This is a genomic window from Streptomyces sp. NPDC002088 (assembly GCF_040296605.1).
Classification (GTDB): Bacteria; Actinomycetota; Actinomycetes; order Streptomycetales; family Streptomycetaceae; genus Streptomyces.
Map to the genome: position 1 here is coordinate 1 of NZ_JBEOXO010000005.1, position 113,054 is coordinate 113,054.

Sequence of the window (113,054 nt, forward strand, 5' to 3'; positions counted from 1 at the left end):
ACCGTGCGGTCGCGGTACTCGAGGACCTCGGGGAAGTTGTGCCCGGTGTCGACGTGCAGCAGCGAGAAGGGCACGGTCGCCGGAGCGAACGCCTTCAGCGCCAGGTGCAGCATGACGATGGAGTCCTTGCCGCCGGAGAACAGGATCACCGGCCGCTCGAACTCGCCCGCCACCTCGCGGAAGATGTGCACCGCCTCGGACTCGAGCGCGTCCAGGTGGCTGAGGGTGTAGGGGCCGGCCGTACCTTCCTCGCCGCCCTTGACCTCGGCTGCGGTCGTCATGCCAGTCCCCTCTCGCTGAGCAGGGCGTACAGCGACGCCGCGGACTCCTGCACGCTCTGGTTGTGGGACTCGATCCGCAGATCGGGCGACTCAGGCGCCTCGTACGGGTCGTCGACCCCGGTGAGCCCCGAGAGCTCGCCCGCGGCCTGCTTGGCGTACAGGCCCTTCACATCGCGTACGGAGCACACCTCGACCGGGGTCGCGACATGCACCTCGAGGTACGCCGCCCCGCTCTCCTGGTGGCGCTTGCGCACCGCGTCCCGGCTGTCCGCGTACGGCGCGATCACCGGCACCAGGGCCTTGACGCCGTTACGGGCGAGCAGCTCGGCGAGGAAGCCGATGCGCTGCACGTTGGTGTGCCGGTCCTCGCGGCTGAAGCCGAGGCCCGCCGAGATGAACTCGCGGATCTCGTCGCCGTCGAGCACCTCGACGAGGTGGCCCTCCTCGCGCAGCCGCCCGGCCAGCTCGTACGCGATGGTGGTCTTGCCGGCGCTCGGCAGACCCGTGAGCCAGACGGTGGCTCCGGTCGTCACGTGTGTCTCCTGAATCTTTGTCATGGTCAGTCGTGCAGCCCGCACTCGGTCTTGGCGCGTCCCGCCCAGCGGCCGGCGCGCGCGTCCTCGCCCTCCAGGACGCGACGGGTGCAGGGAGCGCAGCCGACGGAGGCGTAGCCGTCCATCAGCAGCGGGTTGGTCAGTACGCCGTGTTCGGCGACGTACGAGTCGACGTCGTCCTCGGTCCAGCGGGCGATCGGGGAGATCTTGACCTTCTGCCGCTTCTCGTCCCAGCCGACGACCGGGGTGTTCGCCCGGGTCGGGGACTCGTCGCGGCGCAGTCCTGTCGCCCAGGCCTGGTAGCCCTTGAGGCCCTCTTCCAGGGGCTGGACCTTGCGGAGCTTGCAGCACAGGTCGGGGTCGCGGTCGTGCAGCTTGGGACCGTACTGCGCGTCCTGCTCGGCGACCGTCTGGCGCGGGGTGAGGGTGATGACGTTGACGTCCATCACGGCCTCGACCGCGTCACGGGTGCCGATGGTCTCCGGGAAGTGGTAGCCGGTGTCGAGGAACACGACGTCCACGCCCTTCATGGCACGGGACGCGAGGTGCGCGACCACCGCGTCCTCCATGGAGGAGGTCACGCAGAAGCGCCTGCCGAACGTGTCGACCGCCCACTGGAGGATCTCCAGCGCGGAGGCGTCCTCCAGGTCGCGCCCGGCCTGCTCGGCGAGCGCCTTCAACTCCTCGGTGGTGCGCTCTTCCTGAGTCGTCGTCATATCGGCTCGTCCCCTCCGGCGTTGGAGTTGTGAAGTCCATGGGCCAGCAGCCCCAGGAACTTCAGCTGGAATGCGCGGTTGCATGCCGCGCATTCCCAGGCGCCGTGACCCTGCTCGTTGGGACGCAGGTCCTCGTCGCCGCAGTAGGGGCAGTAGAAAGGGGCGGCCCGCTCGCTCATGAGAGGGCCTCCTCGCTGGCGCGGGCGGCCCACGTCGCGAACCGCTCGCCGTCCTCGCGCTCGGCCTGGAACCGCTTCAGGACGCGCTCGACGTAGTCCGGCAGCTCCTCCGAAGTGACCTTCAGGCCACGGACCTTGCGGCCGAAGCCGGCCTCCAGGCCGAGAGCGCCGCCCAGGTGTACCTGGAAGCCCTCGACCTGCTCGCCCTTGTCATCGAGGACAAGCTGGCCCTTGAGACCGATGTCCGCCACCTGGATACGGGCGCAGGCGTTCGGGCAGCCGTTGAGATTGATGGTGATCGGCTCGTCGAAGTCCGGGATGCGGCGCTCCAGTTCGTCGATCAGGGAGGCGCCGCGCGCCTTGGTCTCGACGATGGCGAGCTTGCAGTACTCGATGCCGGTGCAGGCCATGGTGCCGCGCCGGAACGGCGAGGGCTTGGCCGTCAGGTCCAGCGCCTCCAGGCCCTCGACGAGGGACTCGACCTGCGACTCCTCGACATCCAGCACGATCATCTTCTGCTCGACGGTCGTACGCAGGCGACCGGAGCCGTGCCCCTCGGCCAGCTCGGCGATCTTCGAGAGCGTCGTGCCGTCCACGCGGCCCACACGCGGCGCGAAACCGACGTAGAAACGGCCGTCCTTCTGCCGGTGCACGCCGATGTGGTCGCGCCAGCGCTCGACGGGCTGGGCGGGTGCCGGGCCGTCGACGAGCTTGCGCTGGAGGTACTCGTCCTCCAGGACCTGGCGGAACTTCTCGGGGCCCCAGTCGGCGACCAGGAACTTCAGGCGGGCGCGGGTACGCAGCCGCCGGTAGCCGTAGTCGCGGAAGATTCCGATCACGCCGGCCCAGACGTCCGGGACCTCGTCCAGCGGGACCCAGGCGCCGAGCCGGACGCCGATCTTGGGGTTGGTGGACAGGCCGCCGCCGACCCACAGGTCGAAGCCGGGGCCGTGCTCGGGGTGCTCGACGCCGACGAGCGCGATGTCGTTGATCTCGTGGGCGACGTCGAGCAGTGGCGAACCGGAGATCGCCGTCTTGAACTTGCGGGGCAGGTTGGAGAATTCCTTGCTGCCGATGAACCGGCTGTGGATCTCGTCGATGGCCGGCGTGCCGTCGATGATCTCGTCCTCGGCGATGCCGGCGACGGGCGAGCCGATGATCACTCGGGGGGTGTCACCGCAGGCCTCGGTGGTGGACAGGCCGACGGCCTCCAGGCGGTTCCAGATCTCGGGAACGTCCTCGATCCGGATCCAGTGCAGCTGGATGTTCTGCCGGTCGGTGATGTCCGCGCTGCCCCGCGCGAACTCCTGCGAGATCTCGCCGATGACGCGCAGCTGCTGGGTGGTGAGGCGTCCGCCGTCGATCCGCACCCGCAGCATGAAGTACTTGTCGTCCAGCTCCTCCGGCTCCAGGATCGCGGTCTTGCCGCCGTCGATCCCGGGCTTGCGCTGGGTGTACAGCCCCCACCAGCGCATACGTCCCCGAAGGTCGTTGGGGTCGATCGAGTCGAACCCGCGCTTGGAGTAGATCGTCTCAATGCGTGTCCGCACATTGAGACCGTCGTCGTCCTTCTTGAACTGCTCGTTGCCGTTGAGCGGGGTGAAGTGACCCGCGGCCCACTGACCCTCACCGCGGTGACGGCTCACCTTGCGGCGGGGCGCTGCGGCAGCAGGGTTCTGCGGGGTGGCGGCCATGGTTCTACGTCCTTCGGGACAGGCGGAATGCGGCTCTTACCTGTGCGGGCGCACGGAAAACGTACGTGCGCGGCTTTGCGCAGGGGGAAACCAAAAAGGGAAAGTCGGCGGTGCTGCGGCTCGTCAGCTCGCCGGACAGATGGCGCTGGACATGCGGCCGAGGTCGACGTGCCGCCGACTCACCAAGGCAATTCCAGTTCCAGACATGACGGAAGCGTGTCACGGCGATCTGGACACAGTCCAGCTTCGTCCGTCATGCGGACATCCTGGTCTCGGAATGTGAGACGAGGGTGTCTTCGGTCACATGGCTTGCGGGCTGCCTTGTCAATGCAGGTCAGGCGGGGTAGGCGCCCGGCCAGGGGCCCGGTGCCGACACTTCCGGCTCTTCCTCGACCTTGGTGTCGAACAGCTTGAACCCCCGGCGCAGGTAGTTGTCCATCGCGTGCTCGCCATCCAGGCTGCAGGTATGCAGCCACACCCGCTTGGTCCCCGGCAGTCCCGGCCAGCGATCCGTGAGGTCCCAGGCGCGGGCGGCGCCGTACGACAGCAGGTGCCCGCCGATCCGCCGCCCGCGGAAGGCCGGAATCAGCCCGAAGTAGACGATCTCCACGACCCCGTCGTCCTGCGGCTCCAGCTCCACGTAGCCCGCGGGCGTGCCCCGGTCGTAGGCGACCCACGTCTCCACACCCGGACGCTCCAGGTGCTCCTGCCACTGCGCGTACGTCCAGCCGAGCCGGTCGATCCAGCGGATGTCCCCGCCCACGGACGCGTACAGGAAGCGGCTGAACTCCGGCGAGGGCACTTCGGAGCGGACGATCCGTACGTCCCCCTCGGGCGCGGCGGCCGGGAGGGCGTCGGTCGGCGCGGTCTGCTCCAGGGACCAGGTGGTCACAGCGATGTTGCTCATGCCGGACAGGGAACCATCTAGTCCAGAGATCTGTCGATCGAGGCCAGCGGCAGTGCGAAGAGCATCCGCGCGGACTGGGACCAGACCTCTCCGGTCTCCTGCCAGTAGGAGAGGGACTCCGTCTGCGGGCTCCAGCAGCGGCGCGTCCCCTCGGATCCGCACTGCGTGGCCCGGGCGCCGTCGGTGTCCTGCCGCCACAGGCCGCCGGGCCCGCCCTGGGTGCCGGCCGCGCGGCTGACGTACCAGTGTGACCGGTACGACAGCACGCCCCGGACCTCGGAGGTCTTCGTCTCGTACGCCTCGTCCGCGTCCGCGTGACCCGCGGCGCCGGTGGCGAGGAGCCCGGAGCGGTCGGGGGCCGTGCTGAAGGAGTAGCGCCACAGGCGGGCGCGCCGGTCGCCGCCGGCGAGGGTCCACTCGCTCGCGACCAGGCTGTCCGGGGTCGTACTGCGGTCCAGGGAGATACCGCCGGGGTGCGGGGCGCCGTCGCCGCCGGTCAGCCGGTAGGAGCCGATGGCCGGCAGTACGTACCGGTAGCCGTGCGCCGACCAGCCGTCGGCCACCCGGCCGATCGCCTCGGCGTCCACCGTGGCGCGCTGGACGCGGTTCATGTCGTAGACGTACAGCGCGGCACGGTCGCCGTCGTCGGCGGTGACCAGCAGTTTGTCCTCGTACCAGACCATGCCGGACACATGGGAGGTGAGCCCCCGGTAGTCGCGGCCGCCGTCGACCGGGACGGCGAGGAGCGCCCAGGTGTAGCTGAGGTGGTCCAGGTCGCCCGCGTCCACGAAGGCGACCCGGGCGAGGCCCCGGTCGGCCGCCGCGCCGCCGCCTGCGGTCCAGCCGGAGAGGATCACGCGGTTCGCGCCCCAGCGGCCGTCGTCGTCCGCGTCCCCGGAGGTGGTGACCGCCCCGGGCTGCCAGCCGGCGGTGTCCGCGGCGTTCCAGCAGTACGCGCGCGTGGCAGCGGGTTCGACGGGCAGCGCCCGCTTCTCGGCGGACGTGCAGTCGGCCGCGGTACGCAGCGTGTGGTCGGCCCCGGCGAGGACGGCGGTGACCCCGACGGGCCGCCCCATCTCCCCTGCGAGCCGGTCGAGGTCGCCTTGCGGCAGCAGGTTCTCCGTCAGTCGCAGCCTGGCGGTCTCGGCGGACGAGGTGAGCGGCTTCAGCGCGCCCGGGTCGCCGGCGACCGTGGCCTGCGAGGCGCTGATCATGGTGGCGGCGGCGGTGAGCGCGAGGGCCGTCCCGGCCAGGAACGCGCGCAGCGCCTGGCCCCGTCTGCGCCGGCGGTGTCTGCCACGTTGCTTCATCCGACCTCCCGAGGCGGGCCAACTGCGCCTGGTGGTCGTCACGTTGACCGAGGAGCAGGTGGGGTGACCCGTACAGGGGATGCTACGGCAGGTGGGGACTGCCGGGGACGAAGACCTCGCAAATATGCCGAAGATGCCACCGGGTGAGTCATTTACGGTAGGAAGGCGGATGCCCGTCCCTCCGTCACCGCCGGTGCCGTCGAGTGCGGCAACAGGTCGCGTGGGTCGTCCGGCAGGAGGACCTCGACGTCCGCGTCTTCGCAGAAACGATAGGGTTGGTGTTCCAGGAATCCCCCGAGGTACTTCCGTACCCGCGACATCTCGGCCCGTACCGTCACCGTGCGGCCCGGATCGCCGAACACGTCGCCGGCCAGGCCCGCGGCACTGCGCCCGGAGCGGTGCACGGCCAACAGGTAGAGCAACTCGGCATGCCGGGGGCTCAGTTCGTGGGACCAGGAACCAGCGCTGCCCGACACCGTCACCGACCAGCTGCGCGGCCGGCCCAGGTCCAGCACGATCCGGGTGGCCGCCTGCGGCAGCGGCTCGGCAGCCTCGTCGGCGGCCCGTACCAGCCAGCCGTCCGCCAGCGGCTCCACCGAGCACAGCCCGAGCGACGGCAGCCACCGGCGGCCCGCCGAGAGCGACTTGGGCAGCGCGATCCGGTTCGTGTACGGCATCCCCGTCACGGCCGCGGTCCAGCCGTCCCGGTCCACCACCACCGCCCGGTCGCCGAGCCGCGCCAGCACCGGCGCCGCCACCGCGCGCAGCTGCTCCAGCGAGCTCTGGTGCAGCTCGCGCAGCCGGGCCTCGGCCAGCTTGGCCACCGAGTCGACCCAGGAGAGCGTGGCCGGATGCATCGTCTCCAGCGGGCCGCTGATGTCCACCACGCCCAGCAGCCGGCCGTCCCGGGGGTCGGTGATCGGCGCGCCCGTACAGGTCCAGGAGGTGTGACTGCGTACGAAGTGCTCGGCGGCGAACACCTGGACGGGCCGGCGCACCACCGCCGGAGTACCCACCCCGTTCGTGCCGACGACGTCCTCACGCCAGTCCGCGCCGAGTTCGAACCCGAGCCCGTCGGCCTTGCGCAGCACCGGCGAACAGCCCTCGCGCCACAGCACCCGGCCCTCCGCGTCGGCGATCACCATGATGTGGTGGGCGACGTCCGCGACCTGGAGCAGCCCCGCGCGCAGCACCGGCAGGACGTGCCGCAGCGGGGACTCCTCCCGGCGCCGCTGGACCTCGTCCTGGGCGAGCAGCCCCGATCTGAAGTCGTGCTCGGGGTCGACGCCGCTGCGCAGCATGCGCCCCCAGGACTGTTCGATCACGGGGCGGGGAGCGATGCGCGCGCGCTGTCCGGCGAGCGTGGCGTCGCGCACGTCGCTGAGCATCCGCGCCGCGCGCGCCGCGTCGACGGCGGCGAGTTGCGTCACGTTCTTCGGCGAGTTCGCCACTGGGTCCTCCCAGGAGGGGCCTGCGACAACCGGACGATGTCAAGCCCCTCGGCCGACGGTTTCCGGTCCTGTTCCGCTGGTTCAGATGGTGCGTCACATACTGCCGCTCGCCGATGACGGAGGGACACAGTCCGGACACAGAGACCAGCAAGTTGCAACCCCTTGCAACCCTGGTGAATATCCAAGGGGTGTTTGAAACTTGACCTACGCCGCTCCCGAGCGGCGTTTCTGGCCTCGCAGGGCCAACTTCGCGGGGGTGGTGCCGTGTCGGCGCAGCACCACCCCCGCGCAGTCATGTGGCGCATACCCGCAGGTCAGGACACCGGCTGAGCCCGTTCGACGATCGACGCCAGGTCCAGGGTGTGCGGCAGGGTCCCGAAGGCCGCGCCCCAGTCGCCGCCGAGCCGCGAGGCGCAGAACGCGTCCGCGACCTCGGGCGGCGCGTACTGGACGAGCAGCGCGCCCTGGAGCACCAGCGCCAGCCGCTCGGCGAGCCGCCGGGCCCGCCCCTCGATGCCCTCCAGGTCGGCGAGTTCGGTCAGCAGGCCCTTGATCGCCCCGTCCAGCCGGTGGTCGGCGCCGCGCGCCCGCCCCACCTCCTGGAGGTAGGCGTTCAGCGCCTGCGGCTCCCGTTGCAGCGCCCGCAGCACGTCCAGCGCCTGGACGTTGCCCGCGCCCTCCCAGACCGAGTTCAGCGGCGACTCGCGCACCAGCCGGGGCAGGCCCGACTCCTCGACGTAGCCGTTGCCGCCCAGGCACTCCGCGGCCTCCACCGTCACCGGCGTACACCGCTTGGTCACCCAGTACTTGGCCGCCGGCACCGCGATCCGCAGCAGTGCCCGCTCCTGCTCGCCCCCGTCGTCGTAGGCGGCCGCGAGGCGCAGCGCGAGGGTCGTCGCCGCCTCCGACTCGAGCGCGAGATCGGCCAGAACATTGCGCATCAGCGGCTTGTCGAGGAGCCGGCCGCCGAACGCCTCCCGGTACGTGCAGTGGTGCACCGCCTGCGCCACGGCCTGCCGCATCAGGCCCGCCGAGCCCAGCACGCAGTCCAGGCGGGTCGCCGCGACCATCTCGATGATGGTGCGCACCCCGCGCCCCTCCGCACCGACCCGGCGCGCCCACGTCCCGTCGAACTCGACCTCTGAGGAGGCGTTCGACCGGTTGCCCAGCTTGTCCTTGAGCCGCTGGATCAGGAACACGTTGCGCGAGCCGTCCTCCAGCACGCGCGGCACGAGGAAGCACGTCAGTCCCTCCGGGGCCTGCGCCAGCACCAGGAACCCGTCCGACATCGGCGCCGAGCAGAACCACTTGTGCCCGGTCAGCGCATACGTCCCGGCCTCCGCGAGCGGCACGGCCGCCGTGCTGTTCGCCCGCACATCGCTGCCGCCCTGCTTCTCGGTCATGCCCATCCCGAACAGCGCCCCCGCCTTGAGACGGGCGGGCCGCAGCTCACGGTCGTAGATCGTGGACGTCAGCCGCGGCTCCCACTCGGCGGCGAGCTCCGGGTCGTGGCGCAGGGCCGGTACGGCCGCGTGGGTCATCGACAGCGGGCAGCCGTTGCCGGCCTCGACCTGCGTCCACACCAGGAACCCGGCCGCCCGCCGCACATGCCCGCCCGGCCGGACCCAGGCCCCGGTCAGGCCCGCCGCGACGCCCTTGCCGAGCAGCCGGTGCCAGGCCGGGTGGAAGTCGACCTCGTCGATCCGGTTGCCGTAGCGGTCGTGCGTCCGCAGCCTCGGCGGGTTCTCGTTGGCCTGCACCCCCCACTCCTGCGACTGCGTCGACCCGGCGGCCCGACCCAGCGCCGCGAGCTCGCCGCGCGCCTCGTCCAGCACCGCCGGATCGACATGCCGTTCGACCGCCTCCGTCAGCGCCCGGTCGGCGGAGTAGACGTCGTATCCGGTCAGGGGCGGGGGCTGATTGGTCACGGTGTGCGTACTGCCTGCCATGCCCGGAACCTACCCGCCACCGGGGCGGTCATGACCGCCCTGACACGGCTTGCGGCGGCCCCGGGGCTGCCGAGCCGGGAGAGGGCCGGGGCGATGGCGACCGCGGTGAGGCCGGGGCGGCTGTGCGGGGACAGCCGCCGATCGGTGCCGATGACGACCGTGCCGGTGGGCGGCCGCGGTGGCTGCCCGGGTCAGCCCAGCCGGGACAGCGCCGTCGCCAGTGGGTCCTGCGCCAGTGCCTCCTCCGGCCAGCCCGGGCGGTAGACGGTGTCGAGATAGCGTTCGCCGAGGTCCGGGGCGATGGCGACCGCGGTGAGGCCGGGGCGGCCGTGGTGGGACAGCCACTGGGCGGCGCCGCTGACGACCGTGCCGGTGGAGCCGCCGAACAGGAAGCCCCGTCCGGCCAGCCGGCGGCAGGTGCGGACGGTGTCCGGCTCCTCGACGCGGACGACGTCGTCGACGTAGGACGGGTCGAGCAGCGGTGGCGGCACGCTGGTGCCCAGGCCCGGGATCATCCGGCGGGCCGGCGGGTCGCCGAAGGTCACCGAGCCGACGCTGTCGACGGCGACCACCCGCACCCGGCGCCGCCACTGCCAGAACCAGCGGGCGCAGCCCATCAGCGTGCCGGTGGTGCCGACCCCGCGCACCCGCCCCACCGGGAAACTCACCGAACGGGCAGTGCATCTGCTATTACCGGTTCCGCTTTTTTCCGACCATACAAATTCTGCCAACACGGGCATGACCGAAAAATGGTTCGATTTCACCTGTCGTTTCTGGTGGGTTGCTCATCGATTTCTGCCGCATTGCGCTGCGGGAGGGAAGGGAGCGGTGCCACAGGCGCGGCCGGACCGACCGTCACACCGGAGGTGAGCGCATGCACGTGCGACGGATACCTTTAGGGCGTGCAGCCAGCAAGTCAGTCTTCCGAGCAACCCGAGAGCCCCTCCGGGCGTCTCCACCGGGCGCGTGCCCTCTACCGGAACGTCTCCAAACGCAGGACCGCCTGGCTGCTCCTGAAGGACACCGTCAACTCGTGCATCGAGTACCGCATCCTGGGCCTCGCGGCCGAGGCGGCGTTCTTCTCGCTGCTGTCCGTGCCGCCGCTGCTGCTGAGCCTCATCGGACTGCTCGGCTACGTCGACGACTGGACCGGCACCGACAGCATCAGCAGCCTCGAGAGCAACATCTTGGAGGCCTCGCGCACCGTCCTGTCCGACAAGGGCGTCAGGGAGATCGCGCAGCCGATCCTGGACGACGTGATGAAGGGCGGCCGCCCCGACGTCATCTCCATAGGCTTCCTGTTCGCGCTCTGGTCCGGCTCCCGCGCGGTGAACGTCTTCATCGACACCATCACTGTCATGTACGGCCTCGACGGCGTCCGCGGGATCGTCAAGACCCGTCTGGTGGCCTTCCTGCTGTTCATCGGGGCGCTGCTGATCGGCTCGGTCGCGCTGCCGCTGATGGTCGCGGGCCCGGACGCGGTGGTGCGGATCCTGCCCTGGTCGACGACGGTGGTGCAGGTCCTGTACTGGCCCGTGGTGATCGTGCTGTCCATCGCCTTCCTGACGACGCTCTACCACGTGTCCGTGCCGGTGCGCTCCCCGTGGATCGAGGACGTGCCCGGCGCCCTCGTGGCGCTCGCCATGTGGGTGCTGGGCAGCTTCCTGCTCCGCATCTACCTCCAGAACACCATCGAGGGCGCGACGATCTACGGCTCCCTCGCCGCCGCCGTCGCCGTACTGCTGTGGATCGGTGTGTCCGCCTTCGCCGTGCTCGTCGGGGCCGCGGTCAACGCCGCGATCGACCGCGTCTGGCCGGCCGCCGCGACCGCCGCCGCCCGCGCGGCCAACGAACGGCTGCGGGAGGAGGTGGCCGCGGAGTACGTCGCCCGGGTGACGGCCGCACGTTCGTACCACGACGACGCCGACGATGATCCCGACGACCCCGACATGCCGTCCGAGTTCCCCGAGCGCTGGTCCCGGTTCCTGCCACCGGAGGACGTGACGGGACGGCTCCGGACGCATGCGAAGAGTTCCCCGAAGGGGAACGGGAACGCGGAGGAACCGCGCCCGGAGAAGTGACCGGCGGGGCCGGTGTCGCTCACGCCTCCCAGGCCCCGCAGCCGCAGCCTCCCGCGCGAAGTCCGTCGCGCACCCGGTGGCCCGGCGTCCCGGCCCGGAGCGTCCCCCCCTCGGCCGTGCCCGCTCCTCGCCCCGCGACGTCGGCACGACACCGGCACCAGTCGCCGTACGCCGAGCGAGACCGCCTCATGGGCGAGCAGCCACGACCGCTTCCGGCGCGTCCGGCGAACCCACGTCGGACGAGTACACCAAGCAGGACGAGTCCCGGGTCCAGTCTCGACGTCGCTCGAGCGGCGGTCAGGACGTGGTCCTGGCCCGCCTCCTCGGCCCGCTGGTCATCGCCGTGCTCCGGGCCTGGTTCCTCCTGCCCCGAGGCCGGGGCGTCGGGCTGGTTCGGGGCACCGGCCGCTCCGGGTCGGGCTACGGCCCGCGTCTCCTCCAGGACGGCCCGCTCGCCTCGCTCGCGGCCGAAGCGGGCGTCTTGGGGGCCCGCACCGGCCGGCCGCCCCACGGACCTCGTGGGCGCGCCCCCGATGTCGTTCCTCACCGGCCGGCGCCTCGCCCTCGCCACCGACGACACCCTCGAAGGCATCGCCGGCGGGGTCGGCCACGGCAGCGCGTCCGTCGCGTCCGACACCTGCAAGCGGGCGTACGTCCTCAACCCGCAGGAACACCGGACGCGCGCCGCGTAGCCTGGCCCACGTGTACGCGGAGCGGCCCTCCCGCCTGGCCGGTGCGGTGGTGTGGACGAACACCCCGTCGGCGCCCGGCGCGCGCCCCGTGCTGCCCGACGGCTGTATGGACCTGCTGTGGACCGAGGGCCGGCTGCTGGTCGCCGGTCCGGACACGCGGGCGCACGTCCCGGGCGGCCCGCCCGCGCACTGGGCGGGCGTCCGCTTCCACCCCGGCACCGCGCCCGCCCTCCTCGGCGTACCGGCGCACGAACTGCGCGACCGGCGCGTGGAGCTGGCCGACCTGTGGCCGGCCGCGGAAGTACGGCGCCTGTGCGGCCGCGTCGACGCGGCCGCCGACCCGGTGACCGCGCTGGAGGACATCGCGATGGACCTGGCGGCGGACACGGCCCCGCCCGACCCCCTCCTGACGCGGCTGGTCGCCGCCCTGGACGCGGGCCACCCGGTCGCCGCGACCGCAGACGAACTCGGCCTGGGCGCACGCCAGTTGCACCGCCGCTCACTCGCCGCCTTCGGCTACGGCCCCAAGACGCTGGCCCGCATCCTGCGCCTGCAACGGGCCCTCGCCCTGGCCCGCAACGGCGTCCCCCACGCCGAGACGGCGGCCCGGGCCGGATACGCCGACCAGGCCCATCTGGCCCGGAACGTGCGGGAGTTGACGGGAATGACGCTGGGAGAGCTACTCGACAGGTCCTAGCGGCGCGAACAGATCGACCCCGTTTCCGTCGGGGTCGAGTACGACGGCGTACCGCTGCCCCCAGAAGGCGTCCCACGGCTTCAGCTCGCCGCGACACCCGGCGCTCACCAGCTCCTCGAACACGGCGTCGACCTCCCCCGGCCCCTCGCAGCGCAGCGCGAGCGCAGCCCGGCCCCCACCGGACGGTGCCCGCCACTCCGGGCGGAAGGAGCGGACGGTGTCCTCCGTGTCCAGCAACAGGCGTAGCCCGCCCGGCAGTTCGGCCTCGGCGTGCGGCTCCTGCTCGGACCCTTCGGGGAACGCGAACCCGAGCCGGCGGTAGAAGGCGACGGAGGCGGCCATGTCGGAGACGACCAGCCCGATGGCATCGAATCGTGGACTCATACGGCCACCGTAGGCAGGGACCCGGCCGCCGGTCTTGAACGAATCGGACACGCCCGTCAGCCGAAGGTCACCGGCCCCCGGGGCGTCTCCACCATGAACGACAGCCCCACCGGCCCCTCCGTGAGCGCGAGATCCGTGCCCAGCGCGGTCAGCAAGGGCCGGATCTCGTCCGGGTCGGGAGCGGTCGCGGACAGGGCCAGCAGAGGAGTGACGGGCAGGCCGGATGCCGAGGGGTGGGCCGAGGCGCCCCAGTCGATGAGGAACGGCACCAGTCCGGAGGGATGCGCCGAGGCCCCGTCGGTCAGGCGCCACTCCAGCAGGGTGCCGTCGGGGCGGCGGCGGCTCATCGCCCGTACGTCGCCCGGGTCGTAGCCCCGGGCACGCGCGGCCGCGACCGTCGCGTCCAGGTCGGACGGGCTGATCGCCCAGGTGATCGTCCGCGGGGCGGCCAGGCCGTCGACACCGAAGGGGCGCGGGCCCGACGGCTCGGGCTGCTCCGGGTCCGGCCCGATGATCTCCAGATAGCTCGTGCCGCCCAGACCGACGAGGTGGTTGCGGGTGCCGAGCCCGACATGGACACCGCCGGGGGCGGGCGTCACACCGGTACGCCGGGCGAAGTCGGCGACGGTCGCCACCAGATCGGGGGTCGCCAGGACGAGGTGATCCAGCAACGGGACAGAGGCGTTGGCGTTCATCCCGCCAGAGACTACGCGCCCCACTCCTCCCGACAACCCCATCTGTGGAACACCTGTGCGGCAGGATGGGCCCGTGATCCGTACACCCGGAGCTGCCCGACGCAGCCCGTCCGAGACGCCACCGCCGACCGGACCAGCTGCACGCGCGACGGCGACGCCTGGTACCGCAGCGCCGGTGAGCAGAGCGAGTACGCCGTCCCGAAGAAGGGCTACGTCGTCCGGGTCGGCGGCGACGGCGTCCCGCGCGACGTCCTGCGCGCGGCGGCCCACAAGGTCCACCGCCCCTCCGCCGACGAACTCGACGCCCTCCTGCCGTCCGCCGCCCCCGCGGCGACCGAACCCGTCGAACGCGGCGACCTGCCCACCGTCGGCGACGGGGCACCGAACAACAACCCGGGGGCCGGCGGCTGACCACCGGTCCGCCGCAACCCCCTGCCCGGTCGGCCAAAAGGGTGTCGCCGCCCAGCCGCGCGAGTGTTTCACGCACCCGGCGTACTCGCCGGGCGGCCCGGCGGCTAGGCATCCCCAGTGACGACCGACGACGCGACACAGGGCAGAAGGGGGCGTGCCGTGGACCGCGAGCTGCCCGCAGGCCGGGCCCGCCACCGCGGCGAGCGCCTGGCCGACGCCGCCGACGCCCGGCTGCCGTTGTACGACGGCGGCGGCGCACTCCTGCGCAAGGCCTTCCCCCACCACTGGTCGTTCTTCCTCGGCGAGCTGGCGCTCTACAGCCTGATCGTCCTGCTGCTGACGGGCGTCTGGCTGACCTTCTTCTTCGAACCCGAGATGCGCGAGGTCGTCTACGACGGCTCGTACGTGCCCCTGCGCGGCATCCTCATGTCCGCGGCCTTCGACTCCACCCTGCACATCAGCTTCGACGTGCGCGGCGGACTGCTCATCCGGCAGCTGCACCACTGGGCGGCCCTCGTCTTCGTCGCCGCGATCGGCGTGCATCTGCTGCGGATCTTCTTCACCGGCGCCTTCCGCAGGCCCCGGGAGATGAACTGGGTCATCGGCGTCACCCTCCTGACGCTCGCCCTGGCCGAGGGGTTCGCGGGCTACTCGCTCCCCGACGACCTGCTCTCCGGCACGGGACTGCGCATCGCGCAGGGCATCATGCTGTCCCTCCCGGTGGTGGGCACCTACGTGAGCATGTTCGCGTTCGGGGCCGAGTTCCCGGGGCAGGACATCGTGACCCGGCTGTACAGCCTGCACATCCTGCTGCTGCCCGGCGTGTTGATCGCCCTGGTCACCGTCCACCTGATCCTGGTCTTCCACCTGAAGCACACCCAGTGGCGCGGCCCGGGCAAGACCGACACGAACGCCGTCGGCAAGCCGATGGTCCCTCAGTTCACGGCGTCCTCGGCCGGCCTGTCCCTCATGGCCTTCGGCGTGCTGACCCTGCTCGCCGGGCTCGCACAGATCAACCCGGTCTGGGTCTACGGCCCCTACCGCCCGGACGTCGTGTCGACCGGCTCCCAGCCCGACTTCTACGTCGGCTTCCTGGAGGGCGCGCTACGGCTCGTGCCGCCCTGGGAGACGAACCTCGCCGGCCACACCCTCATGTGGAACGTCCTGCTGCCTGCCGTCGTCCTTCCCGGTCTCTTCTTCCTCGTCCTGTACGTGTATCCCTTCGTCGAGCAGCGGCTCACGGGGGAGTGGGAGCGGGAACACCATCTGTGCGACCGCCCGCGCGAACGCCCCGTGCGCACCGGGCTCGGCGTCGCCGGCATCGTCTTCTACGGCGTTCTGCTGCTGGGCGGCGGCAACGACGTCATCGCCCTGGCGTTCCGCATCTCCGTGAACGTCATCACCTGGATCCTGCGCGTCGCCCTCGTCGTGGGCCCGGTCCTGGCCTTCATGGTCACCCGGCGTCTGTGCCACGCCCTGCTGGAGTCGGAGCACGAACGCCTGACCGAGGGCGAGGAGACCGGTGAGGTGCGTCAGTCCGTCGCCGGGGGCTACGAGAGCGACCAGGTGCCGGTGGAGCAGTTCCGGCCCGGTGCCCCCAGGACCCCGATCAGCCCTCCCGGCCGGCGTACTGGAACACCATTCCGTACACCCCGGCTCCCAGTACGCCGACGCCGATGAGGAACAGCCACAGCCCGTACACCACCCCCGTCGCGGCGACCGCGAACCCGGCGGCGGTGACGATCGGCCAGCGGCTCTCCGGCGGGAAGAACTCCAGCGGCCCGGCGCCGTCGGCCACCTCGGCGTCGGGGCGGTCCTGGGGGCGCCGTCCCCTGCGCCGGTAGTTCATCGCGCAGAAGAACGAGATCACCGCGGCCATGAGGAAGGCGACGATCAGCGCCGCCGTACCGGCCGGATCGGCGTGCGACCAGATGCCGTAGAGCACCGCGGTGCCCCCGAAGAAGGCGGCGACACCGCCGAACAGCCACGCCTCAGTCCGCATGGGGCAACTGCTCCCGTCTCCGCTGCGCGATGGTCGGATGGTGCAGATCGAAGGCCGGCGCCTCCGAGCGCACCCGGGGCAGCGCCACGAAGTTGTGCCGGGGCGGCGGACAGGACGTCGCCCACTCCAGTCCCCGCCCGTACCCCCAGGGGTCGTCCACCTGGACCCGCTGCCCGTGCCGGCTCGTGTGCCACACGTTGTAGAGGAACGGCAGGGTGGAGACACCGAGCAGGAACGCTCCCGCCGTCGAGAGCGTGTTGAGCAGCGTGAAACCGTCGCCGGGCAGATAGTCGGCGTACCGCCGCGGCATGCCCTGCTCGCCGAGCCAGTGCTGGACCAGAAACGTCAGCTGGAACCCCGGGAACAGCAGCCAGAAGTGCAGCTTGCCCAACCGCTCGTCCAGCATCTTCCCGGTGAACTTCGGCCACCAGAAGTAGAACCCGGCGAACATCGCGAAGACCACGGTGCCGAACAGCACGTAGTGCAGGTGCGCCACGATGAAGTACGAGTCGGTGAGGTGGAAGTCCAGCGGCGGCGACGCGATGAGCACCCCGCTCAGCCCGCCCAGCAGGAACGACATCAGGAACCCCATCGCCCACAGCATCGGTGTCTCGAAGGACAGGGACCCGTTGTGCATCGTGCCGATCCACGCGAAGAACTTGATGCCGGTGGGCACGGCGATCAGGAACGACATCAGCGAGAAGAACGGCAGCAGCACCGCGCCCGTCGCGAACATGTGGTGCGCCCACACCACCGCGGACAGCATGGTGATCGCGATCGTCGCACCGATCATCGGCAGATAGCCGAAGAGCGGCTTGCGCGAGAACACCGGGATGATCTCCGTGATGATCCCGAAGAACGGCAGCGCCACGATGTACACCTCGGGATGGCCGAAGAACCAGAACAGGTGCTGCCACAGGATGGCGCCGCCGTTCGTCGCGTCGAAGACGTGCGAGGCGAACTTCCGGTCCGACTCCAGCGCCAGCAGCGTCGCCGTCAGCACCGGGAACGCGGGCAGCACCAGGATCGACGTGAACAGCACGTTCCAGGTGAAGATCGGCATCCGGAACATCGTCAGTCCCGGGGCGCGCAGACACAGGATCGTGGTGATGAAGTTGACCGCGCCCAGCGTGGTGGACACGCCGGTGACCACGAGCCCCATCACCCACAGGTCACCGCCCGCGCCGGGCGAGTGGTAGGCGCTGTTCAGCGGCGCGTACGCGAACCAGCCGAACGCCGCCGCGCCGCCCGGCACCAGGAACCCCGAGACGACCATCAGGCCGCCGAAGAGGTACATCCAGTAGGACAACGCGTTGAGCCGGGGGAAGGCCACGTCCGGCGCGCCGATCTGGAGCGGCATCACGGCGTTCGCGAACCCGGCGAACATCGGGGTCGCGAACAGCAGCATCATGATCGTGCCGTGGATGGTGACGAACTGGTTGTAGCCGTGCTCGCTGAGGAACTGCAGCCCGGGACGCGCGAGTTCGGCCCGCATACCGAGCGCCAGCAGACCGGCGAAGAGGAAGAAACAGAACGCCGTGACCATGTACAGGCGTCCGATCTCCTTGTGGTCGGTCGTGGACGCCCAGCGCAGCAGCGTACGGCCCAAGGAGCTGCGGGACGCGGAGGGCCGCCGGAGTTCCTCGGTGCTCTCCGACAGTTCGGTCATCGTCCTCCTCCACGGCGGTACCCCGGCGGCACCGGCGCCACCAGGTGCGGACGGCTCTCCGTGCGACGCTACTGCCCGTGACCGGGGGAAGGCGCCCGCGCCACGCCTCCTGTCCGCCGACGGAGTATGCGCTTGTCGGCTCCGGGTGCCCGGCGCACATGACCGCTACGGAAAAGCGGGGCCCCGGCGGCACCTGACCCGCCCTGTGCCGCCTCGAAAGTTTTCGTCCATCGAGGTCCCTGGGCCCTGTGGGGCGAGGTGAAATAGGGTCCTGCGCCATGACCGCCCGCCTGCTCGTGTACACCCGCACCACCGCCTACCGCCACGACTCCATCCCCGACGCCGTCGCCGCCGTACGCACCCTCGGCGGATTCGAGGTCGACCACACCGAGGACCCCACCGCCCTCGAACGGCCCCTGGACGCGTACGCGGCCGTCGTCTTCCTCTCCACCAGCGGCGAGGTGCTGACCCCGGCCGGCCGGGAACGGCTCGCCGGGTACGTCGAGTCGGGCGGTGCCTTCGTGGGCGTACACGCGGCGGCCTGCACCGAGTACGACTGGCCCTACTACGGCGAACTGCTCGGCGCGCGCTTCGCCCGGCACCCCGAGTACCAGCCAGGCAAGGCCGTCGTCGAGGACCGCGGCCATCCCGCCACCCGGCAACTGCCCGCCGTCTGGGAGTTCACCGACGAGTGGTACGACTTCCACACCAACCCGCGCGGCGCGGTGCGCGTCCTGGCCCGCGCCGACGAGTCGTCGTACTCCGGCGGCGGCATGGGCGACGACCATCCGCTGGTCTGGTGCCGGGAGCAGGGCGCCGGCCGGGTCTTCTACACGGCCCTCGGCCATGCCTCCGCCGCCTACGTGGACCCGGACTTCCGCGCCCACCTGCGCGGCGGAATCGACTGGGCGGGCCGGCTGGCGGACGAGTGACGTTTCTCCGGTGAACCGCTTGCACCATTGGAGTGAGCAAAGCCCGTCCAAGGGAAGAGTTCTGACTCGCCATAGAGATCCTCTTGTCTTGGCAAAGGGCCGTCATGTCGCGACGGCCACACGGTGCAGCGTGTTCAATCCCATTGGAGGAGCCGGACCTTGACTTACGGAAAGAAGCTGCGGGAGCAGATCGCCGGGCCGGGGACCACTCCGCTGATCGGCGTGTACGACATGTACTCGGCGTCGATCGCGGCCGACCACTACGACGGGATGTTCGTCTCCGGCTTCGGCTTCGCGGCCTCGCACTACGGGCTGCCGGACATCGGTTTCATCGCCTGGCCGGACATGATGGCGTTCGTCCAGCGGCTGCGGGGCGCGTTCCCGCAGCACCACCTGCTGGTGGACATCGACGACGGGTACGTCGATCCCGAGGTCGCCTGCCATGTGGTGGAGGGCCTGGAGCGGATCGGGGCCTCCGGGGTGATCCTGGAGGACCAGAAGCGGCCGCGCCGGTGCGGGCACGCCGACGGCAAGCAGGTGCTGCCGCTGCACGAGTACCTCGCCAAGCTGGAGATGGTGCTGGCGACCCGCCGTGACCTGGTCGTGGTGGCCCGCACGGACGCCACCGACGAGGACGACATCCTGCACCGGGCCAAGACGCTGGCCGCGACGGACGCGGACGTGGTCCTCGTGGACGGGGTCCGCAGCGTGGAGTGGATCCGCCGGATCCGTGACGTGGTGGGGGACAAGCCGCTGCTGTTCAACCAGATCGCCGGCGGCAAGTCCCCCAGAATCTCGCTGACCGAGCTCGACGAACTCGGCGTCGACGTGGCGATCTACAGCACGCCGTGCCTGTTCGCGGCCCACGAGGCGATGCACTCCGCCCTCGCCGGTCTCAAGGAGGCGGACGGCCGGCTGCCCGAGGTGGACACCACGAGCGGCATCGGCGTCAAGGCCGCTACTCGCCTGCTGGAGCGCAACATCGCCCGCCTGCGGTCCGAAGCCCAGCGGGTGAGCGCGTGAGCCAGGCCGGACCCCGGCGACTGCGCAGGGCGGCGGTTCTGGCGGCGGCCCTCCTGGGTGCCGCGGCGCCCCCCGCGGCCGCCGGCGGCGGTTTCATCACAGTGATCGACAACTCCCAGGCCGACTCGATCCTCGAGGTCGACCGCGCCGCCAACGTCCAGCAGGGCAGCAGCGGCACCGCGGGCAGCGACCACGACGGGAGCGCCGTCGACATGATGGAGGCCCTCGTCGGGGCGAAGCAGCACGAGGGCGACGGCGACTGACGAACGGTCCGCCGCAGTACGACGGCCGGGCACCGCACTCAGCGGCGCCCGGCCGTCACATTTCCACCACCGGCCGCAGCATCATGTGTGCACGGCATCTCGCTTCGTCGGCCAATCAGCCGAGTACGGCCCAGTACGAGGGACGGCTGGCCGGGCGTCGCGAGCGTCAAAGGTCTTCGACCTGTGATCATGGAGCGTTCATTGAAAGTGATCGACGAGGAGCTCCAGGTCGCGGGGGCCGATACGCCGCCGCCGTGTGGCGCTCGCGGGAACGCGCTGTAGGTGATGTGGTGAACTGGTTGACCTCGCTGCCGGCGCCGGCGCTGGTGGTGGGCGGGCTCTTACTCGCCTTACTGGTCGCGGCCGTGGCGCGGGTCGGCGTCCGGGCGCTCGTACCGGTCGGGGAACAGGACCGGGTGCCGCAGATCGCCACGCCCTTGATGCCGACACTCGGCGCTGCCTTCGCGATCTTTGCGGCACTCTCACTGGCCAGCGAGGCCGGCTACCTGCGCGCAGCAGAGGGACTGGTGAGCGACGAGGCGGCCGCGGCCTCCCGCCTGGCATGGGCGGCGACAAGTCCGCGAGTCCAGTCGGAGCCGATCCATGCGGCACTGCTGGACTACTTGCAGACCACGCGTGCCAGGGAATGGGAGGGTACAGCAGCGGCGTCCGGTGACGACCCGGCCACCGCTCACGCGATCGCACGGCTGGAGCGGAGCGTGCGCGCCGAGGCGGCCCGGCCCGAGGTGGGAACCCCGACAGGCACGGAGGTGTTGGCTTCCCTGGACGGTGTCACCAGTAGTCGTCGCGCCCGCGTCGCGTCCGCCGCGCGCGACGTTCCCTCGCTCTACGTCGTCACGCTTGTGGTCAGCGGGCTGGCCTTGATCGTGAACTCCGGTGCACTGGTCTTCCGCAGCAGCCTGCGAACGTCACTGCTCGTCGTGGGTGTTGCGAGTGTGGTCGGGCTGAGCCTGGCGTTGCTCTTCGCACTCAGCGCGCCCTGGAGTGGACCGTTCATCGTCAGTGGGCATCCACTCGACGCCATCGTCGGGGACCTGAAGTCCGGCTTCTTCGGCAGTAGGCATGTTGGGTAGGTGGGAACCAACCAGCGCCACTTCGGAGGTCGCTACCCAGCAGCCACAACTTGGCCGGCCGTGACCTGAGGAGGGTTGGGGAGCAGCGACGCGAGGTTGTCCCGTACGAAGTCCGCCGCCCTCTTGATCGACTCTTCGGCTCCGGCTTGGTCTTCGAAGACGCTGGTAGAGACCATCACTCCATGCCCGGCGTCAACCCAGTAGTAGGCCACGAATCCGGGTACTTGGCGGAGGAGAGGCACGAATCCCTCGTCCACTCGGCGTCCCGCCTCGGCAGGATCCGTCACCCCGTCGTACCGCCGAACTACTGCGTACATAGCTGATCTCCTCACGGATCCCAAGGTCAACTCACCCGAAACGACCTACCACCCACCCGCGTCTCTCGCTCGCGGGATGTCCGAAAGGCACTCGGACAGGCGCATGGGTGATCCGAACCGGGCATCTGCTGTGGCCAGGGCTGCGGAACGGGGGCTTTACGGAACTCTGGCCAGAGCCATTGGCCCGAGGTCGTCGCCCACCTCAGCCCCCCGGCGGAGCCGTGCTCGCGCGTTCCACCAGGCGCGTCGACAGTTCCGTGCGGGTTCCCTCCGGGCGGTGGCCGTCCATCATCCGTACCAGCAGGCGCAGTGCCGTCGCGGCCATCTCCGCCAGTGGCTGGCGGACGGTGGTCAGGGGCGGGGTGGCCCAGCGGGCCTCGGGGAGGTCGTCGAAGCCGACCACGCTGATGTCGTACGGGACCTTCAGTCCCCGCTCGGCCAGCGCCTCGTACGCCCCGAGCGCCATGCTGTCCGAGCAGACGAAGACGGCCGTGGGTGGTTCGGGCAGGTCGAGCAGTTCCCGCATGCGGAGGAGGCCGGTGGCCTCGTCGAAGTCGGCGTAGCGCAGGTATTCGGGCCGTTGGCGCAGTCCGGCCGACGCCAATGCCGAGCGGTAGCCGGCGACCCGGGCGCTGCTGCACAGTTTGTGGCGCGGGCCGGCGATCACGGCGATCCGCTCGTGGCCGAGCGACAGCAGGTGCTCGGTCGCCGTGACCCCGCCCTGCCAGTTCGCCGCGCCCACCGACACGACGCCCGGCGGCGGTTCGAGGACCGGGTCGATCATCACGTACGGGATGCGGTGCTGGTCGAGCCAGGCGTACTGGGACTCCGTCAGCTCGGCGAGGTTGAACAGCACTCCGGCCGAGCCGCGCGCGGAGAGCTTGTCCAGCCAGCCGCGCTGCGGGTGGCCGCTCCGGGTCCGGGAGGGGCCGGCAGCCGAGACGATCACGTCCAGGCCCGCGTCGTGGGCCGCCTCCTCCACCCCGTGCAGCACCGCACCCGACCACGAGCTGTCCAGCGAGTGCACGACGAGGTCGACCAGCCGGGGCGTTCTGACCGTGTCGAACCTCGGTCTGCGGACGTAACCGAGCCGGTCCAGTGCCTCCGTGACCCGGCGGCGCGTCTCGGGCGCCACGTCCTCCCGGCCGTTGACCACCTTGGAGGCGGTCGGCACCGACACCCCCGCCTCGCGGGCCACGACCGCCAGTGTCGGTCCGGCCGTCACGCTCGCACTCCCCGTACGGACCATCGGGAACCACCTCTCCGGACACCAGCGCGCAGAAAGCGCTTGCTATCCTAGGTGTGTCTCCACGCGACGTGAAGAGACCGGGAATCACCGGATCTTGCGCCTCGGGACTTTCGGAACGGCCTTACGCGGGCGTGCACGTCAGCCGGAAGTCGCGGAAGTCGGCCTGAAGGACGCGTCGACCAGATCCCGGGCGTGGATCCCGGCCATCGCGCCGGTGAAACGCAGCCGCGAGCCGTGGTCGTCGGACAGGCGGCTGAAGTCCAGCGGCGGGCCGACCGGGATCGTCGGGAACCACTCGAAGGAACTGATCGCCACGTAGTACCAGTCGCCCGCCCGGACCAGCGACGGGTCCGGAGCGAAGCCGCGGATCACCGGGTTGCGCAGTACGGTCGCCGAGGCCGCCTGCTGCACGGTCACTTGAGGGCTCCCAGCGTGACCCCGGTACGCCAGTAGCGGCGCATCGCGACCATCATGATCGCCATCGGCACGATGGAGAGCAGCGCGCCCGTCAGGACCAGGCTGGTCAGGTCGACGCCCGACTCCAGGCGTCTGCCGGACCAGTTGTACAGGCCCAGGTTGAGCGTCCAGTTCTCCTCGCCACGCAGCACCGTGAGCGGGAGGAAGAAGGCGTTCCAGGTGTTGACGAAGGCCAGCAGGAACACCGTGGCGCCGCCCGTCGTCATCATCCGCAGCACGATGCTGAAGAAGATGCGGAGTTCGCCGGCGCCGTCCAGGCGGGCCGCCTCCAGGAGTTCGAAGGGGACCGTGGCCTCGGTGTAGACCTTGGCGAGGTAGACGCTGAACGGGTTGATCAGGCAGGGGATCAGCATCGCCCAGGGGGTGTCGACCAGGCCGATCGCGGAGAACAGCAGGTACAGCGGGAGGGTGAGCAGGGCGATCGGGATCAGGAACGAGCCCACCACGCACGCGAACACCGCGCTGCGGCCCGGGAAGTCGAAGCGGGCCAGGCCGTAGCCCGTGGCGAGGGCGATGAGCGTGCCGCCGAGAGAGCCGACACCCGCGTACAGCAGCGAGTTGGCGGTCCAGCGCAGGAAGATGCCGTCCTCGTAGGTGAACAGCTGGTGCAGGTTGTCCCACAGGTGCATGCCGGAGAACCACAGGCCGTTGCTCTGGTACAGCCCCGTACGGTCCTTCGTCGCGGCGACGATCAGCCACCACACCGGGAACAGGCTGTAGGCGCCGGCCAGGACCAGGCCGACGAGGACGAAGCGCTGGCCGCCCCGGCCGCGGGCCGCCGGGTCCGGGCGGGTGAGCCGGCGCACGGCCGGTGTGGGGGGCTGCTTGGCGCGGTTTTCGGTGAGCACCATCAGTCGGTCTCCCTCGAAGTCAGCCGGTAGAAGAGGAAGGAGGCGATGCCGAGGATGAGGGCGAGCAGCACCGACAGGGCAGCGGCGTAGTGGTAGTTGCCGGCGTTGAACGCCTGGTTGTAGATGATCATGATCGGGGTGAAGCTGTCGTCCACTGTCTGCGGGGTGACGTTCCGGAACAGTGCGGGCTCGTTGAAGATCTGCAGCATCTGGATGATGGAGAGCAGACCCGTCAGGACGAGCGCCCCGCGCACGTACGGGACCTTGATGCTGCGCGCGATCCGGATCTCGGAGGCGCCGTCCAGACGCGCGGCCTCGAACAGTTCGCGCGGCACGGCCTGGAGCGCGGCGTAGATGATCACCATGTTGTAGCCGATGCCGTGCCAGGTCAGCAGGTTGCCGATGGACGGCCAGACCATGGACGGCGCGAAGAAGTTCCAGGAGGAGCCGAACAGCTTGCCCAGCGAGGTGAGCGGGCCGACCGAGGGGCTGTAGAGGTTGATCCACACGATCGCCGCGACCACCCCGGGGATCATGTACGGCACCAGCAGCAGGATCCGGAACCTGCTCGCCACCCTGGACGTGAGCGCGTCCAGGAACAGCGCCAGCACCAGGCTGACGAACAGCATCACCGGGATCTGGACACAGGCGAACAGCACCACGCGCAGGATGGAACTCAGGAACGCCGGGTCGGTCAGGCCCTGTCGGTAGTTGGCCAGGCCCGAGAACTTCTCCGTCGCCCCGCCGAGACCGAGTCCGGACTGCTGCTCGCGGAAGAGGGACTGGTGGACGGCGTAGCCGATGGGGACCAGGTAGAGGAAGACGAAGCCGAGCTGGAAGGGCACCGTGAAGGCGGCGCCCTTCCAGCGCTGGGAGCGGATCATCGCTGCTTCCTCAGCCCTTGACGCTGATGCCGCGGGACTTCAGGTCGTCGACCGTCCACTGCTGCATGTGCGCCAGCAGGTCGGTGACCTTCTGCTGCTTGTTGACGACCTTGGCCCAGCCGGCCTGCATCTCCGTGAACATCGCGGTCCAGTCGGGGCCGAAGGTCCAGTCGGTGGTGACCGTGCTCAGGCTGTCGGTCACGACTTTCTTGGCCGGCTCGTAGTTCGTGCCGAGGAGCTTGGCGGAGATCGCGTCGTCGACGTAGGCGCTGCTGTCGGCCAGCGCCGGCATCACACCGTTGCCGGTTTCCGGGCTCGCCATCGTCTTCACCGCGCCGGCGTTCGTGGACATCCACAGGGCGGCCTCGGCGGCCTGCTGCTGGTGGTCGCACTGCTTGGTGACCAGGGTCAGGCTGCCCGTGAGGTTGGTGCCGGCCGGGGTCTTGGCCGCCTCACCGCTGAACGTCGGCCATGGCGAAAGGGCCCACTTGCCGTCGGACTTGGTGAAGTTCTGCACCATGCCCGCCATCTGCCAGGTGGAGATCTGCCGGGTCGCTGTGCCGCCGTCGTCGTAGTTGCGCTGCACGGCCGCGTAGTCGGCGAAGGACAGCTTGGAGTTGAGGTCGTTGTCGATGATCTCCTGGATCACCTGCGCCGCCCTGAGAGTGCCCTCGTCCTGGAAGTCCACCTTCCAGGAGTTGCCGTCGATCGCGTACCAGTGCGCCCCGGCCTGCATGGCGAGCACCTCCAGGGTGCTCGGATCCTCACCGGCGAAGTTGGTGATCTTGACGCCGTGCTTCTTCAGCTCCTTGCCCGCGGCGATGAAGTCGTCCCAGGTGGCAGGGGCCTTCAGGCCGTACTTCCGGAAGATGTCGGTGCGGTAGATGGTGAAGTTGGGCGCGGAGCTGGTGGGGACGCCGTAGAGCTTGCCCTGTACCTGCGCGGCGGCCCAGGAGCCGGAGTTGAACTTGTCCTTGTCGGCCTCGACGTACTTGGTGATGTCGGCGAGTGCGCCCTGCGAGACCCAACTGGTCACGTACTCGGCGGTGTTCTGCACCAGGCAGGGCGCGTTCTTCGCCTTCACCGCGTTGGTCAGCTGCTTCTGCATGGTCAACTGGTCGGTGACCTTGGTGTACTTGAGCTTGACGTCCTTGTGAGCGGCGTTGAACGCCTTGACGACGGCCTCCTGGCCGTTGGCCCAGCCCCAGAAGGGGAGGGTGACCGGGCCGGACGCCCCGGAGGACGAGTCGTCCCCGGAGCCGGACCCGCCGCAAGCGGCGAGCAGACCTGTCAGCGCGAGACCCGCTACGGCGGCGCGGGCGAACCTTCTCCGGGGGCTGATGGAGTTCATCTGACCGTGATCCTTCGGAAAGTAGGCGTCTTTGAACGAGAGGACGGCGGCTCGGTACTGGCCAGGGACGGCGGCCGGAAGACGTCGACGGGGACGTCGGCTCGCGGTTGCGGGGGTCGGCCAAGCGGAAGCTGTAGAAACCGATTGCTGGGACGGTAGGCCGAGAAGCCCAGCCGTATCAAGGGGTGTGCCGGAATTTGGTCGAGTCGGCCTTGAAATGGAGCGGAAACCGTTTACGAAACTGGATCAGAAGGCTGTGGCGAAACCAGATCGACGCCTGTCAGCTGCTGTGCCGCTTCGGCGGTGCGACCGAGTGACGTACGACGACATGGGTGCCCAGCACCAGATGCTCACCGTCGCCGCCCTTGCGGCGGCCCGCCCCGGAGCCCTCGCGCCGGTCGGCCACCGCGCGCAGCGCGACGCGGCCCATCTCCTCGTACGGCACGTGCACGGTGGTCAGTTGGGGGGTGAGCTGGGAGGCCAGCGGGATGTCGTCGTAGCCGACGATCGACACGTCCTCCGGCACCCGCAGGCCCGACGTGCGCAGCGCCTGCATCGCGCCCGCGGCGACGACGTCGGTCCCGGCGAGTACGGCCGTGAAGGCCACGCCCTCGCGCAGCGCCGTCTCGACGGCCCGGTGGCCGTGCTCGTCGTCGTACGGCCCGTGCCGCACCAGGCCCGGGTCGAACGGCACCCCGTACGCCTCGAAGGCCCGCCGCGCCCCGCGCAACCGTCCCTGGGCGGTGGTGAGTTCGGCCGGGCCCGGCAGCACCAGGATCTCGCGGTGGCCGGCCGACAGCAGGTGGCTGGCCATCGCGTAGGCGCCGGACTCGTTGTCGTAGTCGACCGTCGTGGCCGGTACGTCGCCCTCCAGCGGAGGCCTGCCGACCAGGACGAGGTGGGATCCGGCCGCGTCGAGGGAGCGGGCGAAGCGGGCCATGCGCAGCTGGTACTCGTCGTAGTCGTAGGCACCGCCGAGCAGCACCACCGCGGCGACGCCCTGCTGGCGCATGAGGTTGACCAGGGCGAGTTCACGCTCGGGGTCGTCGCCGGTGGTGCCGACCAGCGACAGCCAGCCGCGCAGGGTGGCCGCGCCCTCGACCCCCTTGGCCACGTGGGCGAAGGCGGCGCCGGTGATGTTGTTGATGAGGATCGCCACGGTCGGGGTGCCGCCGCCGGCCAGGGAGCGGGCGTGGGCGTTGGTGACGTAGTCCAGGTCGCGGACGACCTTCATCACCCGGCGGCGCAGCTCCTCGGAGACCGGGTAGTTCCCTGAGAGCACGCGCGACACGCTCGCCACGGAGACGCCCGCGCGTTCCGCCACGTCCCGGATGGTCGCCCGGCCCGCGGCGTCACCGGTCGCCCTGCGCTGACTCACCCTCGGGGCTCCTTCACCGTCATGACCCGATCACCGCGGCGGCCATGCGCCGCGCCGTCGGTGGTGCGGAAACCGTATCCCATCGTCCCTTCCGGCATCACGGCCTGTGGACGGCCGGGTCGGACGGCTGGGCGCCGTGGGGCGGACGGGGCTTCGGCGGCGGGCATCAGGCGACCCTGGTCAGGTCCGCGTGCCGTACCTCGTGGGCCAGGGGCAGGCCCGTGGCCAGGCGTTCCAGTTCCTCGACGACGATGCGGCCGAGCCGCTCCAGCTCGTTGCCGAGGGAGCCCGCGATGTGCGGGGTGAGGAAGACGTTGGGGAGCCGGTAGAGGGGGGACGTGGCGGGCAGGGGTTCGGGTTCGGTGACGTCGAGGACCGCGTGCAGCCGGCCCGAGACCAGTTCGTCGGTGAGGGCGTCGGGGTCGACCAGCGCGCCCCGGGACGTGTTGATCAGTACGCCGCCGCTCCGGATCAGGGCGAGCCGGTCGCGGTCGAGCATGCGGTGGGTCTCGGGGATGTCGGGGGCGTGCAGGCTGACGATGTCGCTGCGGCGCAGCAGGTCCTCCAGCGTCAGGAGTTCGGCGCCGAGCGCGCGGGCTTCGGCGGTGTCGACGTAAGGGTCGTAGAGGAGGACCTCGAAGTCGAACGGCCGCAGCAGTTCGAGCAGTCGGCGGCCGACGCGGGAGGCGCCGATGACGCCGATCCGGCGGCCGAGGTTGCCGGTGGCCGCGGTCTCGGCGCGGGAGGGCTGGGCGTGGGTGGCGCGGAAGCGCTCGCGGTGGGTGAACGCGTCCTTCCCGGTGAGCAGGATCATCGCGAGCGTGTATTCGGCGACCGGCAGCGCGTTGCCGGTGACCGCGCTGGAGACCGCGACCCCGTGCGTCCACAGGGCGTCGCCGACCAGCGAACGCACGGAGCCGGCGGCGTGCAGCACCGTGCGCAGCCGGGGTGCCGCGGCCAGCGTGTCCGTGTCGAGGCGGGGGCAACCCCAGCCGGTGATCAGTACCTCGGCGCGGGCCAGCGCCGGTGCGGTGGCGGGGTCGGCGAAGTCCCGTACGACGAGGGCGGGGTCGATCTCTGCCGTCTGCCGGAGCCGGGCCTGGAGGGGCGCCGGGAAGAGCAGGGGGAGGTGCACCGGATCCATGGCGAACACGGCCCTGGGCAGCTGGGCGCTGGGCATGACTCTCCTGAGATGCGTGCGGAGGAAACGTTTTCTGAAAGCGTGTTCTACCGTAGGTCTGGGTGGGGGCGGGGTCAATCGGTGGGATGGAGCTGGGCGGGGGCTGGTCACCACCAGTTGTCGTGCGCTGGGAACGGGGCCCGTCAGTCGCCCCGGTGCGGCGTGTCCGTGTGCGGGGCGTCGCCGCCGCCGGTGGGCGCTGCGGTCCGGCCGGGAAGAATCACCAGTTCAGTGCCCGTGTCGCTACGGCTCGCGCGGTGACGGGTGAGCCGGCTCGCGTGTGTCGTCGCTGTCGTGCGGGGTTTTCGAAAATTCGCGCAGCCCCTTGACGAGTCCGCTCGGGCGGTTGAAGCTCTGCCCCACTCGGCTGAAGCAAACGGTTGCTACCTGTTACCGCGCCAGCCCGGTTCGCCGCTGTTCTTCTCTGTCCTCCGGCCTGTCCCCGATGCGGAAGGTGAGGCGTCCATGCGCTCGCATGCCGGTACTCCCCCCAGTCGTCGCCGTTTCCTCGCCCTGTCGGCCGGCGGTGCCGTGGCCGGTGCGGCGGCGCTCAACGGCTGTGCCCTGCAGGTGTCCAGCTCGGTGAGCGGCTCCGGCGAGACCGTCACGCTGATGGTCAAGCCCGACGACCTCTCTCCGGAACTGGTCAAGCAGGCCCAGAAGGACATCGGCGTCAAGATCGTCACGGTGCGGTACGACCTCACCAAGCTGATCGGGATGATGACCAACGGCAACCCGCCCGACTTGGTGCGCGGTGTCGGTGCCGTGGACGCGCCGTACTTCGCGGCGCGGGACGTGATGGAGGAACTGGACCCGTACTTCGCCCGGAGCGGCGTCCTCGCGCTCGACGACCTGGACCCGGTGAACGACCTGTGGCGGTACGACGGCCGGACCCAGGGCAAGGGCCCGCGCTACGGCATGGCCAAGGACTTCTCCCAGGACTCCATGTACTGGTACAACACCGCGCTCTTCGACCAGGCGGGCGTCGACCACCCGCCCGAGACCGAGCCGGTCACGTACGAGGAATGGCTGGACACCGCCAAGCGGCTCACGCGGCGCAAGAACGGTCAGACGACAGTGTTCGGCGGCAGTTACAACGGGTGCTCACCCCCAATCTCCTGACGAGTCTGACGGTGGCCGCCGGAGGCAGCCTCTTCAGCGACGACTTCTCCCGGATCGACTTCACCACTCCCGAGGCCCGCAAGGCGCTGGGCTGGTACATCGACTACTGCCGGGCCAAGGTCGGACCGAGCCTCATCCAGCCGGACCCCAACGCCTGGGACGGGCCCACCTACCAGGCCGGCCGGATGGCCATGACGAACTCCGGCTACTGGCTCGGCGGCCTGATCAACGCCGACAAGAAGCTGGCGCCGGTGTCCCGCCTGGCCCCCGCCCCGGTCTTCCAGGGCGGCAAACGGGTCAGCCCGTGCCAGGCCGGCACCGGCCTGTGGATGCCGAGGAAGGCACGGAACAAGGACGCGGCATGGCGGGTCTTCGAGTGGTTCTTCGGCGAGGCACCGGCCAAGGCGCGTGCCTCCAGCGGCTGGGGCATTCCCACCCTGAAGTCCCTGCGCACGCTGATGCCGGCCCAGGAGGACTACCAGAAGCGGGTGCTGGAGGTGCAGAACGCCGAGCTGAAGCACTTCTCGGTGATCGCTTTCACGCCCTACGCCACGGCGGACTCGCTCTACGCCCTCTTCAACCAGACCGCCCCGGCCGCGATGCGGGGAGACATGTCCGTCGACACCCTCGCGGGCCGCCTGAACTCGGTCATGAACGAGCAGCTGAAGCGCGGTAAGGAGCAGGTGGGATGACCGTCGAACAGATCCCCTCGGTCGCGGGCCGGTCCGGCCCGGCCGCGAGCGCCGGCCGGGCGCGGGCGGCCGGGCGTCCCCGGAACTCGATGACCGCGCGCAGGCACCGGGCGTTCTACCTGTTCACCTCACCCTGGATCACCGGGTTCCTGCTGCTGACCGTTGTTCCCATGGCGTACGCGCTGTGGCTGAGCTTCACCACGTTCGACGGTATCTCGCCCCACTGGCGGTACGTCGGGCTCGGCAACTACCGGGAGCTGTTCTCCGACGCGCAGACCTGGCACGCCCTGGGCCGCACCGGCCTGTTCGCGGTGACCTCGGTGCCGTTGTCGATCATCGCCGGGCTCGGGCTCGCCGTCCTGGTCAACCGGCCGCTCAAGGCGCGTGGCCTGTTCCGCACCCTGCTCTATCTGCCGGCCGTGGTGCCCCCGGTCGGCGCGGGCCTCGCCTTCAAGGCGCTCTTCGACCAGAACTCCGGTGCCGCCAACGGTGTCCTGACCCTCTTCGGTATCGACGCCGTCGGCTGGCTCGCCGACCCCTACGCCCGCTATGTGCTGCTGATGACGGTGCTCTGGGGCGCCGGAAACATCATGATCATCTCGCTGGCCGGACTCCAGGACGTGCCCCGGGAACTCCACGAGGCGGCCCGCATCGACGGAGCGAGCGCCTGGCGGACCTTCCGCAGCATCACCGTGCCGCTGCTGTCGCCCGTGCTGCTGTTCCAGACGGTGACCGGCGTGATCGCCTCGGTGCAGACCATCATGCCGCTGCTGCTGTCCGCGGACGGCACCACGGCGGGCGTCACCGCGCTGCCGCAGTCCAACTACCTCTACATGATGCACGTGTTCGGGCAGTACTTCGCGCTCGGCCGCTACGGCTACGCCTCCGCGCTGCTGTGGGTGCTCTTCGTCCTGATTCTCGCCGTGACCGGGCTCATCTTCAGGCTCACGTCCGGTGCGGTGTTCTACAACGTCGACCCGGAGGCGAAGAAGTGACCGCCACCAGCCTGCCCACGAAGACCACGGGGTCCGCCCCACGGGTACGGATACGCGTCAACCGCCTCGTCCTCTACACGGTCCTCGTCGCGCTCACCGGCCTGTTCCTCGGCCCCTTCGGTTGGCTCATCCTCACCGGTCTCAAGACCCCCGCCGAACTGGCCGCCTCTCCCGTGCACTGGCTGCCCGACCACGTCCAGTGGCACAACTTCACCGACGCGTTCAACCTCATCGACTTCCTCGGCTACGCCCGCAACTCCCTCGTCATCGCCCTCATCTACGCCACCCTCGTCACCCTCAGCTCGGCCTGGGTCGGCTTCGGTTTCGCCCGCCTGTCCGCGCCCGGCAAGAAGACCCTGTTCGGCATCCTGCTCGGCTCGATGATGCTGCCCCAGCTCATCACCCTCCTGCCGACCTACCTGATCTTCGCGAAACTCGGCATGGTCGACACGTACTGGCCGTGGGTGCTGTGGGGCCTGTCCGCCGCCCCGTATCTCGTGTTCCTCTTCCGGCAGTTCTTCGCCGGTCTGCCCCGCGAGCTGGAGGAGGCCGCGATCGTCGACGGCTGCGGCTACGCCACGATCTTCTGGCGGATCTTCCTGCCGCAGTCCTGGCCGGTCCTGTCCGCGAGCTTCGTGATCGCCTTCACCTGGACCTGGGGCGACTACATCGCCCCGCAACTGCTGCTGTCCACCGACCGCTCCACACTCGCCGTCGCCGTCATGTCCACCTACGTCACCTCGGCCGGCACACCAGTCGCCAACCTCCAGGCCGCGGCGTCCGTGATGTACGTCGTGCCCATCCTGCTGATCTTCCTCGTCGCCCAGCGCGGCTTCGTCGCCGGGATGTCGACCCCCGGCCTCAAGTAGCCCTTCCGGCTTGTCTTTCGCAAGGAGTCCTGCATGAACACGCCCCTGTCCCGCCGCACCGCCCTCCAGGCCGCGGGTGCCACCGTGCTCGCCGCCGGTCTGTCCGGCATGACGGCCACAGCGGCCCACGCGGACGACGACAACTCCGCACCCAAGCTGGTCACCTACCCGCGCCCGGCCGACATGCCGACCAACACCAGCTTCAAGGTGAGAGTCCGCACCGCTCCCGACGGCGAGTGGCAGACCCTCGACATCTGGCGGCCGCAACTGGAGGAGATCAACGCCACCACCGGCTCCGGCAAGGTCTACAACACGTCGATGGTGTACTTCGACTTCTGCGGCTCCGTCGAGATCGAGGTGACCTACCTCAAGGGCGGCACCACCAAGGCCCGGGTGAGACCGGACGCGCTCGGCATCACGCCCGAACTCCTCGGCGACACCCTGCGCTTCACCCTCGACGAGCCGCGTGACGTCGTCGTCCAGGTCAACGACGAGATCTTCGACTGCCTGCACGTCATCACCAACCGCGTCGACCGGCACCCGCCCGCCGAGGACGACCCGGACGTCATCTACTTCGGCCCCGGCGTGCACACCGTCACCGGCAACGTCCTCACCGTCCCCAGCGGCAAGACCGTCCATCTGGCCGGCGGCGCCGTCCTGAAGGCCCAGGTCTTCTTCAAGGACGTCGAGAAGGCCCGCCTGACCGGCCACGGCATGCTGTACGCGGGCCCCGGCGGCGTCCTGTGCGAGGGCAGCAAGAACATCCGCGTCGAGGACGTCATCATCATGAACCCCAACGGGTACGCGGGCACCTTCGGCGAGAGCGAGAACGTCCACGTCAAGAAGGCCCGCTCGTTCAGCTCCAAGGGCAACGGCGACGGCTTCGACGTCTTCTCTTCCACCGACGTCGTCTTCGACGGCTGCTTCATGCGCAACTCCGACGACTGCTTCGCGATCTACGCCCACCGCTGGGACTACTACGGCGACACCCGCGACGTCACCATCCAGAACTGCACCCTGTGGGCGGACGTCGCGCACCCGATCAACGTCGGCACGCACGGCAACACCGAGGCCCCCGAGATCATCGAGAACCTGGTCATCAAGAACCTCGACATCCTCGACCACCGCGAACCCCAGATGGGCTACCAGGGCTGCATCGCGCTCAACCCCGGCGACTCCAACCTGATCAAGAACGTCCGCATCGAGGACGTACGGATCGAGGACTTCCGCTGGGGCCAGGTGATCCACATGCGGGTCATGTACAACACGAAGTACAACACCTCGGTCGGCCGTGGCATCGAGGACGTCTACGTCAAGAACCTCAGCTACAACGGCACCCACGCCAATCCGTCGCTCTTTCTCGGCTACGACGCCGACCACGCCATCAAGAACGTCACCTTCGAGAACCTGGTGATCAACGGCACGGTCGTCGCCGACTCGATGAAGAAGCCCACCTGGTACTACACCACCGACTCCGTGCAGTGGTACTACAACGAGCACGTCCTGAACCTGAGGTTCCTCACCACCGCCGAGGCGGAGGCGGCCGCGCAGTGACCCCGATCAGCCGCCGCGGCCTGCTGAAGTCCTCCACGGCGCTGCTGCTCGCCGCGGGCACGAACTCCCTGTTCGTGCCCGCGGCCCGGGCAGCCGACGGCGCCACGGACTCCGCCTTCGCGTTCACCCACCCGGGCCTCCTGCACACGACCGCCGATCTCGCCCGTATGAAGGCCGCGATCGAGGCCGAGCAGTCCCCGGTCCATGACGGTTTCCTCGCCCTCGCGGCCCACGCCCGCTCGCAGGCGACGTACACCGTCCAGAACACCGGCCAGATCACCTCCTGGGGCCGCGGCCCCTCCAACTTCATGAACCAGGCCGTCGCAGACTCGGCCGCCGCCTACCAGAACGCCCTGATCTGGTCCGTCACCGGCGACCGCGCACACGCCGACAAGGCCCGCGACATCCTCAACGCCTGGTTGGCGTCCCTGACGATCGTCACCGGCGCCGACGGCCCGCTCGGCGCCGGCCTCCAGGGCTTCAAGTTCGCCAACGCGGCCGAACTACTGCGCCACACCGACTACGACGGCTGGGCCGACGCCGACATCACGCGCTGCGAGCGGTCCTTCCTGGACGTCTGGTATCCGGCCGTCTCCGGCTACATGCTCTACGCCAACGGCAACTGGGATCTGACAGCCATTCAGACCATCCTGGCCATCAGCGTGTTCTGTGAGGAACGCACCCTCTTCGAGGACGCCCTGCGCTACGCCGCAGCCGGTGCCGGGAACGGCAGCGTCCCGCACCGGGTGGTCAACGCGTCCGGCCAGGGCCAGGAGAGCGGCCGTGACCAGGGGCACGAGCAACTCGCCGTCGGCCTGATGGGTGACGCTGCGCAGGTCGCGTGGAATCAGGGCGTGGACCTGTTCGGTCTCGACGGCAACCGCATCCTGGCGAACGCCGAGTACGCCGCCCGCTACAACCTCGGCGGCGACGTCCCCTTCACCCCCGACCTCGACCGCACCGGCAAGTACATCAAACAGGCCGTCTCGGCGACCGGACGCGGCACCCTGCCCCCGATCTACGAGATGTACTACGCCCACTACGCCGGCGTCCGCGGTCTCGACGCCCCGTACACCAAGGCCGCCGTCTTCCGTGGCACCGGCGGCGCCCGCGTCGTCGAGGGCAGCAACGACGACCTGCCCAGCTGGGGCACCTTCGCCTACGCCGGCGCGACCCCGTCCACCCCGACCGTGCCGGCGCCTCCGGCGGGCGTGACGGCGGGCGGTGACGACACGGCCGTCACGGTGGCCTGGCTGCCGTCCGCCTGGGCGAGCGCGTACACCGTCCGACGAGCCACTCGCCCCGAGGGCCCGTACGAGGAGATCGCCTCCGGAGTCGACGAGCCGACGTACACGGACGGGGGCGTACGCCCGGGCCGGACCTACCACTACACCGTCACCGCCGCCAACTCCCTTGGCAGCAGCTCTGATTCGAGCCCGGCGACTGCCGTGGCCGGCCTGCCCGCTCCCTGGTCCACCCGGGATGTCGGGGAGGTGAGGATCCCCGGCTCCGCCGGCTTCGACGGCGAGCGCTTCGTGCTGGAGGCTTCCGGTACCGCCGACACCCACCGCCTCGCGTATGTGCCGCTGCGCGGCGACGGCACGGTCACCGCGCGGATCGTGTGGCCGCTCAGCTCCCAGTACTCCAAGATCGGTGTCACCGTCCGGGCCTCGCTCGACGCGGACGCCGCCCACGCCTCGATGCTGATCCAGGGGCTGCCTCTGCACACCTGGAGCGGGGTGTGGACGGTACGCCCGCGGACCGGGGCGCCGGTGTCGGCGACCGGCAGCACCCCCGTACCGCCGTCCCAGCAGGAGGCCATCACCAGCAGAGCCTCCTTCCCGATATCCGACCTCGGCGCGCTGCCCGAGTCGGCGACGCCCCTGGAGGCGCCGTACGTGGAGGGCGCGGGCGACGGATACCGGCTGCGGGCGCCGTACTGGGTGCGGGTGACCCGCAAGGGCCGCCGGTGTACCGGGGCCATCTCTGCGGACGGTATGCAGTGGACCGTAGTCGGTAGCGCCGAGGTCGACGGTATGTCGCACACTGCATACGCTGGCCTCGCTCTCGCCTCCTGCCTGGGCGTTGATGCCGAGTACGCCGAGACCGGCACCGGCGCCTTCGACAACGTAAGCGTCACCGCGGAGGCCGGCGACGTCTGGCGCGTGCCGCGCCCCGCCCGCACCGCCGGCGACCTGCGGGCCACGACCGGCACCGGCGCTGTGGAGCTGGCCTGGACCGACCCGGACCTCTCGGCCCGCTACACCGTCCTGCGCTCCACCCGCGCCCGCGGCCCCTACGAGACCCTCGCCACCGACGTCGGCGCGGTCGGCTTCGGCACCCGCATCCGGTACGCGGACGCCACGGGTGAGCCAGGGACGACGTACCACTACGCCGTGGCGAAGACCAACGTCGGTGGCCGTGGCCCGCGTTCGGCGACGGCGACCGCGTCGATGCCGACCGTCACCGCGCCCACCACCGCCTTCACCGTCCCCACCGCCGCCGGAGCGGCACCCCTGCCCGCCCCCTGGACCCACGGCGACCTCGGTGACGTGGTCCTCGACCAGCGTGCGCTCGGCACGCTCGGCGTGGTGGCCGTGCTCACCCCGGGCGACACGACGTACGTGGACGGGACCTTCACCGTGCGGGGCTCCGGTGTCGACCTCAATGTCAACTCCCAGGGAATGACGGGCCAGTTCGTACGACAGTCCGTCACCGGCGACGGCGAGATCACCGCCCGTCTGGTCTCCCGCAGCGGGGCCACCGCCGACCGGGTCGGGCTGCTCATGGCCAAGTCGCTGTCGCCGTTCGACCAGGCGGCCGGGGTGATCGTCACGGGCGGGAGCAGCGCCCAGCTGATGCTGCGCCCCACGGTGGCGGGCGCCTCCGCCTTCTCCGGGGCGACCCCTGTCCAACTGCCCCTGCTGCTGCGGCTGAAGCGCACCGGGACCGTCTTTGCCGCCTCCGTCTCCACCGATGACGGCGCCACCTGGAGCCTCCTCGCCCAGGGGTCGGTCCCCGGCTTCGGCGACGCCCCCTACTACGTGGGCCCGGTGGTCTGCTCCCGCAGCCCCCTCGCCCTCTGCACCTCCGAGTTCGACGACATGAGCATCACCACGACCTGATCCCCCCCACGGACGGGAGAGCTCCGCAATGAGCCGCACATCCCCCCACCTCCACCAGCATGTGAGCCGCCGCGGTCTGCTGAAGACCGCCGGCGGTCTCACCGCCGCCCTCGCCCTCGGCACGGCTTCCGCCACCGCCGCCCCGGCGACCTTCACCCACCCCGGCATGCTGCACAACTGGGGCGACATCAACCGGGCCAAGGTCAGGGTCGCGGCCAGCACCGACCCCTGGCTGTCCGGCTGGAACAAACTGACCGCCAACTCCCACGCCCAGTCCACCTGGACGCCCAACCCCCAGGCCACGATCATCCGGGGCGGCACGGGCGAGAACTACGGCATCCTCTACAACGACATCGCCGCCGCCTACCAGAACGCCCTGCGCTGGCAGGTCGGCGGCACCGAAGCCAACGCCCAGTGCGCGGCGGCCATCCTCAACGCGTGGTCGTCGACGCTCACCACGGTCACCGGCAACGCGGACCGCTTCCTCGCCGCCGGCCTCTACGGCTGGCAGTTCGCCAACGCGGCCGAGCTGATGCGCGACTACGGCGGCTTCGACCTCGCCGCCTTCCAGCAGATGATGGCCGACGTCTTCTACCCGCTCAACAACCAGTTCCTCACCGGCCACAACGACGCCTGTATCACCAACTACTGGGCCAACTGGGACCTGTGCACCCTGGCCTCCATCATGGCCATCGGGATCCTCACCGACGACGGCACCAAGTACGACCAGGCCGTCACCTATTTCAAGTCCGGCGCCGGCAACGGCTCCCTCGCGCACGCCGTGCCGTACCTCTACACCGACGCCGACGGCTACGCCCTCGGCCAGTGGCAGGAGTCCGGCCGCGACCAGGGGCACTCCGTGCTGGGCATGGGCCAGATGGGTGCGATCTGCGAGATGGCCTGGAACCAGGGCGACGACCTCTACTCGTATGACGACAAGCGGTTCATGAAGGCCGCACAGTACGTCGCCAAGTACAACCTGGGCTCCGACGTCCCGTTCACCACCTACACGTGGGGCAGCGGCCAGAACTGCGCCCAGCAGTCGCAGACCGCGATCTCCGCCGCCTCCCGCGGCCAGGTCCGTCCCGTCTGGGCGATGCTGCACTACCACTACAACCGACGCCTGTACCTGGACGACAGGTACATCTCCCAGATGTGCTTCTCGGTCGCCCCCGAGGGCGGCGGCGGGGACTACGGCTCCACCAGCGGCGGTTACGACCAGCTCGGATTCGGCACGCTGATGTACGCCAAATAGCCCCGTCGTACGCCGAACGGCCCTGAAGCGGCCTCGTGCACCGGAATACCACGCGCCGGTGTGGTGCTCTGGTCTTACCGGTGCGCGAGCACGGCGAAGGGCTGGTGGGCACATGACGGCAGGCCGGGCGGATCCCGTGGTCAGGACCCCGTACGGGGCGGTACGCGGCAGATACGAGCGGGGGATCGCGGTGTTCCGGGGTATCCCGTACGCCGCACCCCCCTTCGGCCCCCGCCGGTTCCGGCCGCCGGTGCCGCCCGAGCCCTGGGTCGGCGTGCGCGACACGGGCGTGTTCGGGCCGACAGCGCCGAAACCGCCGTACTCGGAGGCCTTCGCGCAGTATCTGTCCGACCCGGTCGTGCCGGGCGAGGACTGTCTCAACCTGAACGTGTGGACGCCGGAGCCGGGCCCGGGTGCCCGGCTGCCGGTCATGGTGTGGCTGCACGGCGGCGCGCTGACCCGCGGCTCGTCGGCCGTGCCCGTGTACGACGGGCACCCCTTCGCCCGGGACGGGGTCGTGCTCGTCTCCGTCAACTACAGACTGGGAGTGGAGGGCTACGGACTGTTTCCGGATGCCCCGCCCAACCCCGGCCTGCGTGACCAGCTCGCCGCGCTGCGGTGGGTGCACGAGTCGATCGAGGCGTTCGGCGGCGACGCCGGCCGGGTGACCCTGTTCGGGCAGTCGGCGGGCGCGATCAGCATCGGTGCGCTGATCGCCGCCCCGCAGGCGCAGGGGCTGTTCCGGCGGGCCGTGCTGCAGAGCGGGCCGCCGGAGGCCGTGGAGCGGGACAAGGTACGGCGCGTGGTGCGCCGGATGGCGACCCGGCTGAAGATTCCCGCCACCGCCGAGGCCTTCGCCGCCGTCGACCGCGCGCTGCTGCTCAGGACCCAGGCCGAGGTCGGCCGCCTCAGCAGCCCGGTCCTGGGCGGGCCCGCCTTCGGTATCGTCGTCGACGGCGACCTCGTGCCCCGAGACCCCCTGGAGGCGCTGGTCGAAGGGTCTGGTGCCCCGGGAGCCGACCTGCTCCTGGGCTGGACCCGCGACGAGTACCGGCTGTGGCTGGTGCCGGGTGGGCTGCTGGAACGCGTCGACCGGCTCGGACCGGTCGCCCTGGCGGGCGCCATGGCCCGCTGCCGCTGCGGCAGCGAGGTGGTGCGCGGCTACCGTGCCCTGCACCCCGACGCCGGCACCGCCGAGATCGTCGGCCAGATGGTCACCGACCATCTGCTGCGGATCCCGCTGCACCGGCTGGCCGACGCCCGGCCGGGATCGTCGTACGTCTACGAGTTCGCGTGGTCGTCGCAGCTGCCCGGCCTCGGCGCCTGCCACGCCCTGGAGCTCGGCTTCGTGTTCGACACCGGCGATGTCCCGGAGGCGCGCAAACTCGCCGGAGAGGGTGCCCCGACTGAGCTGGCCGACGCCATGCACGCAGCGTGGGTGCGGTTCGCCGTCCAGGGTGACCCTGGGTGGCAGGCGTGGGACGGCGCACATCCTGTGCAGATTTTCGGCGACGGCAGCCCGCATATTGCATACGGTCCGCGGGATGCCGAACGTGCCCTGTGGACGGCCGACGTCAGCCCTCCGGAATCCACACCCGCATCGCACCTTCCTCCCGGTTGGCCCACGCGTAGTACGGAACTGCGCTCAGCGGTACGGCGGCTCCGTCGCTCCGGCGGCGCTCGTCGGCACTGATCACCCGGCCGTGCCCGCGCCGATGTCACGGCCGGGACGCCTACGCCGACGTCTCGGCCGCCTCCTCGGCCGACACCCGAGGCCGCGCGGCGGGCGCCAGCCGCAGCCGGGTGCCCGTCGTCGGGTCCGCCGGGCGACGGGTGTGCCAGTCGGTGACCGCCTGGTGGGCCGCGGCGACCTCCAGCAGCCGGTCCTCCTCGTACGGCTGACCGCCGAGGATCGCGCCGACGGGCACGCCGGCGTCGTCGAACCCGATAGGGAGGGCGAGTTCGGGCAGTCCGAGGATGTCGAAGGGGACGGGGCCGGTCTGGAGGACCACGTCGCAGGTGTCGAGCACGCTGTCCAGCACTTCGCGCAGCAGGTGGTTCTTGGCCCGCTGAGCGGTGATCCACTCGTCGCCCGACAGCATGAGTCCCTGGAGCCAACTCAGCAGTGAGACTCCGAACTTGGCGGGGTCGTTGCGCAGCCAGTGCCGGAAGGGCTCGGTGCGCTCGGCGAGCCGGGCCGCGTTGAACGTGCCGGTGAGCAGCGTCCAGTCGTCCGGGTAGACGACGTCGACGAGTGTCACGCCCGGGATCGCGTCGAGTCGGTCGAGGAACGCGCCCCGCACTTCCTTCTGGGCGGACAGGAAATCGGCGGGCACGCCGATCTTCGTGGCCCGCCGCAGGCGGACCGCGCCGCCGCGGGCGACGACGGGGGTGGCCGCCCTGATCAGGTCCGGCACGGCCGGAAGCCCCAGCGTGCGTGGATCGTTCGCGTCCGGTCCGGCCATGACCTGGAGCATGATCGCCGCGTCCAGGGCGTCGCGGGCCAGCGGCCCCGAGTGGTCACGCGTGAACGACAGCGGGATGACACCGTGCACCGACACCCGGCCCATCGTCGGCTTCAGGCCGGTCAGATTCTGCTGGTTGGACGGCAGCACGATCGAACCGCCGGTCTGCGTCCCGATCGACGAGGAGGCGAGCCGCGCGGCCACAGCGCAGGCCGGGCCGGTCGAGGAACCGCCCGGATCGACCGACGGGTCGTCGGGCGTCCAGGCGTTGACCGTGGTCACCGTGCCGTTCGGCGTCGTGGCGCGGGTGGTGGCCAGCGGGCCCATCTGCCCCTTCCCGAGCAGGATTCCGCCGGCCGCCTTCAGTCGCGCCACGGCGGTGGCGTCCTCCTCAGGGACGAAGTCCGCGAAGATGTACGAGTTGCACCGAGTGGGCACGCCCCGCGTGAAGTAGTTGTCCTTGATGCACAGGGGGATGCCGCGCAGCGGGCCGCCGCCCGATCCCCGGTCGGCCTGGTCCGCCTTGCGGGCGGCCTGCAGCGCCGCGTCCGCGGTGACCTCCGCGTACGCCTGGTAGGTGGAGTCGAGGCGCTCGATGCGGTCCAAGTACGCCTGGGTGAGCCCGGTCGACGTCAGCTTTCCGCGCCGCATCAGGACCGCGGCCTCGGCGAGGGTGGCCTCGGAGGGGTCGTCCAGGGCCGCCTGCCGTACATCGATGTCGGGGACGCGTATGGACGGGACGCCCGCGGCGGGGGCTGCCGGTGCCGCGGCAGCCGTCCCCAGCGAGACCCCGCTCGACGCCAACGCCGCCGAACTCGCCAGAAACACTCGTCGGTTGAGGGACCTGCTCATCACGCGCCCGCCTTCCCGGTCCACGCCTCGGTGATCGACGGGTACAGCAGCGGGGGAGAGGCCTGCTGTGCGGACGCGGGGCTGTCGGCGGCCGGTGTCCAGCCGGCTATCGCCCCCGGCGTGGACGCCACGAACGACCGGAGAGAGGCGAGGACTTGGGCCCGCGTCGGAACTCCTGTCGCGGGATCGGCCTGCTCCGGCAGCAGGGAGAGGTCGAACCCGGCGAGCGCGAGCCGGGTCCGTACGTACGCGTCAAGCTGGTCCTGAGTGGGCGGCTCGGTCACAACGGCCTCCATGATCGGCGACGGGTACGGGGACTTCATCACCGGTCGATGAAGTCCTCATTGACCCCGTGCTTCACCGGAGTTACGGCGCGAGTGCCCCGCTAGCGAACAGGATTCAGCGTCCCCGCGATCGACGCGATCGCCTCGGGGCCCACCCGGCAGCAGCCGCCGATCAGCCGCGCCCCGGCCTCCCGCCAGCCCTCCACCTGTTCGGAGGCGAAGGAGGAGCGGCCCGTCCAGGCGCGTGCCTCGGCGTCCCAGACCTCGCCGCTGTTGGGGTAGACCACGACCGGCTTGCCGGTGACGCGCGCCGCCGCCTCGACGGCCGCGTCCGCGTCCTCGGGGGCGCAGCAGTTCACGCCGACCGCGATGACCTCGTCCGCGTCGGCGGCCAGGGCGAAGGCCTCCTCCAGCGGCTGCCCGGCGCGCGTGCGGTCGCCGGCGACGGTGTACGACAGCCAGGCCGGCACCCCGAGCCCGCGCACCGCCCGCAGCAGCGCCCGGGCCTCGTCGGCGTCGGGGACCGTCTCCAGGGCGAGGACGTCGGGACCGGCGGCGGCCAGCACCTCCAGGCGGGGGCGGTGGAAGCGCTCCAGTTCGTCGACGCTCAGGCCGTAGCGGCCCCGGTACTCGGAGCCGTCCGCCAGCATCGCCCCGTACGGACCGACCGACGCGGCCACCCACAGCGGACGCGTCGCGCTCTTGGCGTGGGCCTGCCGTGCTGCCTCGCGGGCCAGCTCCACGCTCAGCCCGAGCAGCCGGGCCGCCTCCTCGCGGCCGATACCGCGCTTGGCGAAGCCCTCGAAGGTGGCCTGGTAGCTGGACGTGATGGCCACGTCCGCACCGGCCTCGAAGTAGGCGAGGTGCGCCTCGGTGATCGCCTCGGGCCGCTCGGCGAGCAGCCGCGCCGACCACAGGTCGTCGCCGAGGTCGTGTCCGGCGGACTCCAGCTGGTTGGACATGCCGCCGTCGAGGACGACGGTGCGGGCGGCGAGGGCCTCGGCGAGGGCTTCGCAGGCGGGGGTTTCGGGGTCGGGGGCAGGGGTGTCGCTGGTCATGTCACGACACTAAGCGCTCCGCTGGAAGCGCGATGACGAACCCGCGGGCCGGTGGGGGCCGGTCGCGCCCACGCGGCGGAGCCGCATATCGACATAGCCCCGCGCCCCTTACGGGGCGCGATACCGCACCGGACTCGCGGGCTGGGCCGCCGAGGCGCGTGCGCTGGCGCCTCAGCTGGGGTTTCCGGAGGCACCGACCGGCCGCTGACGGGCAGTCAAGTCCGCTGTGCGGCATGGCGGCCGCCCCCGCGCCGTCCGCCACGGCGGGTGCGCCGGGCCGCCGGGACCAGCAGCCCGCCCAGCAGTCCGAGCCCGAGCGCGTACGGCCACCAGCCGAACCGTGTGTCCTCGGCGGCGCCCGCGCTGCGGGTGTCGGCCGGTACCGCCCCGGACGAGGCCTTGCCGCCGGGTGCGGTCGCCGACGGGCTCGCGGTGGAGGCGGTCAGGACGACGTCGTTGCCGTCGCCGCCCCGGTAGCTGATCCGGTACGTGGTGTCGGCGAGCTTCAGCTCGGCCCCTTCGCGCAGTCCGGTGAAGGTGCCGGTGTTCTTCGACCGGCCCGTGTGGTCGACGACGGTGATCTCGGCCGCGGGATCGGTGCCGGCGGCGGACAGATCGAGGTCCCCGGCCAGCCGGACCGCGTCGGTCACCTTCAACGGTTTGTCCCGCAGGATCAGTTTGCCCTTCGTGCTCTGTGTGTAGCTCCCGGTCACCGTGAGGCCGCCCGTCACCACGCCGTCGTTCGTGACAGCCCCCTGCACCGTGCCCTTGCCGGTGAGCGTGGTCGCCACCCGCAGCCCCGTCGTGCCCGGGTCGAGCCGCGCCCCCGCCGTCGTGAGCCGGATCGTCCTGCTGTGTGCGAGAGTCGCCCCCGATCGCAGCGCGAGGGTGCCCTTGGCGATGGTCGTCGACCCCGTGTACGTCACCGCGCCGCCCGTCAGCGTCGTCCTGGCGGCGCCGGACTGCACCAGGGACCCCTTGCCGCCGAAGTGTGACAGTTTCACGGAAGTTGTAACGTTCTGGACGACGAGGGTCCCGTCGTCCACGATCCGGCGCCGCTCCGTCCCTGTCAGCAGCGACCCGTCACCGCCCTTCTCGCCGGAACCGAGCCGCAGCACCGCCGCCTTCTCCACGGTCGTCGAGCCGTCGTAGTACTGCTGCGCCGCGAACGTCACGTCGTTGCCCCGGGTCCCCGCGACGACGACGTCCCCGGCACCGGGCGCGCCCAGCGTGTCGTGGTACCTGCCGCCGCCGATCGGTGCGCCCAGCGTCACCGGCCCGTTGTAGTCGAACGTCAGCAGTGACCGCCGTCCGCTCGCCTCGTGCAGGTTGACGTAGACGGTGTCCTTGGTCCCCGGCATGAAGATCCGATGCGTGGTCCCGTCCCCCCACTGCATGTCGGCGCCCTCGATGTTGGTGCCGCGCTTGTTCGACTGGTGTGCGACGGCATGCCAGTTGAGGTCCGGATCGCTGAGTGAAGGATGCGTGTCGCCGCCCTGGTCGCTGTAGCTGTACTGCCCCGTGAGTACGACCTTGCTGCCGGGACGCGTATGGACGTTGACGTCACTGCCGTACTCGCGCTGGTAGAAGTCCTGCCGGAGCGTGATCGTCTGGTACAGCGGGGTGTCGATGATCCAGGAGCCCTGGTTGAGGATCGCGCGGGCGTTGGGCAGCGCCACCGGGTACTCGGGACGGCCGGCCGCCATCCCCGTGCCGTTGTCGATGACCCCGGAGAAGGGGTGGGTGCCGGCCAGGTCGAGGGTGCCCCACATGGTGCGCGGCTGCGTGACCAGGCCCGAGCCGCTGATGGTGCCGATGTTGAAGGTGCGGGTCAGGGACAGCCGTAGCGTGCCGTCGACCCGGATGTTGAGCTGGTTCAGCCGATAGCCGGGCGTGCTGTAGGGGAAGTGGCCGATCAGCCCGGTCCCGCCGCCCGTGCCGTACTGCAGGGTCGCGCCGCGTTCCACGGTGATCGCCGGCGGGTCGGGGTCGGCCACGGTGGTGTACGGGTGGTTGCCGCCCCGCGTCGTCACCTTCTGCCGCTGCCGCGAGGCGGGCAGCGTGAAGTCGCTGTCCTTGGTGAGGACCAGCGTCCCGCCGCCGCGCACGGTGAGCGTGCCCTGCCCGCGGAACACCCCGTCGTACGTCGTCGTCCCGGCCGGCGGGGTGACCACCGCGTCCCCGCCGAGCGTCACATCCCGGCCCGCGAGGACGTCCGCGGTGACGTCCCGGGCTTCGGCGGCGACCGCGGGGGGCGTAGTGGTGAGGAGGGCGGCGACCGCCGCGAGGGCGCCTACGGTCGCTGCTGTTCTGTGGGTATGGCTGCGCACGTCATCGGAGACGGGCGGGGCGGCGGCCGATAACAGAAACTTGACCGCGGCCTCGCCGCACCTGAGATGTTCCGGTCCCGGCAAACCCCGTCACACGTCGAACGCCGTGTCCCGTGCCACCTTCTCCCACGTGGCGATCTCCGCCCGCTGCCGGTCGAGGTGGCCGACCACGGCATCCAGCCCGTCGTCGCCGAGCGGCAGCCGCAGCGGGGTGTTCTCGGCGTCGAGGGCGGTGAGGATCGCCGCGACACCCTTGGCCGGGTCACCGGGATGGCCGTCGTCACCGGCGGCGACCATCTGTCGCGTGGGACCGACCGTGTCCGCGTAGTCGGCGATCTCCTCGCTGGCGGTGGTGCCGCGCATCAGGTTGGTGCGGAAGGCGCCCGGCTCCACGACCAGCACTTTGATGCCGAGCGGGCCGACCTCGGCGGCCAGCGCTTCCGAGAAGCCTTCGACCGCGAACTTCGTACCGCTGTACGCGGAGAACCCGGGGAACGACATCTGCCCGCCCATGCTGCTCATCTGCACGATCGCCCCCGAACGACGGCGCCGCATGTGCGGCAGTACGGCCCGCACCAGCGAGGCCGGTCCGAAGAAGTGCAGGTCGAAGAGCGACCGCAGTTCGGCGTCCGTGGTCTCCTCGGCGGAACCGACATGGCCACGGCCCGCGTTGTTGACCAGGAGGTCGATCCGCCCGTGCCGCTCCACCACATCGGCCACGACGGCGGTGATGGCCGCCGGATCCGTGACGTCGAGGGCGAGTGCCTCGACCTGGTCGGGGTGAGCCGCCGTCAGATCGGCCAGTGCCTCGGGCCTGCGGGCGGTGGCGACCACGACATCGCCGGCCGCTACGGCCGCCTCGGTGAACGCCCGTCCGAAACCGCTGTTCGCACCTGTGACCAGCCAAACCTTGCTCATGTCAAGCTCCTTCGTGGATCTCCGGTTGGATCTTTGGCGGATCTCCCGCTGTCGATGGGAAGAGCCTCGCGGGAAACCCGGTCGCCCGTCCAAGACCCGCCGTGATAGCCAACGGTTATGGCGATGGACGTGCATGGACGGGACCTGCGGTACTTCGTTTCGGTCGCGGAGGAGCTGCACTTCACCCGTGCCGCCGAGCGCCTCTTCGTCTCGCAGCCCGCGCTGAGCAAGCAAATTCGCCTGCTGGAACGGAAGTTGGGGGCAGACCTGTTCGAGCGAGACCGGCAGGGAGTGCGGCTGACCGCGGTGGGCTCGGCCCTCCTGCCGTACGCGCGCCGGGTACTCGCCGACTGGGACGCCGCGGCCGACGCCGTGGAGCGCGCCAAGACCGAGCAGCAGGCCACCCTCGTCGTCGGAATGAGCACGAGCCCGGGTCGCGGCGGCCTGCTCCCCGCCATCAGGTCCCGGTTCAGTGAGACGCATCCGGCGGCCAAGGTCCGGCTGCGGCAGGTGAGTTGGACGGACTCCAGTGTCGGACTCGCGGACGGCTCGGTGGACGCCGCGTTCGTCTGGCTGCCGGTGCCGGACGCGGAGCGCTACGAGTGGGTGGTGGTGGCCGAGGAGCCCCGCCACGTCGCCCTTCCGGACACGCATCGTCTCGCGGGCCGCCCGGAGATCGACTTCTCGGACCTCCTCGACGAACCGTTCATCGCCATCCCCGAATCCGCCGGAGTGCTGCGCGACTACTGGCTCGCCCTCGACGGCCGCGCAGGCCGCCCCGCCCGCATCGGCGCGGAGGCCGCGAGTGCCGACGAGACGTACGAGGCCCTCGTGGACGGCCGCGGGGTCGTCCTGCTCGCCGCGGGCAACGCGCCGCTGCTCACCCGCGGCGGTGTCGTCACCCGGCCCGTGCGCGGCGTCTCGGCGAGCCGGCTCGCGCTCGCCTGGCGGGCCGGCGAGCGGCGCCCGCTGGTGCGGGCCTATGCGGAGGCGTGCCGACGGGCGACGGGCCGAGACCTCGACTGAACGGCTCGCTCCGCTGAGCGTGTCCGTCTCGTCCGACCCGTTGACCTCCCCGGAGCACACCCTTACCTTTTCGGCGTTCGGAATGACAAATGCTGTTCGCCATATCGAACAGCCTCGTGTGTCCCCCACCGAGAGGCAGTCCGCATGAGCCGCGATCACGATCTGCCCCAAGTCCCCAACCGACGACTGCTGCTGAAGGGCGCCGCAGCCGCCGGCGCCCTGGCCGCGGTCCCCGCAGTCCCGGGTGTCGCCCACGCCGAGGCGCCCGCCACGCCCCCGAAGGCGGCCCCGTACGTGAACCCCCTCGTCGCCCAGCGCGCCGACCCGCACATCCACCGCCACAGCGACGGCCATTACTACTTCACGGCCACCGTGCCCGAGTACGACCGCATCATCCTGCGCCGCTCCCGCACCCTGAACGGCCTCACCACCGCCTCCGAGTCCGTCATCTGGCGGGCCCACACCACCGGCAGCATGGGCGCGCACATCTGGGCGCCGGAGCTGCACCGCATCGGCGGCAAGTGGTACGTCTACTTCGCCTCCGCGCCCGTCGAGGACGTGTGGGCGATTCGCATCTGGGTCCTGGAGAACTCCCACCCCGACCCCTTCAAGGGCACCTGGGTGGAGAAGGGACAGATCAAGACCGCCTGGGAGACCTTCTCCCTCGACGCCACCACCTTCACCCACCGGGGCACCCGCTACCTCGTCTGGGCCCAGCACGAGCCCGGCATGGACAACAACACCGCGCTCTGGCTTTCCGAGATGGCCAACCCCTGGACCCTGACCGGACCGCAGATCCGGCTGTCCACCCCCGAGTACGACTGGGAGACCATCGGCTACAAGGTCAACGAGGGCCCGTACGTCCTCAAGCGCAACGGCCGGATCTTCCTCACCTACTCCGCCAGCGCCACCGACTACCACTACTGCGTCGGCTTGCTGACCGCCGACGCAGCCGGCGACCTCATGGACCCGGCGAACTGGACCAAGTCCCCGACCCCCGTCTTCACCAGCAACGACACGACCGGCCAGTACGGGCCCGGCCACAACTGCTTCACCGTCGCCGAGGACGGCCGCACCGACGTCCTCGTCTACCACGCCCGCCAGTACAAGGAGATCACCGGCGACCCGCTGCACGACCCCAACCGCCACACCCGTGTCCAGAAGTTCGGCTGGCACCCGGACGGCACCCCCGACTTCGGCGTTCCCGTCGCCGACACCGTGAAGGAGAGTGCGTGAGATGAGACGTGTCTACGCCGTCCTGCTCGCCCTGTGCTGCGCCCTCGCCGGCGCCCTCGTGACCGCCGGACCCGCCCAGGCGGCGGCCCAGACGGTCGCCAACGGCACGCAGTTCACGGACACTTCGGGCGCCGCCCTGCACGCGCACGGCGGCGGGGTCATCAAGGTCGGCTCGTACTACTACTGGTTCGGTGAGGACCGCAACGCCGACAACACCTTCCGGTATGTGGACGCCTACCGCTCCAGCGACCTGAAGAACTGGGAGTTCCGCAGCCACGTCCTCACCCAGTCCAGCGCTTCCGAACTCGCCACCGCCTACATCGAGCGGCCCAAGGTCATCTACAACGCGTCCACCGGCAAGTTCGTGATGTGGATGCACAAGGAGAACGGCACCGACTACAGCGAGGCCCGCGCGGCCGTCGCCGTCTCGGACACCGTCGACGGGACCTACACCTACCAGGGCAGCTTCCGCCCGCTCGGCTCCTACATGTCCCGAGACATCACCACGTTCGTCGACGCGGACGGCACCGGCTACATGGTCTCGGCCGCCAACGAGAACTACGACCTGCACATCTACAAGCTCACCGCCGACTACACCGGCATCGACAGCCTGGTCGCCAACCCCTGGGCGGGCGGCCATCGCGAGGCACCGGCCCTGTTCAAGCGCAACGGGGTCTACTTCATGCTGACGTCGGGCGCCACCGGCTGGAGCGCCAACCAGCAGCAGTACGCCACCGCGACCTCCCTCGCCGGCCCCTGGACCGCGATGGCCAACGTCGGCGACTCGACGGCGTACGGCTCGCAGACCGCGTACGTCCTCCCGATCCAGGGGACTTCGGGCACGTCGTACCTCTACATGGGCGACCGCTGGGGCAACTCCTTCGGCGGCACCGTCAACGACTCCCGCTACGTCTGGCTGCCGCTGACCTTCCCGACCACGACCTCGCTGTCCATGTCCTGGTCCCCGGAGGTCACGGTCGACACGGCCGCCGGGACGGTCACCGGCACGAGCGCCACGTACAACACGCTGATCGCCCGGCACAGCGCCAAGTGCGCCGACGTGGCGAACCAGTCCCTCTGGCAAGGTGTCGCCATCAGCCAGTACACCTGCAACAGCGGCGGCAACCAGAAGTGGTGGTTCAAGGACCTGGGCAGCGGCTACTACGCGCTGGTGGGCCGGGGCAGCTCCCTCTGCCTGACGGAGAACGCCACCAACGTCACCCAGGAGAACTGCACCGGCGCCACCACCCAGCAGTGGTCGCTGACCGCCTCCGGCAGTTACGTCCTCGTCAAGGCCCGCACGACCGGCGAATGCCTGGACGTGTCCGGCGCGTCCACCGCCAACTCCGCCGCGATCATCACGTACACCTGCAACGGAGCCACCAACCAGCAGTGGACACGCGGAACATGACAGCTAATCAGGCCAGCAGGTCGAGCGCGTCGATCGACGTGCCCGCGCTGAGATAGGACGTCGTCCCCGAGCCGCTCACCACGTCGATCTTCAGCACGTTGTACTGGCTGGTGTCCGTGAGCCAGGCACTGGCCGGAACGCTGTAGGTGAACGTGACGTTGTTGCCCCGGTACGAGCCCACGGTCAGCGACCGGGTGCTCGGCTGGGTGGGCGGGGAGGGGATCGCCGATGTCCAGGAGTTGACGGTGACCTGGGGCCGGCCGTTGGCGTACGCCGTCGTCACGCCGATGCGCAGGGTGTGCGCGGCGGCGGCCTGGGCCGCGGTCAGCTTGAAGTAGACCAGCAGGCCGCTGTTGACGTCCTTCCAGATGTAGCAGGGGAAGGCGGACGTCTCGCTGCCGCTGCCGATCACCACGTTGCCGGTCCAGGAAGCGGCCCGGGGGTCGGACGGATGCGCGTACGTCATCAGGTCGGCGTTCTTGAAGCCGCTCGGGCTGCCGTTCCAGTCACCGATCCGCCAGATCGCGCTCGCGTTGCTCGGGTCGTTCGAGGACGGGACCGTGATCGTGTTGAGGGCGGTCGTGCCGCCCGCGGTCACCGTCACCGACGTGGTGTAAACGGCGAGTTCGCCCTTGAAGACGGTCAGGGTGTACGTCCCCGGCAGCACACCGCCGATGGAGAACCAGCCGTCGGAGTCACGGGCCGAACCCCAGTACTGCGCCGCGGAGTTGGCGAGCCCCACCGTGTACGCGTACGCCGTGTCCCGCCCCGAGATCCCGACGCCCGCGACCCTCCCCCGGCCGCTCGCGCCGACGTACCCGGAGATGCCGAGCGAGTCCGCCCACGAGGTGGTCAGGGTGCCGGGGTACAGCGACGAGGAGGGGGCGCCGCCGTCCGTGAAGGCGATGACGTACGGGCCCTGGAGGCCGAAGCGCTGGTCCTCGGTCTGGTTCTCGCCGTAGTACAGGATCTCGTACAGGCCGCCGCCGTCCGCGCTCTGGTGGCGCAGCAGGGAGCGGTAGAACGGGCCGCCGGACGCCTTCTCGTGGTTGCTGCGCACGATCCACAGGCCGACGCTGCCGGTGGTCCAGCCGATGTAGTCGTAGTCGATGACCCTCAGCTTCGAGTAGTGCTTGGAGCGGGTCTGGCCGTCGGACTTCGCGAACACGTCCGAGGCCTCGATGGTGGTGGGCGCGTACGTGTAGGAGTCGGGCTCGTCGTTGAGGAACAGGCCCGCCTTGACGCGCACGATGTAACGGGTTGCCGAGACCGACGTGTCGGCCTTGTTGGTCCACAGGTAGACGTTGTTCTCGCCGCTGCGGGCCGCGTAGTAGTGCTTGAGCGTGACGTACGTGACGGAGATCAGGATCGTCGTACCGGACTGCGTGATTGTTACGCTGGAGGTGCCCAGGCCGGACTCGACGTGCGAGTTTTTGCCGCCGTAGCCCTGGTACTCGGTGCCGCGGTAGACGAGCGAGGTCAGGTCGCCGTTGGTCTTGCTGACCTTGAAGACGAGGTTGGCGCCGGTGTTGACGACGTAGTTGGAGCCGTCGTCGCTCCAGCCGAAGCTTGCCGCCGATGCGGTGGTGGCCAGGGGACCGGCGAGGGCGGCCGAACCGGCGGCGGCCGCGGTGCCGAGCACGAAGGTACGGCGTCGGACCGGTCTGTTCACGGATCCGGACATGGGGGGGCCTCCTTCGGGAGGTGTGGGGGGGTGCGGGTGTCTGTGAGAGTGACAGTTGAATCGATTTCGCGAAAGGGCTTTCACGCGCTCCGAGTTGGCAATCTCGTGAAATCGACACAAGGACTAGAAAGCGCTTGCCGAGAGCGGTACGGTCCAGCCGCCAGGCCTTGTCGCCGTGACGGAGGAGCCGCAAGTGAGACGTTTCAATATCGCCGTGTTGGCGGCGCTGACGCTGACCGCCACCCTGTCCGTCGCGCCCGCCCAGGCGCAGGACGGGCAGCGGCCGCTCGGCATCGACGACTGCACGGCCACCGCGTGCCACTTCGACGTCCCGCCCGGCACGTACGACGTGCAGGTGCTCCTCGGCGGCGACGCGGAGTCGAGCACGAGCATCAACGGCGAGACCCGCCGCTCCCTCCTGCCGGAGACCGCCGCGGCTGCCGGCGAGCACGTCGCCCGCAGCTTCACGGTGAACGTCCGCACGCCGGAGGGCGAGCCGACGGGGGTCGAGGGGACTCCCGGCCTGGACCTGGCGATCGGCGGCGCGGCGCCCGCGCTGGCCGACATCAGGGTCACCCCGGCCACCCACGCCCGCCAGATCTTCCTGGTCGGCGACTCCACCGTCTGCGACCAGCCCGGCGACCCCTACTCCGGCTGGGGCCAGCAGCTCCCGCAGTACCTGCGCAAGGGCGTCTCCGTCGCCAACTACGCGGACTCGGGGGAGAGCACGGTCACCTACCTCCAGAACCCGCAGCTCTGGGCCACCGTCCAGCCGCTGATCCGCCCCGGCGACCTGGTCCTGATCCAGCTCGCCCACAACGACAAGACGACCGACGAGTCGACCTACCGGGCCAACCTGGAGACACTGGTGGCGGGCGTCCGGGAGAAGGGCGGGCAGCCGGTCCTCGTCACGCCCATCGTGCGGCGCTGGTTCAACTCCGACGGCACGCTGAACAACGACACGGCCCTGCTGGTCAACGGCCTCGGCGTCAACCACCCCGCCGTCATCCGCGAGGTCGCCGCCGCCGAGGACGTCCCGCTGATCGACCTCACGGCGAAGACGAAGGCGCTGGTGGAGTCCCTGGGCGTCGAGGGCTCCAAGGCGATTTATCTCTACAACGAGAAACGGGACAACACCCACACCTCCGCGCACGGCGCCACGGTGTACGCGGGCCTGGTCCGCGACGAACTCGTCGCCCAGCATCTGGTGCCGAAGGGCAAAGTCCGGATGGGATGAGCAACCGGTGAAACTCCTGGGGCGTCTCGACCGGAACCGGGGCGCCCCAGGCCCCTGCCTGAACGAAAGACACCACTCATGCATCTGCCCCCGCCCGACCGTACCGCCGGCCCCCGCACCGGCTACACCCGCGCCCACTGGGAGGCGGCGGCCGACGCCCTGCTCGCCGCGGTGGAGCCGTACGCCACCGAGGACCGCGCCCTCTACCACCTCCCCGGTGACCACGAGAGCTGGTCGGGCCGCCTCTCCGACGGGCTGGAGGGCTACGCCCGTACGCTGCTGCTGGCGGCCTTCCGCCGGGACGAGACCGCGCTCGGGCGCTACGCCGAGGGACTCGCGGCGGGCGTCGGCGGCGTCTGGCCCCGGATCGAGGACCGCGGCCAGCCCCTTGTCGAGGCGGCCTCGATCGCCCTCGCGCTGCGGCTGACGCGGCCTCTGCTGTGGGACCGCCTGGACGACGCCGTACGACAGCGGGCCGCCGACTGGCTGGCCGACGCGCTGACGGCAGAAGCCTGGCCGTGCAACTGGGAGTTGTTCCCGGTGACGGTCGGCGGATTCCTCCAGGAGATCGGCCACGAGCCGGACGCGTCCCGCAAGGCGATCGACCACGGCCTGGAGCGCATCGAGGAGTGGTACGTCGGCGGCGGCTGGTACACCGACGGCGACGGACGCAAGTTCGACTACTACAACGGCTGGGCCATGCACCTCTACCCGGTGCTGCACGCGTGGCTGGCGAAGGACGACCGGCTGCTGGAGTTGTACGGAGGCCGCCTTGAACGCCATCTCACCGACTACGCCCGCCTGTTCGGCTCGGACGGCGCCCCGATGCACCAGGGCCGCTCCCTGACGTACCGCTTCGCCACGACGGTCCCCCTGTGGCTGGGCGCGCTGACGGGCCGTACGCCGCTGTCGCCGGGGGAGACCCGCCGGCTGGCCTCGGGCGCGCTGAAGTACTTCCTCGACCGGGGCGCGGTCGACGAGCGGGGGCTGCTCACGCTGGGCTGGCACGGTCCCGACTCCGGTGTACTGCAGGGATATTCGGGCCCCGCGTCGCCGTACTGGGCGAGTAAGGGCTTCCTCGGGCTGCTCCTGCCCCCGGACCACCCGGTGTGGACGGCACCGGAGGAGCCGGGCCCGGCCGAGCGGGCCGACGCGGTGACGTCGATTGCCGCGCCCAACTGGCTTGTGCAGTCGACGAGTTCGGACGGCCTGGTCCGGCTCCACAACCACGGTAGCGAGGACGTGCGCTACGACCCGTACTACACGCGCCTCGCCTACTCGACCGTGACGGCGCCCTCGGCGTCGTACGACAACAGTGTGATCGTCGGCGACGATCCGAGCCGTACGGGCATCGAACCGCTCGGCGTGGGCGACGGCTGGGCCGCCTCGCGGCACACGACGGCTTCCGGCGCCCGGGTGACGAGCCTCGTGCTCGCCCACGGGGCGGCGGAGGTGCGGGCCCACCTGGTGACGGGGGCGGCACCCGGCACCCTGGTGCGCGTGACCGGGTGGGCGGCGCCGGACGGCGTCCGTGCCGAACTCCTGCCCGCCGTCGGACTCACCGACGAGCTCACCGGCGTCACCGGCGAGAGCGCCACCCTGTTCGTCGCGCTGGCCCGACTGACCGCCGAGCCGGAACCGGTCCCGCTGGCGGAGTCGGTGTCCGTGCGGGTCGAGGGGGAAGGGGAGCTGGACGTCCGCTGGAGCGGGGGGTCCGGGGCGCGGATCCGGGTGGACGAGAGCGGAGTCGAGGTCACCGTACGAGACTGACGGGTCCCACCTGCCGGCTCCGGGACACCGACACCGCGGAGGCGGCCGCCCGGGATCCGGCGCTGCCCGTCGAGGTCATGCGCCGGATGGTCGAGCGGCTGCGCTGAGCAGCCTTGAGGGTGAGGGCTGTCGTGTACGACGGTGACCTGTCGTACGTCGTGCAGATGTCATGCCCCTTGGTTGCCGCCGGGCGGCGAGGGGTCGCCGAAACCCGTTGCCCCGTTTCACGGACGTGCCCAAGAATCCCTCGTATGACTTCCGCGATTCGCCACGTGACCATCGACTGCGCCGACGCCTACGCCCTCGGCAGCTTCTGGTCCCAGGTCCTGGACCAGCCCCTGCACGACGACGACCACCCCGGCGACCCGGAGGCGCTGATCGAGGGCGCGGGCCTGCTCTTCGTCACCGTGCCCGAGGCCAAGACCGTCAAGAACCGCGTCCACCTGGACCTCCAGCCGCAGGACCGCACCCGCGACGAGGAGGTCGAGCGGCTGCTCGGGCTGGGCGCGAAGCTGGTCGACGACCACAGGAAAGAGGACGGCACGGGGTGGGCGACGCTGGCCGACCCGGAGGGGAACGAGTTCTGCGTGGAGCGGAGTGCGGGGGAGCGCGGAAACTGAAGTGCCGGGGCGGCCTTCTTCGGCCAGGCCTGCCCGTGCCGCCCGCGACACTTCGGCCGAGGCCGAAGTGATGCGCGCCTAGCGTGCAGGTGTGACTGACAGCTCGCACTCGCAGAAGACACCCGCTCAGGCCGTCACCGGCATGGTGGATCATGTGCTGGCCCTCGCCTCCACCTGGACCGCCTGGGACGGCAAACCCGCCCACGCGGACGACCGCGTCTACACCCCGCACAAGGCGATCCGCCGGGTCGCCGACCACCTCGTCGACCACTTGGCGGAGATGGAGGCCAGGCTGGTCGGCGAGCGGCCCCGGCCCGACCACTGGCACGCCTCGGCCAGCACCACCGAGGCGGACTTCGCCCCCTTCACCCAGGAGGATCTGGACGAGGCCCGCAGCCGTCTCGTGCGGCTCGCCCGGATCTGGGCCAACCGCCTGGACGCCCTGACCGACGAACAGCTCGACACCTCGCCCGGCGAGGGCTGGAGCTTCCGTGAGCTCGCCCTGCACCTCGAGGAATCGACGTACTACGCCGACGCCGTGGGCGATCTCTCATGACCCCCTTCGCCGCGCTGCACCACACCGACGAGCCCCTCTTCCTGCCCAATGCCTGGGACCACGCCTCCGCGCTGGCCCTGGCCGCCCGGGGCTTCCCGGCGATCGGTACGACGAGCCTGGGTGTCGCCGCTGCCGCCGGGCTGCCCGACGGTGCCGCGGCAACCCGCGAGGAGACCCTGTGGCTCGCCCTCGCTCTCGGTTCGGAGCCGTTCCTGCTGTCGGTCGACGCGGAGGGCGGATTCAGTGAGGACCCGGACGAGGTCGCGGAGTTCGCGCGCGAGCTGTCGGTGCTCGGCGCGGTCGGCATCAATCTGGAGGACGGGCTGGGCCCTGCCGACCTGCACGCCGCGAAGATCGCCGCGGTGAAGAGGGCCGCTCCGGGACTCTTCGTCAACGCGCGCACGGACACGTACTGGTCGGGTGACGGCGCGGGGACGATCGCGCGCCTGGACGCCTACCAACAGGCGGGCGCGGACGGCGTGTTCGTGCCCGGCCTCACTGATCCACGCTGGATCACCGAGCTGGTGCGTGCTCTCGACGTCCCCCTCAACATCCTCTACTCACCCACCGGTCCCACCGTCGCCCACCTCGCCGGCCTCGGCGTACGTCGGATCAGCCTCGGCTCGCTGCTGTACCGGCGGGCGCTGGGTGCCGCCCTGGAGACGGTCGCGGACATCGCGGCCGGCCGCACGCCACGGGGTGCGGCGCCGACGTATGACGACGTACAGGCGCTCGGTGGCCAGTGCGCCGGCGCCCAGGACCGCCGGCACCAGCGCGTACACCCCGCAGAAGAGCAGGACGACGGCCACCAGCGCGCTCCCGCCGAGCGCCGCGAGTCTGCGTCCGGGCAGCAGGACGACCGCCGCAGCCAGCCCGGCGAGCGTGACCGCCGCCAGGCAGGCAGAGGTAGCCCGCAGTAGCACCGCCACTTCGAGCACGCCGTACCCGGCCGCGCACGTCACGCCCGCGCACGCCCCGGCGAGCACCAGCAGGCTCTGCCGTACCGTCGCGCGCGGCACCAGCGTGGCACCCAGCCGCGCGCCGCCGGCGAGGTAGGCGTTCACGGCGCCGAAGGTCAGCAGCAGGGCCGCTGCGGCGGCCACCGGGCGGGCGTACGGGCCGATGCCGTGCTCCAGGAGGAGCGTGAGCGGTGTCGACGTCGTCCCGGCCCGGGCGCCGAGCACGCCGACGACCGTCACGGCGAGCCCGACGTACAGACAGGACACGACCGCCCAGGCCGCCAGTGTGACCCGGGGCAGGTCGCGGCGCGGCGCCGCGAACTCGCCGGAGAGATGGGTGATCGCCTCCCATCCCGCGAACGCGAAGAACAGCACGCCCGCCGCCGAGCCGACCGAGGCCCAGCCGTGCGGCAGGAACGGCGAGAAGTGCGCGGCCCTCAGCTCGCCGGCCGAGGCCGTGACGGTCAGGCACAGCAGCAGCGCGAGCAGGCCGACGAGCAGCAGCTGCAGTCGGCCCGACGTCCGCAGTCCGACGAGGTTCGCGCCGACCGCGAGAGCCATGACCACGGCGGCCACCAGCGGCGCGGCCCCCCGCCCCCCGCCCGCCGCCTGCGCCACGTACTCCCCGCCGATCAGCGCGGCGGCAGGTACGCCCAGCGGCACGGCCCAGTAGAACCACCAGCCCACCGGTACGGCCGCCCGTGTCCCGAAGGCCCGCCGGACGAACGCCGAGACGCCACCCCCGCCGGGGTACCGGGCCCCGAGCGCCGCGAACACCAGGGCCACCGGCAGGCTCATCCCGATCAGCCCGGCCCAGGCCAGCACGGACGCCGGACCGGCCGCGGCGGCGGCCGCGGACGGCAGCGCCAGCACCCCCGGTCCCAGCACCGCCCCGACGGACAGGGCCACCCCGGTCCCGAGCCCGATCCCCGTACGCCCGCACTGCTCACCCTTCACCGCGCAACTCCTCACCCGTCGTTCGGTATGTCGCGGCGAACGTAGGCGGGTGGACCGGTCCTTGGTCGATCCACCGAATTCCCTTCGGAATCCGAGGCAGACTGCCGGTCATGGACGAACTTGATTCGGCGATCGTCGAGCACCTTCAGCGTGACGCACGGCTGACCAACCGCGAGTTGGCCCGCACGCTCGGCATCGCACCGTCCACCTGCCTGGAACGCGTACGGAACCTGCGCAACCGCGGTGTGATCACCGGCTACCACGCCGCCGTCGACCTGCGCGCCCTCAACCGCAACGTGCAGGCCCTGCTGTCAGTGACCGTGCGGCCACTCAGCCGGGAGGTCATCGAGGGGTTCAAGGCGTACGTCGCCTCGCTCCCGGAGGTGCTGTCGGTGTTCGTCGTCGCCGGGAGCGACGACTTCCTGGTCCATGTGGCCGTGCCCGACGTCGACCACCTGCACGGCTTCCTGCTGGACCGCTTCAGCAAGCGCCGCGAGGTCGTCAACTTCCGCAGCGCGGTGATCTATCAGCACGTCAGCAATCCGGTGACCAGCCGTCTCGACTAGGACCTGCTCGGGGGGTCGTAGGTGACGTCGTTGTTCTCCTCGCGGGGCCAGTGCTCCAGCGCCACGTGCAGGGCGTCGACGGCGCGGTCCCATGACTTCTGTACGTCACGAGGGGCGCCGAAGCCTCCGCCGGCCTCCAGGGCGCAGTAGCCGTGGAAGGTGCTGCGCAGCAGGCGTACGGCGTCGGTGAGGTCGGGTTCGTCGAGGCCGTAGGCGCGGAGCATGCCGTAGGTGATCTCGGCGGTGCGGTGGAAGGCGGGGGAGTCGGCGACGAGGGACTGGTCGATGCGGATCTGGGTGGCCGCGTACCGGCCCGGGTGCTGGAGGGCGTACGCCCGGTAGGCGCCGGCGAAGGCGACCAGCGCGTCCTTGCCTGCGCGCCCGGCCACAGCCACCGCGATCCGGTCGACCAGCTCGCCGCCCGCGAACAGCGCGAGCCGGGTCCGCAGGTCCTGGAGGTTCCTGATGTGCGAGTACAGGCTCGCGTCCTTCACCCCGAAGTGCCGGGCCAGCGCGGACACGGTGACGTTCTCGAAGCCGGCCTCGTCGGCGAGGTCGGCGGCGGCTGCGACGACCCGGTCGGTCGTGAGGCCGGCACGGGCCATGTGGACTGCCTCCGTATCACCAGGCTCCAACCTAGAGTGTCTAGGTTGGAGCCCAGTGTATGCAGTCATCCGTCAGGGCAGCGCTTCGAGGAACTCCTCGACGGCCGCGCAGAACTCCCCCGGGCGCGTGGTGTGTACGAGGTGGCCCGCCGGGATCGTGACGAGCCGGCCGGCGGGGAAACGGGCGGCCATCGCGGCGATCTCGTCCTGGGGGAGCCGGCTCTCGGGGCCGCCCGCGACCACCATCGTCGGTGCCGTGACGTACGCGTCCCAGGCCGTGCCGTCCGAGGTGAGCCCGTGCAGGAGGACGAGCGGCGGGGCTTCGGGGTCGCCCGACTCCCGGTACGCGAGCCGTACGGTGTCGGCCATGAGCTGTGCACTCCTCAGGGATCAGCCGATCGGCGCGTACAGCACGCCCAGCTTGTCGATCTCGTCGCCCGCGCGGCCCGTGAAGCCGACGATCTGCCGGCCGGACGGGGCCGTGAAGGTCTTCGTGTCGGTCGTGGCCGTACCGGCGGACAGAGTGCGGCCCTTGTCCGTGGTGAACGCGGCCGAGAAGATCCGGGTCCAGCCGTCCTTCTGCCCCTCCGTCAGCTTCACTGACGTGAGGTGTTCGCCGGACGCCAGGGTCAGGGACGTCGCCGTGCCGCCCGTGCCGCCGTGGGTCAGCGTCGTCCCGGCGTCGTGCGTCAGCGACACCGCGTCCAGACGGGCGCCGGCGCGCAGGGTCAGCGTGCGCGGGGAGAGCGCGGACGGCAGGTCGTCGGCGTCGTTGAAGGCCGTGCCGTGCGGTCCGCCGAAGAAGTCGCTCGCCTGCAAGGTGGAGTTGAGCGTGTAGGAGAAGTCGACCGTGTGCGGGAAGTGGTCGGAGAGGTTGCCGCCCGAGGAGTCCAGGAAGGACGCCCACTCGTTGTTGTAGCGGGTCGCGTTCAGGGTCAGCAGCTTGCTGCCCCGGTAGAAGATCTTGTCCACGACTTCGCAGTCATTGGTCGGTGCCGTCGTCGGGCACAGCAGCGGCTCCGCGCCCTGCGTCGGCCGCGTACCGCCCTTCACCAGCTTCACCCACGCGTCCGTCAGACCGTTCTCGTCGGCCAGCGTGCGGATGTTGTCGCCGGTGCGCGTGTACCGCGTGTTCGTGTCGCCCATCACGATCACCGCGTTGCCCGCGGAGTTCGCCTGGATGAAGTCGGAGAGCTGCTCGACGTTGGCGCGTCGGGCGGCCAGCGCGTCGTCCGTGTCGTCCGCGTTGGTGTGAACGTTGTAGAGGTCGACGAAGACACCCTCGGCGAGGCGTACCCGGGCGAGCGTGAAGCCCTTCGGGGTCAGGCAGTTCGTGCCGGTGCAGTCGTTCCACTTCACCCGCTCGAAGTCCTCGAAGGGGTAGTCGGAGAGGGTGTTGAGGCCGTCGCCTATGCCTGCCCCGCCGCTCGTCGCCGTGCGGTACGCGTGGTTGTCGCCCGCGTACAGCGCCGCGTGGTAATTGAAGTCCTCCTGGACGTTGACGATGTCGTACGCGGCGAGCCGCGGCGATATCAGCGGGGTGTTGGTCGCCGGGTTGCCGGAGCTCAGGCCCTCGGGCAGGCCCGCGACGTTGTAGGTGAGGACGTTGAAGGTGCCGGTGGTAGCGGCCGCTGCGGGCGTCGCACCAGTGGTGGCGGCCAGGCCGGTGAAAGCCAGCGCGGCGGCCGCGAGGGTGCCGATGAGTCTTCTCATGGGGGGGTGTCTCCGGTCGGAGGGAGAGGGGAGGGGGCGGAAGATCAACGGTGCTCAGCGTGCGGCCAACCAGTGTGACCGACAAGGGCTGTTGGGGAAACAGTGAAAGTCGCGCTGTTCACATCCGCGCTGTTCGGTTGTGCGCCGATCACTTCTTCCCGCGTCGCTTTGGACGGGCACGGCGCGGACGTTACGGCGCGTCCAGTTCCCCGAGCGCCGCCCCCACATGCGCCGGACCCCCGGAGCGGCCGCCGGGGGACGTATGGTTGCCGGAGTTTTCGAGTCACGGGGGCCCGGTTGACGTACGACGCGCGACGTGAGGACGGAGAGCCCGGCAGCCGTACGCCCGACGGCACACCGGAGGGCACACCGGCACCATCCGCACCACCATCCGAACCACCGCCCCCCACCGAGCGCCCCCTGTGGCGGCAGCGGGACTTCGGGATCTTCTGGGCCGCGCAGACCCTCTCCGTCCTCGGTGACTCCTTCGCCCTGATCGCGCTGCCCCTGCTGGTGCTCCAGGCCACGGGTTCCGTCGCGCGGATGGGGCTGCTCACGGCGGTGGGCGGGGCGGCCTCGGTGCTGGCGGCGCTGTTCGCCGGGGCGGTGGTGGACCGGGTCGACCGCCGCAGGCTGCTCATCGCCTGCGACCTCGTACGCATGGGGCTGTACGCGGTGATCCCGCTGGTGTGGCTGTACGGCCCGCGGATCTGGCTGCTGTACGCCATCCTGCCGCTGTGCGAGGCCGTCGGCATGCTCTTCGCCGTCGGCTACGTCACCGTCGTCCGGAGCCTGGTCGGCACCTCGCAGCTGACGGAGGCCAACGGACGACTGAACGTGACCGCCGCCGCGGCCGGTGTGCTGGGGCCGCTGTGCGCGGGGTTGGTGGCCGCCTGGACCGGCCCGGCGGCCGCCGTCGGCGTGGACGCGGCCAGCTTCGGGGTGTCGGCCGCCTGCATGGTCTTCGTACGGTTCCGGGGGCGGGCCGGGGCCGGTGATGACCGGTCGGCGGCGCGTCCCGGGCTGTGGCGGGACCTGCGTGCCGGGGTGTCCTTCCTGTACCGGCACCCGGTGCTCCGCACCCTGACCGCCCTCCTCTTCGTCTTCAGCTTCCTCACCCTCGGCCTGACCGACCTGGTCATCTACCACCTCAAGCACGACCTCCGGCACGACGACGGCACCGTCGGCAGCGTCATGGCCGCCGGTGCGCTCGGCACGATCGCCGGCTCCCTGCTGGTGGCCCGGGTCCGCCGCCGGTTCGGTTTCGGCGTGACCTGGACCGGCGCGGTCGCGGTGTGCGGGCTCGCGTTCGCCGGGCTGGGCTGGGCGCGGGACGTGCCGGTCGTCGCGGTCCTGAGCGCGGTCTTCCTGGCCTGTGTGGCCGTGGCGGGCACCAGCTCCATGACCCTGCGCCAGGAGGTGACCCCGGAACACCTGCTGGGCCGGGTCACCTCCGCCTTCTGGACCCTCCACTACGCGGCGGCCCCGGCCGGCGCGGTCGTCCTCACCTGGGCGGCGGAACGGCGGGGCACCGCGCCGGTCGGCCTCGTCGCCGGCGCGTGCTGCGTCCTGGTCGCGGTCGCCGCGCTGTTCACACCGATCCGCGGATCGGGCAGACACTGACCGGGGCCTCACTCACCCGCACGCACCTGCCCCGCGCAGTGCGGCCAGCGCCGCCCAGACGGCGCCGGGCTCTTCCCGGTCGAACACCCGCGGGGCGAATCCGCCCCCGGCGGCGAACACGACGTACGCCTCCGCCTGATACGAGAGGTCTCCCCACGGCTCCCGCCCGTGCGCCCGCGCGAGCACCCGGCCGCACCGCACACAGGTGATCCACGGCACGAGCGCGACATCCGCCGACGGATGCTCCGGCAGCACATCCCGCACGGCCGTCGGTTCCTTGGCCCCGTCCTCGAACACCCGCAACACCGCGAGCTGTTCGGGATCCGGCGGACACGCCACGATCCGCGCCGCGAGCCGGTCCCACACGCCCCACTGCTCGGCCATCACAGCGATCTCGGCCCGCGTCGACTCGCCTACACGCAGACCCAGTTCGAGCAACCGGCCCACCAGGACGTCGAGCCCGCCCTCCTGCTCCCCGATGTCCCAGCAGCCCTGAACCTCGTCGACGTCCTCGGATGCCGGGAGCAGTCCGGCGAGCCGGGTCCATACGGCGGCTTCGGCGGCGTATGCCTTCGTACGTTCGTCAGTCACCGGGGCGAGGGTAGCGGGGCGCCCGTCGCCGTCCCGGAAGCAGTGTCGCCGGCAGCAGGGCCAGGGCGAGTGAGGTCGCCGCGGCCGCGTACGGGGCGCGGAAGGACGTCGGGTCCGGGCCGGCCGAGCCCAGGATCACGGAGGTGAGGACGGTGCCGACCGATGCGCACAGCTGCTGGCTGATGCTGAGGGCGGTGCCGGCCGCGGCCATGCGGGACTTCGGGAGATCGCGGGTCGCGGTGGTCATCGTCGGCATCAGGACGGTTCCGGCGCCGACGCCCATCACCATCGACGAGGCGACCAGCCGCCACGGCGCCACGCCCTCCGTGCCGATCTGGAGGGCCGTCAGTGCCATGCCCAGCGACCCCACCACGATGCCGGCCTGGATCAGGGGGCGCGGTGAGACCCGGTCGATCCGGCGGGCGGCGAGTTGCATCGTCGCGCCGACGGCGAGTCCGACCGGCGCACCCAGGAGTCCCGTCGCCGTGGCGCTCAGACCGCGCTCCTGCTGCCAGTACACCGGCCCGAGCAGCATCGACCCGAAGTAGCCGCAGGTGAACAGCGCGAGGGTGCCGATGCCGGCGGCGAAGGTGCGGTCGCGCAGCAGACGCAGGTCGAGCAGCGGCCCGGAGGCTGTGAGGGCGCGCCTCACGAAGGCGGCGACGAGTGCGACGCCGGCCAGGGTGGGGGCGAGCGCGTCGGCTCCCGCGAAGTCGCCGTGCTCCCCGGCGCGCGCCAGCCCGAACAGCAGCAGCGCCAGGCCCGGCGAGAGCATCAGCAGGCCCGGCACGTCCAGCCCGGGCGGCGGCGGTGACTGTGCCGACCGCGCCTCGCCCGGCGCGTCGCGCGTCAGCAGCCTCGCCGCGAGCACCAGCGCCACCGCCCCCACCGGCAGGTTGACGAGGAAGATCCAGTGCCAGGACGCGGCGTCGAGCAGCCAGCCGCCCAGCACCGGTCCGGCCACCGGCCCGACCAGCACGGGCAGCCCGAACAGGGCCATGGCTCGCCCCATCCGCGCGGGGTCCGCGATGCGCATCACCATCGTCATGCCGACCGGCATGAGCAGCCCGCCGCCGAGCCCCTGCACCACGCGGAACGCGATGAGACTGCCCGCGTCCCAGGCGCACGCGGCGAGCAGCGACCCCAGGGTGAACAGGACGAGGGCGGTCAGGTAGGCGCGCTTGGCGCCGATGCGGGCCATCACCCACGCCGCCGTCGGGATGACGGCGGCGAGCGCGAGCGTGTATGCGGTCACGGTCCACTGGATGGTCTCCAGCGGGGCGTGGAACGCGTCGGAGAGGCTGCGCAGCGCGACGTTGACGATCGTCATGTCGAGTACGGACATCACCGAGCCGGTGATCACTACGGCGATGGTGCGGTTGAGCGCCGAGGGCGAGGAAAGCCGGGCCGGATCCCACGGCGCCTCGGTCTCCTCGTCGGCCGCTGCCCGTGCCGATGTCATCTTCCGCGCCCCCTCAGCCCGCGTAGGGCCGGGTCGCGCGTGCCGTCCGCAGGGCCCGCCCCCACCAGGACAGCTGCCCCAGCATGCCCTTCGCCGCGCCCTCGCACACGGCCGTGTCGCGCGGTACGCCGTCCTCGCCGAGGCCCGACCACGGCCCGTGCAGGCTGACCGAGTCCCGCACCGTCATGGCGTGCAACTCCGCGAAAACGAGCCGGAGTTGCTCGACGGCGCGCAGGCCTCCGGAGAGTCCGCCGTAGGAGACGAAGCCGACCGGCTTGGCGTGCCACTGCCCGTGGTGCCAGTCGATGAGGTTCTTCAGGGCGGCGGGGAAGCTGTGGTTGTACTCGGGGGTGACGACGACGAAGGCGTCGGCGTCGGCCAGCCGCGGCGTGACGTCCCGCAGCGCGGCGACGGCCTCCGGGCTCGGTGTGCCGCCCCAGCCGGGCATGACCAGCGGCAGCCGGACGTCCGCGAGGTCGATGACGTCCAGTTCCAGGCCGTCGTCGGCGGCCGCGACGTCCAGGAACCAGTCGGCGACGGACCGGCCCGCACGGCCCTCGCGGACACTGCCGACGACGACGGCGACGCGCAGCGGTGCGCCCTCGGTTCCGGCTCCGGCTTCGAACTGGGTGGCAGGCATGGTGATGTCCCCTCGTGAGCGGGTCGGCCGCCCGGTGCGGCCTGCCCTCCGGTAAAGTACAACGTGCGTTGTGAAAATTACAACGCTCGTTGTAAGTCTTGAGGAGGCGAGTGTGGGCAGCAGCAATGACGCCCGGGTGGAGCAGGCGCGGCGCGAGATCCCGCCCCGGAAGCTCGAGAAGCAGATGGCCATGGCGAGCGCGGCCTGCACGGTCTTCGGTCACGAGGGCTACGCGCGCGCCTCCGTCGACGCGCTCGCCGCCGCGGCCGGCGTCTCGACGCGCACGCTCTACAACCACTTCCCGGGCGGCAAGGCCGAGCTCTTCCGTACGGTCGTCACCTGGACCTCGAGCGAGGTGAAGGACGCCCAGATCGCCCGGATCCAGGCCCTCCTGGACCCCGCACGCCCGCCCCGCCCGGACGATCTGGAACGCGACCTCGTCGCCCTCGCCCGCGCCTTCGTCGGCCTCATGAGCGAGTACCCGAACCACTTCGCGCTCGTCCGCCACATCCACGCCGAGGCCGACCACGTGCCGCCCGAGGTGCTGGAGGCGTGGCACGACGCGGGGCCGGCGCCGGTCGGCCGCGCGCTCGCCGACGCCATGACGGGCCTCGCGGACGCCGACCTCATCGACGTCCACGGCGACGCGGCCCTGGCGGGCGGCCACTTCATGGCCCTGACCTCACACGCGATCGTGCAGACCTCCCACTACGGCGTCCTCCCGCTGGCGAAGGAGGAGACCGACCGCCTGATCACGGGTGGTGTCGCGGCGTTCCTGCGGGCGTACCGGGCCGGCTGAGGCTTCCACTGGGCGGTACTCGCCCCGACCTGGCCCCGGATCCGCGGGGATCCGGGTCATTCAGCCGCCCTGGGTGGCGCCGAGGACGGCGAAGACGAGGCTGACCGCGAGCCGGGGCCGTAAGCCGGAGACGGAGGCGTCGGCGTGCGTCATCCGTTCACACCCGCGTAGTGGCGCAGGCTCCGCCGCCACAGCAGCCGCGAGGCGAGATACGCCAGCACGCCCAACAGCGGTGAGATCGCCGCCAGCCAGTACGGGACGCCGGTGTCGTGGCCGTGGCCCGTGAGGACGGCGGCCGGGAAGTACGCGATGAACGCGAGCGGAAGCCCGAAGGTCAGCAAGCCGCCCACCGCCTTCGGCAGCACGTTCAGCGGGTAGCTGCCGAAGGTGCCGAGGAGTTCCTCCAGCCAGCGGCCCCAGTAGTCGGCGGCGGGGAAACGCAGGGTCGCGCAGGCCACCACGCAGAACAGCGCGGCCTCCAGCAGCATGCCGCCGACGACCGCGGCGATCAGGTACGAGATCTGGCCCGCGTTCCACTCCAGGCGGCTGCGGCTGAGCGCGCCCACCATCAGACCGGCCGCGACCGTCAGGTCACCGATCGCGTTGGTCGGGAAGTAGGCGAGCTGGACCTGCCGGTGCACCGGCAGCGGGCGGACCAGGTAGACATCGATCATCCCTTCCTGGACCTGTCGGCCGATGAAGTGCAGGCGCCCCAGCACCAGCACGAACAACCCGTGCGCGAGCATCCGCGTCGCCGGGATCATCAGCACGTCGGAGCTGTCCCAGCCGCCCATCCCGGCGAACCGGGCCAGCAGCACCGTCGCGAACACGATCACCGACACCTGCCAGATCGCGCCGATGGCGATGTTCAGCAGGAACTCGACGCGGTACTCCATCGCGGCACGGATGTTGAGCAGCGTGATGCGCCACACGATGCGCACAGCCTTCAGCGACACGTCAGCCTCCCTGTGAGATCACGCGTCGCGCGGCCCGCCGCCACACCCGCCGGGTGAGCAGCGCCAGTACGACGACCCAGGCGGCCTGGACCGCCAACTGAACTCCGGCGTCGGACAGTTGGATCCTGCCGACGTAGATCGACAGCGGCACGCTCAGTGTCGCCTGGAACGGCAGGAAGCCGCTCAGTGTGATGAACCAGTCCGGGAAGAACCACAGCGGCGCGTACACCCCGGACAGCAGGTTCTGCGCGAAGATCAGGATCAGCATCGCGGAGTTGTTGCGGATGGTGAAGAAACACAGCTGGTCCAGGAGGAGCATCACGTAGTACAGCACCCACTGCCCGAGCAGCAGACTGACCGCGAACACCCCCGCCACGGCGGCCGACTCCGGCGGATCGATCACCCCGGCCGCCAGGCACACCAGGTATCCGCCGAGCGCCCACGCGAACCCGTACAGCTGCTCGCCGAGGGCCCGCAGGGCGTAGTAGCGCTGGGGCGGCAGCGGGCGCAGATACCAGTAGACGATGGTGCCGAAGTGCATGTGCTGGAGCACCGTGTCCCGGCCCGCGTACTGGTCCAACTCCCGTAGCCGGGAGGCGAGTACGGCAAGGACGGCGTACGTGACCGCTTGGCCCTCGTCGAGTCCGGCGGTGCTGTCGGTGTGGGAGTACAGGCCGTGCCACAGGGAGGCGACCAGGACCACCTGCACCGTCAGCCGGAGCAGTACGGCGGTCATCCGGGGTGGCGTGTGCAGCTCGCCGAGCGGGGTGACGCGGGCGGTGCGCCACGCGTGCAGAACGGCCATCACACCGCCTCGGCGTGGACGTACGCGGCCCGCATCACGTCTTCCAGGTCGGCCTCGTCGATGGCGACGCCCGTCACCTCGTACCGCTCGATGACCGCCTTCAACGCCTGGTGCACGGTGGGGGCGTCGGGCCCGTCGGGGCCGAACACGGCCTCGGGCCCGTCGTGCCGCAGCACCGCGATGCCCGGCAGTCCCACGACGTCCGTGTGCGCGTCGGCGAGCGTGGCCCGCACCTGCCAGGTCGAGCCGAACTTGCGGCGGATCTCGTCGAGGCTGCCGTCCAGGACGAGCCGGCCATGGTTGATCAGGACGACCCGCTCGGCGAGCCGCTCGACCTCTGTCATGTCGTGCGTGGTCAGCAGGACCGTACGGCCGCGCTCCTCGACCTGGTGCCGGAGGAACTCCCGCACCTGCTCCTTGACCACCACGTCCATGCCGATGGTCGGCTCGTCCAGGAAGACCACCCGCGGGTCGTGCAGCAGGGCGGCCGCGAGGTCGGAGCGCACCCGCTGGCCCAGGGAGAGATGGCGCACCCGGGTGTCCCAGAAGGACGACAGGTCGAGCAGGTCGTCGAACTCCTTGAGCCGGGCGGCGTGTTCGGCCTTCGGCACCTCGTAGATGTCCCGCAGGATCGCGAACGACTCCCGCACCGGCAGGTCCCACCACAGCTGGGTGCGCTGCCCGAACACCGCACCGATGTTACGGGCGTTGCGCTCGCGCTCCAGGTACGGCACCACGCCCGCGACCCGGGCCTCGCCGGAGGACGGCGTGAGGATGCCGGTGAGCATCTTGATGGTGGTGGACTTGCCGGCGCCGTTCGGGCCGAGCAGGGCGAGGAGTTCGCCGGGGGCCACGTCGAAGGTGACGTCGGAGACGGCGTGCTTGGCGACCCGCTCCGGGTTGACCAGGGAACGCAGCACGCCGGTGAAGCCGGGGCGGCGGACGGTGGTGTGGAAGGTGCGGGAGACGCCGCGGACTTCGATACTGCCGGTCACTCGGACAAACTCCTTGTCGTATACGTGAAGTGCGGCCGGTCGGCTGGGGAGCCGACCGGCCGCGGACGACTTCACGACCCTGGCGGAATGTCGATCAATGGGTCAATCGATTAATCGACGGGCCCCTGATCGATCAGTCCGTCCTCGAGAAGACGAAGGAGAACTCCGTCGGCTCGGCCCGCAGGAAGTACTGCGGAAGCGGGCCCGGGCCGCAGGACTGGGAGCCGATGCCGTGCTGGCCGTGGTCGAGGTTGACCCACACCGTGTCGCCGGCCGTGAGGTCGGTCAGGTGCGCGGCCGTGTCCAGCTGTTCGGTCGTCCAGCGGCGGGCGGAGAACCAGAACTCCGGCTCGCCCTCGATGCGCAGGCCGCCGATCTCCGCCCAGCGGACGTCGGCACGGGCGCCGTTCTCCTGGGGGCGGACGTACGGCGTCTGCAAGTCGTCCACCGAGGAGTCCCAACGGCCGAGCAACGACGCCGACTTGGTGTCCGGGTACGCCTCGCCGGGCCCGCCGCCGTACCAGCGCACGCGGTCCGCCGAGCTCGGCACTCCGAGGCGGACGCCGAGCCGGGGCAGCGGCAGCGTCCACGTGCCCTCGGGAGTCACGGACACGGTCAGCCGCAGCCGGTCCCCGTCCGAGGTCCAGCGGTACACCGTGCTCAGACCCACCTCCCGGGCGGCCGGCGCCACCCGGGTCCGCACCGTCAGTGTGTCGTCATCCAACTCCACCGCATCCAGGCGGTGTTGCATCCGGTGCAGGCCCAGCTGCCGCCACAGCACGCCGTAGCGGGTGTCCGGCTGCCACTCGGCGCCGTCGTCGTTGTCGGTGGTCGCCCGCCACACGTCCAGGCGCGGCCCGCTCACCTCCACCCCGCCGATCGACGTCAGCGCGCCGGTACGGGCGTCGAAGACGGCCGGGCCGAGGGTGATGCGCCGCTCGACGAGCACGGGCCGTTCGGTCCGGGCCACGGACACCGCCGGGCGGGCCGCGACGGGGAACTGACCCCAGCCGACCACATGGCCCCCCGGCGCCCACGCGGTGTCGGCCGCCAGCAGCGCCCGCACCGTCCACAGCGTCTCCGCACCCCGCCCGTTCTGCGGCTGCACGGGCAGTTTCACGTCGGCCGACTCGCCCGCCGCCAGCGCCGGTACCGACAGCGTGCCCGCCTCGACGGTCTCGCCGTCCACCTGGTACGCCCACTCGAAGGCGAGCGCGGACAGGTCGGCGAAGTCGTGCTTGTTGGTCACGCGGACGGTGCCGTCCGAGCCGCCCTCGATGCGGACCGGCTCGATCACCTTCTTGTACTCGAGGAGTCCGGGGGAGGGCTCGCGGTCGGGGAACAGCAGCCCGTCGCAGACGAAGTTGCCGTCGTGCAGCTCCTCGCCGAAGTCGCCGCCGTAGGCGTAGCCCAGCTCAGGGTGCCTGATTCCGTGGTCGATCCACTCCCAGACGAATCCGCCCTGGAGCCGGTCGTGGGCCTCGAAGAGCCGCTGGTAGTCGGCGAGTCCACCGGGTCCGTTGCCCATCGCGTGCCCGTACTCGCACTGGATGAAGGGGAGTTCGCGGCGCTTGTGGGTGCCGCCGTCCAGGCCCAGGCCGATTTGCTCGACCTCGGCGTGGAAGGCGTACATCCGCGAGTACATGTCCGTGTCACGGCAGTCGATGTCGCCCTCGTAGTGGACGAGCCGCGAGGCGTCCCGGCCGTGGATCCACTCGGCCATCGCCGTCAGACCGCGGCCGGTGCCGGCCTCGTTGCCGAGGGACCAGATGACCACCGACGGGTGGTTCTTGTCCCGCTCGACCATGCGGGCCGCACGGTCCAGCAGCGCCGGGGTCCAGCGGTCGTCGTCGACCGGGTTGTCCCGCCAGCCCTGTTCGGTGAAGCCGTGGGTCTCCAGGTCGCACTCGTCGATGACCCACAGGCCGTACTCGTCGCACAGGTCGAGGAAGGCCGGGTGCGGCGGGTAGTGCGAGGTGCGGACGGCGTTGATGTTGTGCCGCTTCATCAGCAGCACGTCCGCGCGCATGGTCTCCAGGTCGAGGGCGCGGCCCCGCTCCGGGTGCCACTCGTGCCGGTTGACGCCCTTGAAGAGGATCGGCTTCCCGTTGACCTTGATCAGGCCGTCCGCGAGCTCCACGGTCCGGAAACCGATCCGCAGGGGCACCCGCTCGCCCTCGACGGCCAGGACGCCGTCGTACAGCCGGGGCGTCTCCGCCGTCCACGCCTGCACCGCGACCGTCACCGACTCACCGGTGGCTGCATCGATGTCCAGGGCGGGCACGGACACCCGGCCGTCGACGTCGGAGTCGACACGCAGGGTGCCCTCGCCCGTGACATGGTCGTAGGAGGCGTGCACGAAGAAATCGAGGACGCTGCCCGCAGGGCGGTGCAGCAGGGTGACATCCCGGAAGATGCCCGGCAGCCACCACTGGTCCTGGTCCTCCAGGTACGAGCCCGCCGACCACTGGTGGACGCGGACCGCGAGCACGTTCCCGGCGGGCTTCAGCAGATGCCCGACCGCGAACTCGTGCGGCAGCCGGGAGCCCTTGAACTCGCCGATGTCCGTGCCGTTCAGCCAGACGCGGGCGCAGGACTCCACCCCGTCGAAGCGCAGCACCGCACCACCGTCCGACGGCCACTCGGCGGGCAGGTCGAAGACCCGCAGGTGGTCGCCGGTCGGGTTCTCGGTCGGGACGTGCGGCGGGTCGACCGGGAAGGGGTAGAGATGGTTGGTGTAGATGGGTGAGCCGTGTCCCTGGAGGACCCAGTGCCCGGGGACCGTCACCTCCGCCCAGTCCCCGGCGTCGTACCCCTCCTCGGCGAAGGAGTCGTCCCGCGCGTCCGCGGTCGGCGACAGCCGGAAGCGCCAACTGCCGTTGAGGGAGAGGGACGTGGCGTCCGAGGACGCGTACCAGGCGCGGGGCGGAAGGGCCCCGCTGCCCGGTGCGACGTCCTCGACGTAGTCGATGGCGGAGGTGCGGAAAGACATCGGTCTCCAGATCTTGAGAAGAAGGCGTCAGCCCTTGATGCCGGTCTGCGCGATCCCCTGCACCAGCCAGCGCTGGAGGAAGAGGAACACGAACAGCAGGGGCAGGATGGAAATGGCGGTCGCCATGAAGATCAGGTGGTAGTTGACGGTCTGGTTGGTCATGTACGACGACAGCGCGACCTGGACCGTCCAGGCACTGGGGTCCTGGCCGATGACCAGCGGCCACAGGAAGGAGTTCCACCCGTTGATGAAGGTGATCGTCGCGATCGCCGCGAAGAAGTTCAGCGAGTTGGGCACGACGACACGCCAGTACGCGCCCCAGTAACCGAGCCCGTCCACGCGCGCCGCCTCCTCCAGCTCCTTGGGGAACCCCAGGAAGTACTGCCGGAACAAGAAGCAGGTGAAACCACTGAACAGGCCCGGGATGATGAGACCGCGGTAGCTGTCCACCCAGCCGAGGGACGAGACCAGCACGAAGCTCGGGACGAAGGTGACGGCGGTCGGCACCATCAGGGTGAAGAGAACGGCGTAGAAGATCTTGTTGGCGTGCCGGTACGGGATGCGGGCGAGGCCGTAGCCGGCGAGCGAGCACACCAGCAGGGTGCCGACTGTATGCAGTACACCGACGATCAGCGAGTTCACCATCGACTGACCGAAGTCGACCGTCGTGTCGTGGAACGGCTCGGTGATGTTGCTCCACTGGATGTCCGTCGGGAAGAACTTCCAGTTCTCGCCGGTGATGTCGGAGTCCGTGGAGAGGGCGTTGCGGATCAGCAGGTAGAACGGGATCAGGAAGAGGAGGGCGGCGACGCCGATGGCGATGTACAGCCCGGTGGAGCTCATGACACCGCCGCGCCTGGTGTGCGGCGGTCGGGCCGTCGGCGTGGCACCCTTGGTCACCTCGGGTGCGGTCGTGGTCACTTGGACTCCTCCCCCCTTCCGAAGCCCATGATCTTGCCCTGGAACAGGGTCACGACGCAGATCAGCAGGGTCAGCATGACCGCGCCCGCGCTGCCCGCGCCGTAGTCCTGGTTCTGACCGAGGGCCATGTAGTACAGCTCGACGAGGGGCGGGCGGCCCCAGGTGGTCTTCGACAGGAGGTTGAAGAACTCGTCGAAGGCCTGGTACGCGGCCACGAGCAGCAGCAGGATCACGGCCGTCGAGGTCGCGCGCAGCTGCGGCAGCGTGATGTGCCGGAAGGTCTGCCAGCCCGGCTTGGCGCCGTCGATCGCGGCGGCCTCGTACAGCTCCTGCGGGATGTTCTGCAGCGCGGCCAGGAACAGGATCATGTAGAAGCCGGACTGCAGCCACAGACGCGCGGTGACGATGACCAGCCAGTACCACGGCGGGTCGGGGTTGGCGAGCCAGGCGATGTTCTCCACGCCGAACCAGCCGAGGACCGTGTTCGCCAGGCCGAAGCGGACGCCGTTGAAGATGGACATCTTCCAGATCAGCGAGGCCGCGACATAGCTGCACGCGGTCGGCAGGAAGAACACCGAGCGGAAGAACGCCCGCATGAAGCGCATCCGGTTCACCAGCATCGCCAGGCCCAGCGAGAGCGCCCAGGTGGTGGGCACGATGAACGCGGCGAAGACGGTGAAGGTGAGGAGCGCGCCGGTGAAGTTGCCGTTGTCCAGCATCTGCCGGTAGTTGTCGAACCCGGTGAACTTGTCGGGCGTGACGGTGAAGCGCGCCTCGAAGAAGCTGAGCCAGACGCTCCAGCCGATCGGAACGTAGACGAAGATCACCAGGCCGAGCAGGAAGGGGCCGGTGAAGAGCCAGAAGTTGAGGGTGGGGCTGCCCCGCAGCCCCCGCCGCGGCCGGGCCTTGGAGGCCTTGGCCGGGGCGGGGCCCGCGAGGTCGAGCTCGGTGGTGGTCGACATGTCGTGGTCCGTCCGCCGGCCTATCCGAAGAGCTTCTTGAGCTCTGCGTTGACGGTCTTCTCGGCCTTGTCGAGGGAGGCCTTCGGGTCACCGCCCTTCCGGACGCTGTCGGCGAAGACGTTCTCCGTGGCGGTGATCATCGCCTGGGTCCAGCCGATGTTGTCGAAGTGCCCGTACTCACCGAAGAGCTTGACACCCTCGGCCGGCAGGCCCGACTTGAGCTTGGTGGCGGACTCGGCGATCGAGGTGCGCGGCGGGATGTGGAAGCCGTACGAGAGAGCCCAGTCCTCCTGGTACTTCTTCTGCTCGATCCACAGCCACTTCACGTACTCCTTGGCCGCGTCGACGTTGTCGCCCTTGGCGTTGACGAACATCGACCAGCCGCCGTTGTACACCGAGGGCTTGCCGGCGTCGTTGACCTTCGGGAAGGCGAACACGCCGAGGTCGTCGCCGAGGGCCTGCTGCATGGCCGGCATGGCCCACATGCCGCAGAACTGGATGGCGCACAGGCCCTGGTTGATCGCGGACGGGTCCCAGTAGTCGGCCGGGGCGTCGAGGAGCAGGTTGCCGCTGGTGAACAGCTTGCGCATCTTCGTCAGGCCCTCGGCGACGCCGTCCGTGTTGAAGGCCGGCTCGTTCTTGTCGTTGAGGGTGTCGGCACCGGCCGACCAGATCATCGGGTTGATCACCGAGTGCAGGTCGTTGCCGAGGAAGGCGCCCTTGACCTTGCTGGTGGTGAGCTTGGCGGCGGCCTCGATCAGCTCGTCGAGGGTCTGCGGCACCTCGACCTTCGCCTTCTCCAGCATCGACTTGCGGTAGAAGAAGAACTGAGGGTCGTCGATCATGCGGACGCCGTATATCTTGCCGTCGACCGTGTGCGAGGCGATGTCGGCCTGGTTGAAGTCGTCCTTGACCGGGTCGATGATGTCGGTCAGATCCGCCACCTGGCCGCTCTTGACGAGCTGGATCTGCGGGTGGAACTCGAACAGGTCGGGCGCGTTCTTGGTGAGCAGGGTCGCGAAGAGCTTGCTCTCGAAGTCGGAGCCGGTGATCCACTGCGTGGTCACGTTGGCCTCCGTGTACGCCTTCGCGTACTTCTTGATGGCCTGCTCGGTGCCCGCCTCGCCGTAGGCGTGGAAGTACTGGACGAGGTTCTTGCCCGAACCCGACCCGCCACCACGGCCGTTGTTGCTGCCGCAGGCGGCCAGCGTGCCGGCGGCGGCCATGCCCGCCGCGGCCCGGAAGAGTGATCGGCGGGACCAGTTGCTGTTGCTCATTGCCGACATGCTGACGTCCTTGTCTCGAGTGCGGCCGCGGCTCTACGGCTTCAGCGCTGCGTGGCTCAAAAGGCGTTGCGGTGCGGGACGTTAACCTTCGGCTAAGGCTTCGGCAAGGGGTTGGACGAAGCCTGTTCGAAGCGTTGTGTTCGGTTCGGAATCACGAACGGGGGTGTGATGCGAAGGAGTTGAGGCCGCCGGGGCAGGGGTGCCGGCGGCCCTCGGTTACAGAGGTGGCTACAGCTTGGCCCAGGCCCGACCGGGGCCTGGGCCGCAGGTGTAGAGGATCACGTCGTCACGAAGGCGGTGCGGTACGGCTCCTTGCGCGGGTGGTGCGCTTGCCGGCTGTGTCCTTTCCTGCGCCCCGCTGTCCCACCGACTGGAGGGCGCCTTCGAGCGCGAAGGTCGCCGCGCCCAGGCACACCGGGTCGGTGGGGATGGGGGACAGGACGATCTCGGTGGCGGCCAGCGGCCGCCGCAGCGCGTGCCGGGCGACGGCCTCGCGCACCTCCTGGACCAGCGGTTCGCCGAGCCTGGAGGCGACCCAGCTGCTCAGCACGACCACTTCGGGGTTGAGGAGATTGACGAGGTCGGCGACAGCCGCACCGAGGTAACGGGCGGTGTCCCGGACCACCTTGACCGCCACCGGGTCACCGGTGCCCACGCCCCGGGCCAGCGCGTCGATGGTGGCCGTCTGGTCCTCGGGGTGCAGCAGTGGGCTGCACGGGCTCAACTCCCGCAGGTTCAGCATGATCCCGGGCGCGCCGACGTACGTCTCCACGCAACCGTGGTTGCCGCAGTGGCACAGCCGCCCGTCCAGCACGAGCGTGGTGTGTCCCCATTCGCCGGCGCTGTTGCTGACACCCCGATGCAGTCCGCCGCCCAGGACGAGCCCGGCGCCCACCCCGGTCCCGAGGTTGACCACCACGGCGTCCCCGTGCCCGCGCGCGGCCCCGAACCACAGCTCGGCGACCGCGCAGGCGCGCAGCGGATTGTCCAGGTACAGGGGATACGCGATGTGTTCGGAGAGCAGATCCAGCAACGGCACGTCGTGCCAGTCCCAGTTGGGCGCGTACTCCGCGATCCCAGTGTCGCGGTCCACCTGCCCCGGCACGCTCACCCCGACCCCGAGCACGCGGGCCGCCTCGACCCCGGCCTGCGCGACCACCGAGCCGACGGCGGCCGCGACATGGCTGACCACCTGCTCCGGGAGGCTCTCGCCGGGGCGCATGTCCTCCTCCGCGCGGGCCAGGACGTTCAGCGCGAGGTCGAACAGCTCGACATGGACGTACGTCTCCGCGATGTCGACGCCGATCAGCGCGCCCCCGGAGGTGTTGACGGCCACCAGGCCCCGGGGGCGTCCGCCCGCCGAGTCCTCGAAGCCGACCTCCGTGATCATGCGCAGGTCGAGCAGCTCGCCGACGAGCGTGGCGACCGTGGCGAGACTGAGGCCGGTGGCGGCCGCCAACTCCTGCCGGGAGGTGGGCGACGCGGCGATGATCTGACGCAGCACCTCGTAACGGTTGGCGGTGCGGATGTCACGTGATGTGCGCTTCACCGGAGCCCCTCGCATCCCTTCCGGTCCAGGCCGGGGCCACGTCGGCACCGGCGCGGCGTCAGGCTATGGGGCCCGGGGACTTTCGACAAGGGGTTAGGAAAGGGGGTTTATAAAGTCAGTCGTCCAGGACGTCCCGCACGAACGCGTTGGTGAACTTTCCGGCCGGATCCAGCTCCCGCACCAGCGCCCGGAAGTCACCGAGCCGCGGATACCGCCCCCTGAGCACGCCCGCCGGCACGGCGAACACCTTGCCCCAGTGCGGCCGCGGCTCGAAGGCGTCCAGCGCCTCCTCCACCTGCCGCACCACCGGCAGTACGACGGCCGTGTCCTCGACCCAGGTGAAGTGCAGGGCCACGGTGTCCCGCCCGTACGCGGGGCTCAGCCACTGCTCGTCGGCGGCCACGGTGCGCACCTCGCAGGTCTGGAGCACGGGCGCGACGGCCGCCCGGATCGCGTCGAGCGCCTGCAGCGCGTCGAGAGCACGGGCCCGCGGAAGCAGGTACTCCGACTGGAGCTCGGCACCACTGCTGGGCGTGAACTCCGCCCGGAAGTGCGGCAGCCGCTCGTGCCACGGCCCCGGCACACCGAACTGCTCCGTGCAGTTGGCCGCGGGCATCCCCGGCACCGGGTGCAGCGCCTCGGTGGCGGGCGCGGCCCACGGGAAGTCCGCGAGCGGCTGGTCGGTGCGCCGCTTGAGCCACACCTGCCGGAAACCGGGCTCGCGCCAGTCGGTGAACAGACTCACGCTGTACGCGGCCGAGGCCACCGTCTCGAAGTCCAGCCCGGCGAGAGGCAGTTCGGTGAAGAGATGCTGCTCGACCTCGAAGGAGGGCTCCAGGTCGAGGACGAGCGCGGTGACGACACCGAGGGCGCCGAGCGAGGTGACGGCCCCGCCGAACCGCTCGTCCCCGCGCCCGATGACGAGCGTCGACCCGTCGGCGGTGACGATCTCCACCTCCCGCACGGCCGCCGCGAGCGGCCCGTTGCCGACCCCCGACCCGTGCGTACCGGTCGCCACCGACCCGGCCACGGAGATGTGCGGCAGGGACGCCATGTTGGGCAGCGCGAGCCCGTGCCCTTGCACCTGCCGCGCGAGTTCCGCGTACCGGACGCCGCCTCCGACCCGTACGGTACGGGCGGCTGTGTCCACGTCGACCTCGACGGGCAGGGCGTCGAGCGACAGCAGGACCCCGTCGCCCCCCGGCTCCGCGATCTCGTTGAACGAGTGCCCACTGCCCAGCACCCGGACCCGCGCGCTCTCCGCGACGATCGAGCGCACCGCGGCCGCCGTGCGAGGGCGGTGCACCTCCTTGGCGGCGTAGGTGATGTTGCCCGCCCAGTTGCTCACGGTCTCGGCCATGCGGTCGTCCCTCCCTAGGAGAACGAGATCAAGGAATCCTCGATGGAACCTACCTCGTCGCCTCAGGCGGCCGCGGAGGCGGTGCCGCGCCCTGCCCCATGGATCGGCCCGCCACAGTCGGGCGTGGACGAGCCCGACGACGAGGACGCCCGCGGCTGCCGCCGTGGACGAGAAGTGTCATGATCGTCAATGGGCGGTTTGTGTGTGGTTCGCGCCACGCGGGGGGACCCGGCACCAACCGCGCGACACCGGGGGCATACCGTGAGGAGTCGTACGTCTGAGCTGGGAGGAGAGACGGATGGGCAGCCGTACCGCGCTGGTCGAGGATCTGATGGAGCGCTTCCCGCATGTACCGCGGGAGGCGGTCTTCAAGGAGGACCTGCTCCGGGGCGGCGTGGCGTTCGACCCGTCGGCCCTCAGCGACAACGAGAAGGGCGAGGTCAAGCCGAAGTCCTACTTCATCTTCTCCTTCGACCACGGCACCCTGCCCGAGCTGGGCGAGGCCGCGCTGAGGCGGCCGCCGGAGGAGATCATCCTCACCGGTGGGCCGTACGACCTGCGGCGGACCGTCGTCTCCGTGCGCGTGAACCCGGCCTCGCCCTACCGCGTCGCGGCGGACGAGGAGGGGCTGCTCGGCCTCTACCTCGACGGCGCGCGCATCGCCGACGTCGGCGTGCCGCCCATGCCGGAGTACTACCGGCACACCCTCTCCAACGGGAAGTCCGTGATGGAGGTGGCGCCCACCATCCAGTGGGGCTACCTGATCTACCTCACCGTCTTCCGGGTCTGCCAGTACTTCGGCGCCAAGGAGGAGTGCCAGTACTGCGACATCAACCACAACTGGCGCCAGCACAAGGCGGCCGGGCGGCCGTACACGGGCGTCAAGGACGTGGAGGAGGTCCTGGAGGCGCTCGAGATCATCGACCGCTACGACACCCAGAAGGCGTCCACCGCCTACACCCTCACCGGCGGCGCGATCACCAAGACGGTCGCCGGCCGCGACGAGGCCGACTTCTACGGCCACTACGCCAAGGCCATCGAGGAGCGCTTCCCGGGCCGGTGGATCGGCAAGGTCGTCGCGCAGGCGCTGCCCAAGGACGACGTGCAGCGGTTCAAGGACTACGGCGTGCAGATCTACCACCCCAACTACGAGGTGTGGGACCGCCGGCTGTTCGAGCTGTACTGCCCGGGCAAGGAGCGCTACGTCGGCCGCGACGAGTGGCACAAGCGGATCCTGGACTCCGCGGAGATCTTCGGCGCGCGCAACGTGATCCCCAACTTCGTCGCCGGTGTGGAGATGGCCGAGCCCTTCGGTTTCACCACCGTCGACGAGGCCATCGCGTCCACCACCGAGGGCCTGCGCTTCTTCATGTCGCACGGCATCACGCCCCGCTTCACCACCTGGTGCCCGGAGCCCACGACCCCGCTCGGCAAGGCCAACCCGCAGGGCGCGCCACTGGAGTACCACATCCGGCTCCTCGAGGCCTACCGCGCCACGATGGACGACTTCGGCCTGTCGTCGCCCCCCGGATACGGCCCGCCCGGCCCCGGCAACGCCGTCTTCTCCGTCAGCTCCTTCATGGACAGCCTCCCCGCCAAGGAGAGCGCCGAAGGGATCGCCGGGGGAGCCGCGGAGGAGACCGCGACGGTGTGACGCGTGGTGCGCGCGGTGAGTACAAGTGCGGTCGCAATCCGTACAGTGGGGCGGAGTTGACAGTTCCCGCGTATGCCGGCCGACCGCGCGACCGCCACGTCATGACATGTGAACAGGGCGCTTGTCAGTTGTGTCTGAAGCGTGAAAGGCTCGGGCTCTGCCGCGAGGTTCCCCCCAACTCCATTGCCAAATATGGTGAGTTGACCTCGCTCGTGGATGCAGGAGACCCATGCCCGACCTGCCGACCCCCAGAGACGCCGCCGAGGCCGCGCTGTTCTCGGAGTGCTGGGACGCGGTCCTTTCCTACGCCGACCTCTGCACGGCCGGTTCCACCGCCGCCCAGCAGCTGGCCAGGGAGGCGTTCGCACTCGGTGTGCGCGAGACCCGCGAGGCCGAGACCGGGGTGCGGCGCGGCGCCGGCCGACGTCCCTCCGGGCTGCCCCGGATCCCGTTGCTGCTGACCGCCGTACGCACCACGGCGGCCGCCTGGGAGGCCGACGGCCAGGGGCACAAGCTCGACCCCGATCTGCGCCTGTGGCTCAACTCGGACAAGGCCGCCCGCTACACCGGACCGCCGCTGCGCCGCCCCATCGCCCTGCGCGGCCTGCGCGACATGCAGGAGCCGGACGCGGCGCTGCTGTGGCTCGCGGAGGTCGAGGCGCTGCCGGTGCGGGCGGTGGCCCGCAGGCTCGGCCTCGACCCGGCCGCCGCGGCCGAGGAACTCAACCAGGTGCGCGGCCTGTTCCGGGACCGCTGCCACCGCAACCACCTGGACACGCCGCTCGACGCGGAGTGCCGCAGCTACGTCCGGCTGCTGGACGCGGTCACCCGCTCGCCCGCGGCCGACACCCCCGGGGACCTCTCCCGGCACCTCGCCACCTGCGTGGAGTGTGCCGAGGCCGCCGCCTGTCTGCGGCTGCACGGGGGCGGGCTGCCCGCCGCCCTCGCCGGCGGGGTGATCGGCTGGGGCGGCCTCGCCTACCTGGAGCGCCGCCGTCGGGCCGTAGAGGTGCGCCTGGGCGCCCCCCGCCCCGAAGACAAGGACGCGGAGAGCGAGGAGACGAAGGCCGGCACCCACAAGGCGCGGGTCGTACGCAACGGACTCCTCGTCGCCGCGGTCCTGGTCTCGCTGCTCGCGCTCGCCGTGTCGATGATGCCCTTCGGCGGCACCGGCGACGACACCACCGCCGCCGGCGACGACCGTCAGCCGGTCGCCGACCCGCGCCCCTCCGTGCCGTCCATCGACGCCACCGTGTCCGCGTCGGCCTCCCCCGACTCCCCGAAGCCCTCCCGCAGCCGTACGTCGGCCACGCCCCGCCACGACAACCCCGACCCGGAGCCCCAGGGCACCTCCTCGTCCACCGCCGCCGGCAACACGCCCGACCCCGGGGAGAGCGGGGCGGCGGCCTGTCACGTCCAGTACGACCTCGTCAACGAGTGGCCCGACGGCTTCCAGGCCACGGTCACCGTCACCACCGTGCAGGCCCTCGACAGCTGGCGGGTCGCCTGGTCCTTCCGGGACGGCCAGAAGGTCGGCCAGATGTGGGACGCGACCGTCGCCCAGAACGGCTCCCGCGTCACCGCCACCGCCGCCGACTACAACAAGTCCGTCGCCGCGAACAGCGCTCTCGCCTTCGGTTTCCTCGCCTCGTGGCAGGACAAGAACTCGGCGCCGTACGACTTCACGCTCAACGGGCGTGACTGCACGCAGTCCTGAGCTGCGCCAAGCGCGTCGACAGGGTGAGACACGGGCGGGCGGGTTCGCCCCGTCAGAGCGAGTGGAGCAGGGCGAGTGTCTGCTTGAGCTCGTCCCGCAGCGCACGTCCGGCGGCCTGGGCGTCTCCCTTCACGACGGCGTCGATCAGTGCGGCGTGCCCCTCATCGCCATGGTTCGGATCGTCGGAGCGCAGACTGAGCAACTCGACCAGATCGAGCAGCCGTTGTCGCAGTACAGGTGCGAACTCGGTGAACAACCCGGTGAGCACCGGGTTGTGCGCCGCGGCGACCACGGCCTCGTGCAGGGCGATGTCGGCCGCCACGAACTCGGCGTTGCCCGCGTTCGCGGCGTCGCGACGCCTGGCCAATGCCTCATGCAGGATGGCGACGTCGTCGTCGGTTCGACGCTGCGCTGCCAACTGCGCGGCTTCGACCTCGATGAGCATCCGGACCTCGTAGACATCGGTGATGGCCGCCTGACGAAGCTGGACGGACCAGTCCTCGTTGGGCCTGGTCGCGATGACGAAGACACCGGCTCCCTGGCGCGCCTGCACCAGCCCGGCGCCGGCCAGCGCCCGCAGGGCCTCGCGAACAGTTGAGCGCCCCACACCAAGGGACTTGGCCAGGGCGGTCTCACCGGGGAGCTTCGTTCCCACGGCCCATTCGCCACCGGTGATCTGCTCGCGCAGGTGCACGGTGGCCTGCTCGACCAAGGGGGACGGCCGCAAGGCACCTAGCGACATACGAGGTTCACCTCTCCGATACCTCTCAGGTTGTCTGAGGAGCTGAGTTGTCGTTACTGTACCGTCATGCTGCTGCACGAGCTTCTTCTCCTCGGCTGCCGCTGCGGGGCCTGACACGACCGGCACCCCGCAGCGGGGTGCCGAGCTGCGCCGGTCACAGGATGGCCGACTGAAAGAAGTTCCGCACGATGGCTTCCTCCTTCCAGAGCACGGTGTTCCCCACCCTTCGCACTCCCGCCGGCGACATCCCGGCGAACGCGCCGCGCTGGAACCTCCAGCGCCCGAGCGCGATGCCCCATCACCGCTACCGGCCCGCGCACCAGCGGGTCCCACTGCCCCTGACGGACAGGACCTGGCCTTCGCGCAGGCTCGAGAGCGCCCCGCTGTGGGTACCGGTCGATCTGCGCGACGGCAACCAGGCGCTGGCCGAGCCGATGGACACCGACCGCAAGCGCCGGATGTTCGACCTCCTGGTCACCATGGGCTTCAAGGAGATCGAGGTAGGTTACCCCTCCGCCAGCCAGACCGACTTCGACTTCGTACGCCACCTGGCCGAGAGCGGCGCCGTCCCCGACGACGTGACCATCTCCGTGTTCACCGCGGCCCGCCGGGACCTGATCGACCGGACCATCGCCTCTGTCGAAGGGCTCCCCCGCACCCTCGTGCACCTCTACACCGCGACCGCGCCCACGTGGCGGGACGTGGTCCTGGGACGCTCCCGTGCCGAAGTCCACGAGCTGATCCGGGACGCGGCCACCTACCTGATGCGCCGTGCCGAAGAACGGCCGGGTGCCGACATCCGGTTCGAGTTCTCCCCGGAGGTCTTCAACCTCACAGAGCCGGACTTCGTCCTGGAAGTGTGCAACAGCCTGACCGAGCTCTGGGAAGCGAGCCCGGACCGGCCGGTGGTCCACAACCTGCCTGCGACGGTGGAGATCGCCACCCCGAACGTGTACGCGGACCAGATCGAGTACATGGATCGCCACCTCGCGCGCCGTGAGTCCGTGATTCTGTCGGTCCACCCGCACAACGACCGCGGCACTGGCGTCGCCTGTGCCGAACTCGCCGTCCTGGCAGGGGCGCAACGCGTGGAAGGCTGCCTGTTCGGCAACGGCGAGCGCACGGGCAACGTCGACCTGGTGACCCTGGCCCTGAACCTGTACGCGCAGGGCGTGAACCCGATGATCGACTTCTCGGACATCGACGCTGTGCGCGAGGCCGTGGAGCACTGCAACCGGCTGCCGGTCCACCCCCGCCACCCCTACGGGGGCGACCTCGTCCACACGGCGTTCTCCGGAACCCACCAGGACGCCATCGCCAAGGGTATGGCCCACCATGCCAAGCAAGCCGCGGAGCAGGGCGTCTCCACCGAAGAGGCCCCATGGGCGGTGCCGTACCTGCCCATCGACCCGGGCGACATCGGCCGCACGTACGAGGAAGTCATCCGCATCAACTCCCAGTCCGGCAAGGGCGGCATCGCCCACCTCCTCCACACCCACCACGGCCTGGACCTCCCCCGCACCATGCGCCCGGACTTCTCCCGCACGGTGCAGCACGTCACCGATGCCACCGGTCAGGAGCTGTCCCACAAGGAGCTGTGGGAACTCTTCCGCGTCACCTACATCGCCCCGGCCCTGGACGGCCCGGTCACACTGGCCTCCTGGAACACCACGGAACCCGCTCCCGGCGAGCACCGGTTCACCTGCGCGGTGCAAGTCGACGGGCAGGAGCGCTCCTGCCAGGGCACCGGAAACGGGCCGCTGTCCGCCCTCGCCGCCGCCCTCCGGAGTGTCGGCATCACCGTCGACATCCTCAGCTACACCGAACACTCCACCAGCACAGGGCCGGGCAGCCCCGCTGTCGCCTACGTCGAGTGCCGCGTGGACGACGTCACCTGCTGGGGAGCCGGCTGGGACACCTCTGTCCTGACCGCATCGGTCCACGCGGTCATGTCTGCGGTCAACCGCTCCGGGCGGGCCTCCTCGTGAGCGAAAACCTGGTACTCCGCGTGGAAGACGCGGATGTCGTCCGCGACGGCAATCCGATTCTGAGCGAGGTGTCGCTGACCGTACGAGCCGGTGAGCACTGGGCGCTGCTCGGCGCCAACGGGGCGGGCAAGAGCACTCTCCTCAGTCTCCTCGGGGCGCTCGCGCACCCTACCCGTGGCATCGTGGAAGTGCTCGGCCACCGGCTGGGACGGGTCGACATGCGGCAGCTGCGCTCCTACGTCGGCCATGTGAACCCGCGGCACGACCTGCGCTCGCCCCTCAAGGTCGAGGACGTCGTGCTGACCGGACTGACCAACACCGTCGAACGCGTGCCCCGCTGGAACCCGACACCCGAGCAAGTCGCCCATGCCGACCGTCTCATCAGCCTGCTCGGCCTCAGCGATCGTCACAGTGCACGCTGGCCGACCCTGTCCCAAGGCGAACGGGGCCGTGCGTTGATCGCTCGCGCCCTCATGCCCAGTCCGCGACTGCTGCTGCTCGATGAGCCCGCCACCGGCCTGGACGTCGCCGGGCGCGAGCAGCTGATCGAGCGGATCGACGCGCTTCAGCACACCTACCCGGATCTCGCATCGGTCCTGGTCACCCACCATCTGGAGGAGCTGCCTCCCGGGACGACCCACGTGATGCTGCTGCGCGACGGGCGTTGTCTGGCCTCCGGACCCGCCGCTGAGGTCCTGACCAGCGACCAGGTCAGCAAGTGCTACGACCACCCGATTCGCCTCACCCGCGTCGACGGGCGATGGAGTGTGAGGGCCAACCGCTCGGTCAGACCACAAGTCGGCTGAGAAGGCTGTCGCGGCGGTGCGCTCCCACCGGAGTGCACCGCCGCGCGGCTCGTGGCGTCAAGGAAGTTCGAATATTCCGTGGCGTCCGGGGGCGTACGTCTCTACGGTGGGGGGCGAAACACGCGGTGGCTGTCGGCTGCCGTGTCCGGTCGTGTGAGGAACGGGAGGTGTTGACCGATGGCTGTCTCTGTGATGGGCGCTGCCCGCATCCAGGAGTTCATCAAGTCCACCTCCGTGGCCACCGGCTGACACACACTCACTTCTTCCGCGCCCGTGCGCGCGGCTGCCGGGGCCACCCTGCGAAGGGTCACCCTTGACTTCCACCTCTGTTTTCACCGCGCTCGCTCCCTACGGCTGGGACGAGGCATGGGCGGACGACTTCGCCCCCTACGACTCCGAGGGGCTGCTGCCCGGACGTGTGCTCCGGGTCGACCGCGGGCAGTGCGACGTGGTCACCGCCGACGGGGTCCTGCGGGCCGACACCGCGTTCGTCACGCCGCACGACCCACTGCGGGTCGTGTGCACCGGCGACTGGGTTGCCGTCGAACCCGTCGGCAACCCGCGCTACGTACGGACGTATCTGCCACGCCGTACCGCCTTCGTGCGCTCCACCTCCTCCAAGCGGTCCGAGGGGCAGATCCTCGCCGCCAACGTCGACCACGCGATCATCGCCGTGTCCCTGGGCGCCGAACTCGACCTCGGCCGGATCGAGCGGTTCCTCGCCCTGGCCTGGGAGTCCGGGGCCCAGCCCGTGGTCGTGCTCACCAAGGCCGACCTCGTGCCGGATCCGGTGGGGCTGTCGTACCTTGTCCAGGACGTGGAGACGGCGGCGCCCGGAGTGCCGGTGCTGACCGTCAGCGCCCATGACGGGGACGGCCTCGACCTGCTCGTCGCCCTCGTCTGCGGCGGTACGTCCGTGCTGCTCGGGCAGTCCGGCGCGGGCAAGTCGACGCTCGCGAACGCGCTGCTCGGGGACGATGTGATGGAGGTGCAGGCCACGCGTGACGTCGACGGGAAGGGCCGCCATACGACGACCACGCGCAACCTGCTCGCGCTGCCGGGCGGCGGCGTGCTGATCGACACCCCCGGGCTGCGCGGCGTCGGACTGTGGGACGCCGGAAGCGGCGTCGGGCAGGTCTTCGCCGAGATCGAGGAGCTGGCGCGGGAGTGCCGGTTCCACGACTGCGCGCACGTGAGCGAGCCGGGGTGCGCGGTGCTGGCCGCCATCGAGACGGGGGAGCTGCCCGAGCGACGGCTCGAGAGCTACCGCAAGCTCGTCCGGGAGAACCAGCGGATCGTCGCCAAGACCGACGCGAGGCTCCGGGCGGAGATCCGCAAGGACTGGAAGCGCAAGGGCGCCGAGGGGCGGGCCGCCATGGAGGCGAAGAGGGGGCGTTGGCAGTGATCCGTACGTAGGTGCGGGCCGGTGGGCGAGGCTACGGGCCGGTGGGTGAGCGCCATGTCCGATTCCCGCCAGCCCCACGCCCCGGTCATCGCCCACACTGGACCTTGTGATGGACGAGGACACCAGGTACGAGGCCGTACGCAGCCGGGACGCCCGTTTCGACGGCGAGTTCTTCTTCGCCGTCGAGACGACCGGTATCTACTGCCGGCCGAGTTGTCCCGCCGTGACCCCGCGGCGACGCAACGTGCGGTTCTTCGCGACGGCCGCCGCCGCGCAGGGCTCGGGGTTCCGGGCCTGCCGGCGGTGCCGGCCGGACGCCGTGCCGGGGTCGGCCGCGTGGAACGTGCGGGCCGACGTAGTGGGCCGGGCCATGCGGCTGATCGGCGACGGCGTGGTCGACCGGGAGGGCGTCGCCGGGCTCGCCGTACGGCTGGGGTACAGCGCCAGGCAGGTGCAGCGGCAGCTCACCACCGAGCTCGGCGCGGGGCCGGTCGCACTTGCCCGAGCCCAGCGGGCGCACACCGCGCGCGTGCTGTTGCAGACGACCGAGCTGCCGGTCACGGAGATCGCGTTCGCGTCGGGGTTCGCCAGCGTGCGGCAGTTCAACGACACCGTCCGGGCCGTGTACGCCTCGACGCCGAGTGAGCTGCGGGCCGCCGCGCCCCGGGGCGGACCGAGGACCAGGGCCACGCCCGCCGCCGGCATCCCGCTGCGGCTCGCCTACCGCGGGCCCTACCAGGCCGGTCCCCTCTTCGACCTGCTCGCCCGCGAGGCCGTCCCCGGCGTCGAAGAGGTGAGCGGCGCCCCCGGCGGCCGTACCTACCGGCGCACCCTGCGCCTCCCCCACGGCACCGGGATCGTCGCGGTCCACGAGCGGCCGGGAACGCAGCGGGAGACAGCGGCCGCCCACGCCGGCGGCTGGCTCGACGCAAGGCTGCAGCTCACCGATCCGCGGGACCTCACCACCGCCGTACAGCGGCTGCGGCGACTGTTCGACCTCGACGCCGATCCGTACGCCGTCGACGAGCGGCTCGGTGCCGACCCCAGGCTCGCCCCGCTGGTCGCCGCCCGGCCGGGGCTGCGCTCACCGGGCGCCGCCGACCCGGTGGAGCTGGCGGTGCGGGCGCTGGCGGGGCGGGCGGCGGCCGAGCAGCTGGTGCGCGGCTGTGGCAAGGGACTGGACGCGCCCAGCGGCACGCTCACCCACCTCTTCCCGGAGCCCGCCGCCCTCGCGGAGGCCGAGCGGGACGGCCCCCTGGGCACGCTCGCCGCCGCCCTCGCCGACGGGGCCGTACGGTTGGACGCGGGCGCCGACCGGGACGACGCGCAGCAGGCCCTGCTCGCCCTGCCCGGCATGGACGCCGGGACGGTCGCCGTCATCCGCACCCGCGCCCTCGGCGACCCGGACGTCGCGCCACCCGGCATGGACGTCCCCGACACCTGGCGCCCCTGGCGCTCGTACGCACTGCACCACCTGCGCGCAGCAGGTGAGCGGGATGAAGACAACTGGGAGAACCGATGACCGGCCCGACGTGCTGGACCAGCCTCGACAGCCCCCTCGGGCAGCTCCTCCTCACCGCCGACGCCGGCGGTGTACTGACCTCGCTGTCCCTGCCCGGCCAGAAGGGCGGACGGACCCTCGCGGACCTGGGCGGCCTGCGGCAGGACCCCGCGCCCTTCCGCGAGGCCGCGGAGCAGCTCGCCGCCTACTTCGCCGGTGACCTCAAGGAGTTCCGGCTGCCGATGCGCGCCGAGGGCACGGCCTTCCGCGAGAAGGTGTGGGACGCCCTCGACACCGTGCCCTACGGGGCGACCACCACGTACGGCGAGATCGCCGCGCGGATCGGGGCCTCCCGAGCCGCCGTGCGGGCCGTCGGCGGTGCGATCGGCGCCAATCCGCTGCTCGTCGTCCGCCCGTGCCACCGGGTGATCGGCGCCGACGGCTCGCTGACGGGATACGCGGCGGGGCTGGAGCGCAAGGTGCGGCTGCTGACGCTCGAAGGCGCGCTTTAGACGCCCTTCAGGCGCCGTCCTCCTCCAGCCCCCAGCTGTGGATCCGCCGCGGATGGATGCGGATCAGCTCCTCGCTGAGGTGCGGGCCCAGGTCGTGCGCGCCGACGAGCAGTTCGGCCTCGCCGCGGATGTCGACGCCGCGCACCCGCCAGGGGCGGACGCTGACGACGTCGTCGACGACCAGGGCGACCTTCGGGTTCTGCCGCAGGTTGCGCCACTTCTTCGTCGTGCCGAATGACTGCGGAAGACACCCCTAGGGTGGGACACTCGCACCGTGCCACTCGAAACCGCAATCACCGTTGTCCGTAGGGTCGTTCGCTGCTTCATCTACGCCCGCATCAGCGAGGACCGTGAAGGCGCACACCTCGCCACCGAGCGGCAGACCGACGACTGCCGCGCCCTCGCCGAACAACTCTCCACCCCGCAGGTCGAATACCGGATCGTCCGCGTCTTCGAGGACAACGACCTCAGCGCGTACACCGGCAAGCCACGCCCCGACTACAAGGCGATGCTCGACGCCCTCCGCAACGGGGAAGCGGACTGCGTCCTGTCGTGGCACACCGACCGCCTCCACCGATCCCCCGTCGAGCTGGAGGAGTACATCGACGTCTGCGCCCCAGGCGACATCGACACCCGCACCGTCAAGGCCGGCCAGCTCGACCTCTCCACCGCCACCGGCCGGATGATCGCCCGCCAACTCGGCGTGCAGGCCCGCTACGAGGTCGAGCGGATGATTGAGCGGTCCAAGCGGGCGCGCGATCAGAAAGCCACCCACGGCGAGTATGCGGGCGGCCCCCGGCCGTTCGGCTACGAGAGCGACGGCCGCACACCACGCACCCTCGAATGCCCCCACTGCGGCCGCCGCGGACCCAAGGGCTTCACCCTGCAACAGCACTGCGATGCCTGCGAAGCCGTCGACCAGTTCAGCCGTGACCTTGTCTGCCAGGCGTGCAAGGCGAAGGACACCCTCGTCGTCGTGTATTGCTGCGATCGCTGCGACACGCCTGCCACCTTCGCCGAGGGCTCTGAGGCGGCGCTGGTCCGGGATGCTGGGGCCAGCGTGCTGGCAGGTGCTGCGCTTAATGCGCTCGCCTCGGCGGCGGTTGAGGCGGGTGTGACGACGAGCCACGGGAATAACCATCGGGGGTCGAACCTTCGGGCGATCCTTTTGCGGCCGAGGAATGCGGGGCTGTTGCAGCATCGGGGGGAGATCGTCGGTCGGGCGAACTGGATGCGGCTGATGGATGAGCCTGTCTGGCGGAGCGTGGTTGCCGTGCTGGAGGATCCGTCGCGGATCCCGTCGGTGCCGAACACGCGGAAGCATCTGGGGTCGAACATCTACGAGTGCATGGTGTGCGGGGCCACGTTGAAGGCGTCGTCGAAGTCCGACGGGCGGGGGCACACGCGTGCCGTCTACCGGTGCCGTGAGGGGGACTGCGTGACGCGGAACCTGGCGGGTCTCGATAAATATGTGCAGCTGGTGTTTCTGTCGCGGCTTCAGCGGGATGATGCTGCAGCTCTGCTGCTTCAGCGTGAAGATCCTGTCGATGTCAAGGCGATCCAGCAGGATATGCGGGCGGCTCGGGCGACGTTGGATGATCTGGCGGCGGCGCTTGGTGCTGGGGAGATGGATCGGCAGGAGTGGCTTGCGGCTCGGGCGCCTGCGCGGCGTCGCTTGGAGGATGCTGAGGCTCGGATGAGTTCGGCGGTGAAGGCGAACCCGCTGGCGGAGCTTGTGGGTGCTGAGGATCCGGTGGCTGCGTGGAATGCGTTGGATCTGTCTCGGAAGCGGGCAGCGCTGGACTATGCGATGACGGTGAGGGTGGGTCCGGCGCGGCGGGGGCGGTTGCCGGGCGGCGCGTATTTCGATGAGTCGTCGGTGGAGATTGGGTGGAAGTAGGGGTGCGCCCCTCGGCCCGGAGGTTTGGGGCCGAGGGGCGCGGTTGGCCGGGCACCGCATGCCTGGGGGGCTGTGCTTGACCGGCCGGTCCGTGGGGGGTGTCTCCACCCTTGGGTTGTGATTCTCCTGCGGCAAGATGCATATGCCATCGTTCACTCGAACGTGTGTTTTAGGTAGTCGAAGCTTGCGATCGTGACCCTTGCCTGATCTAGAAATGTACGGTCGACGATACAGACACCCGCTCATGATCGCGGAAGCGTGTGGCGGGTGCCATCCGCCCCGCCGCCCGACTGGGTCCTCGCCCGCCGCCGGGCCATCGGCGACCGCATCCGCGACGCCCGACGCGGCCGGAAGCTGTCCCAAGAACGACTCGCCGAGTTAGCGGGCATGGACCGGCAGGCCATCAACAGGATCGAGCAGGGCCACCAGGCCGCGTTGATCGACAACCTGATCCGCATTGCCGACGCCCTCAACACCCCGCTCGCCGACCTCGTGCGATAGAAGGCCCGCCGCCGGCGCCACGGACAGCACCAGCAGCGGGCCCCGGCGGCCACCTGACACGGGGAGATCAGGCCGGCCGCCCCGGCCCCGGCACACCGTCGCGCCGGGACCGGGGGTCGTCACGGCCAGGTGTAGCCGTGGGTGTCCGTGGGGCGGAGACGTCCGTTGTAGTGGTCGACGTGCTGGCCGCCGTGGTTCGGCGGGCGGGTGCAGCGGCCCGGCCCGTCAGGGTTCCGCTCCCAGCAGTACCCAGCCGCCCGGCCGGCCGCGAGCGACTTCTCTTCGTCGTCCGGCAGCGTGGGCTTCCGCCCGCTCATGTGGCGGCCCCGCCCATTCGGATCACCCGGTTCAGAGCCCGGCCCGTGTCGCAGACCGGCACCTCCCGGCACTCTGGGCAGGCGTCAGGGCCGGAGCAGTGGTCGAAGAGCGCGCCCATTGCGACGCGGCCCGTGCAGGAGTGGCAGGCGCGGGGGAAGGCCAGCACGCCATCCATCCGCCGTGATCCGAGGTCGACCGCGGTCTCTGCGGAGAGTGCCTCGCCGCCCCACACGCACACGTGGCCCTCGCGTTGTGCGTCCGACAGGCGCTTGGGCAACGGTAGTTGGGCGAGTACCTCGAAGGTGGGTGGGGAGGCGCTTCTCGTGGTGTCCATGAGCATCGTCATCTCTTTCTCCGACCCGACTCGGTGAAGGACCCCCATCGTCTGGCTGCAATTGCAGCAACACCATGTATCGGCTACATGGAGCGGCAGTATGGTCACCGTGTGAGTCGTCGGGAACTCTGGGCCGACGGGCCCTTACGTGCAGCGTGGGCGGCCCGTGACTGGCCCACGCTCATCCGCCGGTACCGGGCCTTGGCGGGCCTCTCTCAGACCGCTTTCGGCGAGCTGATCGGGGTGGATCAGGGCTACGTGTCGCGCCTCGAACGCGGGCGTGCACGGGTGACCAGTGAAGTTGTTGTCGCCCGGTTCATCGAGGGACTGAGCGTGCCGATCGAACTGGGTGGCGTCCGTGCCAGCAGCGGGGACCCGGAGTGGGCGCCGACGCCAGAGCTACGCGAGCGGATCGCCCACGCGCACACCGTCGGCCGTACCGACCTGCGGACCGCAGACTGGATCGGCGTAGTCCTCGCCCAACACCGGCGTGCCGAAGACGAAGTCGGCGGCCGAGCACTCTGGCCGGTCGTCCGCTCCCAGCTCGATACCGTCACCCAACTCCTCCCCGGCACCAGCGGGCAGGCAGCCGACCGGCTCATGCTCCTCGCCGCTGAGCACGCGCACTGGCTGTCCTGGGTGGCCTGGCAGGCCGAGCGCCGCGGGCCAGCGCTCGCGTGGATCGACCTCGCGCACGGGTGGGCTGTCGATGGCGGTCATACGGATATGGCGTCGTGGGCGCAGCGGGTCCGCTCCTACTACAGCCTCACCTACGGCGACCCGGTCCGCGCGCTACGGACGGCAGAGGCCGCCAGGTTCGCCGGCCCGCGGCCACTCTCCCCCGCGGCCGAGGCGGTGGCGGTGCATCAGGCGGCGATGGCGGCGGCCCAGCTCGGTGAGCGGGATCGGGCGGGGCGGCTTGCGGATGAGGCTCGGGAGCTTGCGCTGCGGGCCCCAGATGAAGGGGAGCGTCCGGGTTGGTTGTACTGGCTCGATCCGGTGCGCGCCCGGTTGCAGGCGGCGGATACGGCGTATGCCTGCCAGCGGTGGGCGGAGGCTGCCGAGGGTTTCCGGGAGGCGCTGCCCGGGCTGGAAGGGTTTCCGCGGGATCACGCCTACTATCGGACCCGTCTGGACGATGCGGTGCGGCGGGCCTAGTCGAGGAAGCGGATGCCGATCGGGCGGGCGCCGGTGGGGAGCATGTCGCGTAGGGCGTCTTGGACGTCGGGCACGCTCAGGCCGAGGCCGTCCTCAGGCTCCGGCACGTCGACAATGTCCTCGCGCTGTTCGAGGTCGGCGGTCTCGTAGTCGTCCGGGCCTACCCCGGCGGGCAGGACCCAGTAGGCGACGCGGCGTTCCATGCGGTTCTACTCCCGACAGTTGGGTGCCCCCGGGTGTCGGGCCTCGGGGGCGGTCCGAGCATAGCGGGCGGGGGAATTGGCCGACAGGGCATGAGTGAATCGCCGGTTGGATCATTAGGCTAGAGGTATGCCCCCCACCCCTCCCGCCTCTGGCGTCGTGCGCCCTGCTGCGGTCGTGAACGCCGCGATCAGGGCGATCGTCGTGCGGGCGCAGGGCCGGGCGTGGACCATGGCGGAGCAGACGTTGTACGGGCTGCTGCTGGATGAGTGGGTGGCGGCCACGCGGGCGGAGATGACCACCGCCGCCTGATCTCGCGAGACTCCCCAGATGTAGGGAGACCGCCCGCGGCCGAGGCGCTACGGTCGACGTGCTGACGTTGAGCCTGGCCGGTCCAACCAGCAAAAGTGACCCCCGCCCTCCAGGAGGACGAGGGCCACACGGCGCTCGGTCAGGCGGGCATGAGGGCGCGGATCGCCGCTGTGATCCGCCTGGCCAGGTAGATGTGGCCAGCGTCGGTCGGGTGGATGGCGTCGGCTCCGATGTAGCCGGCCGTGTTCGCCGCGGTGATCCACGCCCCGTGGGTGGCCACCAGGGTGCCGGTCGAGTCGTAGATCGATCCGGTGAGGGGGCTGATGAAGGGGAAGTCCGCAGCGGCGGCCGCCGCTTTCAGGGTGTTGTCCGTGTTCACGATGCTTGCCGCCGGCGACCCGGTCGGGGCCCAGCAGCCGATTACGTACACCTCGCACGACGGCAGCCCTGTCTTGATCGCCGAGTACAGGGATGCTGCGGCGGCCGCGATCACGGACTGGGTGCCGGTGTTGTCGTTGTAGCCGCCCCAGATGACGAGCCTCGTCGGCAGCCACGCGACCACGTCGGCCGCGACTCGGTCCCCGAAGGTGGCGTAGCTGCCCGGCGTGATGTATCCGGTGCCGCCGCGGCCCTGCTCCCACGCATCCGTCGCTCCGAGGAAGCGGGCTGCCCGCGCGAACCAGGTGCCACTGCCGGCCCCGGTGTTCTGTGCGCTGCCGTCGGAGATGCTGTCGCCGAGAACCATGAGGCGGCCGCCCTGGGACGGCACGCCCCACAGGGTCGCGCTCGGCGGAATGTACACGCCACCGAAGGGGAACGTGGTGAAATCGAGTCGGATCCGGCGCGGAGTGGCGGACCCGAAATCGATGGTGATGAGATGCCCGGACCCGACGCCGGTGCCGCCGCTTGACTGCATCAGATCGGTGACCTTCCGGCCGTCGACCGACAGCCTGAACATGGTCGCCGCCGAGATCCACTTCATGCGGACTTGGATGGTCTGCGCATCGCAGCCGAACTCGACACTCCAGATGGCCTGGCCGCTCGCATACGTGTTGGGGTACTTCGACAGCGGCAGCACATAGCTGCTGTCCGGGGTGCCAACCCCGACCTGGAACCCGCCAGCTCCCATGTACGAGAACGGTCCGGTGACGTCTGTCCCGGACAACGTCACACCGGCTGGCGCGTATTTGATGTACCCGCTAGTGGGGGTCGTCGTCTGCGCCGTGCTGATCGTCGGCGCCGTCCCCGTGTACAGGGAGTCCGCGATGGCCGGGTCCGGGAGGTGCCGCTGCCGCCAGGCCGCGGGGATACCGGCGCTGCTGCTGTCCGTGATCAGGCCCGTCGCGGCCACCGCCGTGAGCAGGCTAGCCAGCGCCGTCCCGTCGGCCCGCGATCCTGCCACGGTCTGCCGGGCCACCGGGGTCGCGCCGTTGAATCCGGCCTTGCCTACGACGGTGACGGAGCCGTCGTCGGCGACGAGGAGGGAGGAGTCCTTGAGGATCTTCCCGGTCGCGTCGGCGAAGCGGGGCACAGCGCCAGCCGTGGCAGTTGCCGGGCCGTCCGCCTTCCCGGCCAGGGCCGTGCTGAGCCCGCTCACCTGGGACAGAGCGACCGTGACCGGGTCGCTTCCGCCGGAACCGTGGGAGGCGGCGTGCGCGGTCGGGGTACGGGAGTCGGAGAGGCGCGGGTCGCTGCTGGCCACGGCGCCGACGTCCGCTGCATCGAGGACGACGATGCCGGTCTCGCCGTTGACGGACAGCACGGCCGGCGACTGCACGGTGCCGGTGGCGGAGTCGACCGGGGACAGCGACGGCAGAGCGACCGTAGGTGCGGCTGCGGGCAGGCTGATGCTGTATGCCTTACCCGGAGCGTTGGTGAACTCCTCGTCGACCCGGTACGTCCAGCCGGAGGGTTCGAATCCGTCGGCATCGATGGCCAGCAGCGTCTCGGTGAACTCGCCGGACGCGCCGAGCGTGACGTTCACGGAGCCGAGCGCGATGACTCCGTGCTCGGCGGACACGACTCGCGAGACGGACGGCGTCAGCCGGATCGTCCCCTGATACGGGGTGCCGTCCAGCGTCCGGTAACCGGCAGCGCCAGCCGAGAGGGTCACTGTTTGCACGCCAGGAGGAAACATTCAGGCACGCTCCGATCGCCTTGCTCGGCTCTCTTGGGCATTGATCCTTTGGCACGCCCGGCAGTGGCGCGTCCGAGGCTTTTTGGGAGGGGTGTAGGTGTTCTCGGGGGTGAACTCATGCCCTCGGTGGCAGTGCGTCTTACGGGCGTTGACGCCCGACCACGCGTTGCTCCGAAGGGTGTTGACGCCCGGGGGTACGGGTTCGAGATGCGCTGGATTGGTGCAGTCCCTGCGGATGCAGCCTCGTGCGCGAACGTGATCGATCGTGTGCCCATCAGGAATCGGGCCAACAAGGTGGGCGTATGCGAAGCGCGCGGCGCGGGACGATCCGTCGCTAACCCAGAACACCGCATACCCTTCCCGATCTGTGCTGCCCTTCCACGGCCAACACTCGTTCGGCCCGCGCTTGTCGACCTTGGACCGGAACCTCTCCTCGATCGGAAGCATCTTCGTTGCCAGCGGATCGCCGTAGGTCCAGTTGCGCTGGTAGTGGAGACCGCAGAAGCCGTTCCCCTTGCATGGCCTATCGCATCCATCGATGGTGCACGTGTTCCTGACGCGCAAGGTTTTCTCCGGGTCGCCAGTCGTCTTCCACCTGGCGTAGTGCATGGCGCACCAGCCTTTGCATCGGGCAGGGCGCTCGCACTCTGTCACGGCACAACTAGGCTTGCTCACGTCGATCTCCCATTCAGGTCGGCCACGCCCCCGGACGGTTGCCGCCGTCGCGGGGGTCAGCATGTATGGTCCTATTTTCGCAGGTCAGATCAGGTTTTGTCGGCTGTTTGAGGTACATCGCGCCCCCTACGAGTACTGCCTGCGCTGAGGGTCAAGGGCCATTGCCAGGGAGCCGTTGCCGTTGCCGTTCCCGGGCTTGTCGTCGGTAGGCGCCGTGTCGCGGCGGCAGACGAGCGCGTCCGGGTCGTAGACGGGCGCCTGGAGGGAGTAGCCGTCTGGGCAGGACGGACCTGCCGGGCCTTGTTCGCCGGTGTCGCCCTTCGGGCCCTGCTCCCCTTGCTCGCCCTGCGGGCCGGCGGGTCCCGTCTCGCCCTGGGGGCCTTGCGGTCCGGGGACAGTCGAGTCGGCTCCGGGCGCGCCGTCCTGTCCCGGGGTTCCGGGTGCGCCCGTCTCACCGGCCGCTCCGTCCTTGCCGTTGGTCCCTGACGACCCGGACGGTCCCGGCGGCCCGGACGGCCCCGTCTCGCCCTGCGTGCCAGGCGGCCCGGTTACCGACTCGCCCGGCTCCCCGCGGCTACCAGGGGGCCCAGCGACCGGTGTCCCGCCGAGCCCCTGCACCTGGCGGGCGAGAGCGTCCCTCGCCTGATTCGACGTCTCCAGGTCGTGGTTCAGGCTTTGCACGCTCAGCAGAATCCATGCCAGCGCCGTACCGAAGAGCAGCGCTGCTGTCACCACCAGGACGTCCCCGCGGCGCCACCGCCGCTCCTCTGCTCTGATCTGCACCCTGCTCACGACCCGGATCCCTGCGTCAGCAGTATGATCACTGGCAGAAGGATCCCGACCAGCGGGACGATGACCGCGCCGATCAGCCACCTTCTGGTGGCGACGATTTTCTCGGTGTCCTTCTCCCGTAGCGTCTCCAGAGTTGCCACGCGCGCGGCCAGTGCTTCGTGCCGCAGGTCGTAGAGCTTCTGGTCGACTTTCTCGTCGAGTCGGCGGCCGAGCTGCTGGATGTCGTCGCGGACGTCGGCGAACCTCTCGTCGAACCGTCGGACGACTTCACCCAGCGTCGGCTCATCCGGCACGAGCTATCTCCTTGTTCAGACGCCTGCGGCGTGCGAGCCGGACTTGACCAGCGAGTGCTGCGCCTTCCCCGCAACCCCCGTCGGCTTCAGCAGCCCGAAGTGCGAGAGCACGCCCACCGCGAACGAGACGAGGGCGAGGACGGCGGCGGTCTGCACGCTGTAGTCGTCGCCGTGCGGGCCGGCGTACTCCACCAGGAACCCGTTCGCCGTGGACAGGGCGAGCAGCAGGGTGGCCTTGATGCCGGCGTGGGTGACTCTGGTGGTGACCAGGCCGACGAGGACGGGCAGGACGATGGAGATGACGAGGCCGATCCAGTAGGCGGCGTCGAGGTTGACGGTCATTGCGGGCTCTCCTTCGGGAGGATCAGACGTTGGGGACCTTGAGCTTCGACCAACTGGTGGGACCGGGGATGCCGTTGGCGTCGGCGCCGGTGTAGCCGAGATGGCGCTGCCACGCCGCGTAGGAGGCGACGTCGCCGGATCCCCACACGTTGGCGTTCGCGTTGGACTTGTAGCGGCCGCAGCCGACGGCGACGAGCCGCTTGCGCATCGCCGCGATGATCGGCGAGCGGCGGCCCGCCTTGAAGAACGAAGCACCCGGGAACGGCTCGTAGGCCGGCTTGGTCGGAGACGTCTCAGTGACCGTCCCTGCCGGCCGCGGAGCGCCCTTCTGAACCCACGCGTACAGCGGGCCGCCCGGGCAGGCGGTCGCGTAGCCGTCCCTGTGGCCCTTGATCTCACTGCCGGCGCCGTGCTGGCGGAGCAGTTCGATGCCGTCGCGGATCGCGCCGAGCATGGCGTCGTTCGGTTCGGTGAGGCCTTCGCTGCCGACGAGGCCGACGATCGCGTAGTGCGCCCGGTTGAGTTCCTGGTTGCCGTTGGCGCCGGTGCGCTTGCCGATGCCGCGGCCTTCGAGGAGGTAGCCGTGGGGGCAGGCGCCGTAGTTGTAGGCGATGTCGGAGTAGTTCTCTTTGACGTTCGCCAGGTGCGACTTGCGTATCGCCTGCCACTCGGCGAGGCATGCGGCGTGGTCGGTGAGCAGCTTGGTGCTGACCGCGGTGCCCTCGTAGTGGACCTTCACGCCCTTCGTGGACGTCTGCGTCGGTGCGGCCGACGCGGGCCAGCCGAGCTGGGCTCGTGTGACGAGCTTCATGGTCAGAGTCCCTTCGCTCAGCTGATGTTGTTGTCGTGCGCCCACGCCTGCATCAGAGCCACGACCTGAACCAGGCGAGGATCCGCAGCAGGAGTGGGCGACGGAGGAGGGGTGGGGGCGACCGTCCAGACGGGGACGGTGACGTCGCCCTGCTGCGAGAGCAGCCACTGCATGTCCGCCTCGGCGATCCAGGCCGAGCCGCGCACGCCCCAGGACTCGCCCCAGCTGTTATCGGCGCGGAACTGGCGGGCGCCGGCGTCGTAGGCGGATAGCACGTATTCGTGGCCGCCCGCTACTGCGGAGTCCCGGGCGACGGTGATGTTGCCCGCTGCTGTCGGTTCGAACATCGACTCCAGCCAGATGGTGCCGACCATGACGGGCCCGGTCTGGAGCGCGGACTTGAGGGCGGCGAGGCTGAACGCGTGCGTGTAGCTGCTGGCGAGCCCGAGCTTCTTCAGGGCCTTGGCGGCGCCGAGGCCGGAGGAGCCGGTGTCGTCGGGCGGGTAGGCGCCGTCGAATTCGTCGAGCTCGGTGGCCAGCGAGTACACGCGAACTGCGAAGTCTTCGTCGACGGGGAGGACTTCGCCGTTGATCGTGACCGAGGTGAGGCCGGTGCGGCCGAGGAAGTCGGTGCCGACGAGTCCGGCGCCTGCGTTGCCGGTGCAGCTTCCGAGTGACTGTTGGTCGAAGATCGGCGCGCGCCTCGTCCAGTCGACGGACTTGATCGCGGTCTTCGGCAGGACGCCGTGCGCGAAGTTCAGGCTGCGGGGGTCGTGTTCGACGTGGCGGCCGAGTACTGGTCGTACGGTCATGCGAGTCCTCCCACAGCTAGCTGCCCTTGGAATCGTAGTCTGTGATACCGCATTGACCTATGAATCGTAGGCTACGATTCCGTCAGCCCTGGCTCAGGGGCCGGTGGCAGGGGAGTTCCTTTGCGGGTTGACCCCTGCCACCACAACCCGCAAACAACCCGCAGGAGTCACGCCCATGACCGAGCCACAGGTGGCGGCCGCCCCGACAGGAGCAACGCCCGAAGCCACCGTCAGCGCCAACGTGCGCCGCCTACGTAAGAACCTGGGCCTCTCGCAGACCGCCCTTGCCGAACGGGTCACCAAGGCAGGCGTTCCCCTCGGCGACATGGCCACCTGGAGCATCGAGAACGGCAAGCGCCGCATCAACGTTGATGACCTGTACGCCCTCGCCGAAGCACTCCAGACCACGCCGCGCGAACTCCTCAGCGCCCAGCCCCGGTCACTCGGCGGGGTGCAGGTCTTTGAGGTCCGGTTCGACGGCGGCACTGTGGAGCGGGTTGCCGCGGACCGGGTCGAGACGGATGAGCGCGGCTGGCTCAATTTCTACGAGCAGGAACAGCGGGTGTTCTTCGCGTCCGTGGCGCGAGTGCTGTGCGTGCGGGTGCGGGGCGAGTCGTGAGTGCCCCCTGCGCCCGCCCCGAGTGCGGCGGCGACACCCACACCGACGGCTGGGGCAACCCCACCCGCTGCCCACACGACACGCCTGAACGCCCCAAGCCGCGCGCCTCGGTCATCGAACTGATCGCACCCGACTACCAGCCCACCGACGACGGCGCAGGCAGCATCATCGTCCCCCGCGAAGTCCGCATCAACGGCGTCCCCGTCTACACGCCCAAGGACGCCCCAGTGCAGATCGGTGACATCCAACTCGGCGACGAATTGGTCACCGTCACCCTCACCCTGATCGCCCGCCGCGTCGTCATCGCCGCCGATGGCGACCTCGGAGAGCAGCCGTGACCGAGCCCACCCCGCTCGACCGCGAGCAGCTCCAACCCATCGTCACTGCCGTCCATCTACGTGAGACCGCAGCACTCCTCGGCCTGCGCGTCCTCCTGCCGCCGCTCGCCCCGTGCCCCACCTGCGGAAGCCAGCCGACGGAACTCGTCGTCAACAGTGACCACCCCGCCCACTTCCTCGAAGACCGCGTCGCCTTCGGCTTCCGGCCCTGCGGGCACACCTTCACCGCCGACAGCGAGGACCTGCACAAGGCCTACAACGCCGCACGCCGGGAGACGCCGTGAACACGCCCATCGCCATCACAGCGATCATCGCCGCGCTACTCCTCGCCAACAGCATCGTCACGGCCATCCGCGATGTCGCCAAAGCCAAGCACCAGACCGCCGCCTGCAAGCACTGCACGCGCGACAAGAACAAGGGCACAGCTCCGTGACAGAGATCTTCGGCTGGGCTGCCGACAATGCAGGCTGCGGCTACTACCGCATCGAACTCCCGATGCAAGGCCTCGACGCTCTCGGCCACACGACCAGCCACAGCACCCGCATGCCCGAAGCCATCCGCCGCAACCCGGACGTGACCATCATCGGGCAGCGAGTCTGCGACCCCCGCCCCACCCAGAACTGGCAAGACCTCGCCAAAGAGGGCCGCCACCTCGTCTACGAGATCGACGACGACCTGTTCAACGTCGACCACCGCAGCATCAAAGCCCACGCCTACTACGCACGCGCAGACGTCCGCGACAACATCCGCCGCAACATCGAAGTCGCCACCGCGGTCACCGTCACCACCCAGCCACTCGCCGACCTCGTCAGCCAGTGGAACCCCAACGTGCACCTCGTCCCCAACGCCGTCCCCGACTGGCTGACAGACCGCCAGCCCCCACAGCGCGACGACGACACCCTCACCATCGGCTGGGGCGGATCCGCAACCCACGACATGGACTGGGACCAAGCCGACCAGCAGATACGCCGCTTCCTCCAACGCAACCCCCACACCGAACTCCACTGCATCGGCAACAACTACGCCGCCCGCCTCAAAGCCCCGCGCGCCCGCTTCACCCCATGGGTAGCCGACGTCGAGGACTTCCTCCGCACGATCGACTACCACATCGGGGTCGCCCCGCTCCGCCCGCACGTCTTCAACCAGTCGAAGAGCGCTCTGAAAGCCCTGGAGGCCGGAGCTCTCGGTATCCCCGTCGTCGCGTCCGCTGTCCGCCCCTACGAGGACTACATCCAGCACGGCGTCACTGGCCTGCTCGTGCGGCGGGACCACGAATGGGCGCGCCACCTGCGAACTCTCACCGAAGACCCGGCCATGCGAGCCGAGATGGGGGCAGCGGCCCGCGAACAAGCCAGGCAGTACACCATCACCCGCACTGCGCCACTCTGGGAGAAAGCGATCCTCGGATGACCAAACACGTCCTCCTGACCGGCGCCGCAGGATTCGTCGGCTCCCACGTCCTACGCCACCTCCTCACCAACACCGACTGGACCATCAGCGCGCCGGTCACGTTCCGGCACAAGGGCGTGCCGGCCCGGATCGCGTCCGCGGTCGCCGACCATCCCGAGTGGTGGGAGCGAGTGGATGTCGTGTACTGCGATCTGTCTGCGCCGATCGATCCGGTCACGGCGGCGACGTTCGGTCGGGTCGACTACGTGTTCAATGTGGCGGCGGAGTCGCACGTGGACCGCAGTATCGAGCAGCCTGGTCCGTTCGTCGAGAACAACGTGCGGCTGATGACGAATGTCCTCGACTACGCCCGCCAGGTCCGGCCCGAGCTGGTCCTGCAAATGTCGACGGATGAGGTGTACGGGCCTGCGCCGGACGGTTACGCGCACCGTGAGTGGGATCCGATCATGCCGTCCAATCCGTACAGCGCGAGCAAGGCGGCGCAGGAGGCGATCTGCTTCACCTACTGGCGGACCTACGGGGTTCCGGTCGTCGTCACCAACACCATGAACATTCTCGGCGAGGCACAGGACCCGGAGAAGTTTGTCCCCAAGACCCTCCGCGCGCTCCTTCGTGGTGAGGCTCCGACCGTGCACGTTGCGCCTGACGGGCGGCCCGGTTCCCGGTTCTACCTGCACGCCCGGAACCTCGCGGATGCGTGGCTGTGGCTGGCCCGTAACCACCGGCCGCAGCAGTATGCCGACGGCTATGACCGCCCGTCCCGGTTCCACATCGTCGGCGAACGCGAGGTAACCAACATCGAGATGGTGCACCTCCTCGCCTCGGCCGCGGGCCTGTCCGTTCCGGAGCTGAACTTGGTCGACTTCCATTCGAGCCGGCCTGGACACGATCTCAGGTACGCCCTTGATGGCGGCAAGCTTGCTGCGGCTGGCTGGACGGCGCCGCTCGCGTTGGAGACGTCGCTCAAGCGGACCGTGGACTGGACGCTTCGACACCCGGAGTGGCTGGGCCTGGACGCGGCGGTGAACGCATGACTGAGCTCACCATCCTCGTCCCCACCCGCGGTCGTCCGGAGAACCTCGCCCGGCTGTGGCAAGCGTTCGTCGACACGTGCGAGTTCGAGACGCGGCTGGTCGCGCTCGTCGACAACGACGATCCCGAGTTGCCCGCCTACCAGCAGCTGGCCGATCGACTGTCCGAGGAGCCGATGTTCCGGATGGGGATCGGGCCGCGGCTGCGGCTTGGGCCGACGCTGAATGCGGCGGCCCCGAAGTGGGCCGCCAGGGCGCGGGCGGTGGGGTTCATGGGCGACGATCATCTGCCGCGGACGGTCGGCTGGGACGGCCGGTATCTCGCGGAGCTGGAGCGGCTCGGGACCGGTCTGGTGTACGGCAACGACCTGATCCAGCAGGCCGCGTTGCCGACGCAGGTGGCGATGACGTCGGACATCATCCTCGCGACCGGGCAAATGGTGCCGGCGGGCGCGCTGCATCTCTGGCTCGACAACGCGTGGCTGGCGCTCGGCCGGGCGCTGGACGCGATCAGCTACCTGCCGGACGTGGTAGTCGAGCACCTGCACCCGATTGCGGGTCGCGCGGACTGGGATGCGGGCTATCAGGAGTGCAACGCGGACGCCCTGTCGGATGCGGACCGGGCCGTGTTCGGGCAGTGGCGGGAGCACGAGTTGCCGCGCTGGGTGCAGCAGATCAAGGAGTACGAGCGTGGCTGAGTACCGTCTCTTTCCCGAGGGTGAGACACCCCGTGTGTCCACCGCCGCGTTCCACGCGCACCGCGAACGCGCACCGCACCTCGAACAGGCCGTCCACCAGCCGCGCCTCTACAAGGCCGCCGAGTACGTGAGGCGCGCCGTCATCCAGCACATCCGCGACTGCCCCGGCAGCCGCAACTGCGTCCCCCACCCTGTTTCCGACCTCGGCTGCGGCGACGGCGGCCTCCTCTCTCTCCTCGACGACCCCGGCCGCGTCTACGCCTGGGGCTACGACTTCCAGCCCTCCAATCGGGCCGGATGGGACCAGCGTGGCGTCCACGCCGAATCCCTCGACGTGTTCGGCGCCGACCAGGGCGACGCAATCCTCGGACTGACGACCGTCACCACCGAGGTCCTGGAACACCTCGCTGACCCGCACGCCGCCGTCCGCTGGATCGGCACCCACTCCCGCTACCTCGTCGCCTCGTCACCGTGGAACGAGACTCTGGAATCACACGACGAGTGCCATGCATGGGCTTGGGATCAGCCCGGCTACCGGGCGCTCATCGAGCAGGGCGGATTCACGATCCTCCGGCACGAGACCGTCGGGCAGTTCCAGATCATCCTCGCCGAGCAGAAGGAGGCTGCGCCGTGCGTGTCCTCCTGACTGGCCACCGCGGTTTCGTCGGCTGGCACCTCCATTCCGCCATGGACGAGCGCGGCTGGGACGTCACCGGCATCGACCTTGCCGACGGCTGCGATGCCCTCGACTTCTTCCGGGGCGAGACTGCTCGATTCGACCTCGCAGTCCACTGTGCGGCGATCGTTGGCGGCCGGGTGTCCATCGACGGCTCACCGTTGGGTGTGGCCACGAACTTGGCGCTGGACAGCTGGTACATGCGGTGGCTGGTGAAGGCGCGGGTGCCGCGCGCGGTGTACTTCTCCAGCTCGGCCGCATACCCGGTGGACCTTCAGACGGAGACCGCGCACTGGGCGCTCACCGAGTCATTCGTCGACCTCAACTACCCGGGACTGCCAGACGCCACCTACGGCTGGGCCAAACTGACCGGCGAGCGGCTGGCCCGGCACGCGGAGGCGGAAGGCTGCCAGATCCTCATCCCCCGCCCGTTCTCCGGGTACGGCGAGGATCAGGCCGACTGCTACCCGTTCCCCGCGTTCGCAGCCCGAGCCCGCCGGCGGGAGGATCCGTTCACGATCTGGGGTGACGGGTCGTCGTGCCGGGACTGGATCCACATCGACGATCTGGTGGGCGCGGTCCTCGCCGGGCTGGACGAGGGCGTGACCGGGCCGGTGAACCTCGGCACCGGACGGGCGACGTCGTTCGATGAGCTGGCTCTTCTGATGGCGGCGGAGGCGGGGTATCGACCCGAGTTGCGGTACGAGGCCGGGGCGCCGCAGGGGGTGCATACGCGGGTGTGTGATCCGGCGCGGATGCAGGGCTTCTACGAGGTCAAGGTCAGCTTGGAGGAGGGGGTGCGTCGTGCCATCGCAGCTTGAGATCACCGTCTGCATTCCGGCGCACGTCGCCCGGGTGGAGAACGGCATGCTCGACCGCGCCGTCCAGTCGGTGAAGGCGCAGCTTCTCCCTGCCGCCAACATCAGCATCGCCATCGACGAGAACGGCGACGGCGCGGCATTGACCCGGCAGCGGGCACTCGACGCGGTCAAGACCGAGTGGGTCGCGTTCCTCGACAGCGATGACTGGTTCTACCCCGAGCACCTGCGAGTGCTGGCGGCCGGGGCGAAGATCTTCAACGCCTCTTATGTATTCAGTTACTACATGGTCCACTTCCCCGACGGGAAGCCCTGGCCTGCGAACGATCCGCTCGGACACTTCGGGAAGCAGTTCGACCCGCAGCACCCGCACCAGACCACCATCACCACCCTTGTGCGCACCGAGTTGGCGAAGCGCGTCGGGTTCTTCGACCCGCCCGAAGGGGCGGAGATCGGTGGGCACCGGGGTGGTGAGGACTGGTTCTTCACTGTGGGGTGTGCGCAGTCCGGGGCGAAGATGATCCACATTCCGCGCCGCACGTGGGCCTGGGTTCATCATGGCGCGAACAGCTCTGGGATCCCGGGGCGCGGCGACGCAGCAGGGAGGCGGGCATGACCACCCCGCCTCTCGAAGACCCCGACTACGAGCCGGAGCACCCGCCAATCAACGGGCAGATCCCGGACGTTGTCGCACGCTTCGGGCCCCGCACCCAGATCCGGTGGTTCGCGCGTTTCGGCGAACAGCTCGGCAAGCGCGGCGACTGGGACGACTACTACTGCACGTCCGAGCATCATCGCGGGTTCTGCTGCGGGTCCTGCGTTGGCGAGTTCGAGGACGGCTACCAGGGCGGCGGCGTGATGATGGACGGCTGGTGCTGCTGCCGCGACACCCGCATGCTCGGGAAGACGGCGACGTGACCGGCCCGGAACACTTCAGCGAGGGCGAGGAGCGTCTCGCCGCCAGCGACTACCAGCGTTCCCAAGCAGGCGACGGCGATCTCACCCCCCGCCATCCACGAAGCCCTCATGGCGGCCGCGCACTTCCTTGCCGCGCTCACCGCAGCTGTAGCCGCCAGTCAGCACCCCGACAGCGTCACCTGGCGTGACGCCCTCAACCGATAGGAGCCTCCCGATGGCCCAGCAGCAGATCAGCATCGATGACGCGCTCGCGGCGTTCCGCGAGTCGCACGGCAAGCTCGCCGACGAGAACGTCCTCCTTCGCGCGCAGGTCGCCGGACTGGAGCGGCGGGTGGGTGAGTTGGAGCAGCAACTGTCCCCGCAGCAGCCCGCGGCTGGCGGCCCAGATCTGGCCGCGCAGCCGCCGTACCCGAACGACGAGGGGCGAGGCTAGAAGTTCATGTGCGATTCGTCGTACTTCGTGGCTGGCGCGGACGTGACGTCCGAGCGCGCCAGCAGCATGGTCTTGAAGTCGGCCATGAGGTCGTCCATGTCCGTGTCGTTGAGGAATTCCCCGGGCGGGGCTGCCACCAAGATGCCCTTGGTGCCGCTCGGACCTGTGACGGTAAACGCGTAGATCGGGTATTCGCCCATGTGTGTGTTGATCGCCATTGCGGTTCCCTTCGAGTGTTCGAGTTGCAGGGCTGTGCTCTAAGCGACCCGGGTCATGGTCATGATTGACCCGGCTTTGAGGGTGGTGCCGGTCGAGTCCGATGCGTTCTGTGCCCACTGGAGCTGGAAGTTTCCGGCCGTGCTGCTCATGACGAGGCGGCCGTACACGCGGGCTGCGGTGAGGACGTTGCCCACACCGAAGCCGAGGGTTGCTCCGGCGGAGGTGGTGGCGAGTTTGCCGATCCATTCGCCGTTGGAGTTGGTGTTGGGGGAGATGAGGTCGGTGGCGTGCGCGCCTGCGCCGTGCATGTCGAAGGTGGCGCCGGTCGGGCAGGTGAACGACATTTTGAAGTCGCCGACGTAGTCGGTGGACTCGGTCATGTAGAGGTCGAGGACGAAGGTGTAGACGGCGTTGGCGACGACGGGCAGCACGAGATGGTCGTCGTTCTGCAGGGTCGTTGAGCTGGTGACGGTTTCGTCTGCGGTCTTGGCGATGTACTGCACCTGGCCGATGCCGGTGACGGTGAGGTTGCCGGTGAGGGTGAGAGTCCCGGTGCCGCTGCGGGCGAGGAATACGTCGGTGCTGGCGGTACCAGAGCCCCAGCCGAGTTGGCCGTCGGCTCGGAGGGTGGCGCGGGATGCGGTGTCGCCGACGACGCGGCTGCTGATGACGTAGTCGTTGACGGGGTCGGAGAGTCGGATGGCGTAGGCGGCTGTGGATCCGCTGCTGCCGATGTTGAGTTGTTTGCCCAGCGCCATGACGAGGTTGCCGCCGTAGATCCCCGAGCTGTTGGGGATCTCCACCCACGATGCCGACGCGGGCGCGGTGCCGTTGGAGAAGTAGCTGCGGTAGGCGGTGTCGGTCTCCATGATCGCCTTACCGCTGTACGGCGACGACGGGCGCGTCGACGACGTGCACGATGCGAACCCGACCGCTGCGTCGATCTTGTCGAGGTTTTGACCTATGTCGGTCGTGTAGTTGACGAGCTCGGACCCGTCCGACTTGGACTTGTACAGGGCCAGCCTGGTGGTGGACGGATCAGGCACGGAGAGCCTCCTCGGCAGTGATCGGTTGGACAGGCAGACCGCCGTACAGAGCGGCCCAGCGCTGGGTATCGACGGCCTCACGCATCGCGCGAACCCGCTGCAAGTCAGGCTTGTGACCAGCCCGCACCGGAGCGAGCGCCGCCTGCCCGCGGACCGTGATCCGCACCGGGCACGCCTTCACCCGGTCGAGGTGAGCCGTGCGGGCGGTGGCCGTACTGTCGGCCTCCCACAGCGCAGGCCCGGCGGCGTACCGTGCCGGTTCGTCCTCGGTCTCCTCCGTGAGCGCCATGTGCGGTTCGTGCAGGACGATTTCCAGCAGGGTGTCGGTGTCGGTCGGGTCGATGCCGTATTCGGCGGCCCGCCACTCCAGTACGTCCTGCGGCATGACGTGGACGTGGGGCTGCCCGTCGGCGCGCAGCACGCGGACCTGCCAGCAGGGCGTCCCGTCGACTTGCCGGGCCCGTACTTCCTGGACGGTCCATTTCTCTGCCATGTGGTTCCTCAGACTCGGTAGCACCAGAAACTCACGTTCATGGTCTGGCTGTTGTTCCAGGCGACGGTGAATCCGGTGGTTGTGGACGCGCTCACGCCATAGACGGTGGGGGTTGCGGTGCCGAAATTCGTGGCGCGCATGGTGATGATGGGGACCATCGAGGTGTCCATCGTCGGCCCGTAGGTGAAGGACGCCGAGGTCACGGTCGTCACCGTCACGGTGCCGGTGAATATGCCCTCGTTGGAGTCGACCGAGGTGTAGTTCGCCCACCGGCCGAGGTGCCGTGTCCGGCCGCTGGTGAAGTCCAGATAGTTGCCGTTGGTGGCATCGTTCCTGTTCCACCCCACCTTTCCGTGCGTCGCGTCGGCGTAGAAGCCTCCCCCTTCGGCACTTCCCACCGTGTAGCCAGCCATCATGGACCCGGTGAGCCCGTACACGAATCCGCCGTTGACGGCCTGCGTACCCGCGTTCACGACCTCCAGGCGCGCCCCGGCCGTCGTGGTGAGGAATGCACGTGAAATGACCTGCGTGCCGGACCCGTTGTCGTAGGCGGACGAGTTCATGCCGAGACTGATATCGGTACCGGTAGAGAAGGCGTTGATGTAGCCGAAATCCGTGCCCGTGTTGGCGTACCAGCGGATCTCCGGGAGGAAGGCGCCGGTGGGGTTGATCTCGATGCGCTTGCCAGCGGTGCCGGATTTCAGCTGGCCGATGATGGAGACGGATCCGTCGGCTGCCGCGATGTTCACCGTCTGCGTACCGGCCGCGTCGTAGGCCTGCATGCCCGCCGAGTTGAGTTCGACGCGGGGTCCAGTGTCGGCGGTTTTGATGCGGGCGCCGACGATCCAGTCCGCGTTGATCGTCCCCGCTGTCACCTTCGACACGGTGAGGTCGCTGATGTGGGCGTCGTCGATCAGGAGCGCAGTGGACGAGGCCGCGTCGCTGGGCCCGGACTTGTTGCCGGTCTGATCGACCGCTACGACGCGGACGTACCGGGCTGACGTCTCCTCGATCTGCACGGTCGCAACGACAGGGATCTGCGCCTGGATCATCCCCGCCGTCGCCGACACCTTCGCCTTCAGCGTGGTCTCGGACGGGGTGAAGCCGGGCTCGTAGCTGACGTGGATCTCCAGATGGTGGAGATCCGATTCGAGGTTGTACGTACCGCCCGAGCTCTTGCCCAGCGTGTGCGTCACCTGCACGGCGATCCGCGACGCGGCCACCGACGGCGCGGCAGGCGTTGACGGGGGGAGGTTGTCCGAGGAGGCGACGAACGTCGTCGTCGGCGACCAGGCGCCGGTGTTGCCGGTCTTGTCGACGGCCCGGATCTGGATGTCGTACCCGACACCCGGGGAGAGGTCCTGCAGTTGGGCGGTGGTGGTGTCCCAGTTGACGACCATCGTCTGCCACTTGCCGTTCGGTGCGGCGAACGGCTGCGCCCAGATCTGGAGATCCTGCCAGCGGACCTGAGACACGGCCGCCCACGTCGCCGGGTAGATCATGTCGGTGTCGACGGCGTAGCGGATCTCGTAGTGGTCGCCGTCGAGGACCGTGGACCCGTCGATGTTGTTCGGGGCGTTCCAGTTGAGGATTACCCGGGCGCGGGTGAACCCCCTGTTGTCGAGATAGGCCGTGCCTGTGAACGGCGTGACGAACGTGGGCTGGCCAGGCGTGGACGTATCCGCGTTGGGGCGGCTCCCGACCGGCTCGGTGCCGGCGCTGGTGAGCTGGCGGGAGAAGTCCCCGACGGTCACGGTGGACGTGCCGTCGGTCTCGAACTCGACGTAGTCGGTGAGGTTGATCCACGTTCCGGTCGCGGTGCGGTAGGCAACCGTGTATCCGTCGGTGACAGCCCACTGGGTTTCGGTGACCTGCAGCTTGATCGGGTTGATCCGCAGGCCGCGGAACGTGATCTCGGTGGTCGTGTCGACGAGGCCGGAGTCCGGGTCGTACACCCACACTCGGTCGCCGACCTGGAAGCTGCCGTGGACGTCGTAGTCGGCCGTGCTCAACGTCAGCGCGTTGCGGGTCGACGTGAACTGCGAGAGCGCCAGCTGGGCGCGGGTGGCCGCGTTCGCGGTCGCCGTGTCCGACTCGCTGACGAGCCGGGTCAGCTTGAGCGCGTTGCCGTGAAGATCCTTATACGGCGTCGCCGGGGAGATGTCCGCCGACCCGGTGGCGATGCTGGAACCCTCCCCCTCGGCGAGGAGGACGACGCGCGTGCTGTAGTCCTCGACATCGCGGGTGACGTCCACGCTGCCTGGCAGGGCCCGCAGCGCCATGTCCTCGCCGGCGGCTTTGGTGGTGATGACGCACGTGGGGTTCGTGACGAACAGGTTGGAGTCGGGGCCGGCGTCGAGGGTGGCGTTGCCGTTGATGCGCCAGGAGACGGGCACCGACGTGGTGGACATGGTGTCGCAGACGTAGCCGATGGCGGAGCGGGGCGACTCGTACTGGTGGTGGCCGGTGTACTGGCCGGAGACGGTGTAGATGGTGCCTGCGGTGACTGCGCCGCTGGCGGGTAGCAGCATGTTGATGGTGGTCGCGAACGAGGCGCTGGCGGGTTCGACGGCGTTTTCATAGACGTCGCCTTTGCCGTCTTCGTCGCCGAGCCAGAACGCCATCCCGACGCCGCCGACGGACAGATCGTCTTGGGGGGCGTTGGTGCGGCCGTCGTCACCGATCGTCTTCGTCCGGACGACGCCCACGTAGCGGGCGGTCGTCAGCAGGTTGTCGCCGTACTGCAGCGGGTCGAGCCGCCCGGGCACGATCGCGACATGCCCAAAGTAGTCGAGCGCATCGAGGACGTCGCGGGGCGTCCCCGGGAGGAGCTTGATCTCCCACGAGCCGAGCGCCTTGAGAACTTCCTGGACACTCATCCGCCTACCTCCGAACTCCGTAGACGGCTTCCGGCATTGCCGCGATGTACATGTTCCGTAGATCCGTGGCCGCGTCGCCGGACGGTGTGGCGGCGCGCAGCACGATCTGGTCGCCGTACCACACGTCGCTGGCGGCGGGAGTGACTCCTTGCCGAGCCCTCCCCGCCGCTCTCGACGCGTTCGCAGGGGCGGCAGCCGTGTTCGACACATACGTCCACTGCCCGGCCGGGATGACCTGCGCGGACGATGACGAGGTGGAAAGGAACACGTCGGAGGCGTCGTACCAGTCGATGGATGCACGGAAGTCGGACCAGCCAGCAGGCGAATATATCCAGTACGAGCACGTGTATGACGCGCCCGGCGCGATACTGCCCACTGCGCTGTGGGGGCTTTCGGCGATGCTGTTGGACGAGGACACGCCATCCGGTGTCGCCTTGATCGACCAGGCGCCGGGAAACGGGGGGCTGCCCGGTGTGGCCTGGCGGGCGATGCTGCACGCCTGGCCGGTCCATCCCGTCAGATCGATCTCTGCGTCGGGGTTGCTGCTGAGGTAGGTCTGGCTTGCGACGACGCCGATCCAGAAGTCCATGCTCGTGGCGCTGGACTTGATGATGCCGCCGTTGGTGTGGGCGGTGAAGGAGCGGGCGGAACCGATGGCGAACCGGTTGCTGTCGCCGTCGTCGTAGGTGGCGGTGACGTATCCGGACGCGGCGAAGGATGTGTTGGTCTCCAGCGTGCTGCGGTAAGCGGCGAGGGTGGCAGAGGTGCCGGTCTGCAGATAGCCCTCAACGGTGCGGGAGCCGCGGCGCAGGGTGAGGTCGAGGGTGGCGCGCCCGGGTGACAGGCCCTTGGTGAGGCGGAGGATCACCATTTCGGGGTCGTTGCGGAGTAGCGTCGCCCCGTCCCACGTGGTGATCGACGATGCCGAACCCGCGACGGAGACGTTCCACAGCTTGGAGTGCCAGGCGCTGCCGGTGTAGGCCTGCACGTCGAGAGTGGCGCTGGCACCGGGGCTGACGTTGACGAGGCCGTTGGACAGGGCCCAGCCGGTTGCGGCGAGGGGAACATCGACGCCGTACACCTCCTGCGACCCGGTGGTGGTCAGCCTGACGCGGCCGGTCAGGTAGGAGGTCGGCGCGCATCCCCAGCGCGGGGAGACGTTCGCCGGGACGCCGCGGTACACGGTGATCGCCCCGTCGGCGCCGGTGCGGGTCATCGTGGTCGCGTTGGTGGACCCGGTGTAGTAGCCGTAGTGGCCGATCGGCGGCGCGTGCCAGCGCTCCCCGGTCAGCGCGAAGTCGTTGAGACGGACCGCGCCCGTCAGCCTGCTCTGGAGGTCGGTCTCCGCGTCGGAGCCGACCCGGTCGAGGCTGACCTTCCAGTCCGCGGTCGCCATGTCGGTGCGGTACTCGGTGTACGTCGAGCTGGCGGACTTCACCGTGTAGTAGCCGGACCGTTCCGGCTTGTCCGTGAACGTGACCGGAATGACCTGACCTGCAATGAGCGCGTTGATCCCGTCATGGCGGGCGATGACCTGCGCGCGGGTCAGCGGCGGATACGACTCCTGCCCTTCCAAGTCGAGGCCACGGTCGCCACCGCCGGACTCGCTCACCGCGAACGTCTCCCGCAGCGGGATCCGCCCGAGCGTGACGTCGCCCCATCCATATGCGGCCATCAGATGCGGCTCCTGTCGTCCTGGCGAATGGCTTCCTTCATCTCCTTGACCAAGGCCTGCGCGGCAGCACGGCGGGCGGCCGGTGTGGAGAAGTCGAAGGTTCCCGACACGGTGATGTTCTCGATCGTCACGCTGCCGCCGGCCGCGCCGTTGACGAGCTGCTCGAACACGGCGTTCTGCTCGGGCGTGAGGATCCGCTCCGGGCGGCCGGTCGCGTTCACCGCCATCGTCGCGCCGGGCTGGAGCAAGCCGCCCGAGTCGTACTTCGCGGCCGGCGCGAAGCCCCACCTCGACGTGAACAGGCTGTCCTTGTAGGAGCGGGCGCCCTTGCCAACGATGACGCCATCCCCGCCGCGGGACTCGACGTTGACGCCGGCGAGGGTGCCCGCGGTGTGGCCGACGCCGCTGTTGGTGACGCCGATCATGAACGGGGAGTTCAGGTTCCGCACCCAGCCGGCCGGACCGGAGTTCCCCACGAACGATCCGGTCGCCCACCTACGGTGCGGGTTCTCGCCGCGGATCACGGATTCGATCGCGGACATCAGTCCGCTGCAGTCCCAGCTCGGGTTGCCGTTGCCTGCCCATTGGTAGGCCTTGCCGTTCTGCGTCTTTACCCACGAGAGGGCCTTTTGCACGGCCGGGCCGCCGTTGGCCTTCTTGTCCTCGGTGCCGAGGAAGCCGAGGATTCCGTCGAGCGCCTTGTTCGACAGGCCCTTCATCAGGGAGCCGACGCCGCCTGAGGGGATCGAGTTGATGAGCGGCCGCACCAGCGACGAGATGGCCTTCTGTGCTGCTGCTTTCAGTCCGCCGACGACGATGTCCTTCGCCCAGTTGGAGACGCCGGAGACGGCGCTGCCGAGGGCCCCGGTGACGGTGCCGACGATGCCGCCGGACGCGAAGTGCTGGGTGCCGCCCTGGTAGCGCTGCTTCTCTTCCTGCCTGCTCGGGTTGCCCCCGGTCTTGGTCGGCCTGTCCTGGCCGAGCATGGCGTCGATGGCGCGGTGGCCGCCGAGGTGGGCGACCTGCTTCCTGGAGAGGACGCGCTCGTTGGGTTCGAGCATGGCGGGGACGATGTCGCCGGATCCGGTGCCGGGGACGACGCCGCCGGTGTTGAAACCCAACGGGATCGCGGGCAGGGTCAGTTTGCTGCTGATCTTTCCGGCGATGGTGTTCCACATTTTGCGGATGCCGTTGTTGTAGACGTGGTCGACGACCCACTTGATGGGCGCCGAGACCTTCGATTTCACGCCGTCCCAGACGGTGCCGATCCCGCTTTTCAGCAGCGAGAACGCGTTCTGCATGGACGTCTTGAACGCGGTGATCTTCCCGCCGATCGTCGAGAACACGCTCGTGACCTTCGACGTCACGGTCGTCCACATCGACGACCAGGTGTTCGTGATCGACGTCTTCAGGTTCGAC

The 113,054-nt window shown here is 70.1% G+C and carries 106 protein-coding genes and 7 pseudogenes (1 of these 113 running past the window's edge); 50 read left to right on the forward strand and 63 right to left on the reverse strand.

Annotation, left to right across the window (positions count from 1 at the left end; all coding sequences use genetic code 11):
- The 11 genes and pseudogenes from ABT114_RS12095 to ABT114_RS12145 all read right to left on the reverse strand — a co-directional run.
- On the reverse strand, positions 1-281 hold a 281-nt coding region (locus ABT114_RS12095), incomplete at its 3' end, for a phosphoadenosine phosphosulfate reductase domain-containing protein (protein ID WP_351141391.1).
- Positions 278-838 (reverse strand): adenylyl-sulfate kinase, encoded by a 561-nt coding sequence (gene cysC, locus ABT114_RS12100; protein ID WP_351141393.1) that lies wholly within the window; start codon positions 836-838, stop codon positions 278-280. The genes ABT114_RS12095 and cysC, both read right to left, overlap by 4 nt.
- A gap of 2 nt (positions 839-840) precedes the next feature.
- Complete coding sequence (locus ABT114_RS12105; RefSeq protein WP_351141395.1) at positions 841-1,551, reverse strand: phosphoadenylyl-sulfate reductase; 711 nt, start codon at positions 1,549-1,551, stop codon at positions 841-843.
- Complete coding sequence (locus tag ABT114_RS12110; protein WP_351141397.1) at positions 1,548-1,730, reverse strand: hypothetical protein; 183 nt, start codon at positions 1,728-1,730, stop codon at positions 1,548-1,550. The genes ABT114_RS12105 and ABT114_RS12110 overlap by 4 nt, the downstream gene beginning before the upstream one ends.
- Complete coding sequence (locus ABT114_RS12115; protein ID WP_351141399.1) at positions 1,727-3,424, reverse strand: nitrite/sulfite reductase; 1,698 nt, start codon at positions 3,422-3,424, stop codon at positions 1,727-1,729. The genes ABT114_RS12110 and ABT114_RS12115 overlap by 4 nt, the downstream gene beginning before the upstream one ends.
- Positions 3,425-3,547: 123 nt before the next feature.
- Positions 3,548-3,631: a putative leader peptide gene (locus ABT114_RS12120; protein ID WP_309486338.1), complete on the reverse strand. Its 84-nt coding sequence runs from the start codon at positions 3,629-3,631 to the stop codon at positions 3,548-3,550.
- 127 nt (positions 3,632-3,758) lie between these two features.
- A complete protein-coding gene (locus ABT114_RS12125) occupies positions 3,759-4,331 on the reverse strand; it encodes a GNAT family N-acetyltransferase (RefSeq protein ID WP_351141402.1) in 573 nt (190 codons plus the stop codon).
- Between the two features lie 17 nt (positions 4,332-4,348).
- Entirely contained in the window at positions 4,349-5,641 is a 1,293-nt protein-coding gene (locus tag ABT114_RS12130; RefSeq protein WP_351141404.1) for a hypothetical protein, read from the reverse strand.
- A 152-nt stretch (positions 5,642-5,793) separates the two neighbouring features.
- A complete protein-coding gene (locus ABT114_RS12135) occupies positions 5,794-7,092 on the reverse strand; it encodes a GAF domain-containing protein (protein ID WP_351141406.1) in 1,299 nt (432 codons plus the stop codon).
- Positions 7,093-7,406: 314 nt separating this feature from the next.
- On the reverse strand, positions 7,407-9,041 hold the full coding sequence (locus ABT114_RS12140; protein ID WP_351141408.1) for an acyl-CoA dehydrogenase family protein: 1,635 nt from the start codon (positions 9,039-9,041) through the stop codon (positions 7,407-7,409).
- A 191-nt stretch (positions 9,042-9,232) separates the two neighbouring features.
- Positions 9,233-9,682, reverse strand: a pseudogene (locus tag ABT114_RS12145) (pyridoxal-phosphate dependent enzyme); the annotation flags it as partial.
- 261 nt (positions 9,683-9,943) lie between these two features.
- Between ABT114_RS12145 and ABT114_RS12150 the strand changes: the two are divergent.
- The 3 genes from ABT114_RS12150 (at position 9,944) to ABT114_RS12160 (ending at position 12,511) form a co-directional block, all read left to right on the forward strand.
- Positions 9,944-11,122 carry a YihY/virulence factor BrkB family protein gene (locus tag ABT114_RS12150; protein WP_351141410.1) on the forward strand — a complete coding sequence of 393 codons (1,179 nt, stop codon included), beginning with the start codon at positions 9,944-9,946 and terminating at the stop codon, positions 11,120-11,122.
- Between the two features lie 533 nt (positions 11,123-11,655).
- Positions 11,656-11,814 carry a hypothetical protein gene (locus ABT114_RS12155; protein WP_351141412.1) on the forward strand — a complete coding sequence of 53 codons (159 nt, stop codon included), beginning with the start codon at positions 11,656-11,658 and terminating at the stop codon, positions 11,812-11,814.
- Between the two features lie 10 nt (positions 11,815-11,824).
- Complete coding sequence (locus ABT114_RS12160) at positions 11,825-12,511, forward strand: helix-turn-helix domain-containing protein (RefSeq protein WP_351141414.1); 687 nt, start codon at positions 11,825-11,827, stop codon at positions 12,509-12,511.
- Here the strand turns inward: ABT114_RS12160 and ABT114_RS12165 are convergent.
- The gene (locus tag ABT114_RS12165) at positions 12,494-12,895 is read right to left on the reverse strand and encodes a VOC family protein (protein ID WP_351141416.1); all 402 of its coding nucleotides are present in this window, start codon (positions 12,893-12,895) and stop codon (positions 12,494-12,496) included. The two genes, ABT114_RS12160 and ABT114_RS12165, sit on opposite strands and share 18 nt — an antisense overlap.
- A gap of 56 nt (positions 12,896-12,951) precedes the next feature.
- A complete protein-coding gene (locus tag ABT114_RS12170) occupies positions 12,952-13,590 on the reverse strand; it encodes a VOC family protein (RefSeq protein WP_351141418.1) in 639 nt (212 codons plus the stop codon).
- On the opposite strand from ABT114_RS12170, the gene ABT114_RS12175 reads away from it, so the two are divergent.
- Both ABT114_RS12175 and qcrB read left to right on the forward strand, forming a co-directional pair.
- The gene (locus ABT114_RS12175; RefSeq protein ID WP_351141420.1) at positions 13,555-14,001 is read left to right on the forward strand and encodes a hypothetical protein; all 447 of its coding nucleotides are present in this window, start codon (positions 13,555-13,557) and stop codon (positions 13,999-14,001) included. The genes ABT114_RS12170 and ABT114_RS12175 overlap by 36 nt on opposite strands.
- Before the next feature lie 159 nt (positions 14,002-14,160).
- Positions 14,161-15,681 carry a cytochrome bc1 complex cytochrome b subunit gene (gene qcrB, locus ABT114_RS12180; RefSeq protein WP_502988320.1) on the forward strand — a complete coding sequence of 507 codons (1,521 nt, stop codon included), beginning with the start codon at positions 14,161-14,163 and terminating at the stop codon, positions 15,679-15,681.
- Here qcrB and ctaF read toward each other — a convergent pair.
- Positions 15,611-16,003, reverse strand: a complete 393-nt coding sequence (gene ctaF, locus ABT114_RS12185; protein ID WP_351141422.1) for an aa3-type cytochrome oxidase subunit IV — start codon at positions 16,001-16,003, stop codon at positions 15,611-15,613. The two genes, qcrB and ctaF, sit on opposite strands and share 71 nt — an antisense overlap.
- Complete coding sequence (ctaD, locus tag ABT114_RS12190; RefSeq protein WP_351141424.1) at positions 15,993-17,672, reverse strand: aa3-type cytochrome oxidase subunit I; 1,680 nt, start codon at positions 17,670-17,672, stop codon at positions 15,993-15,995. Before ctaD ends, ctaF begins: the two co-directional genes overlap by 11 nt.
- A gap of 278 nt (positions 17,673-17,950) precedes the next feature.
- Between ctaD and ABT114_RS12195 the strand changes: the two genes are divergently transcribed.
- The 4 genes from ABT114_RS12195 to ABT114_RS12210 all read left to right on the forward strand — a co-directional run bounded on the left by ABT114_RS12195 (position 17,951) and on the right by ABT114_RS12210 (position 20,984).
- Positions 17,951-18,604, forward strand: coding sequence for a ThuA domain-containing protein (locus ABT114_RS12195; RefSeq protein WP_351141426.1), 654 nt, complete (start codon positions 17,951-17,953; stop codon positions 18,602-18,604).
- 159 nt (positions 18,605-18,763) lie between these two features.
- On the forward strand, positions 18,764-19,627 hold the full coding sequence (locus ABT114_RS12200; RefSeq protein WP_351141428.1) for an isocitrate lyase/PEP mutase family protein: 864 nt from the start codon (positions 18,764-18,766) through the stop codon (positions 19,625-19,627).
- Positions 19,624-19,890, forward strand: a complete 267-nt coding sequence (locus tag ABT114_RS12205) for a hypothetical protein (RefSeq protein WP_351141430.1) — start codon at positions 19,624-19,626, stop codon at positions 19,888-19,890. The genes ABT114_RS12200 and ABT114_RS12205 overlap by 4 nt, the downstream gene beginning before the upstream one ends.
- A gap of 290 nt (positions 19,891-20,180) precedes the next feature.
- Complete coding sequence (locus tag ABT114_RS12210; RefSeq protein WP_351141432.1) at positions 20,181-20,984, forward strand: bestrophin-like domain; 804 nt, start codon at positions 20,181-20,183, stop codon at positions 20,982-20,984.
- A 32-nt stretch (positions 20,985-21,016) separates the two neighbouring features.
- Here ABT114_RS12210 and ABT114_RS12215 read toward each other — a convergent pair whose 3' ends face one another.
- The 8 genes and pseudogenes from ABT114_RS12215 to ABT114_RS12250 form a co-directional block, all read right to left on the reverse strand.
- A complete protein-coding gene (locus tag ABT114_RS12215) occupies positions 21,017-21,301 on the reverse strand; it encodes a hypothetical protein (protein ID WP_351141434.1) in 285 nt (94 codons plus the stop codon).
- 202 nt (positions 21,302-21,503) lie between these two features.
- Complete coding sequence (locus tag ABT114_RS12220; protein WP_351141436.1) at positions 21,504-22,550, reverse strand: LacI family DNA-binding transcriptional regulator; 1,047 nt, start codon at positions 22,548-22,550, stop codon at positions 21,504-21,506.
- 121 nt (positions 22,551-22,671) lie between these two features.
- Positions 22,672-22,961 (reverse strand): annotated as a pseudogene (locus tag ABT114_RS12225) (family 43 glycosylhydrolase).
- A gap of 2 nt (positions 22,962-22,963) precedes the next feature.
- Positions 22,964-23,878: a carbohydrate ABC transporter permease gene (locus ABT114_RS12230; protein WP_351141438.1), complete on the reverse strand. Its 915-nt coding sequence runs from the start codon at positions 23,876-23,878 to the stop codon at positions 22,964-22,966.
- Complete coding sequence (locus ABT114_RS12235) at positions 23,878-24,762, reverse strand: carbohydrate ABC transporter permease (RefSeq protein WP_351141440.1); 885 nt, start codon at positions 24,760-24,762, stop codon at positions 23,878-23,880. The genes ABT114_RS12230 and ABT114_RS12235 overlap by 1 nt, the downstream gene beginning before the upstream one ends.
- A gap of 10 nt (positions 24,763-24,772) precedes the next feature.
- Positions 24,773-26,113, reverse strand: coding sequence for an ABC transporter substrate-binding protein (locus ABT114_RS12240; RefSeq protein WP_351141442.1), 1,341 nt, complete (start codon positions 26,111-26,113; stop codon positions 24,773-24,775).
- Positions 26,114-26,393: 280 nt separating this feature from the next.
- Entirely contained in the window at positions 26,394-27,491 is a 1,098-nt protein-coding gene (locus ABT114_RS12245; protein WP_351141444.1) for a LacI family DNA-binding transcriptional regulator, read from the reverse strand.
- A 166-nt stretch (positions 27,492-27,657) separates the two neighbouring features.
- Entirely contained in the window at positions 27,658-28,671 is a 1,014-nt protein-coding gene (locus ABT114_RS12250; protein WP_351141446.1) for a hydroxyacid dehydrogenase, read from the reverse strand.
- Positions 28,672-29,136: 465 nt separating this feature from the next.
- Between ABT114_RS12250 and ABT114_RS12255 the strand changes: the two are divergent.
- The 7 genes and pseudogenes from ABT114_RS12255 to ABT114_RS12285 all read left to right on the forward strand — a co-directional run.
- Positions 29,137-30,485: pseudogene (locus ABT114_RS12255) on the forward strand (extracellular solute-binding protein).
- Positions 30,482-31,480 (forward strand): carbohydrate ABC transporter permease, encoded by a 999-nt coding sequence (locus tag ABT114_RS12260; protein WP_351141448.1) that lies wholly within the window; start codon positions 30,482-30,484, stop codon positions 31,478-31,480. Before ABT114_RS12255 ends, ABT114_RS12260 begins: the two are co-directional and overlap by 4 nt.
- The gene (locus ABT114_RS12265) at positions 31,477-32,349 is read left to right on the forward strand and encodes a carbohydrate ABC transporter permease (protein ID WP_351141450.1); all 873 of its coding nucleotides are present in this window, start codon (positions 31,477-31,479) and stop codon (positions 32,347-32,349) included. The genes ABT114_RS12260 and ABT114_RS12265 overlap by 4 nt, the downstream gene beginning before the upstream one ends.
- 33 nt (positions 32,350-32,382) lie before the next feature.
- Entirely contained in the window at positions 32,383-33,903 is a 1,521-nt protein-coding gene (locus ABT114_RS12270) for a glycosyl hydrolase family 28 protein (protein ID WP_351141452.1), read from the forward strand.
- The gene (locus ABT114_RS12275; RefSeq protein ID WP_351141454.1) at positions 33,900-37,028 is read left to right on the forward strand and encodes an alginate lyase family protein; all 3,129 of its coding nucleotides are present in this window, start codon (positions 33,900-33,902) and stop codon (positions 37,026-37,028) included. The genes ABT114_RS12270 and ABT114_RS12275 overlap by 4 nt, the downstream gene beginning before the upstream one ends.
- Before the next feature lie 28 nt (positions 37,029-37,056).
- Entirely contained in the window at positions 37,057-38,283 is a 1,227-nt protein-coding gene (locus tag ABT114_RS12280) for an alginate lyase family protein (RefSeq protein ID WP_351141456.1), read from the forward strand.
- Positions 38,284-38,395: 112 nt separating this feature from the next.
- A pseudogene (locus tag ABT114_RS12285) lies at positions 38,396-39,694 on the forward strand (carboxylesterase/lipase family protein); the annotation flags it as partial.
- Between the two features lie 163 nt (positions 39,695-39,857).
- On the opposite strand, the gene ABT114_RS12290 reads toward ABT114_RS12285, so the two are convergent.
- From ABT114_RS12290 to ABT114_RS12315, 6 genes are all read right to left on the reverse strand, one after another.
- Positions 39,858-39,980 carry a hypothetical protein gene (locus ABT114_RS12290; RefSeq protein WP_351141458.1) on the reverse strand — a complete coding sequence of 41 codons (123 nt, stop codon included), beginning with the start codon at positions 39,978-39,980 and terminating at the stop codon, positions 39,858-39,860.
- A 36-nt stretch (positions 39,981-40,016) separates the two neighbouring features.
- On the reverse strand, positions 40,017-41,600 hold the full coding sequence (locus ABT114_RS12295; protein WP_351141460.1) for an amidase: 1,584 nt from the start codon (positions 41,598-41,600) through the stop codon (positions 40,017-40,019).
- On the reverse strand, positions 41,600-41,923 hold the full coding sequence (locus ABT114_RS12300; RefSeq protein WP_351141462.1) for a hypothetical protein: 324 nt from the start codon (positions 41,921-41,923) through the stop codon (positions 41,600-41,602). Before ABT114_RS12300 ends, ABT114_RS12295 begins: the two co-directional genes overlap by 1 nt.
- Positions 41,924-41,985: 62 nt before the next feature.
- A complete protein-coding gene (gene mmuM, locus ABT114_RS12305) occupies positions 41,986-42,942 on the reverse strand; it encodes a homocysteine S-methyltransferase (protein ID WP_351141464.1) in 957 nt (318 codons plus the stop codon).
- Positions 42,943-43,157: 215 nt separating this feature from the next.
- Positions 43,158-45,272 carry an autotransporter gene (locus ABT114_RS12310; protein WP_351141466.1) on the reverse strand — a complete coding sequence of 705 codons (2,115 nt, stop codon included), beginning with the start codon at positions 45,270-45,272 and terminating at the stop codon, positions 43,158-43,160.
- A 90-nt stretch (positions 45,273-45,362) separates the two neighbouring features.
- On the reverse strand, positions 45,363-46,190 hold the full coding sequence (locus tag ABT114_RS12315; RefSeq protein WP_351141468.1) for an oxidoreductase: 828 nt from the start codon (positions 46,188-46,190) through the stop codon (positions 45,363-45,365).
- Positions 46,191-46,307: 117 nt separating this feature from the next.
- Between ABT114_RS12315 and ABT114_RS12320 the strand changes: the two genes are divergently transcribed.
- The 3 genes from ABT114_RS12320 (at position 46,308) to ABT114_RS12330 (ending at position 49,863) form a co-directional block, all read left to right on the forward strand.
- Entirely contained in the window at positions 46,308-47,216 is a 909-nt protein-coding gene (locus ABT114_RS12320; RefSeq protein WP_351141471.1) for a LysR family transcriptional regulator, read from the forward strand.
- Between the two features lie 144 nt (positions 47,217-47,360).
- Entirely contained in the window at positions 47,361-48,452 is a 1,092-nt protein-coding gene (locus tag ABT114_RS12325; RefSeq protein WP_351141473.1) for a glycoside hydrolase family 43 protein, read from the forward strand.
- 1 nt (position 48,453) lies between these two features.
- Positions 48,454-49,863: an RICIN domain-containing protein gene (locus ABT114_RS12330; protein WP_351141475.1), complete on the forward strand. Its 1,410-nt coding sequence runs from the start codon at positions 48,454-48,456 to the stop codon at positions 49,861-49,863.
- Between the two features lie 7 nt (positions 49,864-49,870).
- Here the strand turns inward: ABT114_RS12330 and ABT114_RS12335 are convergent, their stop codons facing one another.
- On the reverse strand, positions 49,871-51,547 hold the full coding sequence (locus ABT114_RS12335; protein ID WP_351141477.1) for a rhamnogalacturonan lyase B N-terminal domain-containing protein: 1,677 nt from the start codon (positions 51,545-51,547) through the stop codon (positions 49,871-49,873).
- Positions 51,548-51,740: 193 nt separating this feature from the next.
- Between ABT114_RS12335 and ABT114_RS12340 the strand changes: the two genes are divergently transcribed.
- The 5 genes and pseudogenes from ABT114_RS12340 to ABT114_RS12360 form a co-directional block, all read left to right on the forward strand.
- Entirely contained in the window at positions 51,741-52,784 is a 1,044-nt protein-coding gene (locus tag ABT114_RS12340) for a rhamnogalacturonan acetylesterase (protein WP_351141479.1), read from the forward strand.
- 78 nt (positions 52,785-52,862) lie between these two features.
- On the forward strand, positions 52,863-54,554 hold the full coding sequence (locus ABT114_RS12345; protein WP_351141481.1) for a DUF2264 domain-containing protein: 1,692 nt from the start codon (positions 52,863-52,865) through the stop codon (positions 54,552-54,554).
- Positions 54,555-54,805: 251 nt separating this feature from the next.
- On the forward strand, positions 54,806-55,174 hold the full coding sequence (locus tag ABT114_RS12350; protein ID WP_351141483.1) for a VOC family protein: 369 nt from the start codon (positions 54,806-54,808) through the stop codon (positions 55,172-55,174).
- A gap of 142 nt (positions 55,175-55,316) precedes the next feature.
- Entirely contained in the window at positions 55,317-55,730 is a 414-nt protein-coding gene (locus ABT114_RS12355) for a hypothetical protein (RefSeq protein WP_502988321.1), read from the forward strand.
- Positions 55,727-56,467, forward strand: a pseudogene (locus ABT114_RS12360) (isocitrate lyase/PEP mutase family protein); the annotation flags it as partial. The gene ABT114_RS12355 and the pseudogene ABT114_RS12360, both read left to right, overlap by 4 nt.
- Before the next feature lie 306 nt (positions 56,468-56,773).
- On the opposite strand, the pseudogene ABT114_RS12365 reads toward ABT114_RS12360, so the two are convergent.
- A pseudogene (locus ABT114_RS12365) lies at positions 56,774-57,661 on the reverse strand (APC family permease); the annotation flags it as partial.
- 95 nt (positions 57,662-57,756) lie between these two features.
- Between ABT114_RS12365 and ABT114_RS12370 the strand changes: the two are divergent.
- Positions 57,757-58,212 carry an Lrp/AsnC family transcriptional regulator gene (locus tag ABT114_RS12370; RefSeq protein WP_351141487.1) on the forward strand — a complete coding sequence of 152 codons (456 nt, stop codon included), beginning with the start codon at positions 57,757-57,759 and terminating at the stop codon, positions 58,210-58,212.
- On the opposite strand, the gene ABT114_RS12375 is transcribed toward ABT114_RS12370, so the two are convergent.
- The 3 genes from ABT114_RS12375 to ABT114_RS12385 all read right to left on the reverse strand — a co-directional run bounded on the left by ABT114_RS12375 (position 58,209) and on the right by ABT114_RS12385 (position 60,530).
- Positions 58,209-58,817 carry a TetR/AcrR family transcriptional regulator gene (locus ABT114_RS12375; RefSeq protein WP_351141489.1) on the reverse strand — a complete coding sequence of 203 codons (609 nt, stop codon included), beginning with the start codon at positions 58,815-58,817 and terminating at the stop codon, positions 58,209-58,211. The genes ABT114_RS12370 and ABT114_RS12375 overlap by 4 nt on opposite strands.
- A 72-nt stretch (positions 58,818-58,889) precedes the next feature.
- Entirely contained in the window at positions 58,890-59,186 is a 297-nt protein-coding gene (locus ABT114_RS12380; RefSeq protein ID WP_351141491.1) for an alpha/beta fold hydrolase, read from the reverse strand.
- A gap of 21 nt (positions 59,187-59,207) precedes the next feature.
- A complete protein-coding gene (locus ABT114_RS12385; RefSeq protein WP_351141493.1) occupies positions 59,208-60,530 on the reverse strand; it encodes a jacalin-like lectin in 1,323 nt (440 codons plus the stop codon).
- Between the two features lie 297 nt (positions 60,531-60,827).
- On the opposite strand from ABT114_RS12385, the gene ABT114_RS12390 reads away from it, so the two are divergent.
- Positions 60,828-62,153 carry an MFS transporter gene (locus ABT114_RS12390; protein ID WP_502988309.1) on the forward strand — a complete coding sequence of 442 codons (1,326 nt, stop codon included), beginning with the start codon at positions 60,828-60,830 and terminating at the stop codon, positions 62,151-62,153.
- Positions 62,154-62,165: 12 nt separating this feature from the next.
- On the opposite strand, the gene ABT114_RS12395 is transcribed toward ABT114_RS12390, so the two are convergent.
- The 3 genes from ABT114_RS12395 to ABT114_RS12405 are packed head-to-tail and all read right to left on the reverse strand — an operon-like array spanning position 62,166 to position 64,846.
- A complete protein-coding gene (locus ABT114_RS12395; RefSeq protein WP_351141495.1) occupies positions 62,166-62,744 on the reverse strand; it encodes a hypothetical protein in 579 nt (192 codons plus the stop codon).
- Positions 62,737-64,206, reverse strand: a complete 1,470-nt coding sequence (locus ABT114_RS12400) for a DHA2 family efflux MFS transporter permease subunit (RefSeq protein ID WP_351141497.1) — start codon at positions 64,204-64,206, stop codon at positions 62,737-62,739. The genes ABT114_RS12395 and ABT114_RS12400 overlap by 8 nt, the downstream gene beginning before the upstream one ends.
- A 13-nt stretch (positions 64,207-64,219) precedes the next feature.
- The gene (locus tag ABT114_RS12405) at positions 64,220-64,846 is read right to left on the reverse strand and encodes an NADPH-dependent FMN reductase (protein ID WP_351141499.1); all 627 of its coding nucleotides are present in this window, start codon (positions 64,844-64,846) and stop codon (positions 64,220-64,222) included.
- Positions 64,847-64,958: 112 nt separating this feature from the next.
- Between ABT114_RS12405 and ABT114_RS12410 the strand changes: the two genes are divergently transcribed.
- Positions 64,959-65,645, forward strand: coding sequence for a TetR/AcrR family transcriptional regulator (locus tag ABT114_RS12410; RefSeq protein ID WP_351141501.1), 687 nt, complete (start codon positions 64,959-64,961; stop codon positions 65,643-65,645).
- Between the two features lie 149 nt (positions 65,646-65,794).
- Here the strand turns inward: ABT114_RS12410 and ABT114_RS12415 are convergent, their stop codons facing one another.
- The 9 genes from ABT114_RS12415 to ABT114_RS12455 form a co-directional block, all read right to left on the reverse strand.
- Positions 65,795-66,601 carry an ABC transporter permease gene (locus ABT114_RS12415; protein WP_502988310.1) on the reverse strand — a complete coding sequence of 269 codons (807 nt, stop codon included), beginning with the start codon at positions 66,599-66,601 and terminating at the stop codon, positions 65,795-65,797.
- Position 66,602: 1 nt separating this feature from the next.
- Positions 66,603-67,406 carry an ABC-2 family transporter protein gene (locus ABT114_RS12420; protein ID WP_351141503.1) on the reverse strand — a complete coding sequence of 268 codons (804 nt, stop codon included), beginning with the start codon at positions 67,404-67,406 and terminating at the stop codon, positions 66,603-66,605.
- Positions 67,406-68,401 carry an ABC transporter ATP-binding protein gene (locus ABT114_RS12425; RefSeq protein WP_351141505.1) on the reverse strand — a complete coding sequence of 332 codons (996 nt, stop codon included), beginning with the start codon at positions 68,399-68,401 and terminating at the stop codon, positions 67,406-67,408. The genes ABT114_RS12420 and ABT114_RS12425 overlap by 1 nt, the downstream gene beginning before the upstream one ends.
- 133 nt (positions 68,402-68,534) lie before the next feature.
- Positions 68,535-71,393, reverse strand: coding sequence for a glycoside hydrolase family 2 TIM barrel-domain containing protein (locus tag ABT114_RS12430; protein WP_351141507.1), 2,859 nt, complete (start codon positions 71,391-71,393; stop codon positions 68,535-68,537).
- A gap of 27 nt (positions 71,394-71,420) precedes the next feature.
- Entirely contained in the window at positions 71,421-72,314 is an 894-nt protein-coding gene (locus ABT114_RS12435) for a carbohydrate ABC transporter permease (RefSeq protein WP_351141509.1), read from the reverse strand.
- Complete coding sequence (locus tag ABT114_RS12440; protein ID WP_351141511.1) at positions 72,311-73,276, reverse strand: carbohydrate ABC transporter permease; 966 nt, start codon at positions 73,274-73,276, stop codon at positions 72,311-72,313. Before ABT114_RS12440 ends, ABT114_RS12435 begins: the two co-directional genes overlap by 4 nt.
- Positions 73,277-73,296: 20 nt before the next feature.
- Positions 73,297-74,562 (reverse strand): ABC transporter substrate-binding protein, encoded by a 1,266-nt coding sequence (locus ABT114_RS12445; protein ID WP_351141513.1) that lies wholly within the window; start codon positions 74,560-74,562, stop codon positions 73,297-73,299.
- Positions 74,563-74,848: 286 nt separating this feature from the next.
- On the reverse strand, positions 74,849-76,126 hold the full coding sequence (locus ABT114_RS12450; RefSeq protein ID WP_351141515.1) for an ROK family transcriptional regulator: 1,278 nt from the start codon (positions 76,124-76,126) through the stop codon (positions 74,849-74,851).
- A gap of 100 nt (positions 76,127-76,226) precedes the next feature.
- Positions 76,227-77,471, reverse strand: a complete 1,245-nt coding sequence (locus ABT114_RS12455; RefSeq protein WP_351141517.1) for an FAD-binding protein — start codon at positions 77,469-77,471, stop codon at positions 76,227-76,229.
- A 298-nt stretch (positions 77,472-77,769) separates the two neighbouring features.
- Between ABT114_RS12455 and ABT114_RS12460 the strand changes: the two genes are divergently transcribed.
- Complete coding sequence (locus tag ABT114_RS12460) at positions 77,770-79,125, forward strand: radical SAM protein (RefSeq protein WP_351141519.1); 1,356 nt, start codon at positions 77,770-77,772, stop codon at positions 79,123-79,125.
- Between the two features lie 229 nt (positions 79,126-79,354).
- Positions 79,355-80,842: a cellulose-binding domain-containing protein gene (locus ABT114_RS12465; RefSeq protein WP_351141521.1), complete on the forward strand. Its 1,488-nt coding sequence runs from the start codon at positions 79,355-79,357 to the stop codon at positions 80,840-80,842.
- A gap of 52 nt (positions 80,843-80,894) precedes the next feature.
- Here the strand turns inward: ABT114_RS12465 and ABT114_RS12470 are convergent, their stop codons facing one another.
- Complete coding sequence (locus tag ABT114_RS12470) at positions 80,895-81,584, reverse strand: FadR/GntR family transcriptional regulator (RefSeq protein ID WP_351141523.1); 690 nt, start codon at positions 81,582-81,584, stop codon at positions 80,895-80,897.
- Positions 81,585-81,772: 188 nt separating this feature from the next.
- Between ABT114_RS12470 and leuA the strand changes: the two genes are divergently transcribed.
- From leuA to ABT114_RS12495, 5 genes are all read left to right on the forward strand, one after another.
- Complete coding sequence (gene leuA, locus ABT114_RS12475) at positions 81,773-83,572, forward strand: 2-isopropylmalate synthase (protein WP_351141525.1); 1,800 nt, start codon at positions 81,773-81,775, stop codon at positions 83,570-83,572.
- Complete coding sequence (locus ABT114_RS12480) at positions 83,569-84,378, forward strand: ABC transporter ATP-binding protein (RefSeq protein WP_351141527.1); 810 nt, start codon at positions 83,569-83,571, stop codon at positions 84,376-84,378. Before leuA ends, ABT114_RS12480 begins: the two co-directional genes overlap by 4 nt.
- A gap of 313 nt (positions 84,379-84,691) precedes the next feature.
- Complete coding sequence (gene rsgA / locus ABT114_RS12485) at positions 84,692-85,783, forward strand: ribosome small subunit-dependent GTPase A (protein ID WP_351141529.1); 1,092 nt, start codon at positions 84,692-84,694, stop codon at positions 85,781-85,783.
- Between the two features lie 109 nt (positions 85,784-85,892).
- Positions 85,893-87,305, forward strand: a complete 1,413-nt coding sequence (locus tag ABT114_RS12490) for a bifunctional transcriptional activator/DNA repair enzyme AdaA (protein ID WP_351141531.1) — start codon at positions 85,893-85,895, stop codon at positions 87,303-87,305.
- Positions 87,302-87,796 carry a methylated-DNA--[protein]-cysteine S-methyltransferase gene (locus tag ABT114_RS12495; RefSeq protein ID WP_351141533.1) on the forward strand — a complete coding sequence of 165 codons (495 nt, stop codon included), beginning with the start codon at positions 87,302-87,304 and terminating at the stop codon, positions 87,794-87,796. Before ABT114_RS12490 ends, ABT114_RS12495 begins: the two co-directional genes overlap by 4 nt.
- 7 nt (positions 87,797-87,803) lie before the next feature.
- Here the strand turns inward: ABT114_RS12495 and ABT114_RS12500 are convergent.
- Positions 87,804-88,034: pseudogene (locus ABT114_RS12500) on the reverse strand (PNPOx family protein); the annotation flags it as partial.
- Between the two features lie 36 nt (positions 88,035-88,070).
- Between ABT114_RS12500 and ABT114_RS12505 the strand changes: the two are divergent.
- Complete coding sequence (locus tag ABT114_RS12505; protein WP_351141535.1) at positions 88,071-89,696, forward strand: recombinase family protein; 1,626 nt, start codon at positions 88,071-88,073, stop codon at positions 89,694-89,696.
- A gap of 267 nt (positions 89,697-89,963) precedes the next feature.
- Complete coding sequence (locus tag ABT114_RS12510) at positions 89,964-90,197, forward strand: helix-turn-helix domain-containing protein (protein ID WP_351141536.1); 234 nt, start codon at positions 89,964-89,966, stop codon at positions 90,195-90,197.
- Positions 90,198-90,316: 119 nt separating this feature from the next.
- Here ABT114_RS12510 and ABT114_RS12515 read toward each other — a convergent pair whose 3' ends face one another.
- Positions 90,317-90,514 carry a hypothetical protein gene (locus ABT114_RS12515; RefSeq protein WP_351141537.1) on the reverse strand — a complete coding sequence of 66 codons (198 nt, stop codon included), beginning with the start codon at positions 90,512-90,514 and terminating at the stop codon, positions 90,317-90,319.
- Complete coding sequence (locus ABT114_RS12520; protein ID WP_351141539.1) at positions 90,511-90,849, reverse strand: hypothetical protein; 339 nt, start codon at positions 90,847-90,849, stop codon at positions 90,511-90,513. Before ABT114_RS12520 ends, ABT114_RS12515 begins: the two co-directional genes overlap by 4 nt.
- A gap of 111 nt (positions 90,850-90,960) precedes the next feature.
- On the opposite strand from ABT114_RS12520, the gene ABT114_RS12525 reads away from it, so the two are divergent.
- Positions 90,961-92,007 (forward strand): helix-turn-helix domain-containing protein, encoded by a 1,047-nt coding sequence (locus tag ABT114_RS12525; RefSeq protein ID WP_351141541.1) that lies wholly within the window; start codon positions 90,961-90,963, stop codon positions 92,005-92,007.
- Here ABT114_RS12525 and ABT114_RS12530 read toward each other — a convergent pair.
- Positions 92,004-92,210, reverse strand: coding sequence for a hypothetical protein (locus tag ABT114_RS12530; RefSeq protein WP_351141543.1), 207 nt, complete (start codon positions 92,208-92,210; stop codon positions 92,004-92,006). The two genes, ABT114_RS12525 and ABT114_RS12530, sit on opposite strands and share 4 nt — an antisense overlap.
- A gap of 127 nt (positions 92,211-92,337) precedes the next feature.
- On the opposite strand from ABT114_RS12530, the gene ABT114_RS12535 reads away from it, so the two are divergent.
- Positions 92,338-92,520, forward strand: a complete 183-nt coding sequence (locus ABT114_RS12535) for a hypothetical protein (RefSeq protein ID WP_351141545.1) — start codon at positions 92,338-92,340, stop codon at positions 92,518-92,520.
- 139 nt (positions 92,521-92,659) lie between these two features.
- Here ABT114_RS12535 and ABT114_RS12540 read toward each other — a convergent pair whose 3' ends face one another.
- From ABT114_RS12540 to ABT114_RS12565, 6 genes are all read right to left on the reverse strand, one after another.
- A complete protein-coding gene (locus tag ABT114_RS12540; RefSeq protein ID WP_351141547.1) occupies positions 92,660-94,633 on the reverse strand; it encodes a GDSL-type esterase/lipase family protein in 1,974 nt (657 codons plus the stop codon).
- Between the two features lie 825 nt (positions 94,634-95,458).
- Positions 95,459-96,124 (reverse strand): collagen-like domain-containing protein, encoded by a 666-nt coding sequence (locus ABT114_RS12545; protein ID WP_351141549.1) that lies wholly within the window; start codon positions 96,122-96,124, stop codon positions 95,459-95,461.
- Entirely contained in the window at positions 96,121-96,417 is a 297-nt protein-coding gene (locus ABT114_RS12550) for a hypothetical protein (RefSeq protein ID WP_351141551.1), read from the reverse strand. The genes ABT114_RS12545 and ABT114_RS12550 overlap by 4 nt, the downstream gene beginning before the upstream one ends.
- 15 nt (positions 96,418-96,432) lie before the next feature.
- Positions 96,433-96,759 carry a hypothetical protein gene (locus tag ABT114_RS12555; protein WP_351141553.1) on the reverse strand — a complete coding sequence of 109 codons (327 nt, stop codon included), beginning with the start codon at positions 96,757-96,759 and terminating at the stop codon, positions 96,433-96,435.
- Between the two features lie 22 nt (positions 96,760-96,781).
- Positions 96,782-97,570, reverse strand: coding sequence for a peptidoglycan-binding protein (locus ABT114_RS12560; protein WP_351141555.1), 789 nt, complete (start codon positions 97,568-97,570; stop codon positions 96,782-96,784).
- Between the two features lie 17 nt (positions 97,571-97,587).
- Positions 97,588-98,382: a hypothetical protein gene (locus tag ABT114_RS12565; RefSeq protein WP_351141557.1), complete on the reverse strand. Its 795-nt coding sequence runs from the start codon at positions 98,380-98,382 to the stop codon at positions 97,588-97,590.
- Positions 98,383-98,557: 175 nt separating this feature from the next.
- Here ABT114_RS12565 and ABT114_RS12570 point away from each other — a divergent pair, with 175 nt between their 5' ends.
- The 12 genes from ABT114_RS12570 (at position 98,558) to ABT114_RS12625 (ending at position 105,323) form a co-directional block, all read left to right on the forward strand.
- The gene (locus ABT114_RS12570) at positions 98,558-99,001 is read left to right on the forward strand and encodes a helix-turn-helix domain-containing protein (RefSeq protein WP_351141559.1); all 444 of its coding nucleotides are present in this window, start codon (positions 98,558-98,560) and stop codon (positions 98,999-99,001) included.
- Complete coding sequence (locus ABT114_RS12575; RefSeq protein WP_351141561.1) at positions 98,998-99,339, forward strand: hypothetical protein; 342 nt, start codon at positions 98,998-99,000, stop codon at positions 99,337-99,339. The genes ABT114_RS12570 and ABT114_RS12575 overlap by 4 nt, the downstream gene beginning before the upstream one ends.
- Positions 99,336-99,623, forward strand: a complete 288-nt coding sequence (locus ABT114_RS12580; RefSeq protein ID WP_351141563.1) for a hypothetical protein — start codon at positions 99,336-99,338, stop codon at positions 99,621-99,623. Before ABT114_RS12575 ends, ABT114_RS12580 begins: the two co-directional genes overlap by 4 nt.
- Positions 99,620-99,772: a hypothetical protein gene (locus ABT114_RS12585; protein WP_351141565.1), complete on the forward strand. Its 153-nt coding sequence runs from the start codon at positions 99,620-99,622 to the stop codon at positions 99,770-99,772. The genes ABT114_RS12580 and ABT114_RS12585 overlap by 4 nt, the downstream gene beginning before the upstream one ends.
- Positions 99,769-100,749, forward strand: coding sequence for a glycosyltransferase family 4 protein (locus ABT114_RS12590; RefSeq protein ID WP_351141567.1), 981 nt, complete (start codon positions 99,769-99,771; stop codon positions 100,747-100,749). Before ABT114_RS12585 ends, ABT114_RS12590 begins: the two co-directional genes overlap by 4 nt.
- The gene (locus tag ABT114_RS12595) at positions 100,746-101,783 is read left to right on the forward strand and encodes a dTDP-glucose 4,6-dehydratase (RefSeq protein ID WP_351141569.1); all 1,038 of its coding nucleotides are present in this window, start codon (positions 100,746-100,748) and stop codon (positions 101,781-101,783) included. The genes ABT114_RS12590 and ABT114_RS12595 overlap by 4 nt, the downstream gene beginning before the upstream one ends.
- Entirely contained in the window at positions 101,780-102,478 is a 699-nt protein-coding gene (locus ABT114_RS12600) for a hypothetical protein (RefSeq protein ID WP_351141571.1), read from the forward strand. The genes ABT114_RS12595 and ABT114_RS12600 overlap by 4 nt, the downstream gene beginning before the upstream one ends.
- Complete coding sequence (locus ABT114_RS12605) at positions 102,471-103,124, forward strand: methyltransferase domain-containing protein (protein WP_351141573.1); 654 nt, start codon at positions 102,471-102,473, stop codon at positions 103,122-103,124. The genes ABT114_RS12600 and ABT114_RS12605 overlap by 8 nt, the downstream gene beginning before the upstream one ends.
- Positions 103,109-103,975, forward strand: a complete 867-nt coding sequence (locus ABT114_RS12610; protein ID WP_351141574.1) for an NAD-dependent epimerase/dehydratase family protein — start codon at positions 103,109-103,111, stop codon at positions 103,973-103,975. The genes ABT114_RS12605 and ABT114_RS12610 overlap by 16 nt, the downstream gene beginning before the upstream one ends.
- Positions 103,959-104,588, forward strand: a complete 630-nt coding sequence (locus ABT114_RS12615) for a glycosyltransferase family 2 protein (protein ID WP_351141576.1) — start codon at positions 103,959-103,961, stop codon at positions 104,586-104,588. Before ABT114_RS12610 ends, ABT114_RS12615 begins: the two co-directional genes overlap by 17 nt.
- Positions 104,585-104,890, forward strand: a complete 306-nt coding sequence (locus ABT114_RS12620) for a hypothetical protein (protein WP_351141578.1) — start codon at positions 104,585-104,587, stop codon at positions 104,888-104,890. The genes ABT114_RS12615 and ABT114_RS12620 overlap by 4 nt, the downstream gene beginning before the upstream one ends.
- Positions 104,891-105,104: 214 nt before the next feature.
- Complete coding sequence (locus ABT114_RS12625) at positions 105,105-105,323, forward strand: hypothetical protein (RefSeq protein WP_351141580.1); 219 nt, start codon at positions 105,105-105,107, stop codon at positions 105,321-105,323.
- Here ABT114_RS12625 and ABT114_RS12630 read toward each other — a convergent pair.
- The 6 genes in view from ABT114_RS12630 to ABT114_RS12655 are tightly spaced (at most 39 nt apart) and all read right to left on the reverse strand, a layout consistent with a single transcriptional unit that may run on beyond the window.
- Positions 105,320-105,541 carry a hypothetical protein gene (locus ABT114_RS12630; RefSeq protein ID WP_351141582.1) on the reverse strand — a complete coding sequence of 74 codons (222 nt, stop codon included), beginning with the start codon at positions 105,539-105,541 and terminating at the stop codon, positions 105,320-105,322. The genes ABT114_RS12625 and ABT114_RS12630 overlap by 4 nt on opposite strands.
- A 39-nt stretch (positions 105,542-105,580) precedes the next feature.
- Positions 105,581-106,588 carry a hypothetical protein gene (locus ABT114_RS12635; RefSeq protein ID WP_351141584.1) on the reverse strand — a complete coding sequence of 336 codons (1,008 nt, stop codon included), beginning with the start codon at positions 106,586-106,588 and terminating at the stop codon, positions 105,581-105,583.
- On the reverse strand, positions 106,581-107,081 hold the full coding sequence (locus tag ABT114_RS12640; RefSeq protein ID WP_351141586.1) for a hypothetical protein: 501 nt from the start codon (positions 107,079-107,081) through the stop codon (positions 106,581-106,583). Before ABT114_RS12640 ends, ABT114_RS12635 begins: the two co-directional genes overlap by 8 nt.
- A gap of 8 nt (positions 107,082-107,089) precedes the next feature.
- Positions 107,090-109,960, reverse strand: coding sequence for a fibronectin type III domain-containing protein (locus ABT114_RS12645; protein ID WP_351141589.1), 2,871 nt, complete (start codon positions 109,958-109,960; stop codon positions 107,090-107,092).
- 4 nt (positions 109,961-109,964) lie between these two features.
- Entirely contained in the window at positions 109,965-111,635 is a 1,671-nt protein-coding gene (locus ABT114_RS12650; RefSeq protein WP_351141591.1) for a hypothetical protein, read from the reverse strand.
- Positions 111,635-113,054, reverse strand: partial view of a hypothetical protein gene (locus tag ABT114_RS12655; protein WP_351141593.1) — the 3' end only. It continues 3,227 nt past the right edge of the window; the window shows 1,420 of its 4,647 coding nt (coding positions 3,228-4,647); its start codon lies off the right edge, out of view; the stop codon is at positions 111,635-111,637. The genes ABT114_RS12650 and ABT114_RS12655 overlap by 1 nt, the downstream gene beginning before the upstream one ends.

What these genes read in the sequence shown, in the direction of transcription:
- ABT114_RS12490 (WP_351141531.1), top strand. Translation starts at nt 85,893, where the DNA reads ATGGACGAGGACACCAGGTACGAGGCCGTACGCAGCCGGGACGCCCGT.
- ABT114_RS12595 (WP_351141569.1), top strand. Translation starts at nt 100,746, where the DNA reads ATGACCAAACACGTCCTCCTGACCGGCGCCGCAGGATTCGTCGGCTCC.
- ABT114_RS12450 (WP_351141515.1), bottom strand. Translation starts at nt 76,126, where the DNA reads ATGCGAGGGGCTCCGGTGAAGCGCACATCACGTGACATCCGCACCGCC.
- ABT114_RS12625 (WP_351141580.1), top strand. Translation starts at nt 105,105, where the DNA reads ATGGCCCAGCAGCAGATCAGCATCGATGACGCGCTCGCGGCGTTCCGC.
- ctaF (WP_351141422.1), bottom strand. Translation starts at nt 16,003, where the DNA reads ATGCGGACTGAGGCGTGGCTGTTCGGCGGTGTCGCCGCCTTCTTCGGG.
- ABT114_RS12240 (WP_351141442.1), bottom strand. Translation starts at nt 26,113, where the DNA reads ATGAACTCCATCAGCCCCCGGAGAAGGTTCGCCCGCGCCGCCGTAGCG.
- ABT114_RS12295 (WP_351141460.1), bottom strand. Translation starts at nt 41,600, where the DNA reads ATGAGCAGGTCCCTCAACCGACGAGTGTTTCTGGCGAGTTCGGCGGCG.
- ABT114_RS12470 (WP_351141523.1), bottom strand. Translation starts at nt 81,584, where the DNA reads ATGTCGCTAGGTGCCTTGCGGCCGTCCCCCTTGGTCGAGCAGGCCACC.
- ABT114_RS12105 (WP_351141395.1), bottom strand. Translation starts at nt 1,551, where the DNA reads ATGACGACGACTCAGGAAGAGCGCACCACCGAGGAGTTGAAGGCGCTC.
- ABT114_RS12380 (WP_351141491.1), bottom strand. Translation starts at nt 59,186, where the DNA reads ATGGCCGACACCGTACGGCTCGCGTACCGGGAGTCGGGCGACCCCGAA.
- ABT114_RS12280 (WP_351141456.1), top strand. Translation starts at nt 37,057, where the DNA reads ATGAGCCGCACATCCCCCCACCTCCACCAGCATGTGAGCCGCCGCGGT.
- ABT114_RS12350 (WP_351141483.1), top strand. Translation starts at nt 54,806, where the DNA reads ATGACTTCCGCGATTCGCCACGTGACCATCGACTGCGCCGACGCCTAC.
- ABT114_RS12130 (WP_351141404.1), bottom strand. Translation starts at nt 5,641, where the DNA reads ATGAAGCAACGTGGCAGACACCGCCGGCGCAGACGGGGCCAGGCGCTG.
- ABT114_RS12460 (WP_351141519.1), top strand. Translation starts at nt 77,770, where the DNA reads ATGGGCAGCCGTACCGCGCTGGTCGAGGATCTGATGGAGCGCTTCCCG.
- ABT114_RS12405 (WP_351141499.1), bottom strand. Translation starts at nt 64,846, where the DNA reads ATGCCTGCCACCCAGTTCGAAGCCGGAGCCGGAACCGAGGGCGCACCG.
- ABT114_RS12445 (WP_351141513.1), bottom strand. Translation starts at nt 74,562, where the DNA reads ATGTCGGCAATGAGCAACAGCAACTGGTCCCGCCGATCACTCTTCCGG.
- ABT114_RS12335 (WP_351141477.1), bottom strand. Translation starts at nt 51,547, where the DNA reads ATGTCCGGATCCGTGAACAGACCGGTCCGACGCCGTACCTTCGTGCTC.
- ABT114_RS12250 (WP_351141446.1), bottom strand. Translation starts at nt 28,671, where the DNA reads ATGCCCAGCGCCCAGCTGCCCAGGGCCGTGTTCGCCATGGATCCGGTG.
- ABT114_RS12565 (WP_351141557.1), bottom strand. Translation starts at nt 98,382, where the DNA reads ATGACCGTACGACCAGTACTCGGCCGCCACGTCGAACACGACCCCCGC.
- ABT114_RS12600 (WP_351141571.1), top strand. Translation starts at nt 101,780, where the DNA reads ATGACTGAGCTCACCATCCTCGTCCCCACCCGCGGTCGTCCGGAGAAC.
- ABT114_RS12560 (WP_351141555.1), bottom strand. Translation starts at nt 97,570, where the DNA reads ATGAAGCTCGTCACACGAGCCCAGCTCGGCTGGCCCGCGTCGGCCGCA.
- ABT114_RS12555 (WP_351141553.1), bottom strand. Translation starts at nt 96,759, where the DNA reads ATGACCGTCAACCTCGACGCCGCCTACTGGATCGGCCTCGTCATCTCC.
- ABT114_RS12620 (WP_351141578.1), top strand. Translation starts at nt 104,585, where the DNA reads ATGACCACCCCGCCTCTCGAAGACCCCGACTACGAGCCGGAGCACCCG.
- ABT114_RS12330 (WP_351141475.1), top strand. Translation starts at nt 48,454, where the DNA reads ATGAGACGTGTCTACGCCGTCCTGCTCGCCCTGTGCTGCGCCCTCGCC.
- ABT114_RS12170 (WP_351141418.1), bottom strand. Translation starts at nt 13,590, where the DNA reads ATGAACGCCAACGCCTCTGTCCCGTTGCTGGATCACCTCGTCCTGGCG.
- ABT114_RS12400 (WP_351141497.1), bottom strand. Translation starts at nt 64,206, where the DNA reads ATGACATCGGCACGGGCAGCGGCCGACGAGGAGACCGAGGCGCCGTGG.
- ABT114_RS12120 (WP_309486338.1), bottom strand. Translation starts at nt 3,631, where the DNA reads ATGTCTGGAACTGGAATTGCCTTGGTGAGTCGGCGGCACGTCGACCTC.
- ABT114_RS12165 (WP_351141416.1), bottom strand. Translation starts at nt 12,895, where the DNA reads ATGAGTCCACGATTCGATGCCATCGGGCTGGTCGTCTCCGACATGGCC.
- ABT114_RS12385 (WP_351141493.1), bottom strand. Translation starts at nt 60,530, where the DNA reads ATGAGAAGACTCATCGGCACCCTCGCGGCCGCCGCGCTGGCTTTCACC.
- ABT114_RS12570 (WP_351141559.1), top strand. Translation starts at nt 98,558, where the DNA reads ATGACCGAGCCACAGGTGGCGGCCGCCCCGACAGGAGCAACGCCCGAA.
- ABT114_RS12110 (WP_351141397.1), bottom strand. Translation starts at nt 1,730, where the DNA reads ATGAGCGAGCGGGCCGCCCCTTTCTACTGCCCCTACTGCGGCGACGAG.
- ABT114_RS12515 (WP_351141537.1), bottom strand. Translation starts at nt 90,514, where the DNA reads ATGAGCGGGCGGAAGCCCACGCTGCCGGACGACGAAGAGAAGTCGCTC.
- ABT114_RS12230 (WP_351141438.1), bottom strand. Translation starts at nt 23,878, where the DNA reads ATGGTGCTCACCGAAAACCGCGCCAAGCAGCCCCCCACACCGGCCGTG.
- ABT114_RS12345 (WP_351141481.1), top strand. Translation starts at nt 52,863, where the DNA reads ATGCATCTGCCCCCGCCCGACCGTACCGCCGGCCCCCGCACCGGCTAC.
- ABT114_RS12315 (WP_351141468.1), bottom strand. Translation starts at nt 46,190, where the DNA reads ATGAGCAAGGTTTGGCTGGTCACAGGTGCGAACAGCGGTTTCGGACGG.
- ABT114_RS12115 (WP_351141399.1), bottom strand. Translation starts at nt 3,424, where the DNA reads ATGGCCGCCACCCCGCAGAACCCTGCTGCCGCAGCGCCCCGCCGCAAG.
- ABT114_RS12535 (WP_351141545.1), top strand. Translation starts at nt 92,338, where the DNA reads ATGCCCCCCACCCCTCCCGCCTCTGGCGTCGTGCGCCCTGCTGCGGTC.
- cysC (WP_351141393.1), bottom strand. Translation starts at nt 838, where the DNA reads ATGACAAAGATTCAGGAGACACACGTGACGACCGGAGCCACCGTCTGG.
- ABT114_RS12520 (WP_351141539.1), bottom strand. Translation starts at nt 90,849, where the DNA reads ATGGACACCACGAGAAGCGCCTCCCCACCCACCTTCGAGGTACTCGCC.
- ABT114_RS12300 (WP_351141462.1), bottom strand. Translation starts at nt 41,923, where the DNA reads ATGAAGTCCCCGTACCCGTCGCCGATCATGGAGGCCGTTGTGACCGAG.
- ABT114_RS12155 (WP_351141412.1), top strand. Translation starts at nt 11,656, where the DNA reads ATGTCGTTCCTCACCGGCCGGCGCCTCGCCCTCGCCACCGACGACACC.
- ABT114_RS12495 (WP_351141533.1), top strand. Translation starts at nt 87,302, where the DNA reads ATGACCGGCCCGACGTGCTGGACCAGCCTCGACAGCCCCCTCGGGCAG.
- ABT114_RS12325 (WP_351141473.1), top strand. Translation starts at nt 47,361, where the DNA reads ATGAGCCGCGATCACGATCTGCCCCAAGTCCCCAACCGACGACTGCTG.
- ABT114_RS12455 (WP_351141517.1), bottom strand. Translation starts at nt 77,471, where the DNA reads ATGGCCGAGACCGTGAGCAACTGGGCGGGCAACATCACCTACGCCGCC.
- ABT114_RS12370 (WP_351141487.1), top strand. Translation starts at nt 57,757, where the DNA reads ATGGACGAACTTGATTCGGCGATCGTCGAGCACCTTCAGCGTGACGCA.
- leuA (WP_351141525.1), top strand. Translation starts at nt 81,773, where the DNA reads ATGGCTTCCTCCTTCCAGAGCACGGTGTTCCCCACCCTTCGCACTCCC.
- ABT114_RS12465 (WP_351141521.1), top strand. Translation starts at nt 79,355, where the DNA reads ATGCCCGACCTGCCGACCCCCAGAGACGCCGCCGAGGCCGCGCTGTTC.
- ABT114_RS12440 (WP_351141511.1), bottom strand. Translation starts at nt 73,276, where the DNA reads ATGTCGACCACCACCGAGCTCGACCTCGCGGGCCCCGCCCCGGCCAAG.
- mmuM (WP_351141464.1), bottom strand. Translation starts at nt 42,942, where the DNA reads ATGACCAGCGACACCCCTGCCCCCGACCCCGAAACCCCCGCCTGCGAA.
- ABT114_RS12220 (WP_351141436.1), bottom strand. Translation starts at nt 22,550, where the DNA reads ATGGTCCGTACGGGGAGTGCGAGCGTGACGGCCGGACCGACACTGGCG.
- ABT114_RS12260 (WP_351141448.1), top strand. Translation starts at nt 30,482, where the DNA reads ATGACCGTCGAACAGATCCCCTCGGTCGCGGGCCGGTCCGGCCCGGCC.
- ABT114_RS12645 (WP_351141589.1), bottom strand. Translation starts at nt 109,960, where the DNA reads ATGAGTGTCCAGGAAGTTCTCAAGGCGCTCGGCTCGTGGGAGATCAAG.
- ABT114_RS12650 (WP_351141591.1), bottom strand. Translation starts at nt 111,635, where the DNA reads ATGGCCGCATATGGATGGGGCGACGTCACGCTCGGGCGGATCCCGCTG.
- ABT114_RS12420 (WP_351141503.1), bottom strand. Translation starts at nt 67,406, where the DNA reads ATGGCCGTTCTGCACGCGTGGCGCACCGCCCGCGTCACCCCGCTCGGC.
- ABT114_RS12235 (WP_351141440.1), bottom strand. Translation starts at nt 24,762, where the DNA reads ATGATCCGCTCCCAGCGCTGGAAGGGCGCCGCCTTCACGGTGCCCTTC.
- ABT114_RS12375 (WP_351141489.1), bottom strand. Translation starts at nt 58,817, where the DNA reads ATGGCCCGTGCCGGCCTCACGACCGACCGGGTCGTCGCAGCCGCCGCC.
- ABT114_RS12215 (WP_351141434.1), bottom strand. Translation starts at nt 21,301, where the DNA reads ATGTACGCAGTAGTTCGGCGGTACGACGGGGTGACGGATCCTGCCGAG.
- ABT114_RS12320 (WP_351141471.1), top strand. Translation starts at nt 46,308, where the DNA reads ATGGCGATGGACGTGCATGGACGGGACCTGCGGTACTTCGTTTCGGTC.
- ABT114_RS12125 (WP_351141402.1), bottom strand. Translation starts at nt 4,331, where the DNA reads ATGAGCAACATCGCTGTGACCACCTGGTCCCTGGAGCAGACCGCGCCG.
- ABT114_RS12140 (WP_351141408.1), bottom strand. Translation starts at nt 9,041, where the DNA reads ATGGCAGGCAGTACGCACACCGTGACCAATCAGCCCCCGCCCCTGACC.
- ABT114_RS12430 (WP_351141507.1), bottom strand. Translation starts at nt 71,393, where the DNA reads ATGTCTTTCCGCACCTCCGCCATCGACTACGTCGAGGACGTCGCACCG.
- ABT114_RS12270 (WP_351141452.1), top strand. Translation starts at nt 32,383, where the DNA reads ATGAACACGCCCCTGTCCCGCCGCACCGCCCTCCAGGCCGCGGGTGCC.
- ABT114_RS12195 (WP_351141426.1), top strand. Translation starts at nt 17,951, where the DNA reads ATGACCGCCCGCCTGCTCGTGTACACCCGCACCACCGCCTACCGCCAC.
- ABT114_RS12355 (WP_502988321.1), top strand. Translation starts at nt 55,317, where the DNA reads ATGGTGGATCATGTGCTGGCCCTCGCCTCCACCTGGACCGCCTGGGAC.
- ctaD (WP_351141424.1), bottom strand. Translation starts at nt 17,672, where the DNA reads ATGACCGAACTGTCGGAGAGCACCGAGGAACTCCGGCGGCCCTCCGCG.
- ABT114_RS12630 (WP_351141582.1), bottom strand. Translation starts at nt 105,541, where the DNA reads ATGGCGATCAACACACACATGGGCGAATACCCGATCTACGCGTTTACC.
- ABT114_RS12530 (WP_351141543.1), bottom strand. Translation starts at nt 92,210, where the DNA reads ATGGAACGCCGCGTCGCCTACTGGGTCCTGCCCGCCGGGGTAGGCCCG.
- ABT114_RS12640 (WP_351141586.1), bottom strand. Translation starts at nt 107,081, where the DNA reads ATGGCAGAGAAATGGACCGTCCAGGAAGTACGGGCCCGGCAAGTCGAC.